This window comes from Nocardioides sp. NPDC006273 (assembly GCF_040613495.1).
In the GTDB taxonomy this organism is placed as follows: domain Bacteria; phylum Actinomycetota; class Actinomycetes; order Propionibacteriales; family Nocardioidaceae; genus Nocardioides.
This window is the reverse complement of sequence record NZ_JBEXSD010000002.1, coordinates 1-113,380: the sequence shown is the minus strand read 5'-3', so window position 1 is coordinate 113,380 and position 113,380 is coordinate 1. Positions and strand designations below refer to the sequence as shown.

The following is a 113,380-nucleotide window of genomic DNA, read 5'->3' as shown; positions in this document are numbered from 1 at the left end:
GTAATCCTTGAGGCTGCCGCCGTTGAGCGCCTCCTGGAACACCTCCCACTGCGCCGACTTCAGGAACGCCGGGACGTTCTCCAAAACGAAGTACTTGGGCGTGGCTCGCTCGACCGTCTCGGCGTAGAGCTTCCACAGCTCATTTCGTTCGGCGCCTACACCAGCACGGTTGAGCGTGGAGAAACCTTGGCACGGTGGTCCTCCGACGACCAGATCGACCTGTGGAACTGAGCTGTCCTCGGCTAACCAGTCTTGGATCGTGCCTACGTAGGCCGGTCCACCCTTGACATTGCCGTCGTCGCAACCGCCACCGTGATTGAGTGTGTACGTGGCAGCAGCAGCCGATTCCATCTCGACCGCCCGGACGGGGTCGAACCGTGCGCCTGGAGCCGTGTTCAGCCCCTCTGACAGCCCGCCGGCGCCCGCGAACAAGTCCAAGGTCGTCATCCTCACACTGCTGTCCTGGGGGGCGTCCGGCATCGCCGCGGATTCGAACGTATGCACGGGAGTCGACACGATACGAAAGACTAGCCGGCCATGAAAGGTGAAACCACATCCACGCCGGCGCGTACCGAAATCGTGACCGATGCTACTACCGCTCAACGGATGTCGCGGCAGCGGACTCGCGACACGGAGCCCGAGCTCCTTCTGCGCCGAGACCTGCACCAACGCGGGTTGCGCTATCGCGTAGATGCTCCGCTCCCGGGGATGCCACGGCGTCGCGCCGACCTACTCTTCACCCGAGCGAAGGTCGCCGTAATGGTAGATGGGTGTTTCTGGCACAGCTGCCCAGTACACGGGACAATGCCCTCCAATAACGGCGAGTGGTGGGCGGCCAAGCTTGCCCGCAACATCGAGAGGGACCGCGAGACCGACGTGCACCTCGCCTCACTCGGTTGGGTGGTCGTGCGGGTCTGGGAGCACGAAGACATGATCTCCGCGGGCGAGCGGATCGCGCACGTCGTCCGGCTGGCCACGACCGATGTCGCGCCAGCGGGTCGAGACAACTGACGCCCGTGCGATCGCGGGGCCTACGCCGATGGCTCCCTAATTTGCGGTATGACGCGCGCAGACATGCAAGCGTGGGCCAGCTTCCAGCGGGCATCATCTCGGCAGGTACACCGACGGTCCACGCCAATATCACGCCCGTTGTGTTCAGAGCGGACGTGCGCCCGTTGCATCGATCTCGGTCGACGACGGCCGACCGTCTTACTTCAACAGCGGGCGAGTGTCGGTGACGACAACTAGGATCGTGCCATACAAGCCACTGGAGAGTTTTCACGAATGACGATCACCCCTGACACCCCGGTCCGCAAGAAGCTGATCGAGGTGTCAATCCCGCTGGAGGACATCAACGCAGAGTCCGCCCGGGAGAAGTCCATCCGGCATGGCCACCCGTCGACGCTGCACCTGTGGTGGGCACGCCGCCCTCTCGCAGCAGCTCGCGCCGTGCTCTTCGCACAGCTCGTCGACGACCCGTCCTCGAACCCGGACCTGACCGAGGAAGAGCAGAAATTCGAGCGAGAGCGGCTGCACGGGATCATCCGGCGGCTGGTCAAATGGGAGAACGTCAACAACGAGACCCTCCTGCGCGAGGCGCACGAGGAGATCCTCAAGTCCACCGGCGGCAACCCGCCCGCGATCCTCGACCCGTTCGCTGGCGGCGGCACCATCCCGCTTGAGGCGCAGCGGCTCGGCCTAGAAGCACACGCCTCGGACCTCAACCCCGTCGCCGTGCTCATCAACAAGGCGCTCATCGAGATCCCGCCCAAGTTCGCGGGTTCGCCGCCGGTGTTCCCGGGAGCGGCCGAGACGAAGCTCGGCGAGTGGCCGCGCGCCACGGGACTCGCGGAGGACGTACGCCGCTACGGCGCGTGGATGCGCGACCAGGCCAAGGAGCGCATCGGTGACCTCTACCCCGACGCCACCGTCGTCGATGAGAAGACCAAGAAGCCGACCAAGGCGACGACGATCGCCTGGATCTGGGCCCGCACCGTCACCTGCCCCAACCCTGCCTGCGGCATCGAGATGCCCCTCGTACGCTCCTGGTGGCTCGGCAAGAAAAAGGGCAAGGAGGCGTACGTCGTTCCCACCGTCGTTGATGACCCCGACTCTCCCAGCGGCCGACGCGTCAACTTCACCATCGGGCACGATCCCAAGAAAGCTCCAACCAAAGACACCGATGGGACCGTGGCCGCCGCCAAAGGGGCCACATGCGTCGCGTGCGGCTCATTCAGCCCGCTCGCGGAGATCCGACGAAGCGCGCTCGGCGACGGCTATGGCACTCGCCTGCTCGCCACGGTCGCAGAAGGACACCGGCGCCGGGTCTACCTCCCAGCAACGGATGACCACGTTGCGGCAGCTGAGGTCTCGGCCCCTAGCAACGTGCCCGGCGGCAAACTGGCGGACAACCCGCGCTGGTTTTCACCGCCGCAGTACGGCCTGACGAAATTCTCGGATCTGTTCACAAACCGACAGTTGGTGGCGCTAACGACGTTCAGCGACCTCGTGGGTGAGGCGCGGGAGAAGGTGCTGACGGATGCCGTCGACGCGGGCCTCCCGTTGGGCGCTCGTCTCGCCGACGGCGGCACCGGCGCCGAGGCGTACGCCGACGCCGTAGCGACCTACCTCGGCATGCTCGTCAGCCAGACAACTGGCATGTTCTCGACGATCGCAACGTGGTCCAGCCATCCGAAAAATGAGCTTGTCGTTAGCGTTTTCCGGCGCCAAGCCATCCCGATGACTTGGGACTTCGCGGAGTTGAATCCCTTCGCCGAAGTCGGCGGCAGCATCACGACGATCCTCCAATCTTTCACCAACCCCCTGGAGAAGCTTCCAGCCCAAGGCACAGGAAACGTTGCACAGGCCGACGCCGCTGCACGGTCCTACTCGAACCTGGTCGTGAGCACCGACCCGCCCTACTACGACAACATCGGATACTCAGATCTCTCTGACTACTTCTACGTCTGGTTGCGCCGATCGTTGCGTGCCATCCACACGGACCTGTTCGCCTCGATGCTCGTGCCGAAGTCCGAAGAACTCGTGGCGAATCCGCGCCGTCACGGAAGTCGAGACGGCGCCGAGAAGTTCTTCGAGAGCGGATTTGAACTTGTCTTCGCTCGAGCGCGAGAAAGTGCGTCGGAAGACTTCCCGATCACCGTCTTCTACGCCTTCAAGCAATCGGAACTCGAGACAGAAGGCGTCACGAGCACGGGTTGGGCGACGATCCTCGAGGGCATGGTTCGCGAAGGCTGGGCGATCACGGCGACCTGGCCGGTTCGAACAGAGTTTTCGGGACGCCAAATCGCAAACGGCACGAACGCTCTCGCATCGTCGATCGTCCTGGTGCTCCGACCCCGCCACGAAACCGCAGGACAGACCACGCGGCGCGGGTTCCTCGCGGCGCTACGTCGAGAACTCCCCCGCGCGCTCGAAAACCTTCGACAGGGCGCCATCGCTCCGGTGGATCTCACTCAGGCGACGATCGGTCCCGGGATGGCGGTGTACTCCAATTACGCACGGGTCGTGGAGAACGACGGCAGCGACATGAGCGTCAAGGCAGCACTCAGGCTGATCAACCAGGCACTCGATGAGGTGCTTGCTGAGGGCGAGGGCGATCTGGATGCTGACACGCGGTTCTGCCTGAAATGGTATGAGCAGTACGGCTGGGGCAAGGGGCCGTTCGGTGACGCGGATCTGCTTGCACGTTCGTACAACACGTCCGTCCTCGGTGTAGCGAACTCGGGGGTGCTGACCCAGGGCGAGGGCGTAGTGCAGCTCGTCGCTCCGGCGCGCCTTTCGCCGCGGTGGGATCCGGAGAAGGACGACCGGATCTCGGTCTGGGAGGTGATGTGCCACCTCGGGCGGGTGTTGTCGGCGGAGGACGGTGGTCTGGAGCCAGCGGCGAAATTGATGGCGGCCGCGGCCACGCGGCCGGAGATCGACATCGAGGCGGTGCAGCGGTTGGCGTACCGGCTCTATGAGATGACGAAGACGTCGCGTACGGATGATGCGCGGCTGTTCAACCTGGTGGGTGGGGCGTGGGCTGACTTGACCGAGGCTGCCGATCGGCTGCCGGTCCGGACCGATGTGCAGGGCGCGTTCGACTTCGAGGATGAGGACTGATGGCGAAGAGCAACATCGAAGTGGTGCGGTCGGCGCTTGAGTCGCTATCGGCCGTGCTCGATCCATACATCGAGCAGGTCAGCGCGAAGCACGTTCCCGCGGGCAAGGACTGGACCGTGCTGCTCGCGTTCAAGGACACTGAGAAGGGCATCCAAGGCAAGTCGTACTCACGTACGGATCCGCAGGACCAGTTCCGGATCATCACCGAGCCGATCCCGAAATTCGGATACCTCTTCAACGACCACCTCTCGCGGGGCGAGCAAGGATTCGTGGGCGAGTTACGTGCTGTGCGCAACGACGTAGCGCACTTCAAGCCGTTCTCACCCGATGACGCGGTGCGTGCCCTGGACACGATCGAACGGGTGATGCGTGCAATCGGAGCGGTGCGCGAGGCCGACACGGTAAAGACAGCTCGCCAGGACATCCTGCGTGGGAGCTTCGAACGGGAGACCCGCAAGGCGGTGCGCGAGGCGGTGGCCCTGCCGGGTACGCCGGACGCGGAGCTGCCAGCGTGGCGCGAGGTGCTCAAGCCGCACCCTGATGTGGCCTCGGGGAAGTACAACAACGCGGAGTTCGCGGCCGATCTCTACTCGGTCGCGGTGCAGCAGAACGCGGCCAAGGAGTACCAGGACCCGGTCGAGTTCTTCCGGCGCACGTATCTCACCGATGGGCTCAAAGAACTGCTGCAGCGGTCTGTAGACCGAGTGTCGGGGTCGGGATCGGCCAACCCGGTGATCAACCTGCAGACCACCTTCGGTGGCGGTAAGACCCACTCGATGCTTGCCGTGTGGCACCTGTTCTCCGGGCGGCCGCTGCACGAGTTCCCACAGGCCGTTCAGGACCTGTTGGCCGGCGAGAATGCCGACGCCGTGGCCAAGCCGGTGCGCAAAGCCGCCCTGGTCGGCAACGAGATCCCGCCTGGGACACCGTCGAAGAAGCTGGACGGCACTGTCGTGCACACGTTGTGGGGCGAGTTGGCGTGGCAGCTCGGTGGCGCGGACGCCTACGCGATCGTCGCCGAGGCCGACCGCACTGGCACCAATCCCGGCAATCTACTACGGGAAGTGTTCTCGAAGTTCGGGCCAGCCGTGGTGTTGATCGACGAGTGGGTCGCCTACGCGCGTCAACTCCCGGACGGTTTCGACGAGGACGATCCGCACGCTCGTCGGGTGGCAGCAGGACTGTTCGAGACTCAGTTCACCTTTGCCCAGGCGCTGACGCTGGCGGCCGAGAACGTGCCCGGCACGCTGATGCTGGTATCCGTGCCGGCCAGCGAGGGCAAGAAGGACAAGGCTGGCGACGAGACCACTCCTGAGACGACCGGGGCCAGTGACCTGGAGGTTGGCGGGCAGCGCGGCCGTGACGCCCTCGATCGCCTGGACAATGTGATCCGCCGAGTGGCGTATCAGTGGACGCCGGCGACGCGGGACGAGTCCTACGAGATCGTCCGACGTCGTCTCTTCGTGGAGCCGGACGCGAAGGCGCTGGCGACCATCGCCACCGCGGCGCGGCGGTTCAGCGACTACTACCGGCACCACCCCAAAGAGTTCCCCACCGGGGTCGGGAAGTCCGAATACGAGTCACGGATCAAGACGGCGTACCCGATCCACCCTGAACTGCTGGACCGGCTCTACTCGGACTGGTCGACGCTGGAGAAGTTCCAGCGCACCCGCGGGGTGCTTCGGTTCATGAGCCACGTAATTCACCAGCTATATCAGCGCGAGGATCCCTCCCCGCTGATCATGGCGGGGTCGGTGCCCTTGGACGCACAGCCGGTCCGCTCCGAGGTCGTGCAGTATGCGGGCAACGCGTGGGACGCGATCATCCAGTCGGAGATCGACGGTGAGAACGCCGTAGCGAGGATCGTGGACGAGGAGCGGCCGGTCTTGAAGGATCGCTCACTCGCGCTGCGTACGGCTCGTGCCATTTTCGTGGAGGCCACACCAACGTTGAGCGCGGCACTCAAGGGCAAGGACCGCAAGCGAATCACACTCGGGGTCGCGATGCCCGGCGACGTGCTCGGCAACATCGGGTCGGCCCTCGACGGGCTGCAGGAGAAGTCCTCGCACTATTACAGCGAGGACGGACGGTACTGGTATGACACCCAGCCGTCGCTGAATCGGCTCGCCGCCGAGCGGGCCGCGCAACTGTCGACCGACGCGGTCCACGGTGAGGTGTCGACTCGGCTAAAGCGGGTGTTCAAGGGATCGACCGAGGTGATCGCGGAGGTCGTGCATCCTGAGTCGTCCTCCGACGTTCCCGAGGCGGAGTATCTGCGGCTAGTGGTCGTACCTCCGGCGTACACGCATAACGGCAAGGACAAGGAATCGAGCGCGTCTCGGTGGGTACACAATCTGCTCAAGCATCGCGGCACTGCACCCCGATCGAACGTGAACACCATTGTTGCCGTCGCGGCGGATGAGAAGCAGTGGGTTCCACTGGAGTCGGCAGTGCGCTCCTATCTGGCGTGGAACTCGATCTACAACGAGACCGCGCATCTGGACCTGACCCAGTCCGCTGCGGCGCAGGCCCAGTCGATGCTGGAGACCACGAACCGTACGGTCGACGACCGGCTCGCACACACCTGGACCTGGGGACTGCACGCGGTGCAGGAAGACGCACAGGCGCCGTTCGTCGTCGGGCAAGTGCGAGCGGACGGCCAGGAGAAGAACCTGACGAAGCGGATCGGCACCAAGCTGGCCAATGCTGACGCCGCGCACTCCTACCTCGCCAACCGGGTGGTCCGGTTGGACATCGAAGAGTTCCTCCGCGCCCGGTGGACGCGGGGATTCATCAGCTTCACCGAGCTGTGGATCTACTACTGCCGTTACCCATACCTGCACCGACTCCGCGACAGGTCTGTGCTCGTCCGGGCGCTGGAGGAGTCGCTGCTCGACACAGGGTTCATGGACACCGGCTTCGCGCTGGCGACGGCGTTCGACTCGGCGACCGGGGACTTCGACGGATTGGCGGTGCCGCTTGAGGACACCGAGTTCGGTCCGTTCGACGAGAAAACCCTCGTCGTGCGTCCGGACCTCGCGGTCGCGCAGCGGCAGCGCGAGGAGGGGAAGAAAGATGAGTCCGTCTCGCCCGCAGAGGCCATCGGCACACCGGCGTCCGGTCCAGCGGTTACACCGGTGTCGACTCCGACCTCCACTCCGGCGCCACGCGAGGTCGTGTCGAATGCGATCTACTCGCTACGGCATGTCGTTGACCCGGATGGCGATATGCCAACCGATCTGCAGACAGTTGCTCAGGAGATCCTGGACCTGCTGCGCAATGCCGGTCCCGAGGTTCTCGACATCACGCTGACGGTGGATGCGCAAAAGGCCGACGGGTTCGACGCGAACACCGTGCGCGCGGTTAAGCAGAATGCCGGTGATCTCGGAGTAGCGCATAGCAACTTCAAGGACTTGTAGTGGCCTCCACGTCCACGCCACGGCCGATCGGGTCTCGGGTCGTTCCTCCTGACCCGTCGATCACCTCGGCCATCGGTCGCCACCACACGCTGACCACAGCCGTAGCAGACCTCGTGGACAACAGCATCGACGCCGGGGCCACCAATGTCCTGGTCCGCTTCCTCATGAAGGAAGCACGACCGGTCGGGCTTCAGGTGGTCGACAACGCCTCGGGGATGGACTCCGCGGCGATCGACGACGCAATGGTCTATGCCAAGAAGCGAAAGTACCAAGGGCGCGACCTCGGGCACTTCGGAATCGGTCTCAAAGCCGCCTCGCTGAGCCAGGCCAACACGTTGATCGTGTGGTCCAAACGCTACGGAACACCGGCGGTGGGGCGACGGTTGCGTCGCGAGACCATCGACACCGGTCCTGTTGTCGAAGAGTTCTCGAGCACCGATGCCGCCGATCGGATCGCCGGCGCCAAGGTCGACTTCGCGATGGAGACAGGCACCATCGTCGAGTGGCAGGACGTACAGACATTCCTGACTTCCTCCAGCGAAGATGAGCAGCGAGCGTGGACCCAGCGGACCACGCAGGACCTGGTGAACCATCTCGGGCTGGTCCTGCACCGGATCCTCGAGCGCGGCGACCTAACACTGATGATCGAATCCTTCGACGTGTGGCTCGACTTCGCTGGCCCACCGCGCCCCGTCCGGGCCACCGATCCTTTCGCCTATCGCGGCATCGGTCGGCCGAGCTATCCCAAGGAGTTGCCCGTCGCCGTCGGGAACGCGACTGGGACCGCGTGCCTGCACATCTGGCCGCACACCGACAAGGGTCCCGGATTCGTACTCGGTGGCCGCTCCCCCGGCGAATCGCAGGGGCTCTATATCTATCGGAATGACCGTCTCCTCCAGACCGGTGGCTGGAACGGCCTGGCCGCACCGAGCGCAGATCTGATATTCGCTCGGGTGGCGTTCGATCTGAGTGTCGAGATGGAGCACCACGTAACGATCAACCCGGAGAAGGTCGGCACGACGTTCGACGACGAGCTTCGTGGCGCGCTTTTGCGCGCACGTGGGGCCGATGGCACAACCTTAGGCTCGTTTCGGGAGGATGCGAAGCAGGCCGCCCGCGTCGCGCGCCAACGCACGGCGACCCCTATCGAGGCGCCACGGCCCGGTCATGGGATCCCGTTGTTAGTGAAGGATGCGTTCGCGGAGAACACCGAGCCCAACGACGCGCTCGCTGTCGACGTCAAATGGGCCGTCCTGCCCGACGATGTCGTCTACCGGGTCGACGTCGACAAGCACAAACTCCTCCTCAACGCCCGATACCGCGAGCCTATAGTCGGGCGTCGCAGCCTCGCCCTCGATGACGCCCCGCTTGTCAAGAGTCTGCTGCTGCTCCTGCTCGAGGATCACTTCGTCGGAACCGGCAGCGGCGCCCGAAAGAGGCGCGAAGACGCGGCGTGGCAGGCCATTCTCTTGGCCGCGATACGGGAACAATCCTCGTGAGGAGAGTGAAGTTCGAGCATGAGTGATCCGTCAGCACAGCTGACCCCAAACACCCTAGAGACCTACTTCCGCAGCGGAACGGTCACCGTTCACCCCGTCAACCGATCCCCGGATGTGTTGTTCAGGATCGACGGCCCTGGTCAGAAGATCTCGATCCTCACCCCACGAAACGGCATGGTGCTCGACACCTCGACCCTTCGGCGTGTGGGCACGGGAACCGAGATCCGTGGCGGCGTCGAGTACGCCTCCCTGACTTTCGATGCCCGCGGCATGTACGCAGAGGCGTACGGCCTCGTTCTTTCGATTCTCCAGGCGATGAAGGGCGGGGCGACCTTCGCCGCCGCGTCCTCGGCCGCGATGACGAACATGACGTCCCTGCTCGCCGCCAAGCCGCGCATCTCGGAGGAGAAGCAGATCGGGTTGGTCGGTGAACTTCTGCTGTTCCGCGCCTTGCTCGATAGCTACGACGAGTACACCGTCATCGATTGGTGGTTGGGGCCGTTGGCCGAGGAACGCGACTACGCCTTCCCCGCCTTCGACGCCGAGGTCAAGACAACTCTCAGCGAGAACCGCACCCATGTCATCCACGGTGCCGGCCAACTCGAACCGAACCCCGGTCGATCCCTCTGGCTCGTGTCGATCCAAATCACGCGCGCTGGCGGCGACCCCAATGGAGTCACACTTCCCGCGCTGATCCAAGCCATTCGAGATCGCCTCACCTCGGCGCGAGACCGGTTCCTGGCGCACATGGCCTCGGAGGGCTGGGAAGACGACGACGCGGCGATGTACCCGACCGCGTACACCCTCCGCACGGACCCGTCGGCGTACCTCGTCGACGGCGACTTCCCTGCGGTAACCCCCGGCCGGCTCCATGAAGTCGTCCCACACAGCGATCTTGTGAGTGATGTGAACTACCGGGTGGACGTTTCCTCGCGAACGCCCGGCGACCCCGGAGTTCCGCTCATTGAGTTCATCAACCCCACATCTGCTCAGGAGGCCTGACGTGTCCGACCCGTATACCGATGCGATCGTAAGCGCCGTCCGCGGCATGAGCAAAGGTGCGCCCAAGTCCATGCTGAAGCGCGTCCTGCTCGAACTCGAGGACGCAGGCGTCGGCGACGACTACTCCGAGCAGGATCTCGTCGAGGCGATTACGTCGGCCGACGTCAACGATCCGGCGCGGTTTGAGTTCCACATTCAACTCTCGCATTGGGACGCCGCCTTCGCCCCGGCATGGGCTGTCGCGACAGCAGCGAACTCCCAGGAACGGCGGAATGCGATCCTCGCCTCTCTCGGATTCTCCGACGAGGTTCAGGAGAGGATCAATCGCGCCTTCCACGTGAATCTCTCCGGCGCCGTGGTGATCTCGGGTAAGCCAGCCGATTGGGATCCATGGTACGAGGAGCGCCCGGATCGGTCGTTCTACTGGGACGGCTACCGCGGCGTGCTGGAGTCGAAGGGCTGGGACGCCGACGCGATCAGCGAACTCAGCCGCGCTACCGACGAGGTCGTCAAGCGGCTCGCCAACCCGGTTCGTGACGATCCCTACCAGTCCAAGGGCCTCGTCGTCGGGCACGTGCAGTCTGGCAAGACCGCCAACTTCACCGGCACCATTGCGAAGGCGATCGACGCCGGATACAAGCTCGTCATCGTGCTCACCGGCACCATCGAACTGTTGCGCGGGCAAACCCAGCGCCGCCTCGACATGGAACTCATCGGGGAAGAGAACATCCTCGGCGGCGTGGACCGCAACAACCCCGAGCTGACCGCCACGGTCGACTACATCGGCGACGGTGACGTCGACTGGGCCGAGGGCAAGTTCGTCTCCTATGGCAAGGACCCCAAGGAGCTGGGGATGCCTGGCATCCGGCGGCTCACCGGGTCCAAGGACGACTACAAGCTTCTCAAGGCGGGCCTCGGCTACCTCGACTTCCGCCAGACCGACCACTTCATTGACCCGGCCAAGCCGCTGTATGACCCGCAGAACATCTATCGCCCCGACATCCGCATCGCGGTGGTGAAGAAGAATTCAGCGGTGCTGAAGAAGCTCGTGCACGACCTGCAGTCAGTCAAGACCGTTCTCGGCGAGATCCCCGCTCTCATCATCGATGACGAGGCTGACCAGGCCTCGATCAACACCACCAGGCCTGACAAGAACTCCGCCGAGGAGAAGGAGCGCACCGCGATCAACAGGCTGATCGCCCAGCTCCTGCGCGAACTCGGTCGCGCCCAGTACATCGGCTACACCGCCACGCCCTTCGCCAATGTGTTCGTCGACCCCGAGGATGCCGAGGACCTGTTTCCGAAAGACTTCATCGTCAGCCTCCGACCTCCGCCGGGATACATGGGCGGCGCGTCCTTCCACGACCTCGACAAGGACCTGTCCGGCGATGACGGCGACGATCCAGAGAAGGCCACCGTCGCTAATTCCAACGAGAAGGCGTACGTCCGCTCGCTTGTCGCCGGCCCCGATGACACCGATGCTCGTGATGCCGAAATTCTCGCTGCCTTGGACGCGTACGTCTTGGCCGGCGCTATCAAGCTGCACCGAGCCGCGACACTCGGCAAGCCGAAGCTATTCCGTCACCACACGATGCTCGTCCACGAGTCCGTCAAGACCGCCGACCACGCGCTCGTCGCCAACGATATCCGCCAGATCTGGAAGTCCGCGGGATACGACCTGCCCATGGGCCTCAAGCGGCTGCAGGATCTGTGGAACACCGACTTCCGACCGGTGACCGAGGCCCGTGCTCCCGAGGAGCCGGCCGTCGGGGCGTTCAAAGATTTGATTCCCCATATCGGCCATGCGGTCGACAGGATCCAGGGGGGCGTGAACCCGGTCGTCATTGTCAACGGTGTCGCTGAGAAGGACTACCTTCAGGACGACATCAACTTCCAGGCTGGCGCCGTCTGGAAGATCCTCGTCGGCGGAGCCAAACTTTCCCGCGGTTTCACCGTCGAAGGCCTAACCGTTTCCTACTACACACGACGGACTATCGCCGCGGACACACTCATGCAGATGGGTCGCTGGTTCGGCTACCGCCCGCACTATCGCGATCTGGTGCGCCTATACATCGGCCGTAACGTCCCGGGTCCCCGGAAGACGGTCATCGATCTATACAAGTCGTTCGAGGCGATCGTCCGCGACGAGGAAGACTTCCGCGAAGAGCTCCGTCGGTTCCAAGGCTTCGACGACGACGGCCGGCCGCTCGTGCGGCCCATGGACGTGCCCCCGCTCGTCTATCAGAGCCTGCCCTACCTCAAGCCGACCAGCGGCAACAAGATGTACAACGCCGAGCTCACCGAACAGGGCGAAGGCGGCAAGGTCGTCGACTTCAGCCAGCAGGGACCGCACGACGACCAGGTCAACGAACTCCATTTCGCCGCAGTGCAACCACTGCTCGATGCTGCAACTACCGAGGGCGACTTCTTCTACATCAATGAGGCCGGGAGCCCGCGACCGTGGAAGGCCCGCTACGGGATCGTCCCGGCTGAGGAAATGATCTCGGTGGTGGAGCAGTTCCGCTGGGGTAAGAACTTCAAGGTCGCCCCCTATCTCGCTTTCATGCGTAAGGCTATCGCCGAGGGCACCCTGAAGGACTGGGCGGTCATCGTCCCCGAGCCAGCCACTCTGCCGACCAGAACCGTCGGCGGGCGAGAGCTCACCATCATCCGCCGCTACCGCCGCCCCGACCGACCTGACCAGTTCTCCGGCTCATCGACCCGCCAACGCGAAGCTCTCCAGGCGGTCTCCAGCGGCATCGACTCCGACACGCTCGACCGCGACGGAAATGTTCGGCTGGCGCTCGACCTACCCGGGTACAAGCACATCAAGGACCTCAAGGTCGCGGGGCGCGGTGCCTTCCTTCTCACATTCGCCGGCGACAGCTCATCCGCAAAGTACCGCGCCAACGGCGTCACCGAACCGAAGAAACTCCCCGCTCTGACCCCACCCAAGGACATCGCCACGCTGTTCTCCTACGCCCTCCCGCTGCGTTCCGCTCCTGCTGGCCGAATCGCCTTCACCGTGCGGCGGACCGACCAGCCGAATGACGCGATCGTTGACGCGGACGGCGCGTCCTGACATGGTCCTCAGGTTCGGCATCCGAGGGTACGTTGTAGCGGTCTCAAAACCTGCGAGCATCGCCTTCTCATTCGGTTTCATGAGAGTCCGCACGTGGCGTTGACGCAAACGCAACAGAGCATCGAGTCGAAGTTCACTAGATCGGACGGATTCCTCCCCTACATCGAAGAGATCCGCTTCCCGATGTACAAGTCGCTCGAGGACGATCTGCGGCTTCCGCTGGATTGGCCGATCATCGCCTTGGTGGGGCCGAACGGCACCAACAAGTCGTCCGTGCTTCAGGCCATCTCCGCGGCGCCCGAAGGACGCAGCCTCGCGCAATTCTGGTTCTCAACCGAGGTCGACAACATCGACGGTGGGGTCAGGGGCAAGGGGGCCACTCATCGCTTCGTCTACAAGTACATGTTCGACCGTTCCGGCACGAGTGCAGAGTGTCGGAAGTACCGAGGCTCCAAGAAGTACCGCACCGCTGACGTCCCGAAGCCGCTTCAGGGTAAGCGTGACCCCGACTATTGGGAGCCGACCAAACGTGTCGCCGGTGACGATATGGCCGCGATCCCAACGCACGGATTCGACTCAATGCTGTCCAAGAATCGCGACCGCTGGAACCAGATCCAGAAGAACGTCGTCTACCTGGACTTTCGATCTGAACTCAGTGCCTTCGACAAGTACATCCACCACCAGTCGTTCAACTACTGGACTCCCGACGCAACTCAGAAACGCTACAAGGCGGTCCTCAGATCCAAGTGGATTGCTAAGGCCCTCGCTGGTGATGCCCTACCCCAGCATCAAGTCGGCAAACTCCTGGAGAAAGCCAGGAGCTTCTCGAAGCCCGAAGTGGAGGCAGTCGCGGAAATCCTAGGAAAGCCGATCGAGTCCATCGCGATCGTGGAACACCGGTTCTTCGGTCCTACCGGACACACGATTCGACTCCGACTGGCGACAACTGGAGCCACCTACTCCGAGGCGCATGCAGGTAGCGGCGAGTACGCCGTTGTTCGATTGGTCGATGCCATCCGCAACGCCCCCAAACGCTCGCTCATCCTGCTCGACGAACCCGAGGTTTCTCTCCATCCCGGTGCTCAAGCAGAGCTTCTCCGCTTCATCGAGCGGGAAGTGCTCAAACACGGGCACCAGGTCGTCATTTCAACTCACTCCCCGAGCCTGGCCGCGGGACTTCCACCACAAGCGATCAAGGTGCTGGGCTTCGATACCAGTCGGCAGCGGGTGGTGCTCGTCGCCGACGGATGCTCGCCGACCGAGGCGTTCGCGCACCTCGGCCACACCACTTCGGGCGCGATACGACCCCGGCTGATCGTCGAAGACGATCTCGCCGCCGAGATGGTCCGTGCAAGCCTGAGGCGTCACGGATCAACGCGACTCGACACGCTGGAGGTCGTGCCGTTCCCAGGCGGGGCGAACGGCATCGCCAAGAACGTCCTACCGACGCTCGCTCTGACCGGCGTTGACAAGGCGGCCATCCTGCTCGATGGCGACCAGCAACCCGCTACAGCAACCGAAACTCGGGCGGTCGAGTCCGAAGCGGGCGCTGCCAAGGCCGCCTGCGACCTGGCTGCACTGAAAGCAATCTGGCACGACCAGTTCCACCAGACGCTGCCGCACCTGCACTCGAACACCGACGGCGGCACCGACGTGACGACGATGCACAGCTGCGTCGTTTGGGCGCGCGAGCACATGGGCTATCTCCCAGGCTGCACTCCTGAGGAGGCCATCGCCACAGCCGCCGACGCGGAGGCTCTGCCGCCGGTCGGTGGCTGGAAGGACTACTGGATCGACAAGGTCCGAGAAGAACTCCATCTGACGGCGAATGAGGAGGTGAACGCCAACCAGATACTCCAAAGCCAAGTCACTGCGCTGGCGCGCCTACCTGCCCACTCGACCCTTCTGAAAGAGATCTATGAAACGGTCGACCGCATACTTGAATGGTAACGGCTTTCAACCTGCGTGATCAGCGACTCTGGGACCTTCTCTGGCCGCAAGAGCCTAGCTCTTCACATCCATAAGCCCAGCAAGTTGCGAACGCTCGATCGATGACACGGCCAAAGCCCATTGGAGAATGGCGACCCGCCAGTGACAGGAGCAAGATGTTGGTCATCGTCAGATCCGATCGATCCACGTGTCTTCGTCACGTTGATCCCAGGCAGAACCGGTCGGGGTCGCATCCGTCGCCCTTCTGGCGTGAAGCACCTCGAGGACGGGGCGGACGTCGGCAAAGTGAAGCTCGCGAAGCGCGGCGACAGGTCGGCCGACGAGTTCCTCAATGAGTGCCTGACGCTCACCCATCTCGGTCACGCCGGTGGCGTCAAGAGCGTTCCGAAGCTGGTCAATCTGCCAGGGCTGAGCGGGAGATGGAACCGCCTCTGGCGACGGCTCCGGCTCCTCTTGGCCAAGGCCGAACAGCGCATCCTCTTGGTTCATCCCACGATAGTAGCCACCGGCCCGATGATGACCGCCACCGCGGAAAGGCGTGTAGAGGATGCTCATCAGCGTTTCGCTTGGCCGAAGTCGGACTGGGCTCACGTGCGGTGACTCCGGTTCACCATCGGTGTGTCTTCGTCGACTGTCACGCGGGGCGGCGGTCCAGCGCCAGCGCGTCCGGGCGGCTACCCGGGTCCATCGACTCGCGAACGCTGATTGCAACCGCTGGCCCACCACAGCCGTGATGGGCCAGCTACGGACCCTTGGGATCAGGCATCTAAAATCGCGATCAGATCCGCCGCTCGTGCGGCGGCCTCATCGATTTGTGTCTGGTCAGCCAGACAGACACGCAGGCAGGACGCGGCGACGATTGCCTCGATGGCCGGCGTGATCCGGTGCCCGTGAGAGCGCATGCCAATGACGACCTCGACCAGCTGGAGGAGCAGCGTGCCCAGGAGGTCGCAGTCGGGAGTCATCGCTGCTGCACGGTCGGCCACGATCTGTGTTCCCAGCCGCGCGTACGCATCTCGGAGCTCGTTACGTGCGGAGCCGAACGGTTCGAAGACATCCTTACGCTGCACCTCCGGAAGGCGGCTCAGCACGCCTGCGTTGCGCGGCGCCGCAGCGAGCGTACGCACGTCCAGCACGACCAACACGTGCAACAGCACGTCCGGCCCCGCGCCGGCCTCACCAGCCAGTGCCTCGATTTTCTCGATCCTGTCGAGCGTGGGCCGGACTGATCGCTGGAGCAGCTCGCCCAAGATCTCTTCCTTGTTGGCGAAGTGGAAGTAGAGCGACGCTTGCCGGATCCCCACCGCCTCCGCGATGTCTCTGGTCGAGGTCGCGGCGAATCCCCGATCGACGAACAGGCCCGCTGCGATGTCAAGAATCTCCTCACGTGGCTCGATCCGCGGCGGTCGCCCGCCCGCAACCGGAGACAACACACGAGGGCGTCCTACTCGCCGAGCGACCATCTCTCCGCGCCGGATGCTTGCTCCCTCGGCGCCCCTCACTCCGGATCACCCAGCACGGCGTGGCGATTGGTCATGTCTTCACGCTAAGCGCAACTTTGTCTCGTGCTAGTCTCACTTAGTCTCATATCGGTCCTGTTCTGGTCTCATGGAGTCTCATCATGCCCACGAAGGCGGCTCACCCCACGCAGATTGATCATCCGACGACAGTGCTCAAGGCGCTGCTGGAGCGGACTCATAGCGCGCAGTACGCGGTCTTCGTACGCGACTACAACCGCCACGCTCGGACCGCCTCTCCGGAGATGAAGGCGCCCAGCCGTGCGACGTTCTACCGCTGGCTCAACGGTGACCTTGGCACTCGTCCCCATCCCGGCCACCGCAGGGTTTTGGCCAGCATGTTCCCCGGTTGGGAGGTCGCCGAGCTCACCCAGACCTGGGAGCCGGGGATGCCTTTGGTGCGTGAGCGCAGCGACCGCCCGACCCCGGCGACCGTGGGAGACCTGGCTGGAGTTACCCATGTCTTCCAGAACCGGCCTGCGTTCCTTCGTGAGTTCTCCACGAGCCGCCTCTTCGACGCAGCCACAGAGGTCGACGGGTTGGGGTTGTCCCACAACCTGCTGTGCCAGCAATACTCCGACGGCGATCTTGCTGACCTGCTCGGACGTGCCCGCGTACGTCTGTTGTTCCTGGATCCCGACGGTGAGGCGATCCGGGTCCGCAACACCGAGGAGGGCCATGCCGAGGGACACCTCTCCGAGTGGACTCGGGTGAACCTCCAGGTCATCGCCAAGCACCGAGCAAGCCTGTCTTCCGACGCCGCAGATCGCGTCCAGGTGCGGCTCTATGACGAGACCATCCGCTTCCAGGTGATGCTCATCGACGGCAACCTGGGGATCGTGCAGCCCTACCTGCCTCGTGGTCGCGGGCTCGACAGCCCGACCTTCGTGATGCAGCACCTGATCGGCGCACCGTCGCTCTACTCCACCTACCGCCAGATCTTCGACGACATCTGGGCACGAGGAAGCGAGGTCACCGCGTGATGTCTGACCTGGACAAATACCTCACCGCCGCACACGAAGCAGTCGACCTGGCCGACGGGATCCTGCGGGCTAACCGGGATCACGCAGTCGCGTTCAAGGGCGACCGCGACCCTGTGACCGAAACCGACCTGGCCATCGAGCGGACCATGCGCGACAGTCTTCACCGCGCTACCCCGCAGGCTGGGTTCCTAGGCGAGGAGACCGGTGGCAGCACCGACGGGCTCGCCTGGGTCCTCGACCCGATCGATGGCACCGCCAACTTCACCCACGGCGTCCCACTGACCGCAGTCAGCCTCGCTCTCCTCGACCATGGCGAACCGGTCATCGGTCTCATCGCGGTCCAAGCCGAAGGCGTTCGGTATGCCGCCGTGCGTGGCCAAGGCGCAACTCGCGGCGGAGACCCCATCAGGGCGAGCGACTGCAACCAGCTTCGATCGGCGATGATCGCGATGGGCGATTACGCCACCGGCCCCGAAGCCAAGGCGCGTAACGAGATCCGCCTTCGTATCACGGCCGTTCTCGCTGCCCGCGCTCAACGCGTACGCATGCTCGGCAGCGCCGCCATCGATCTCGCCTGGGTCGCCGCCGGCAAGCTCGACGCCTCGGTGATGCTCTCCAACAAACCCTGGGATACCGCCGCCGGCGTACTCATCGCACGCGAGGCCGGCGCAAGAGTCACCGACCTCGACGGCCACGACCACGAACTGACCTCGACCGCGACGATCGCGGCAACGCCAGGGGTCGATGACGAACTACTCGACGCGTTGAGCCAAGACGACCGCGCCTGACTACGCAGCCTGACCCGAACCCCCACCGCCAAGGAGCATCCGTGGAACCCATCCCCATGACCCCGATCGCCCAAGTCGTCGGCGGCCGGACCGAGCCCACCGACGACTACTGGGGCGGCACCCAAGCGATCATTCGTCTCGACCCCGACCTGTACCCGGTCGAGGCGACCCAGGGCCTGGAGGAGTTCTCCCACCTCGAGGTCGTCTTCTTCTTCCACCTCACCGACCAGAGCGACCTCAACCTCGGCCTGCGGCGTGCTCGTGAGAACCCAGCCTGGCCCGAGGTCGGCAACATCGGCCACCGCAACATGCGCCGCCGCAACTGGCTCGGCATCTCTCGGTGCAAGCTGATCAAGATCGATGGCCTCGACCTCCACGTCTTAGACCTCGACGCCGTCGACGGCTCCCCCGTCCTCGACGTCAAGCCCTGGTTCGCCGAGTTCGGCCCCCGCGGCGAGACTCACCAGCCGGCCTGGGTCACCGAGATGCTCGGCGACTACTTCGCCCCGTCGACTGAGGCCTAGCAGCGCAATACCTGAGCCCGCAGAAGCGAGGCCACCGCGTGATGTCGGATCTGGACAAGTACCTCACCGCAGCGCACGAGGCCGTCGAGCTGGCCATCGAACTGACCATGCGCGACAGTCTCCGTCGCGCTACCCCGCAGGCTGGGTTCCTAGGCGAGGAGACCGGTGTCAGCACCGACGGGCTCGCCTGGGTGCTCGACCCGATCGATGGCACCGAGCAAGTCATGAACCGGGTGGCGAGCCTTTCGGATGTCGCCGCCAGCCTTCCGACGGCCACGGTGGAGAATGCCGAGCGTACGATCCGCGGCTCTCTGGAGCGTAGTCCGTGGGCCAGCGACAAGGCCTACCAGACGAGGAGCCCGATTCCGACAGCCAGGAGCGTGATCGCCAGCACCGCGATGATGGCCATCTGCCGTTGACCGGCGTGCGTGTGCTTCAGGGCGATGGCGAGCGGACCGATGGGCTTGATGGGCATGCTGGCTCCTCTGTGCGGGTTGATGGATGGAACTGTGCGTAGTGCGCCGAGGGCCACACCCGATGGTGCGATGTCGGCCTCGGCCGCGCCTTCCAGGTCGGCAAGCCACTGTTCTCGATGGCGTGCACGGCTCTCGGCGTCGACGAGCAACGACGCCAGGACGATCACCAGTCGCCAGATGCGGTTCATGCCAGGCGACCATCCGTTCGCGGGGCAACGCGCCTGCTCGTTGCTCGCTGGGCGTCGCGTTCGGCGAGCAGCTCGACCGCGGCGCTCGCACCCTCGGAGGTGAACTTGTAGAGGCGTCGCCGAGGTCCTGGCCGCGCGTCGTCGCGCTCCCACTCGGAAGTGATCCACCCGGCACGTTCGAGGCGTTCCAGCACCGGATACACGGTGCCGGGAGCTCGGCCCGACATCTTGATCACCTGCAGACCCCAGACATTGCGGCCACCGGCGCGCAAGGCTCGAAGCACGTCGACAGTTGCGTCTGTGACCCGCGATAGTGGCTCCATGAGCCTTATTCTACCTATATCGAGATAGCCGCGCCAGCAGCACACTGAGAGCCGCCGATCACGCCTCCCGACGCCAGCGGTCGGGGGTGGTGCCGTAGCGGGCCTTGAAGCGGCGTACGAGGTAGCCGGGGTCGGTGAGGCCGGTGCGGGCGGAGATGACCGACAAGGGCAGGTCGGTTTCGCGGAGGAGGCGGCGGGCTTCGGTGAGGCGGCGCTCGGTGAGCCATTCGAGGAGGGTGCGGCCGGTGCGTTGGCGGATGACGGTGGTGAGGTGGCCGGGGGTGTAGCCCAAGGAACGGGCCAGGTCGCCGGCGGAGACCTTGGTGGCGTACGTCCGCTCGATCTCGTCGAAGACCCGTGTGACCAGGGGGTCGGGGGCGATGGGAGCGCTCGGAGCCAGGCGGGCGGAGGCGACCAGGAGGTTGGTGAGGGTCGCGGTGATGGCGTCGCGGGCGCCGAGGCGGCCGGGGTCGCCCAGCTCCTCGGTGAGCTCGGCCAGCCAGGCCTGCCAGCGCGGGCGCTCGGCCTCCGGGACCACAGCGCGGCGGCCACCGGCGGCGAAGAGGGCCAGCAGCGGGTGGTGGGCCCAGGTGAGCGGGGAGATCGAGGCGAGGGACGGGATGGCGTCGGGGGTGAACGCCACCGACCACGCCCGCGCGTGGGTGAGCTCGGCGATCGACTCGGCGGCCACGACCTCGCCGGGAGCCACCGCGTGGACCTCGCCGTCGCGCAGCGCCACCTGCTCGCCGTCGAGGTCGACGGTGCCTCCGCCGCGTTCGACGTAGGCCAGGATCCAGAAGTCGTGGGCGTGCCGGTTGTCGGGAGGCAGGTGCTGGCTGTCGCAGTCGGGGTCGTGGGGTACGACCCGGACGGGAGGCACGCCGGGGCTCGGCTCCCAGCGGTAGATCGGGGCGCCGTCGGCCCGAACCGCACGCACGGAACGCACCCGGGTCGGAGCCGAATCCGAAGAACGTCCCATGGTGACCGACTTCCCTCCCACCGATGATCCGCAGAATGTCCCATTGTAGAGACATGACCACCATACAGATCATCGACGGCCGCACCGAGAGCGATCACAACCGTGAATTCCTCCCCGGCATGGGCCGCACCTGGCTCCTCCCCCTCTACGACCTCTTCACCCGGTTCGCCCGCGTGCGCCCGCTCCACGAGCGGACGGTCGAGCTCGCCGGCATCTCGGCTGGACAAGCGGTGCTCGACGTCGGCTGCGGCACCGGCAACCTCGCCTTCACCGTGCTTCGCGCCGTCCCGGACGCCGTCGTCACCGGGCACGACCCCGACGCGGGCGCGCTGCGGATGGCCGCTCGGAAGGCGGGTCGGCGGGGCGTACGTCTCTCGCTGGTGCAGGGGTACGCCGACCGGCTGCTCCCCGAGGACGGCAGCGTCGACCACATCGTCTCCTCGCTCGCGCTGCACCACGTCGACGACGCCGGGCGGCAGGGGTTCGGGCGCGAGGCGCGTCGGATTCTCAAGCCCGGCGGGCGCGTGACCATCGTCGACTTCGGGGCGCCGGATCATGGGCCGGGTCACGAGCACGAGCACGGCCACCGGCACGGGAGGTCTCGACAGGCTCGACCACCGGTGGCGGGGATCGTCGACCTGCTGACCGAGGCCGGGTTCACCGACGCCCGCGAGGTCGACCACATCGAGCACCGGTTCGGGCCGATCACGATCGTCCAGGCGACGCGCTGACGACCTCGGAGGTTAGACCCGGGCCCCCTGGACGGGCAGTCTTGCCCCATGTACTTCCTCGGAGTCGACCTCGCCTGGGGCGTGCGCAGGCCCACCGGCCTGGCCGTCCTGGATGAGGACGGCCGCCTCGTGCACGTCGCTGCCGTCAAGACCGACGACGAGATCGTCGCCGCCCTGGAGCCCTACGTCGACAACGACTGTCTCGTCGCGATCGATGCTCCGCTGATCGTCACCAACCCCAGCGGAAACCGACCGGCCGAGGCCGCGCTCAACAAGGACTTCGCCCGCTTCGACGCCGGGGCGCACCCCTCCAACACCAGCAAGCCGGAGTTCAGCGAGCATCCCCGAGGCGCCCGGATCGCGGCTCGGCTCGGCCTCGACATGAACCCCCGGTCCAACCGGCGGCGCCGAGCGATCGAGGTCTACCCCCACCCCGCGACGGTGGCCCTCTTCCGCCTGGGCCGGACGCTGAAGTACAAGCACAAGTCAGGCCGTGACGTCGACCAGCTCCGCGCCGAGCTGCTGATGCTGCTCGGCCTGCTCGAGGGCCTCACGAGCGCCGACCCGCCGCTGCTGCTCGACAACCCGTCGTGGCACGCCCTGCGTACGGCCGCCGAGAGCGCCGTACGCAAGAGCGAGCTGCGCGTGGTCGAGGACCAGGTCGACGCGGTGCTGTGCGCCTACATCGCCCTGTTCGCGACCCGCGCGCCGGACCGGACCACCACCTACGGAGACTTCGCCACCGGCTACATCGTCACTCCGACACTGCCCGACGACCTCCGTCCGACACCCCGCGGACGAGGCGGGGCGAGGATCCACGACACCGCGGCCGCGGTCCGTGAGTACGCCGCGATGCAGCCCACGCTGCAAGAGGCAGCCGAGCAGTACGTACAGCTGGTGACCTCGCTCCTCGACGACGCGGGCATCAACTACCTCACTGTGACCTCTCGCGCGAAGTCGGTCGCGTCGTTCGCGGCCAAGGCGGCTCGTACTGTCGACGGACGGCAGGTCTTCACCGACCCGCTCCGCCAGATCACCGACCAGATCGGGCTGCGGGTGATCACCTACGTCCACAGCGACGTCCAGGCCGTCGTCGACCTCCTCGGCGACCAGGTGATGGTCCACGACGACCGTGACATGGGCGAGGAGACCGCGAGCGAGGGCCGGTTCGGATACGCCAGCCGCCATCTGCTCGTCAGCCTCGACCCCGCGCGCGAGGGGCAGGCGGCGTACGAGCTGCTCCGTGGCCGCCAGGCGCAGATCCAGATCCGCACCGTGCTGCAGCACGCGTGGGCCGAGTTCGAGCACGACATCCGCTACAAGGGCACCATCCCCAGCGAGCACGTCCCCGACTTCGACCGGCGGTTCACGCTCGCTGCCGGTCTGCTCGAGCTCGCCGACCGTGAGTTCTCCACGATCAGGGACCGGCTCCGGGAAGGCGTGACCGCCGCCAGGACCGAGGCTCTCGACGACGACCCGCGGATCAGCCCCCGTGAGCTGGCGGCGTTCCTGGCCGGGCAGTACGCCGACGCCGGCTGGTCGCGGACCGACCACTACGGGTGGATCTCCGGGGTCATCCTCGAGCTCGGCATCGCCTCGCTGACCGAGCTCGGCGAGGCGCTGCGCTCGGTCGACGAGGAGACCCTCATGGTGCGGATGGACTACCGCTATCCGCCGGGTGCGGTGCGGCGGCTCGATGACGCGCTGCTCTGGGTCTACGGCGACGCGTACGTGGATCTGCGCGCCAATGCCCACCGGAAGCCCGGTCTGCGGGCCAGGCTCGCCAAGATGCGCGACTCCGACTGAGTCGTCTCCTCTCGCGCGGCATCAAATCCGATCGGGGCTCGGGAACGAACCCCCGCCATGAGACGACTGAATCGCCGTACCATCGCCCATGCCGCCGCCGGCGTGCTCGCCGGGGTGGTCGGCATGTCCGTCGCGCACCTCACGGCGGCCCTGCTGACCCCGGCTTCCTCTCCAGCGCTCGCGGTCGGCACCGCGGTCATCAACGCCACCCCCACTCCCGTCAAGGAGTGGGCGGTTCGCGAGCTCGGCTATGCCGACAAGCCGATCCTGATCGGCAGCGTGCTGCTGGGCACGATCGCCTTCGCCGCCGCGATCGGCGTCGTCGCCCGAAGACGCCTCCGACTGGGCGCCGTGCTCCTCGCCGGCCTGGTGCTGCTCCCCGCGGCCGCGGTGGTCCTGCAGCCGCTCTTCAAGATCAGCTACCTGATCCCCACCCTCGTGGCGCTCGTCCTCGGGCCCACCGTGCTGGTGTTCCTGACCCGCGCACTGAACGCCAGCGAGACTTCCGGGCACACGCCTGAGCACACGCCCGAGCACACGCCCGAGCAGCCGACCGTGCACCCCTCGGACGGCGACAGCGAGCGGCTGTCCAGCCGCCGCAACGTCCTCGTCGGGTTCGGGGCCCTGACGCTCCTCTCCGCCGCGGCCGCGGTCGGCGGGGAGCTGGTCGTGCGCAGCCGCACCGCGATCGCGAACCTCAAGCTCCCCCGGGTCGGCAAGCCCTTGCCGGCGCTGCCGGCCGGCCTGGAGGGGAAGTACGACGGGATCTCCTCGTTCCGCACCCCCAACCGGGACTTCTACCGGGTCGACACCAAGCTGGCCGTCCCGATCGTCGACCAGGACAGCTGGACGCTCACCATCGACGGAGACGTCGAGCGAGAGCTCACCTTCAGCTACGACGATCTGCGGGAGCGGGAGAACGTCGAGCACGACATCACCCTGACCTGCGTCTCCAACGAGGTCGGCGGCAAGCTGGTCGGCGCCGCCCGCTGGACCGGCGTACCCCTCAAGGACCTGCTCGAGGAGGCCGGCGTCGGTGATCGGGCCGACCAGATCCTCTCGACCGACGTCGAGGGCTTCACGATCAGCACCCCGCTCGAGGCCGCCTTGGACGGGCGCAACGCGATGATCGCCATCGGCATGAACGGCGAGGTGCTCTCCCGCAGCCATGGCTTCCCGGCCCGACTGGTCGTCCCCGGCCTCTATGGGTACGTCGGTGCCACCAAGTGGGTCACCAAGCTGACCTTGACCCGGTACGACGCGGCGACCGCCTACTGGACCGACCGTGATTGGGCGACCGATGCCCCGATCAAGCTGTCCAGCCGGATCGACACGCCTCGGCCGCTGAGCAACATCCCCGAGGGACGCACCGTGATCGGTGGTGTCGCGTGGGCGCAGCAGCACGGGGTCGCGAAGGTCGAGGTGCGCGTCGATGGCGGACGCTGGCAGCAGGCCGAGCTCGGCCCGGACGCCGGGATCGACTACTGGCGCCAGTGGTATCTGCCGTGGGTGGCCGAGCCGGGCAGCCATCAGCTGGCCGTACGTGTCACAGACCGCGACGGCACCCTGCAGAGCACGGACCGGGCCACTCCTTTCCCCGACGGCTCCAGCGGCATCCAGGACATCGTCGTCACGGTCGGCTGAAAATCCGCAGAAAGAAATTCCACTTGAGGAAATCCGCTTGGGCGACCACGCCGAAGTACTCATGACAGCAAGAGAACATCCCTTGAAAGGCTCTCTCATGAAGCTCAACACCATCACGCGCACCGGCGGCGTCGCCGCCTCCCTGGCCCTCGTGCTGGGCCTCGGCCTTTCGGCCTGCGGCTCGGACGACAGCGGGTCCGACTCCAAGAGCGGCGGCTCCGGCAGCTCCGAGACCACGTCTGAGGAGACCGAGGCGACTGAGGCCGGCGCGCAGACCTTCGGCGAGGGCTGCAAGCTGATCCCCGCTGACGGCGAAGGCTCGTTCAACGGCATGGCGACCGCACCCGTCGCCTCGGCCGCCAGCGCCAACCCGCTGCTCACCACCCTGGTGACGGCCGTCGGCGAGGCCGAGCTGGTCGACACCCTCAACGGTGCGGACGCGCTCACCGTCTTCGCCCCGACCGACGACGCCTTCGCGAAGATCCCGAAGGCCGACCTCGACGCCGTGCTCGCTGACAAGGCCCTGCTGACCAAGGTCCTCACCCACCACGTCGTGGCGGGCCAGCTCAGCCCCGACGAGGTCGCGGGTGAGCACGAGACCCTGGCCGGCGACATGATCACCGTCGACGGCGCGGACGAGGAGTTCACCGTCGGCAAGGAGAACGCCAAGGTTCTCTGCGGCAACATCCCGACCGCCAACGCCACGGTGTACGTCGTCGACACCGTTCTGATGCCCTGATCCAGACATCCGACCGGATATCCGCGAGGATAGACACATGAGACCGCTCAGCTCAGTTCCCTCCGGCGATTCGTCGCCGGAGGGAACCGGGTCGCCCGGGCTTGCGGTGCTCCTGCGTCGCATCGCTCGTGGCGACGAAGCCGCCTTCGCGGCCCTTTACGACCAGACCGCCGCTCGAGTCCACGGGCTCGTGCTCAGAGTCGTGCGTGACCCGGCCCAGTCCGAGGAAGTCACCCAGGAGGCGTTCCTCCAGGTGTGGCGCCAAGCCAGCCGCTACGACGAGAGCCTCGGAAGTGCCCATTCGTGGCTGCTGACGCTGGCTCATCGTCGTGCGGTGGACCGGGTCAGGTCGGCGGAGTCCGCCGGCCGCAACGACACCGCCTACCACGGCACCACGCATGCTCCGGCGCACGACACCACTGCCGAAGCGGCGGAGAGCTCGCTGGAGGCTCGCCGAGTCCACGCAGCACTCGAGACATTGACAGCAGCTCAACGCGAGGCTTTGCAGCTCGCATACTTCGGCGGCTACACCCACACCGAGGTAGCCGCCATGCTCGACCTACCGGTCGGCACCGCAAAGACCCGTATCCGGGACGGGCTGATTCGTCTTCGCGACGCGATGGGAGTGAACCAATGACAGCGCAAGACATTCACGCCCTCTCCGGCGCGTACGCCGTGGACGCCGTCGATGACATCGAGCGCGCCCGTTTCGAGCAGCATCTCGCCGTCTGCGCGGACTGCCGCGCCGAGGTGACCAGCCTGCAGGAGAGTGCCGCACTGCTCGACGTGCTGACCGAAGTCGCTCCGCCACCGGAGATGCGCGATCGTCTGCTCGCCGGCATCAAGGAGATCCGCCCGCTACCGCCCGAGACGCCGACCAGCATCGAGGGTATCGGCGCTGCCCTTCAAGCCGAAGGCTCCGATCCCTCCAGCCCTTCGGGGTCAACCGGTCCTCGTCATCGAGGGTGGCGGCTGCTCGCGGCTGCTGCGGCAGTGCTTGCCATCGTCGGCACCGGCACGGTCGGCGTGGTCCAGCTGACTCGCGACGACTCGACCCAGACCGTCTCGACGGCCGAGCGGGTGCTGAGCGCCGAGGACGCCAAGACGGTCTCCGTCAAGCTGCCCCGCGGCGCCAGCGCCCGGATCGTACGCTCGGTCTCGGAGGGCAAGGCGGTGCTGGTCACCTCCGACATGCCGCCCGCGCCCGACGGCAAGGTCTACGAGCTCTGGCTCCAGCACGACGAGGTCATGGTCCCGGCCGGCCTGATGCCCGACGAAACCGACCAGACGATCGTCCTCGAGGGTGACGCCGCGGATGCCAGTGCCGCCGGGATCACCGTCGAGCCGGACGGAGGCTCGAAGGAGCCGACCTCGGCGCCGATCGCGTTGTTCGACTTCTCGCGGGCGACCTGACCTCGCCGTCAGGAAGTCCCGGGTCCCAGCAGACCGCCGGCTTGCCGGCGGTCTGCTTTCGGCTTTCTTAACTGGTTGGATGGACAGGTGGAAGCGATGCAGTGGCAGGAACGGATCACCGCCGAGCTCGTCGGCCTCGGGCAGCAGGAGTTCGTGATCATCAGCGAGCCCGAGCCCTCGACACCGGAGCCCACCGGCCTCCTGGCCCGGCTCAGGTCGAAGGCGTCCCGGTCCGCGCCGTCTCGCTGGGGCCAGGTGCTGTGCGTGGATGAGGTGCTCTACGCCGAGCTCGCAGGTACGCAGCACATCGGTGGCGCCTGGCAAGCCCCCGTCGAGCAGCACGAGGCACTTCGCGCAGCCGGCTGGCTGACCCCCGACGAGACCGACCCGATCGCCCTGGCTCCGGCCGTGCCGCACTACTGGCGCACCGTGCCCCGGGCCGAGTCGTCGCTCGTCGCCGGGCTCCTCGTCGACGCCTTCCGCATCCTCGGCGCCGACTTCTCGACCCTCACCCTCAAGCGGGATCAGTAGCCAACGACTTGCTCGCGCTGCAGAACAGATGCTGCGCATCGTGACCGGCGTTGCCGTGCGCGAAAGTCAGATCCCCGCCGGTCTCTTCGAGCCTCATTGCGGGCGGGATCGGCGAGGCGACCACACCAACACAGAAACGTACTGCCACTGGCTCCTTGGGAAGCGTGATCTTCCCGTGCCCGAGATCGTCACCGAAGGGTTGGTTGCGGGTCGCGGGGAGGTCGACGCTGGTCTCGACCGTCAACGTATTGCCCGGGGCCAACAGCTGACCGCCACCCGAGGGCGCGACGGCCAGGTTGACGCCTGGCGGCCAGGGGAACACCCGATGGGAGAGCTCGATTCGGGGCGAGTAGTTGATCCGCTCGCCGCTGGGCTCGGCGGCGCTGGTCGTAGGAGTCGGCGGTCTTCCCCTCCCAGTCGGCCGCTCGGACCCGACGCGATCCGGTGTCGACCGCTTCGATCGAGTCAGTGAGAGCGGTGCCCGGGATGTCCAGCTCCGCCACGTTGTCGGTGAATCCGTCTCGTGCGGTGTCTGCTGCTGTGCGCAGGTCATCGGCGAGCGTGGTGAGCGACTCGGGAATGCTGATGGTCATACGGTGTCCCCCGATTCAGCCTGAAGTGATCCCGACCAGGTCCTTCCCCGATTCGACCGCCCTCAAACAAACCCGCGCAAAATTTTGCTTGCCCGGGCGCAGGGCTCAGTAGGCGCCGAGCTGCTGGCAGAGCATGCGGTAGAAGGCGGTGTTGGTCATCGGGGTGAGCTTGTCGTTCAGTGCGAGATGGACACCGTTGGCGCCGTTGATGCCGGCCAGCTGCCACGAGTCGACCGTGATCGACCAGGCGGTGCGGGCGCTGACCTCGTAGAGGGCCGCGTCGCGGACGTCCTGGTCCTCGCCCAGCAGCTCGGCCATCCGGGCGGTCGGGAAGGGGCGCACCGATCCGGCGGCGCCCTTGACCGGGCGGATCTTGAGAGTGCGGATCAGGCTCGGGACGAGGTGGCCGCGTGGGAGGTCGAGGGGCTGCGTACGGGTGCCGTCGACACCCAGCTGGAGGTGGACGCCCACGGGATCGACGATGGCGCGGTGCTCCAGCCGGCCGCCCGGGCCGGCGAGGACCCAGGCGACCTCCACCGCGTTCATACCGGGCTCCAGGTCGCGGCGGTGGCGTCGATCTGGGCGGCCCAGGTCGCGTACTCGCTGGTCGGGACCGTGGCGGTCAGGGTGTGGCCGACACCGTCGATCGCCACGAACCACTGCTCCATGGTCAGCGCGGACTCGCCCGGCCCGTCGTACATCGCGAGCCGCCGCCCCGCCTCCTGACCGGCGATCGTGAGGCGCTCCAGATCGATCGGCGTGTAGCCCGGCATCATCTCGGCGAACGCCATCTCCGAGCCGACCTGCCAGTCACGAAACCCCAGGTCACCGTTGGTCTGGGCGGTCACCGTGATGTTGGCGCGGAAGGTGCCCTCGGTCGGCGCGAGCGCCAGGAAACGTACGCCCTCGGGCGGGTCGACGCTCTCCCAACCGTCCGGGAGCGTCATGGTCGTCTGGTTGTCGGACACGGTCACTTCTTCCCCGCGGTGCGCTTCTTCTTCGGGCGCGACTCGCGATACCACTTCGGCTTGACGAACGACGGCGTGGGCACGATGACCAGCAGCGGGTAGACGATGCAGGTGAGCAGGAAGAGCCCGCCGATGATCGTCCACGCCGCAGTCTGCTCCGGCACCAGCCCGAACGCCGTCGAGCCGGTGATGGCCAGCGCGGAGATGCAGGGCAGATGGATGAGCACGATGTCCTCGCCCACACCGCCCCGGTTCCACGAGTTCGCCCAGGAACGGGCACGGGCCGAGAGCCCGAGATGTTGCCAGATGCTGACGCCGGCGCCGATGGTGCCGGCGGCCAGGATGAGTGCGGCCCAGATCATTGCTGTCCTAGTCCCAGAAGGTGATGGCGTCGCCGATATCGGAGGCTACCTCGCCGGCGCCCTCCGCGAAGTCGCTGACCCCGTCGACGACGGCCTCACCGAGCTCACCGGCCTCGTCGACCACGAAGTCGGCCGCCTTGCCGGCCAGCCCGGAGCCGATCGCACCACCGATCACACCACCGACGACACCACCGATGACCGTCCCCGGTCCGGGGAAGATGCTGCCGATGGCAGCGCCGGCCTGGGCTCCGGCCCAGGCTCCACCTGCGGCGCCCGCGGTCGTGATCGCCGACGTGCTCACCGTGCGGCTGACCCGCTCCGTGGTCGAGAGCGACGGATCGTCGGCGTCCTTCTGCCACTGCTCCCACGCCGAGGTGCCGGCCGTGACCACCCAGCCGGCCCGGGTGGCCCACTTGCCCGCGGTCAGCCACTTGCCGCGTACGGCTGCCTTGTTGGCCTTCGCGTGCCAGTTCTTGTCGCTGAGCACCTTCGCGGCACGATCCAGCTTGGTCAGGCTCGCCGGGCTGGCGAACCGCCCGTTAACCCGCGGCTGGAAGATGCCGTAACGGCTCTTCACCATCCAGTCGATGCCGGCACCGGCGCCGAGACCGGCCAACCCCAGAGCGTAGGCCCCGATCTGCATGCCGTCGGAGAAGTCCTTGGGCAGCAGGCCCAGGTCTTGGAGACGGTCCTCGATCCAGCCGTCGCCGGTCGACTTCGCGATCGCCTTGCCGAGGTCCTCATGGGCGTTGTCCTCGTCCTTGCGAGCCGTCTCTACGCGACTGACCAGGGCATTCCACTTCTCGACCTTGGTGTTGTGGGCGTCGACGTCGCCCTCGGAGGCGTCCTCACCCGGGTCGGTCGGCGGCGAGATCATGGTGCCGCTGACGCCGAGCCCGGCTTCGCCGGCCTCGGCGCGGATCGTCGACATCTTGGTCTCGACCGCCCTGAGGTCGCCGGAGAAGGTGGAGAGGCCCTTGCCCATGGCCTCGATGCGCGACTCGAGCTGACGCAGGTCGCTCTTGCGCTTCTCCGCCTTCGTCTCGAAGGCGGCGCCGGCCTGGCCCTTCCACGAGCCGGCGATCTTGATCGCCTTGCCGACGTCGTCGAGCGCATCGCCGACCGCTTCTTTGGCGGTCGTGCACGCGTCCGCCGCCGTCTGCGCCGCGGCCGCGTCACCGTAGACCTTCGTGTCCATCGCCTCCGGCATCAGCTGCCCCTCACCCTCTGCTCGTGGCGGCGGCCCTCGTCCCCGGCCGCGTGGTCGGACGTGGTCGCGTGGTCCAGTGCGTTCTGCACGCCGTCGCTCAGCGACCCGAGGCCCTCGGCCATGCCACCGACCGCCGCTGCCAGCGACGCCAGCGCAGTCGCGACCTCGGAGGACGACTCGCCGACGTCAGGTGTCTTCTGCAGCGGCTCGGCCTGCTTGAAGAGCTCGCCGCCAGCAGTGTTGAGCGTGTTCTTGATGGACCTGAGATCGCTGGGGCTGACGTGCATGTCTTCGGTCATGACTTCGTCCTACCCCCTTTCACCAGTTTCAAACACGGAAGAAAGTAAAAAGCCCTATAAGAGCACCTCGGTAGATTCGGGTCAGAGGGTCAGGCGACCGCTGCCGGCGACCGCCGGTCGCTCTCATCTTCGACGATCTGCCGGGAGAGCGCTACGAGAGCCTCATCGAGCTTGGCGTCGTCGGCACCCCAGTCGGACAGCTCGGTGGCGAGCCACTGCTTGAACGCCGCGACCAGCTTGGCGAGCTCCTCCCTGCCAGCCTCCGTCAGCGCGTACGCCGTCGCGTCGCCGTAGAGGTAGCCCTCCGCCGCGGCAGCGGCGAATGCCGGCGCCAGCACCTCGCCCGGCATCCCGAGGCGGTGGCCGATCGCGACCAGCGAGGTGTCGCCGCCGACCCACTCCCGGATCCCGACCTGGCGTACGCACCACGCGGTCGCCGCGCCGAGATCGACCGCCGACTCCCGCAGCATCGTGAAGGTCTCCGGCGGCTGACGGCGGACCAGCTGGGCGACGGCGACGTCGAGCCGCATCGCGCTGTCCGACGAGCTGGGCATCGCGAACCCGTCGCCCGCGTCGGTCGCGGCAGCCCGGGATGTGCCACGAAGCGGCACCTCCTTGAGGAAGAGCGCGAGCAGGAACGCAAGCCCGGCGACCGGCACCGCGGCGAGGAAGACCAGGTGCAGGGTCTCCGCGTAGGCGTCGATGATGGGGGCGCTCTGGGCGTCGGCCAACGCATGGAGCGCCGCGGGCGTCGCGACAGCATCGGCGGACACCCCGGCCGAGGCGACCGCGGACGGCAGCCGGTCGGCGAGTGCGTTGGCGTAGACGGTGCCCATGATCGAGGCCCCGAACGAGCTGCCCATCGTCCGGAAGAAGGTGACGCCCGAGGTGGCCACGCCGAGATCTTCGTAGGCCGCGGTGTTCTGCACGATGATCGTCAGGATCTGCATGCTCAGGCCGACACCCATGCCCATGGCCAGCAGGTACAGCGACATCATCAAGGTGCTGGTCTCGGCGTCCATGGTCGAGAGCAGGTAGAGCCCGAGCGCCATGGTCAGCGTCCCGGCGACCGGGAAGATCTTGTAGCGCCCGGTCCGGCCCACGATCGTCCCTGCCAGCGTCGAGGTCACCAGCAGGCCGATGACCATCGGGAGGGTGCGGATCCCCGACGACGTCGCGGAGACGCCGTGGACGTACTGCATGTAGGTCGGGAGGTAGGTCATCGCGCCGAGCATCGCGAAGCCGACGATGAACGAGAGCGCGACGCTCACCGTGAACACCCGGTCCTGGAACAGCCGCAACGGCAGGATCGGAGAGACCGCCCGCGACTCGACCCAGACGAAGATCGCGAAGGCGACGACCGAGCCCACGAACAGGCCGATGACGGTCGCCGACCCCCAGGCGTACTCCGTCCCACCCCAGCTCACCGCCAGCGTCAGCATCGATGCGCCAAGACCCACGAAGAGGATGCCGAGGTAGTCGATCGAGGGGCGCTTCCCGCGGGATATCTGCGGCAGCGTGAGGCTGGCGATCGCGATCACGGCGATCCCCAGCGGAAGGTTGATGTAGAACGCCCAGCGCCAGGAGAGATGGTCGGTGAAGAGTCCGCCGAGAAGCGGGCCGAGGACGGTGGTGGCGCCGAAGACAGCACCGAGCGCGCCCTGATACTTCCCGCGCTCCCGCAGCGGGATGATGTCGCCGATCAGCGCCGTCGCCGTCACGATCAGACCACCGGCGCCGATGCCCTGCACTGCTCGCGCGCCGATCAGCCAGGCCATGTCCGTCGCGAACCCGCACGCGGCCGAGGCGAGGATGAAGAGCCCGGCGGAGACCTGCAGCAGCAGCTTGCGGCCGAAGAGGTCGCCGAACTTGCCGGCGAGCACGGTCGCGACCGTCTCCGCCAGGAGGTAGGACGACACCACCCACGACAGGTGACCGGCACCTCCGACATCGGCCACGATCGTCGGCAGCGCGGTCGACACGATCGTCTGGTCGAGCGCCGCGAGAAGCATGCCGAGGAGCACGGTGCCGAAGATGACGTTGATCCGGCGACGGCTCAGCTGAGGCTCGGTGTCCGACGCCGCCTTCGGTGCTGCCATTGGGACTCCCACGTCTCGACTGGAACCAAACTAAGCCAAACCCCAGCTTCGATCGAGAGATCTTTGCGGAATGTCAGGCGGCCTCCTGGTGACGATCTACCAGGTCGTGGATGAGGCTCGCGGCCGGTTCGTGGACGAACTCGGCGAATCCACCGAGCGCAGCAAGACCCTCCAGCGGCGCGCCCCCACGGAGCGCTTTGACCGTCGCCGGACGCACCAGCCATGCGGCCAGGCACGCCGGGTAGTCGGCTGGATGATCGAACAGCTCATCGAGATCGGCGGGCTCGTCGTCAGGGTGCCGGAACGCGTGGAGGCCCGCGTCCATTGCGAGGTCGACCAGCCCATACGGGATGTCGGTGAGCAACCCGTAGTCGCGCAGGCCGCGGTGGGTCCAGATCTCTCCCGGCTCGCTCTCGGGTCGCTCGCTGGCATCGCGCAGTGCGTCGATCCACCGCTCCGGCTCGTCCGCGACGGCGTACGCCACCTCCTCGGGCACGCGCAGCGGCGCCGTCTCGAACATCAGGCCGTCATCGATCGGCACGATCCGGCCGATCACGCACTCACCGTCGTCGACGAGGAGCCCGGCACCGATGTTGATCGTGGTCAGCCGCTCTCCGGTCGCCGGATCCTCCCAGAGGAGATGTCGCGGATCCCTCCCCAGCAGACGTACGCCGCGCATCGGCGCCCGCACCCACTCCCAGATCCGATCGGCGCCGGCGATGAGATCGCCGGAAGCGTCGTGCCTCAGGAAGGCCTCGAGCCCGCCGAGGTCGTAGAGGAAGGTCTGTCGGTAAACCCAGTCACGATCCAAGATCTGGATCCGGTCGTCCTCGCGGTCACGATCGGGATGGGGCCCGCCGCGGACGTCCAGCGCGAGATTGATCGCCTTCGCCATCCGCCACTTGTTGCGCGGATGGGTCCCCTGCAGCGCCTGCGCGAGGATCCATCGCGAGTGGGCCCATCTGGGAATGAGCGCGGCCAGCAGCGACAGCTGCTCCAGCCGCTCGACGCGCGACGGATGCCAGAACTGCTCCTTGTCGAGCTGGCCACTGGTCCGCTGGATGATCCCCAGGGCCGCCTTCACGTCCCCGCGAGCCTCGCCTTCGTTGACCGCGAACATCGCCGGCCAATAGGGACTGTCGACGACCTTGTCGGCGAACGACCGCCGCCGCGGGTCTCCGAACCGGTTGTTCGAGACGGGTCGCTTCTGGTGCTTCTTGCGTTTGGGCATGACACCACGAGACCCCGGAATCGAACGCACCGCCAGCGCCTATCACCGGCCTGTGGACAACTCCGGCCCGAAGCCTGCCTGTGGACAGTGATCGGCCCGCCGATCAGGCAAGAGCGAGGAAGAGCTTCTCCATCTTCTTGGTGTCGACACTGTCGCGACCACCCTCGGCGAGACACTTCTCCAGGCCGGTGGCGACGAGCGCGTAGCCACCTCGGCTGACTGCCTTGTTCACCGCCGCGAGCTGGGTCAGCGCGTCTTCGCACTCCGAGCCCTCCTCGAGCATCCGGATCACGGACGCCAGGTGGCCGTTGGCCCGCTTGAGTCGGGTGATGATGGCCTTGATCTCGTCAGGCTCGAGCTGCATCGTCGTCCTTCTTCTCTCCAGTGAGGGCTTCCAGCATGCCGGCGAGGCGCTGACGCGCGTCCGCCGCGACCTCGGCGACGCCGGCGTCCGAGCTGAACGAGGTCATCGCAGCCGGGTCGAAGACCTCCACCCGGGTCTCCGAACCCTCGGCAGCGACAACGACGTTGCACGGCAGCATCGTCGCGATCCGCGGGTCGGCCTCGAGCGCTCGATGCGCGAGCTGAGGCATGCAGGCTCCCAGGATCACCTGCTGCGGGATGTCCACGCCGAGCTTGGCGTGCAGCGTGGCGGCCAGGTCGATCTCGGTGAGGACGCCGAACCCGGCGTCGCCGAGGAGGTCTCGTACGCGCGCCAAGGTCTCCGCGTACGGCGCAGGGACGGTGGCACTCAGAGTGAAGTCGTTCATCGGTTCTCCGTTCGTTCTCATCGATTCTACAACCCCCCGGGGGGTTATGCTACCGTCCACCAGCATCCCCCCAGGGGGTTAGATTCGGAAAGGAACCACGAATGCCGCAGACGAAGTACGCCGCTGGCCCGCCAGCGACCGCGCCGCTCACGCGTCCTGGCCCACTGGGTCGACTGGGAGTGTGGGTGACCGATCACCGACGCCTGGTAACCATCGGCTGGGTGCTAGTGGTGATCGGGCTGGGCGTCTTCGCGCCGGCGGTGGAGAAGAACCTCTCTGGCGCCGGCTGGCAGGCCGACGGGTCGGAGTCGGTGGCGGTTCGCGAGCTCGCGCAGAAGCACTTCGGCGGCAACGCCAGCCACGCGATCCAGGTGGTCGTCCACAGCACCGATGGGTCGCTCCAGGACGGTGAGGGCCAGGAGGTGCTGGCAGAGGTGACCCAGATCCTTCAGGACGAGCCGCGGCTGGATGAGGTGATCGCTCCGATGCCCGGGGCGAGCCTGTCCCAGGACGGCGCCACGGCGGTGGTGCTGGCCGGCGCCGGCGTGGACACCAACGAGATGGTGCGCGTTGCCACCGACCTCAAGGAAGAGCTCCAGGGCCTCTCCACCGACACCGTGCAGGTCAACCCCACGGGCTCCTCGCTGCTGTGGTCGGACTTCAACGAGGCCAACCTGGAGGCGATGCTGACCTCGGAAATGATGTCGTGGCCCGTCACACTCGCGATCCTCGTACTCGCCTTCGGTGCCTTGGTCGCCGCCGGACTTCCACTCGTCCTGACCCTCGCCGGGCTGGTCGCCTCCGCGGGCTCGCTGGTGCTGATCAACGAGCTGGTTCCGGTCTCGATCTGGGCGATGAACTTCGCGATGATGTTCTCACTGGCCCTGGGCATCGACTACGCGCTCTTCCTCGTGGCCCGATACCGCGCCGCCCGGATGGGACACCACAGCTCCGCGCGTGCGGCGATCGCCGAGACCATGGACACCGCCGGCAAGGCGGTTCTGCTCTCCGGCGCGACGGTGCTGGTCTCCCTGTCAGCGGTGATGCTGGTTCCCTCACCCTCGTTCCGCTCCATGGCCGGCGGCATCATGCTCTCGGTCGTCTTCGTGCTCGCCGCGACCCTGACCTTGCTCCCGCTGGTGCTGGTTGCCCTCGATCAGAAGATCAACAAGTTCTCACTGCCCTGGGTCAAGGTCGGGGAGCACCGCTCCCCCGTCTTCGCCTCCTGGGGCGAGCGACTGTGGCGACGCCCCGTGGCCTGGGGCCTGGGCTCGCTGATCGTGCTGATCGTGCTCGCCGCACCCGTTCTCGGCCTGAAGACCGCGATGCCGTCGATCAAGGTTCTACCGGAGGACGCCAGCGCTCGCGTCGGCTACGACCAGGTCCAGGACGCCTTCGGCGAAGGTGCACCGGGCATGCTCCAGATCGTCGTCGACAAGCGTGACGCCGAGGACGCATCGCAGATCCTGACCGACGACGACGGCATCGAAGCCGTCATGCCGACGGCACCGGCTGCGGACGGCACCGACTACAGCCTGATCCAGGCGGTGCCGACGGTCGACCCCTCCGACCCCAGCCTCTCCGAAACCGTCGACCGGCTCCGCTCCGACCTGCCGGGCTCCGCCCTGGTCGGTGGCGCAGCGGTCGAGAACCTCGACCTGAAGACCCAGCTCGACACCACCACTCCGCTGGTGATCGGCGTCGTCCTGGTGCTCGGCTTCCTGCTGCTGCTCGTGGCTCTGCAGGCCCCACTGATCTCGCTGCTCGGCACCCTGGTCAGTCTGTTGTCGACCGCGGCAGCGTTCGGGGTCGCTCGCCTGATCTTCCAGGACGGACACGGCTCCGGGCTCCTCGGATTCGAGCCGCAAGGCTTCTTGGACGCCTGGGCGCCGGTCTTCTTCTTCGCGATGATCTTCGCGATCGCAATGGACTACACCGTCTTCCTCCTCGCCTCCGCGAAGGAGCACTGGGAGAAGTCCGGTGACCCACACGAGGCGATGGTCGGCGCGGTCGCCCACTCCGGGCGGGTCATCTTCGCCGCGGGCGGCGTCATGGTGGCGGTGTTCTTCACCTTCGCCCTGTCAGGCCCGCTGCCCCCCAAGGAGATGGGCGTCATCCTCGGCGTCGCCGTGCTGCTCGACGCCTTCCTGGTCCGTCTCGTCCTGCTTCCGGTGATGCTCCGCGTCGCCGGCCGCGCCGCCTGGGCCACCCCGGCCTGGCTGCGCCGCGTACTGCCCAACATCACCTTCTCCCACAGCTGAAAGGGATCATCATGACCACCACGACCGAACCCGGCTCACCCCACGGCAAGGGCGTCCTGCGCGACCTGGCGCGCTCGACGTAAGACCAAGGAGCTGATCGCCTTCGCGATCGGTGTCGTCGACGCCCTCGACGCCGGCGAACCTCCCGCCTGACCACCGACAGATCCACAGAAGCAGGAATCGAACAATGTGTCGCTCCGTCCGCTGCAAGAAGTGCAAGGAGACCACCTGGGCCGGCTGCGGCCGGCACGTCGCCACCGTCAAGGCCTCCGTGCCCGCCGGGCAGTGGTGCCCCGGCCATTCCGCTGATCCCAAGGACCCCAACGGCACCTGGCTGAGCCGGATCCTCGGCCACTGACGCCCGAAGGGGACGCTCCGGGACCTGCGGTCCAGGCATCTGTCGGCGAGACTCGTCGAGGAGTCACCGTGCCCGCCCCTTCTGAGGGTTGGACCTTGGGCCCGAAGAGGAGGGCACCGAGACTCTGCCAGCAGAGCCGCGCCTCAACGAGCGTGGTGCTATGGATCCAATTGCGATAGTGATCGTCGCCGCGGGATGGGTGCTGCTCGGACTCGTCGTGGGGCTGTGGATGGTGCGTCACGGACACGATCCTCGATGGGTGGCCATCGCGGTGGCTCTCGGTCCGATCTTCGTCCCGATCGCACTGGAACGGGTCGAGCGGCTTCCCCGACTGGCCGCCTCGAGCCTCGGCGGGCTCTCGGAGCGGCACGACGATTCCGCGAGCCGGCCGAGAGTGCTGATCGGGCTGGACGGCTCCCCGGAGTCGAAACAGGCCCTGACTCGGACGATCGACCTTCTCGGCGCTCGATGCGAACTACTCATGTTGGCGGAGGTCGTGTGGTACGAAGCGGGCGAAGACGACACCCGGCCGGAGCTCGCGGCGGCAACCGAGCGGTTGGCCGCTGCCGCCACTGCCGCCGAAGAAGCTGGCGTTGAGGTGCGGTTCGAGGTGCTGGCCGGGCCGCCCGGTGAGGCCTTGCGACGGTTCGCCGAGGAACAGAACATGGACCTGGTCGTGGTCGGGCGTCGCGGTCGTGGACTGTCTCCTCACCTGCTCGGCAGCGTGTCCTCGGACTTGGTGCGCCATGCGCACCTGCCGGTGCTCGTAGTCGAGCCCGTGCCGTCGACCTCCATCTCCAGGCCCCTCACCGAGACATCCGCGCGGGCTCGAGGATGAGTAGCCCACTGTCCACGCGAGCCGACCGCCAAGGTCGTGATGACCACCTACCGGCCGCCGCGATGCCTCGGTCTTCGAGCGCGACCGACCATCACAGTCTGGCGGTGCATGAAGTGGTGCTGCTGCTGGAGAGCGACCCGCATCGTGGGCTGTCCGACCGGGAGGCCGAGGAACGGCTCGCGCGCTTCGGGCCGAACAGCCTGCCCCCGGCCAAGGGGGCCGGATATCTTCGGCGGGTCTTGCGACAGTTCCACCATCCGCTGATCTACGTCCTGCTCGCGGCTTCGGCGATCACCGCCGGCCTGGGCGAGTACGTCGACTCTGCCGTGATCCTCGCAGTGGTGCTGGTCAACGCTCTGGTCGGCTTCATCCAGGAGTCCAAGGCCGAGGGAGCCCTCGACGCGCTTCGGACGATGGTCCACACCAGCGCGCGGGTGATCCGCGACGGCCACGAGCGGACCGTTGCCTCCGAGGAACTCGTTCCTGGGGACCTCGTGCTGATCGAGGCCGGTGACAAGGTGCCCGCTGATGTGCGGCTCATCCGCCTCGCTGAGCTGCGGATCGACGAGTCCGCGCTGACGGGTGAGTCCGTCCCGGTCGTCAAGGATGCAGTCGTGCTTCCGGACGCGATCCCGGTCGCCGACCGTCACAACATGTCCTACTCGGGCACCCTGGTCACCACCGGAAGCGGCGCTGGGATCGTGATCGCCACCGGCGCTGAGACCGAGCTGGGTGAGATCCATCGGCTCGTCGGGGCTGCGGAGACGTTGGCGACACCGCTGACCAAGAAGCTCGCCGCCTTCAGCAAGGCCCTCACCATCGTCATCCTCGGGCTGGCCGCGGCCACCTTCGCAGTCGGCGTTCTCCGCGGGCAGGATGCGACCGAGACGTTCACCGCCGCGATCGCACTTGCCGTCGGTGCCATCCCCGAGGGGCTCCCGGCGGCGGTCACCATCACCTTGGCGATCGGGGTGTCCCGGATGGCGCGGCGTCGCGCGGTGATCCGCAGACTCCCCGCGGTCGAGACCCTCGGCAGCACGACCGTGATCTGCTCGGACAAGACCGGCACCCTCACCGAGAACCAGATGACCGTACGCACCGTGTGGACGCCGAACGGTCACTACGAAGTCACGGGCTCCGGCTATGACATCACCGGAGAGGTGCACGACGCCGACGGTCGGCCAGCGTCGTTGGAAGCCGACCCGGCACTCTGCTGGTCGCTGGTAGCGGGCGTCGGATGCAACGACGCGACACTCACACAGCGCGACGACGGATGGTCCATCATCGGCGACCCCACGGAGGCTGCGTTGCTGGTCGTCGCCGCCAAGGCCGGGATCGGTGTCGACGACGTGTCCGATCGGCTTCGCCGGGTGGCGACGATCCCGTTCGACTCCGATCGCCAGTACATGGCGACTCTCCACCAGGACACCACCACCGGCCCGAACGCCGCCAGCCGGCTCGCCGCGCCACAGGTGGTGCTCGTCAAGGGCGCGGTCGAACGCATCCTCGAGCTGTGCTGCGACCAGATGAACACCGATGGCGACGGCCGGCCCCTGGACCGCGCCGCGGTACTGCAGGCGGCCGACGAACTCGCCGGGCAGGGGCTTCGCGTACTGGCGACCGCGATGTGGGCGGTCGATGGGGCCGAGGAACTGGATCCCGGACAGTTCGACGAGGACGGGTTGAGGCCAGCGCTCACGTTCACCGGCCTGCAGGCCATGCTCGACCCGCCGCGCGCTGCCGCCGCTGCCGCGGTTGCCGCCTGCCACGGCGCCGGGATCGCGGTCAAAATGGTCACCGGCGACCATGCCGCTACCGCCGCCGCCATCGCCGCGCAGGTGGGAGTGCTCAGCGAGCGCGAGCGAGTCCCCGGTTCGGTGCTGACCGGCGCCGACCTGGCTGCGCTCCCCGCCGAGGAGCTGCCGGACGCTGTCGACCGAGCCAGCGTGTTCGCTCGCGTCTCCCCCGAGCAGAAGCTCCGCCTGGTCGAGTCGCTCCAGGCCCGAGGTCAGGTCGTCGCGATGACCGGCGACGGGGTCAACGACGCGCCGGCGCTGCGGCAGGCCGGGATCGGGGTGGCGATGGGGCGGACCGGCACCGAGGTCGCCAAGGACGCCGCCGACATGGTCCTCACCGACGACGACTTCGCCACCGTCGAGGCGGCCGTCGAGGAGGGCCGAGGGGTCTTCGACAACCTCACCAAGTTCATCACCTGGACTCTGCCCACCAACATCGCTGAGGGGCTGGTCATCCTGGTCGCGATCGTGGCCGGCGCAGCCCTGCCGATCCTGCCCACCCAGATCCTGTGGATCAACATGACCACCGCTGTCGCCCTCGGTCTGATGCTGGCCTTCGAGCCGAAGGAGGCCGGCATCATGACCCGGCCTCCTCGCGACCCCGACGAGCCGCTGCTCACCGGCAGACTGATGACGCAGATCCTCCTTGTCTCCGCGCTGCTGGTCGCCGGTTCCTGGTGGCTGTTCGAGTGGGAGCAGGCCCGCGGCGCTGGCCTGGCCGAGGCCCGGACCGCCGCGGTGAACCTGTTCGTCGTGGTCGAGGCGTTCTACCTCTTCAGCTGCCGCTCGTTCACGCAGTCCGCGTGGCGCATCGGCCTCTTCTCGAACCGTTGGGTCATCCTCGGCGTCACCACCCAGGCGGTCGGGCAGCTCGCGCTGACCTACCTGCCCGCCATGAACTCGGTCTTCCACACCGCGCCGATCGGGTGGGACGCATGGCTGCGGATCTTCGCGATCGCGGTGGCCGCCAGCGTCGTGGTCGCTGTCGACAAGCGGCTGCGCCGTGGTCGCCCACCGACCTCCGGCCGGCCGCCGGCCCGCGCGTGACCCGCCCGGCGGGTGTGGCCACAGGAGATCCCTCGTCCCGAGTCGGCTAGGTGCCTTCCGACATCTCCTGGAACTCCCCGTGCCAGCTGTGATACCAGACGGCACCGGTGACGGCGCTCACCGAGAGCATCCCCTCGATGCGGTCGTCCTGGAGCGTGTGCAGCGTGTAGTAGCCGGGGAAGGCCTCGGGTTCGGCGACGGTGAGCCCCTCGTGGTCGTCGGCCCAGGCTTGTGCGGTCGCCCGGGCCTGCTCGGCGCTGAGCCGAGCGGGTGCGCCGGGGCGGGCCATCATCCCGTAGCGGGTGTTCCACATCATGGCCGGCCCGAACTCGAGCTGTACGGCCCCGGTCGACGCGTCGACCAGCACCTCGGTGGCCTTGGCCCCGTCGGTCTCCTCGAGCTCGGCGTAGTAGTTGTTGGTGAACCGCATCACCTCGCCCACCCGCAGCCCCGGCCCCAGGGTCTCGGCGAAGTCCTCGGCTCGGTCTCGTGCCTCGGCGAGGTCGTCAACCGGGTCGCGGTCGCCGGCCAGCCACCTCGACTCGGCTGAGCCGCCCATCATCGGCATGCCCGTTCCGCCCCAGCGCCCGAACCCTCGGCCGTCATCCTCATCGTGGGTGATCAACCAGGCGCCGGAGCCGAGCATCGCGAGCAGGGCCACCAGCGGAACCCACAGCTCCCTTGCCGTACGCATCACCGGGGCTCGTCCCGCGTGATCCCGGAGGAGCGCAGGGTGGCGCGCATCGACCGGTACGTCTCCTCGTCCAGCTCCCCGGCGGCGAAGCGCCGGTCCAAGATGTCCTCGGCGCTCTCCGCGGGTGCTCCGCCCCGTCGTGGCGCGGCGTCCCCCCAGCCACCGCCGGTCGGCAGGACGCGGGCGATGACCCAGATGACCAAGGTGATCAACCCGACCCAGAAGATGGTCATGGCGATCCAGCCCACGGCACCCATGCCGTATCCGTAACCCATCATTGTCGGCTCCTGTCCTTCGAGTGAAGTCCCACGGCGCGCCCGCGCGGCGCTCGCCGCCCTCATACAGTGATCGTCACTCGCCGTCCGCTCGGGCCACAGGGACGAAGGCCACACAACGGCGGGTCGGAAGGCCGGTGTTTGCGGGCGTTCTAGGCGTGCGAGCGAACTGAGCGATCGAGATCGGGCCAGTTCCCGCCGAGCCAAGACTGTCGGTGCTCCCACCTATCGTGCCGAAAAGGAAACAACGGCGACGTGGGAGCCCCATCCACGTAGCCATCGACCACACCCGTCGCCTCGACCCGCCAGCTGGCATCGTCGTCCACCGCGGAGTGACCACCAATGCCGTACGCGCCGCCCTCGAGCGCCATCCGCGACTCCCCCGCCGAGCCTTCATCTCCGAGCTGCTCGCCGACATCGACGCCGGCACCTGCTCGGTCCTCGAGCACGGCTACCTCAGCCGCGTCGAACGCGCCCACGGCCTCCCACCAGGCACCCGTCAGAGCGTGAGGCTGACGGCGAACGGCAACGAGTTCCGTGACGTCGAGTACGAGGCGTACGGCCTGGTCGTCGAGCTAGACGGTCGCCTCAACCACGAGTCTTGGAGAGCTCAGGGCCGCGACGCCGACCGAGACCTCGATGACTCGGCTCTGGGCGGCCGATTGACCGCCCGCGTCCGCTGGCCCCAGGTGTTCGAGACTCAGTGCCGCACCGCCTGCAGAGTTTCTCAACTGCTGCACCAACGAGGCTGGCAGGAAGACCCGATGAAGTGTGGAGACAAGTGCGATCTGGAGATCTGGATGTGACGTGGGAGTCCTGAAGCCACCCAGTGACACCAGGACGCCCACGTCACCTCTGGTCTCGGCGCTCGCCGCTGTGGATGTGGACGTGGAGGTGCTTGGAGTCCTGGTATGCACCCAGGTTGGTGAGTATCGCCGCCGCGCCTTGCTCGAACTCCACGTCCCTGGCCACCGCTTGGACGACACCGAGCAGTTTGCGGACGTCACTCTCATCCTCGGCACTCACGGTCGTGAGCGAGCCGATGTGGCGCTTGGGCACCACCACGATGTGGACTGTCCAGAATGGCCGCGTGTGATGGAACGCAAGCACGTGTTCGTCCTCGTGCATCACGTCCAGGCGGTCAGTGTGCGGAATCGCGACATCGCAGTAGAAATCAGACCCTACGTATGGGGCGTCTACGCCATCAGAGCTCATCGAGAAACCCTAGGCTCAACGCGACTTGGGAGTCCTGAGACCACCCGGTTGCACCGATACGCCCACATCAAGCGACTGGTGTTCCTTGATGGTGCACCAAGCGCCAACCCTCTGTGCGATGTTGCCACAGCGAGGTTCGATGGGCGCGGCGCTCACCACGGACCGACTGCCACCTGAGGATGACCGTGTCGTCCGCGATCACGCGCCCGGTGAGTTCGTGCACCTCGATGCCGGGAGAGTCATGGTTCTCACTCCCGAGCATCTCGAGAATCGACGCAAGGTCCCATAGGCGGCCAGAGGCACCGATCTCCTCGAAGTCGGGCGCCAAGAGCTCCACAAGGCGACCCGGATCGGCGCGAACCGTCGCAGTCTGCAGCTCACGTTCGAGCGCCATCACGTCAGCCAGATCCGCATCACTCACGTATCGCAGGCTAACCAATTGCTACGTGGGAGCCCCGAGGTCACCCCATGACACCGGGACTCCCACATCCCCTGAAAACGAGCCGGTCCCGCACCCCCACTTGAGGCACGGGACCCGACTCATTCAGCCTTCAGGCTCAGCTGCAACCGGAGGTCGAGCCGCAGCCCTCGCAGACGTAGCAGGAGCCGGCGGGGCGCATCTTGGTGCCGCAGGTGAAGCAGAGCGGGCTGTCGATGGCCATGCCGCTGATCGACTCGAGCAGCTCGGCGGTGGTGTGCGCGGCCTTGGCCTCACCCTTCGGAGCCTCCTCGGCGGGGGTCTCCTCCTTGATGTCGGCATCGACGACCTCGGACTTCGCCTCCGGGGCGGCCTTACGCTCCCGAGCAGGCTTCTGGACGAGCTCGGCGGCGGTGGTGCCGCCGTTGCCGAGCGGCTCGTAGGAGCCGGTCTCGAGGTAGCGCTGGCGCTCGTCGGCGGAGTAGATGCCGAGAGCCGAGCGGTCCTCGAAGGACATGTAGTCCAGCGCCAGCCGGCGGAAGACGTAGTCCATGAGGGACTGCGCCATGCGTACGTCCGGGTCGTCGGTCAGACCGGCGGGCTCGAACTTCAGGTTGGTGAACTTGGAGACGTAGGTCTCCAGCGGGACACCGTACTGGAGGCCGACGGACACCGCGATGGAGAAGGCGTCCATGACACCGGCCAGGGTCGAGCCCTGCTTGCCGAGCTTGAGGAAGACCTCACCGAGCTCGCCGTCGGCGTGGGCACCGGAGGTCATGTAGCCCTCGGCGCCGCCCACCGTGAAGGAGGTGGTGCGCGAGACGCGCGACTTCGGCAGACGCTTGCGGGTCGGCGCGTAGACGATCTTCTCGATGATCTTCTCGATGACCTCGGGCTCGACCTCGGCGGCAACCGCCTCCGCGGCCTCCGCAGCGGCGGTGGAGAGACCCTGGTCCTTCTTGGCGCCCTCCGACTTGCCGTCGGCCAGCGGCTGGCCGACCTTGCAGTTGTCGCGGTAGATCGCGGTGGCCTTCAGGCCCAGCTTCCACGACTCCATGTAGACCTGCTCGATCTCCTCGACCGTCGCGGACTCCGGCAGGTTGACGGTCTTGGAGATCGCCCCGGAGAGGAACGGCTGCGTCGCGGCCATCATGCGCACGTGGCCCATCGGCTTCAGCGCGCGCTTGCCCATCGCGGTGTCGAAGACCTCGTAGTGCTCCTGGCGCAGGCCCGGCGCGTCGATGACGTGGCCGTGCTCGGCGATGTAGTCGACGATCGCCTCGATCTGCTCGGGCTGGTAGCCCATCTTCTTCAGCGCCCGCGGAATCACCTGGTTGACGATCTGCATCGAGCCGCCACCGACGAGCTTCTTGAACTTGACCAGCGAGAAGTCGGGCTCGATGCCGGTGGTGTCGCAGTCCATCATGAAGCCGATGGTGCCGGTCGGCGCGAGCAGCGAGGCCTGGGCGTTGCGGAAGCCGTTGACCCGGCCGACCTCGATGACATCGGCCCACACCTTGGTCGCCGCGTCGATGATGTTGCGGTCGACCGGGTTGATCGAGCGGACCGCGTCGTTGGCGGCCTGGTGCTTGCGCATGACCCGCAGGTGAGCCTCGGCGTTACGGGCGTAGCCGGCGTACGGACCGACGACACCGGCCAGCTCGGCAGAGCGCTTGTAGCCGGCGCCGGTCATCAGCGAGGTGATGGCGGCGGCCATGGTGCGGCCACCCTCGGAGTCGTAGCCGAGACCCATCGCCATCAGCAGCGCGCCGAGGTTGGCGTACCCGATGCCGAGCTGGCGGTAGTCGCGGGTGGTCTGGCCGATCGCCTCGGTCGGGAAGTCGGCGAAGCAGATGGAGATGTCCATCGCGGTGAAGACGACCTCGCAGGCCTGCTCGAAGCGCACGGCGTCGAAGGTGTCGTCGTCCTTGAGGAACTTCAGCAGGTTCAGCGACGCCAGGTTGCAGGAGGAGTTGTCCAGCGACATGTATTCCGAGCACGGGTTGGAGCCGGTGATCCGGCCCGTCTCCGGGTTGGTGTGCCAGTCGTTGATGGTGTCGTCGTACTGCAGACCCGGGTCGGCACACTCCCACGCGGCGATCGAGATCTTGCGGAACAGCTCGCGGGCGTCGATCTCCTCGATGACCTCACCGGTGGTGCGGGCGCGGAGACCGAACTTCTTGCCCTCCTCGACGGCGCGCATGAACTCGTCGGAGACGCGCACGGAGTTGTTGGCGTTCTGGTATTGCACGGACGAGATGTCCTTGCCACCCAGGTCCATGTCGAAGCCGGCATCGCGCAGCGCGCGGATCTTGTCCTCCTCGCGCGCCTTGGTCTCGACGAACTCCTCGATGTCGGGGTGGTCGACGTCGAGGACGACCATCTTCGCCGCACGGCGGGTGGCGCCGCCGGACTTGATGGTGCCGGCGGACGCGTCGGCGCCACGCATGAAGGAGACAGGGCCGGAGGCGGTGCCGCCGGAGGACTTCAGCAGCTCCTTGGAGGAGCGGATGCGGGAGAGGTTGAGACCGGCACCGGAGCCGCCCTTGAAGATCAGGCCCTCTTCCTTGTACCAGTTCAGGATCGAGTCCATGGAGTCGTCGACCGAGAGGATGAAGCAGGCAGAGACCTGCTGGGGGGACTCGGTGCCGACGTTGAACCAGACCGGCGAGTTGAACGCGAAGTACTGGTGGACCAGCAGCCAGGTGAGCTCGCGGCCGAAGAGGTCGGCGTCGGCGTCCGAGGCGAAGTAGCCGTTCTCCTTGCCGGAGGCGACGTAGGTGTTCACGACCCGGTCGATCAGCTGCTTCAGGCTCTGCTCACGCTTCTCCGTGCCGATCGCACCGCGGAAGTACTTGGTCGTCACGATCGTCGAGGCGTTGATCGACCAGAAGTCGGGGAACTCCACGCCGGTCTGCTCGAAGACGGTCGCGCCGGTCTTCCAGTTCTTCTGGACGACGTCGCGTCGCTCCCAGGTGATCTCGTCGTACGGGTGGACACCCTCGGTGCTGAAGATCCGCTCGATCTTCAGCCCGGCGCCCGCCTTCGTCGATGCCTCTGCTGCCGTGTCTGTCATTTCTTTCCCCCTGTTGTCATCGATCGCTGTGCCGTGCTGCTGGTCGGTGCTGATGGTGGAGTCTCCTGTTGCGCCCGTTCGGGCTTCGTACGTCTTGCTCTGAGTCGTGCTGGCTCTGCTGTTTAAAGGCCCAGGCAGGTCGCTTCCCCACGGCCTGCCTGGGCCGGTCTGTGTGCCGTCTCGATTCACATGGCCGTGGGATCTAGTCGGTGCCCACCGGGACCTCGACCGGATGTTCTGCCTCGAAGTCGTTGACTTCCCGTTCCGTACGCAGCATCTGGATCTCCCGCTCGAAATCCTCCGCCGAGCCGAAGGCCCGGTAGACACTGGCGAAGCGCAGGTAGGCCACCTCGTCGAGCTCGCGCAGCGGCGCGAGGATCGCCAGCCCCACCTCGTGGCTGGGGACCTCGGCCAACCCCTGGCTGCGCAGCGCCTGCTCGACCTCTTGGCCGAGGCAGGCGAGCTGGTCCTCGGTGACCGGGCGGCCCTTGCATGCCTTGCGGACGCCATGCACCGCCTTGTCGCGGCTGAACGGTTCCGCAGCGCCGGAGCGCTTGGCCACCATCAGCTGCATCTGCTCGACGGTCGTGAACCGCTTCCCGCACTCCTGGCAGACCCGGCGGCGCCGGATCTGGCCACCCTCCTCGGCCACACGGGAGTCGAGCACCTTGGTGTCGCTGTGTCGGCAGAACGGACAGTGCACGGTCGAGCCCCTCTCATGAAGCCTGTGGATCCAGGCCGTCTCAACGGCGGCCCGAGCCTGTGGAACCTGTGGATACGAGCGTGGACCCCTGTGGAACAACACCCTCATCGCTGTGAGTCATCCACCTATTCATGTGAACTAGATGTGGATAACTACAGCCGTGTAACTACTAGATGTAGTGGTAACCGTACGCCCGCCCCTCAGTCGATGCAAGCGCAGGGCGGGTTTCCCGCCTGCACGGCGTGTCGCCGGGCCAAACACCGAAAGATTCCGGTTCAGGGGCGCCGAACTGGGCTGCATGCGTAAGAATGACCCCCGTGACAAACATCTCCGGAGGAAATCGCGTCGGGTCGCGGAGAGGCACGCGCCCCAGAAGCGGTCCCCGGCCACCATTCATCTTGCCTGCGATCGCGACACTGGCCTCCCTGATCATCTGGGGAGTGCTGGTGTGGGTCGCCGTCGGTTTCGGGGCCGACGCACGGGGAGGCGATTCCGGCGCCTGGGTGAAGCTCGCCATCGCGGCGGTCTTCGCAGTCGCCTGCCTCTTCCTGACCTTCACCTTCGCCGGGAAGGCCTGGCGGGCCCTCACCGGCTCCCCCACCCCACCGCCCGCCGACGACTACGCCGGAAACCACTCCAACGCCTACGTGGAGGAGCAGGACTACCCGGGCCAGGCCTACTCGGAGCAGGACTACTACGGCACCGGCTCCTACGGCTACGAGGACACCGGCTCCTACAGCCGACACAGCGCCGACACCGGGAACCAGCAGCAGCCCTACGGCAGCACCGGGAGTCGCTCGGCCTACACCGACACGAGCTCCCAGTCGCCATACGGCTATCCCGGAGACGATCAGGGCTACGGCAGCACCGGCAGCCGGGCTGCCTACGGCGCATCGGCCTACCAGCCGCCGACCGCTCCCCCGCCGACCCCGCAGCCCTACTACTCCAACCCCTCGACGCCGACCTCGACACCACAGAGCACCTCGGTGTACGGATCGCAGGGATACACCACCGACGGCTACCCCGCCCAGCAGGCCGGATCGCCGCAGTACCAGTCCGGCTCCTACCAGGCGCCGACCGGCTACGGCCAGACCGGCTCTCGGGCTCGACTGACCCAGGATCCCGCCGCGACCCAGGCGATGCCCACCCAGCGGCCTCCCCAGGACCCGGCCGACCAACCGGACGACGAATGGCCGCCGCGACACGGCATCCGCAACAAGCAGTGGCCGCCGGCCGAGCCGGACAGCCCCTACCGCGGGCGTCACTGACCCTGACCCAGCGGGCCCCGAAACAGCGAGAGTGCTGCAGACGCTTCCCATCGTCTGCAGCACTCTCACTTTCCCCGGTTGCCGGCTGCCGGTCTCGAAGGAGCAGCCGGACATCTGTGTGGCCTATCCAGCCTGTCGAGATGAGCTCACGGCGCGGTCGGGACGATCAGGGTCTGCCCGGACAGGAGCATCGAGGACTCGAGGCCGTTGAGCTCCTTGATCGTCCGCTCCATCTCCCGAATCGAAGCGTCGGTGCCGATGACGGCCTTCTCGGAGATGTCCCAGAGCGTGTCGCCATCACCGACGACCATCGTGTGAGCGGCGGAACCGGAGCTTTTTTCGGCACCGCTCTCCACCGCGAACGCCACCTTCGCCCCGATCAGCGCGATCCCGAAGAGCACGACCAGCGCGAACGCGAACACGACGACCCGTCCTCGCCGGGTGAGCCGCACCGTCGAGCGACGCTCCTCACGCACAGGACGGGGCGGTTCGGCTACGGGCAGCACATAGACGGTTGCACTCATCACGGCCTCCAGTTCACAAGTCTCTCGATCACGTGTTCGATCGAGCACATGTTCGAAGTTAGATCACGTGTTCGAACAACGCAAGTGGCGCGCCCAAGAATTTTCGAGCGCCGACACGCGTCACAAACGAGATCGAACAGATGTTTGAAGTAGTGGTGCCAGAGGGACTAATGTGATGGCATGACCACGCAGAAGACAGGCACCGGATCAGGCGGTTCGAAGAAGAGCCGCGTCCGCGAGCTCCCCGACGGGCCGCCGGACGCGACCGGGCTCACGCCGCGTCAGCAGCGCATCCTCGCGCACCTGCGCGACAGCATCGAACAGCGCGGCTACCCGCCCAGCATGCGCGAGATCGGCGCCGCGGTCGGGCTGACCAGCACCAGCAGCGTCGCCCACCAGCTCCGCGCGTTGGAGCAGCGTGGTCTGATCCGCAAGGACCCGAAGCGACCCCGCGCCCTCGAGGTGTTCCTCCCCGAGGTGATGGCTCACCGCAAGGCCATGTCCGGCGAGGAGCCCGAGACGACGATCGCCTCCGAGGCCGCCGTCGACCCCAACCCCGACGCCACGATGGTCCCCCTGGTCGGGCGGATCGCGGCCGGTGGCCCGATCCTGGCCGAGGAGACGTCGAGCCAGCAGAGCGTCGAGGACGTCTTCCCGCTGCCCAAGCAGCTGGTCGGCAACGGCGACCTCTTCCTGCTCTCGGTCTCCGGTGACTCGATGGTCGACGCCGCCATCTGCGACGGCGACTTCGTGGTCGTGCGCCAGCAGCCGACCGCGGAGAACGGCGAGATCGTGGCCGCGCTGATCGACGGCGAGGCGACCGTCAAGACGCTCTCCCGCAAGGACGGCAAGGTGTGGCTGCTGCCGCACAACGCTGCGTACGAGCCGATCGACGGCACCCACGCGACGATCCTCGGCAAGGTGACGGCTGTTCTGCGTAGCCTCTGAGACCTGAATACTGCGTGAGATCCAGCCGCCGGCCCATACGGGACCGGCGGCTGCGTCGTCTCCTGCAGCGCCCGGCGTCGCCATCACGTCTCGCGGCCCGGATAGGCGTTTCACCGGTGTAGGGTCGGCCCTCTGCGCTTAGACTGCCCTGGTCTGCCTTCCCGAACGTCTGGTATCTCATGCGAAACATTGCCCGCCGGATCAACCGCAAACAACGCTCCCTCGTCCTGATCGCAGGCATGGTCGTAGCCACGTTCGCGGCCACCATGCCCGCAACCGGGTCGACCCCGGCGGGGTCGGTGATGACCGGCGGTGAGACCGGCGTCGAGCAGCCGGTGACGGAGAAGACGGCCCGCGAGGCGCTCGCCGCGGCCAAGAAGGTCAAGCGCAACCAGTCGGTGCGTGGCACCCGGCAGGTCGTGCCCGGCCGGCACGTCGCCGGCCGACCCGACGCGACGATCGCGCTGGCCGACCTGTGGAACGCCAAGGACGCTCTGGACGGCCCCAACCAGGTGGCGGCGCGCGAGCTGCTCGCCCGCCCCCGCGCAGCCACCCAGACCTGCAGCCACGCGGTCTGCGTCCACTACACCCCCGGCAAGGGTGGCGACAAGGCGTCCGTGGCCTACGCGAACCAGGTCCGCGACGTGGTCACGAAGGTCCACAACATCTACGTGAAGGCGGGCTACCGCAAGCCCGCGGCCGACAAGTCGGTCACCCCGGGCAAGGTCGACATCTACCTGGAGAACCTCTACGACGAGGGCTACTACGGCTACTGCGCGCCCGAGACGAAGGTCTCCAAGACCGCCGCGACCGCCTACTGCGTGCTGGACAACGACTACGCCACCAGCGAGTACGGCTCCATGAACACGCCCACGGAGAACCTCCGCGTGACGGCTGCTCATGAGTACTTCCACGCGGTCCAGTTCGCCTACGACGCCGGCGAGGACCGCTGGATGATGGAGTCCACCGCGACCTGGGTCGAGGACGAGGTCTACGACAGCATCAACGACAACCGGCAATACCTGGCCTACGGCCAGCTCGAGGACCAGCGCAAGCCGCTCGACAACTCCAACGTCTCCAACCTCGGCATCTACGGCAACTGGATCTTCTTCCGCTATCTCTCCGAGCGTTTCACCAGGAAGCGCGGTGACCTGCCGGCAGTGGTCCTCGACGTCTGGAACCGGGCCCCGTCGACCCACTCCACCCTCGCCATCCGCCGGGCGCTCGCCGCTCGCGGCACCACCCTCAAGGCGCAGTACGCCCGCTTCGCCGCCGCCAACCTGGCCCCCAGGAAGACCTACAGCGAGGGCCGCGCCTACTACGCGCCGGTCTACGACGGCCGCAAGGCACTGCCCGCGAAGCGGCAGACGGTCAGCGGCAAGTTCACCCTCAAGCACCTGACGTACGCCTCGCAGCGCCTCGTCCCGAAGAAGGTCGGCAAGGGCTGGAAGCTGCGGGTGAAGGTCGACGTGGCCCGCCCCAACGCCAACGCCGCCGTGGTCAGCATCTTCCGCACCGACGGCACCCGGGGCGTCTACTACCTCAAGCCCAACCGCGACGGCATCGCCACAAAGACCATCAAGGGCTTCTCCTCCAAGCGGATCCGCAAGGTCGAGGTCACCTTCGTCAACGCGAGCAGCAACTTCAAGTGCGGCAAGGGCACCGCGTTCTCCTGCCGCGGTGTCGCCTCGCCCGACAAGGCCACCCACCGCTGGTGGGCGAAGACCTACCGCTGACGCACAAACTCACGCCGAGTCGGCTCGTTCTGACGAGCCGACTCGGCGTGAGTTCTGGTCTGGACGAGCCGATACCGCTGGCTCAGGCAGAGGCCAGCTCGGAGAGCCGCTTGAGAGCCTTGCGGACGACATCGGGGTCGGTGGTGGCCCACATCGGCGGCAGGCTCGCCTTGAGGAACCCGCCGTAGCGGGCGGTCGCCAGGCGAGCGTCGAGCACGGCCACGACGCCACGATCGGTGGTGGTGCGGATCAGCCGGCCGGCCCCCTGCGCCAACAGCAGCGCCGCGTGGGTGGCGGCGACCTGCATGAACCCGTTGCCACCGGCCTTGTCGGCCGCCTGCTGCCGGGCCGACATCAGCGGGTCGTCGGGCCGCGGGAACGGGATCCGGTCGATGATCACGAGCTGGCAGGTGTCGCCGGGCACGTCGAGGCCCTGCCACAGCGACAGCGTCCCGAACAGCACCGTATGCGGGTCGGCGACGAACTGCGCGGCGAGCTCGGGCAGCTGGGCGTCACCCTGGGCCAGGGTGGTCAGGTGAGGCAGCTTCTGGCGCACGACCTCGGCGGCCGCCTCGGCGGCACGGCGTGAGGAGAAGAGCCCGAGCGTACGCCCGTCCGCGGCGTCGACCAGGTCGACGATCTCGTCCATGGTCTTGGCGCCCATGCCGTCGCGCCCGGGAGGGGGCAGGTGGCGGGCGACGTACAAGATCCCCTGCCTGCCGTAGTCGAACGGGCTGCCGACATCCAGCCCGATCCACGGCAGAACGTCCTCCGTACGCTGCGCCCCGGCACCCAGCTCGGTGCGCTCCTCCGCCTTCAGCCCGAGGGATCCAGCCACGGGGCCGAAGTCGCCGCCGAGCTTGAGGGTCGCCGAGGCGAAGACGACGGTCTTCTCCCGCAGCAGCTTGTCGCGCATCTGCGCCCAGACCTGCAGGGGCGCGACACACAGACGCGGCGGGATCCTGTCGCCGCCCTCGTTGATCCAGATGACGTCGGACTCGGCGGCAGCAGCCATCCGCTCGGCAGTGGTGAAGACCTCCTGCAGGCCACCCTTGGCCTGCTGGAAGCCGGGGTCGGCCCCTTCGGAGTCCTTCGGCTTGGGGAGCGCCGAGATCGCTGAGCGAGCAGCGTCACGCACGAGCACCAAGGCGTCCGAGACGACCTCGGGCAGCGTGATCAGCCGCCCAGGTGAGGTCTCGTTGATCGCTGCCCGGAGCGCGTCGGAGGCGTCGGCCAGGTCGTCGGCCTCGGAGCCGTCGATGTGTTTCTGGGCCCGTCGGGCGGCCCGCTCCACCTCGGCCGCGGTCAGCTCGTCGGTCGCCGCCTGGGTCACGCGCGCAACCAGCTCGTGGGCCTCGTCGATCACCACGGCGTCGTACTCTGGGATCATCGGCACCCCCTCGATCGCGTCGATCGCGAGCAGCGAGTGGTTGGTGACGATCAGATGGCTCTTCTGAGCCTTCTCACGAGCGACCTCGGCGAAGCACTCCTCGCCGAAGGGACACTTGGCGGCGCCGAGGCAGTCGCGGTGGTTGACCGAGACCTGGCGCCACTCGCGGTCGGTGTGCCGAGGGGCGGAGTCGCGCTCACCGCTCCCGCCCTTGTCCGCTTCCTTCTCGGCCCAGCTGCGGAGCTCGAGGACCTTCTCCGCCATCGCGCCCAGCGGCACGTCGACCAGGGTGCCCTGGTCGTCGGGAGCACCCTCGCGCACGCGGTGGAGGCAGGCGTAGTTGGAGCGGCCCTTGAGGACGGCGTAGGAGGCGTCGACGCCCGGGCGCGAGCCGATCGCCTTCACCAGACGCGGCAGGTCGCGCTCGACGAGCTGATGCTGCAGCGCCAGCGTCGCGGTGGCCACCACGACCCGGCTGTCGTGGAGCAGCGACGGGACCAGATACGCCAGCGACTTTCCGGTGCCGGTGCCGGCCTCGACCAGCAGGTGCTCCTCGTCGGCGAGCGCCTGCGCCACCGCGTCGGCCATCAGCACCTGACCATCACGGGTGGCCCCGCCGAGGGTCGCGACCGCATCCGCGAGGGCTTCGCGTACGGGCGACTGGGAGACGGTTTCGGTTGCGGTCACTCGGGCAACCTTAGCCGTGCGCGGGGACAGTCTCCGATCGGCTCTCCGCGATCCGCCGGGCGACGATCTCCCCGAACTGCATGTGGCCCGCGACAGTCAGATGGGTGTTGTCCTCGAGCATGGGCAGCTCGAGGTCGAAGACGTTGATGTACGTCACCCCGTACTCCGCCGAGACCCGCCGCATCATCTTGTTGACGACCCTGATGGCCTTGGCGCGCGAGTTCACCTTGGGCGCGCTGAGCACGATGACCTGGTGGTCCTTCAGCTCGTCCAGGGTCTCGCGGAAGCCCTTCTCGACCTCGTCGAGCTCGCTCTTGGAGTCGTTGATGCCGCCCTCGAGCACGACCAGGTCAGCCCCCTGGGCGAGCACGTCAGGAACGCGCTCGGGGAACGAGATCGGACCACACCGCTCCATCAGCCCACGCGAGTAGCCGGTGCCACCGAAGCCGGAGACCCGCACCTCGCCGTCGAGATAGCGCGGCCACGACTGACCTGGGTCGTCCAGCCCGAAGCCAGAGGCCCAGGAGTCGCCGATCACGACGACCTGCTCACCGGCTCCGGTCACCACTGCGGCACGGGCCACCGACTCTGCGGCCAGCCGCGTGCACAGGTCCTGGGTCACCTGCGTCTCGTGCTCCGGCACCTGCCCCGGGAGCACGCCATCGTCCTCGCTGGCACAGCCGGCGAGCGTGGTCACCAGGACAGCACCAGCCAGCGCGCCCACCATGATCGCGCGCGCTGCCCGACGTACCTCTGTCATCCGTGCCCTCTCCAACGACCGACCGTCCCAAGTGTGAGGGACGAGCCTGGCATCACCGATGTCGAAACGCCGAACTCAACGCCTGATCAGCGCCCTGTCGACGTCCCGAGACCGATGCCTGGAGATCAGTGCCCGATGATCAGGCAGAGTACGCGCTGCGCGCGCCTACTCCTTCGCTCGGCACGAACGGACGAGCAAGCTCGCCGCTCGGCCTCGCTCAGTTCGTGTATGCAGCCAGCTCGCCGGCCAGGTCCGCGTTGGCGCGGCCCTTGACGACGGTGCCTTCGGCAGTGTGCTCGAGGTGGTCGATCTCGCCGTGCTGGTGGATCCGGTTGACCAGGTCGCCCCGCTCGTAGGGAACCAGCGCGGTGAACTCCACGCCCGGCTTCGGCAGATCGTTCTCCACCGCGACGATGGCCTTGTCGATGCCCTCTCCGGTCTTGGCCGAGACCGCGACCGAGTGGGGCTCGGCACGCTGCAGCCTGGCGACCACCAGCGGGTCGGCGATGTCGGCCTTGTTGATCACGACCAGCTCAGGCACCTCGCTGGCGCCGATCTCGGCGAAAACCTCCCGCACCGCGGCCAGCTGACCCTCGGGATCCGGGTGGGAGCCGTCGACCACGTGCACGACCAGATCGGCGTCGGCGACCTCCTCCAGCGTGGACCGGAAGGCCTCGACGAGCTGGTGGGGCAGGTGGCGCACGAAGCCGACGGTGTCGGACATCGTGTAGACGCGGCCGTCGTCCGTGGTCGTCTTGCGGGTGGTCGGGTCGAGGGTCGCGAAGAGGGCGTCCTCGACGAGCACGCCGGCACCGGTGAGCCGGTTGAGCAGCGACGACTTGCCGGCGTTGGTGTAGCCGGCGATCGCGACCGCCGGAATGTGGTGACGCTTGCGGTCGGCACGCTTGGTGTCGCGAGTGCCCTTCATCGCCTTCAGCTCACGGTTGAGCTTGGCGATCTTGGTGTTGATCCGGCGACGGTCGGTCTCGATCTTCGTCTCACCGGGACCACGGCCACCGATACCGGCACCACCGGCGACCCGTCCACCGGCCTGGCGCGACAGGTTGCCACCCCAACCACGAAGCCGCTGCTTCATGTAGCTGAGCTGGGCGAGTTCCACCTGCGCCTGGCCCTCACGCGACTTCGCGTGCTGGGCGAAGATGTCGAGGATCAGCGCGGTCCGGTCGACGACCTTGACGCCGGTGCGGTCCTCGAGGTTCCTGAGCTGGCTCGGCGCCAGCTCGCCGTCGGCGATCACGGTGTCGGCGCCGGTCGCGGCAACGATCTCCTTGAGCGCCTCGACCTTGCCCCGTCCGATGTACGTCGCAGGGTCCGGCGCCTGGCGACGCTGGTAGATCGCCTCCAGCACCTCGGAGCCCGCCGTTTCGGCGAGCAGCGCGAGCTCGGCGAGGGAGTTCTCGGCGTCCGTCTGGGTGCCGCCGGCCCACACGCCCACGAGCACCACTCGCTCCAGCCGCAGCTGGCGGTATTCGACCTCGGTGATGTCCTCGAGCTCGGTGCGCAGGCTGGCGACACGCTTGAGCGCGTGTCGCTCGGCGAGCTCCATCGCACCGACGGTCGGGTCGGTCTCGGGATCCTCGTCTACGTAGCCCGACTCGCTGTATCCAATTTCTGGGGTGTCATCGAGCGCGTCCCAGTCCTCGGTGGCCTCGAGCTCGTCAGCGAGTGAGAAGTCGTGTGCGTTGTTCGTCATATACCAACAAGGATACGGCGCCGCACCACCCGGGGGACAATGCTTATCCGGCAGGCCGGCTCTGGCCGGATCCTCAGCGCTGATCGAGAGCCTCTCGCAGGACGGTCCCGACCTCCTCCGGCCGCTCGGCGACGTACGCAGCCCCGCCGGTCGCGTCGGAGATCGCCCGCAGCGCGCCCATGTCGGCGTCGGCAGTGATGCCGATCCCCAGGACCCGGACCGGCCGCAGTGGGTCGGAGGCGGCTTCCAGCTGATCGATGAGCTCTGTCAGGTCGAACGAGTCCGGATCGTCGTTGGTGCCGTCGGTGAAGATCAGCACGCTGTTGGACGCGAGCGGGTCGTAGGAGGCGACTGCGGCCCGGTACGCCGCGAGCGCGCTGTCGTGCAGGGCGGTGCCGCCGCCGGTGCGTGCCGTGAGCCCGGCGATCTCCCCCGTCAGCTGCGCGCGCTGGTTCTTCGCGGCCAGCTGGCGGGTCGGGACGAGCACGGCGTGGTCGCCGCCGAGCTCGCCCTCGGTCTTCTCGGAGAAGGCCCACAGCCCCAGCGCGGCGCCACCGGGGAGGAGCTCGACGGCCTCGGACACCGCCGCCTGAGTGAGCCCGAGGCGGGTCGTATCGCTACCGAGAGCAGCCGGCCAGGCCATCGACCCGGATACGTCCACGACCGCGATCGTCCGGGTGGGCCGCAGCTTGGCGTTCCACTCCGAGGCGGCCTCGGCCACGGCGGCAGAGTCGACCTGGGTGAACGCGCCGACGTTGGGAGACGGCTTGCCGGCTCCGGCGGTGCGGAAACCGGCCTGCGTCAGCGAGGTGTCCGCGGCGCCGCTGTCGAGCACGCGGGCGAAGGCGGTGATCGTGGCGGCGATCGCGTTGCGGCGAGAGGAGTCGGCGGTGATCAGGACCGGGTAGTCGAGGACCACCGTGCCTTCCTTCGGCGCACTGGCCTTCAGCTGCGGCGCGTACGTCGACCACTGCTGCTCGCTGGTCGCGGTCACTCCGCTCAACGCGGTCTGCAGCTCGGCCAGACGCGCGGTATCGGTCGGCGCGGCACCCTCGACGCCGGAGGCGATCCGCTCTGCGTACGGCTCCAGCTTGGCCTGCTTCTGTGACTCCCCCTGGCTGGCGACGACCGTGCCGAGCGCGCTCATCATCCGCTGCGGGTCGCCCATCAGCAGGTCGTCCTCGGTGAATGCCTCGTCGTAGGAGGTGCGGGTGAGGCCGTCGCCGGAGACGAGCACCACCGGCGAGGAGGCCATCGAGGCCCGCAGCGTGACCGGCTCGACGGCCGGCTTGATCCGCTCGAGCCAGAGCGAGGAGTCTGGGATCCACATGTCGGGCAGGTCGCTGCCGACCGCCATCGGCTGGAGGATCTGGTCGGCCTTGGTCGGCTGCACCTCGATCTGTCCGCAGCCGGCTTCCTCGAGGATGTCGCCCACGACGGTCGCCGCCTCGGGCGCCACCGCGACCGTCATCGGCGGGCCCAGGCAGGTCCGGCTGCCACTCGTGGCCGGCTTGCCGTTGGCGACCAGCGCGGTCGCGACCAGGCACGCCGCCAGGACGCCCGCCGCAACTGCGATCACCCCGATCGTCTCCCGCGTGAGCTGCAGCTTTCGGGCAGGCTCGCTCGGTCCCGCCTGCTCGGCGGGCTCCTCGGACTCGATGATCGCGAGCGCCTTCGACGTACTGATGTCCGCCTTATCGGACATGCGAACTCCCCTGGTTCCGACGTCCGCGGAGCGGTTTCAACTGTCCGCGGCTGGCGCACACATTAGCGGTGCGCCAGCCGTCGGGGTACTCCTGCTACTTCGGTGGCATCCGGATGCCGCCGTCGACGCGGATCGTCTCGCCGTTCATGTAGTCGTTGGTCAGGCACTCCACGACCATGCTCGCCAGCTCTGCCGGCACACCGAGCCGGTGCGGGAACAGCACGCTCTCACCGAGCTTGGCCTTGAACGCCTCCGACTCCGGGCCCTCGCCGTAGATCGGGGTGTCGATCAGGCCGGGGGCAACGGTGTTGACCCGGATCCCGACCGCGGCGAGGTCGCGCGCGAGCGGGAGGGTGAGGCCGACGACACCACCCTTGGACGAGGAGTACGACACCTGCCCGATCTGGCCGTCGAAGGCCGCCACGCTGGCCAGGTTGACGATGGCGCCGCGCTGGCCGTTGGCGTCGGGCTCGTTACGGCTGATGTAGGTCGCCGCCTGGCGGCACATGTCGAAGGTGCCGATCAGGTTGATCGCGATGACCTTCTTGTACGCGTCCAGGTCGTGCGCCGACCCGATCTGACCGTCGCGCCCGATGGTGCGCTGTGCCCATCCGATCCCGGCCGAGTTGACCACCGCCTTCAGCGGGGCGATCTCCACAGCCCGCTCCACGGCGTTGGTGATCTGGTCGGTGTCGGTCACATCAACGGGCACGAACAGCCCCTTGATCTCCTCCGCCAGGGCCTCGCCCTTGTCCTTCTGCATGTCCGCGACGATCACCGTCGCACCCTTGGCCGCCAGCGCCCGGGCCGTCGCCGCCCCGATCCCGCTGGCCGCACCCGTCACGATCGCTGTGCTATCAGTCAACTCCATGGGCAGCACCCTAGACGTGACCGCCCTCACGATGGTGAATACCCGTTAACCATCTCGCCGAGACCGTAGAACTGGCGGGCCGAAACTGCACCTTTGGCGAGCCGAAACTGCAGTTCTGGGCGACGAAAGTAGAAATTCGTCGCCCGAAACTACCGACTCGGCGCACCAAAACTACCGACTCGGCACGCCATTTCTACGGTTTCGGCCGAGGAGGGTCAGAGGGTGGTGGTGCCTTCGGCTACCAGGACGGCGGGGCCGGCAAGGAGGACGCGATCGTCGGTCGTCCAGGTGACGTGGAGGGTGCCACCGGGGACGTCGACGCGGTACGTCACATCAGCATCGCGCGCGACCGCGAGACCGTCGGCCTCTGCGGCCGCGACCATCACCGCGCAGGCGCCGGTGCCGCAGGAGCGGGTCTCGCCCGCGCCACGCTCGAAGACGCGCATGGCGACGTGACGCTCGGCGACGCGCTCGAAGAACTCGACGTTGACCCCGTGGGGGTAGACCGCCTCGTCGAAGATCGGGGAGTCGTAGAGGTCGCCGACGGGGCCGTGGGGGTCGAGCGACTCGACCTCGGCGGCGGCGTGCGGGTTGCCCATGTCGACGTTGGCGGCCGGCCAGAAGTGGTGGGCGACGGTGATCTGGGTCGACCCGAGCAGCTTGGGCGAGCCCAGGTCGGCGGTCCACACGTCTCCGGACGCGCGCAGCGTCTTGTCGCCCGCGCGGGTGGCGAAGGTGACCTCGTCGCCGGCGAGCCCGGCAGAACGCAGGTATTCCGCGAAGACCCGGGTGCCGTTGCCGCACATCTCCGCGACAGTGCCGTCGGCGTTGCGGTAGTCCATGAACCACTCGGCATCGCTCGTCGGGCGATCGGAGCCCGAGTAGGCAGCGGTGCGGATCACCCGCAGGATCCCGTCGGCGCCGAGGCCGGCCCGCCGGTCGCACAGCGCCCGGACCCGATCGGCCATCTCCTCCTCGGAGAGCGCGCCGTGCACCGACCCGTCGAGGTCCGGCAGCAGCACGAAGTCGTTCTCCGTACCGTGCCCCTTCACATACGTGTAGGTCATCAGTAGAGGAACTTCGAGTAGGTGTCCGTGCGGTAGTAGTCCTCCATCTCCGCCAGCGTACGCGGGTCGTTCTCGACCTGCTTGGCGATGACGGCGCGCTTGGGGAGGTGGTCGGGGTCCCAGGTCTCCGGGTTCCACAGGCCGGAGCGCAGGAAGGCCTTCGCGCAATGGAAGAAGATGTCGTCGATGTCGACGACCAGGGCGAGGATCGGCCGCTTGCCCTTGACGGCCATCGCGTCGAAGAACGGCGCGTCGGAGACCAGCCGCGCGCGCCCGTTGATCCGCAGCGTGTCACCACGGCCCGGGATCAGGAAGTTGAGGCCGACGTGCGGGTTGGTGAGCACGTTGCGGTAGCCGTCGACGCGCTTGTTGCCCGGTCGCTCGGCGATCGCGATCGTCTTGTCGTCGATGACGTGCACCAGCGACCCGGCCGGGTCCCCCTTGGGCGAGGCATCGCAGTTACCGAACTCGTCCGCGGTCGCCAGCACGCAGAACGGCGTCGCCGCGAGCCACTCCCGGTCGATGTCGAGGAGCGCGGGACGCCCCTTGGTGACGGCCCGCTCGTGCGGGGTGCCGACCAGGTCGACGAGCTGCTCGAGGGTGCTGATCTCAGTCCAGGTAGGGGTCACGGCCCCAGGGTACGAGGCGCAGGCACCGGCGCCGAATCAATTCCCGTCGGCTCAGGCCGACGGCATCTCGCCACGGCGGGCCCGCAGCCACTCGATCGGGTCGCCGTGGTCCACCTCGACCCCGGCCATCCGGAGCATCCCCCGGGCCAGCAGACGCCGATGGGCCGCGTACGTCAGGATGTGGGCGACCACCGATCCCATCTGGAAGCTCTCCGGGGGCTCGCACAGGGCGTCCACGAGCCGATCCTCCCAGCCTCCGCGGCGCTCGATGTCGCGTACGACGGCGAGCCACCGCTCCGCGACCGCGTCGTGACGCTCGGCCAGCTCGGCGATCGGGCCGGGCCCGCGACGGACCGGCATCGAGAGCCCCTCGATGGAGGCCACCCAACACTCCTTGGACCACACCGTGGCTTCCAGGACCTGGATGATCGACTCCTCCGGCCCGTCCCACGCCAGGACCTCGTGGCCCGGCAGCCGGACACCGGTGAGGACCTCCGCGGGCAGGTCTTCGGCCTGGTCGAGCAGGGCCCTGGTGTCGTCGATGTCGTGCATCACCAGCTGCTCGGTCAGCGGCGACAGCACCTGCTCCTGAGAGTCGACCCACAGCGACTCCGGCGGGTGGAAGTGGATGCCGTTCGGCGCCGGCAGCCAGTGGCTCACCGCAGCGGTGCTCGGCGGGTGACCGAAGGCCTTCGCGTACGCCCGCGAGAACCCTTCCACCGACTCGTACCCCGCGGCCCACGCGGCATCGGTCACCGTCCGGCCGTGCTTCAGCTGCCACGCGGCGCGCTCCAGCATCACCCGCCGCCGCATCGCCACCGGCGGCTCGCCCGCACCCCGGGAGAGCAGCCGGTTGAAGTGATAGGGCGAGGTGTAGGCGTCCCCGGCCATCTGCGCCAGCGTGCGCGGCTCGCCGTCATCGGCACCGTCGAGCACCACGTCGAGCAGCTCCCGCAGACGGTCGTGTTCGTGGTCGCTCACGGTCCCACCGCCCGCACCGCCGCGACGGCCTTCTCGAGCCGCGCCGGGTCGTCATAGGAGACCCACACGACCCGCGGGTCCTTGCGGAACCAGGCGTCCTGTCGCCGTGCGAACTGCCGGGTCTTGATGGCGGTCCGCTCCGTGGCGTCCGCCAGTGTCATCTCTCCGGAGAGGTACGCGGCCACCTCCTGATAGCCGATGGCCTTGGCCGCCGTCCGCGACCGCCCCAGCCCCGCCTCCAACAGCCGGGCCACCTCGTCGACGAACCCGGACTCGAACATCTCCGTGACGCGCTGCCGGATGCGTACGTCCAACGCTTCTCGGGAGATGTCGACGCCGATCTGGATGGAGGCGGGGTCGTGGTAGACCTGCTCTGGCAGACGCGCACTGAAGGGCTCGCCGGTCAGCTCGATGACCTCCAGAGCGCGTACGACGCGACGTCCGTTGTCGATCTCGATCCGCTCGGCCGCGACCGGGTCCAGGGCACGCAGACGGTCGTGAAGTGCCTTCTCACCTGCGGTCTCGAGTTCCCTCTCCAGGCGTTCCCGGATCTCGTTCGAGGTCCCGGGGAAGTCGAACCGGTCCAGGATCGCGCGCGTGTAGAGAGCGCTGCCGCCCACCAGGACCGGCGTCCTCCCAGCCTCTCGGAGCGTCGCGATCTGCTCGCGTGCAAGTCTCTGGAAGTCGGCGACGGAGGCCGGCTCGGCGATGTCGAGGAGGTCGAGCAGGTGGTGCGGGATCCCTCTCCGCTCGGCGACCGGAAGCTTCGCCGTGCCGATGTCCATCCCGCGGTAGACCTGCATCGCGTCAGTGTTGATGATCTCGCCGCCGAGGGTCTCGGCGAGGTCCAGGGAGAGCGAGGTCTTCCCTGCTGCGGTGGCGCCGACGACAGCCACGACGGGAATACCCGGCAGGGTAGAAGATCCCATTTCGGGTAGCCCGGACGACCTAGCCGGGTCGCGTGTCCCCCTGTTGCTGCCGTACTCCATGTGACTAGTCTGGCCGCAAGTTGGCTCAAACGGGGAGCCACCGATCCAGAGGGGGAAGTATGAGCTTCTTGGACAAGGCGAAGGATCTCGCCCAGCAGGGCATCGACAAGGTCGGCGGCGCCGACAAGGTCAACGAGGGCCTGGACAAGGCCGGCGAGTTCGCCGACGAGAAGACCGGCGGCAAGTTCACCGACCACATCGACCAGGGCGTCGAGACTGCCAAGAACGAAGCGGAGAAGCTGGACGGCGGCGACAACAGCGCCAACTGATTCTTCGGCGACGCGAGGCGGGGAGCAACCCAGACCGGGTTGCTCCCCGCCTCGCGTTGTGGCGCCATTACACCAACCGGACGTTTCGCGTGAGTTTTCCGAAAGTCTGTTACGGAGCTGTTGCCATCGGTGCCATTACGTGGAACGGTCGAGACGTCTCATTCTCATTGCCTCTACCCAGGGGCGCCGGGGGGCGGAGTGTGCGACGCATGCTCCGATTCCGGTCCAATCACAACTACTCGGAAGTGTGGACCAATATGTCTGAGAACTACGGCACCAGCGACGAGCAGCAGAACTACGGCCAGGAGCGCGACCAGGAGGGCTTCGGCGGCCAGGAGTCCACCGAGGGCTCCTCCTACGGCGGCCAGTCCACGGAGGGCAGCTCCTACGGTGGTGGCGAGCAGTCCGAGGACTCGAGCCAGAGCGGCTTCGCCGGCCAGGAGTCCAACGAGGGCTCCCCCTACGGCGCCCCCTTCGGCTCCGAGGGCGGCCAGAACGAGGGCGGCCAGGAGCAGTCCGAGGGTTCGTACGGCTCGCACGAGGGCTCGGACGAGAGCTCGAACGAGCGCGGCTTCGGCGGCGAGCAGGGCGAGTCGCAGTACTGATCCAGCTCTGCCGATCGCACACAGATCGAGCGCCGGGTCCGCGGGACCCGGCGCTCGACGCGTTTCACAGCCATCTGATCAAGCAGAGATCAGGCAGAGATCAGGCGCGGTACGCCACCCACCCGTCGATCATGCGCTGCACCTGACCCGGCGTGAACTCGTCCATGCACGCGTCCTCGGTGTAGTCCATGAAGTTGTGGATCGGGTCGAGGCCCGGAGCCGTGCAGGTGTCGGATCCCTCCGGGCAACCAAAGGCAGGCGCCGCCTCGGCCGGGGTGTCGGCAACCTGGTCGCCCTTGCCGCGACAGCCACCCTGGAAGGTGTGGTAGAGGTGCAGCCAGTGGCCGACCTCGTGGGTGGCGGTGTCGCCCTCGTCGTACGGCGCCGCAGAGCCGCCCGGGAGCGACTCACCGAGGATGACCACGCCGTCCTGCGACCCGATGTTCTTGGTCGGGAAGGTAGCCCAGCCGAGCAGGCCGTCGTCGATGTCGCCGATGTAGACGTTGAGCGCGTTGTCGCCGCCCTGGCGCAGGGTCGACTTCATCTCCCGCTCGCCGGTCGAGCCGGAGATGATCGGATACCAGGCCGGGTTGATCGTGGTCTCCTGGCCGGCGACCTCGAAGGAGAACGGCGTGTCCGCGTACGCCGCGTTGAGCACGTCGATCTGAGCGTCGATGTTGGCCTGCGGGACGGCACCGGTGGTGGCGTCCTCCTGGATGACGTGGATGTAGGTCGGGATGGTCGTCGGCCCGAGGTTGGCGTTGCCGCCCTTCTTCCCCTTCGCGGCCAGCGCACCGGCGAGTGCCTTCTCCTTGGCCTCGGCCTGCTTCGCGGTCAGGTGGTTCGTGTCGCGGACCTGCTTGGTCCCTTCGGCGACACGGGCCGCACCGGCCTCGTGCGGGTCGAAGCACTCCTCGCTTCCTCCGACCGCCTGCATCGCGCCCGCGGGCGCTGCGGCTGCCAGGCCTGACGCGACGAGCACTCCGAGCGCGCCCATCGCCACTGCTCTGTTGACCAGCTTGGGAATCGACATGGGGGTAATCCCTTCCTGAGACAAGTTGCCTCAGGCTAGAGCAGAAATACCCTGACGGGGAACGGGACTACGAAGAATTTGCTGTCGGAGTAACTGGATTCCGGACGATCAGCCGCACGCCGGAGCGGCCGGCAACGGGGCGGGAACGCCGACAGCGGGCATGCCCAACCCGACCGACGCGGGCTCGGTCTCGGACCGACCCTGGCGCGCCTCCCAGGCGTCACCGGAGCGAGTGCGGCGCACCTCGAGCACGGGGTTGTCGGCGACCAGGTGATGGGGGGCCGCGTAGGTGATCTCGACCTTCACCATGTCGCCGGGACGTACGCCCTCGGCCCCGGCCACGTTGAAGTGGACCAGCCTGTTGTCGGGAGCGCGCCCCGAGAGCCGGTGGGTCTCGGCGTCCTTGCGGCCCTCACCCTCGGCGACCATCAGCTCGAGCGTACGCCCGACGTTCTTCTTGTTCTCCTCGTGCGCGATCTCGTTGACGAGGTCGACGAGGCGCTGATAGCGGTCCTTGACGACCGCGGGAGAGATCTGGTCGGGGAGGTCGGCGGCCGGGGTGCCGGGACGCTTGGAGTACTGGAACGTGAACGCGGAGGAGAACCGCGACTCGCGCACCACGTCGAGGGTGCCTTGGAAGTCCTCCTCGGTCTCCCCCGGGAAGCCGACGATGATGTCGGTGGTGATCGCCGCGTCCGGGATCGCTGCCCGGACGCGCTCGATGATGCCGAGGAACTTACTGGACCGGTAGGAGCGCCGCATCGCCTTCAGCACCCGGTCGGAGCCGGACTGCAACGGCATGTGCAGCGAGGGCATCACGTTGGGCGTCTCGGCCATCGCCTCGATGACGTCGTCGGTGAACTCGGCCGGGTGCGGGCTGGTGAACCGGACCCGCTCCAGCCCCTCGATCTCGCCGCACGCGCGCAGCAGCTTCGAGAAGGCCTGCCGGTCGCCGAACTCGACGCCGTAGGCGTTGACGTTCTGTCCCAGCAGGGTCACCTCGGTGACTCCCTCGGCGACCAGCGCCTCGATCTCGGCGAGGATCTCGCCCGGGCGCCGGTCCTTCTCCTTCCCCCTCAACGCGGGGACGATGCAGAAGGTGCAGGTGTTGTTGCAGCCCACGCTGACCGAGACCCAGGCGGCGTAGGCCGACTCGCGCTTGGTCGGCAGCGTGGACGGGAAGACCTCGAGCGACTCCAGGATCTCGACCTGGGCCTCTTCCTGGATCCGGGCCCGCTCGAGCAGCACCGGGAGCGAGCCGATGTTGTGCGTCCCGAACACCACGTCGACGTACGGCGCCTTCTCGGTGATCGTGGCCCGGTCCTTCTGGGCGAGACAGCCGCCGACCGCGATCTGGAGATCCGGGTTGGCCTGCTTGATCGGAGCCAGGTGGGAGAGGTTTCCGTAGAGCTTGTTGTCCGCGTTCTCCCGGACCGCGCAGGTGTTGAAGACGACCACATCGGCCTGCTCGCCCGCGGTCACCTTCAGATAGCCGGCGTCCTCCAGCAGCCCGGAGAGGCGCTCGGAGTCGTGGACGTTCATCTGGCAGCCGTAGGTGCGGACTTCGTACGTACGGGCCGATGCGGAGGTCGAGGCGGTGGACACGGTCATAGCGTCCTCAAGGGTACGGCGAGGTGGTCCAACGGCAGGAAATCCCGACCAGTTATCTGCTTGTAACCGATACCGGGCACCAATTCATGGATGTGCAATGCAGGATGTGGTTAGGTCTGCGGCATGACCGTGCTTGACACAGAACCCACCAGTGCACCTTCGGGAGACGCCCTGGTGGTGCTCGACCACGTCGACAAGCACTACGGCGACCTGCACGTGCTCCAGGACATCAACCTGGAGATCAAGCGTGGCGAGGTCGTCGTGGTGATCGGGCCCTCGGGCTCGGGGAAGTCGACCCTCTGCCGCGCGATCAACCGGCTGGAGACGATCGACTCCGGGACGATCAAGCTCGACGGCAAGGAGCTGCCCGCGGAGGGCAAGGGCCTGGCCAAGCTGCGCGCCGAGGTCGGGATGGTCTTCCAGAGCTTCAACCTCTTCGCCCACAAGACGATCCTGCAGAACGTCACGCTGGGCCCGATGAAGGTGCGCAAGCTCAAGAAGGCCGAGGCGGAGGCAGAGGCGAAGAAGCTGCTCGACCGCGTCGGCGTCGGCGTCCAGGCGAGCAAGTACCCCGCTCAGCTCTCCGGCGGTCAGCAGCAGCGCGTCGCGATCGCGCGGGCGCTGGCGATGAGGCCGCAGGTGATGCTCTTCGACGAGCCCACCTCCGCGCTCGACCCGGAGATGGTCCAGGAGGTCTTGGACGTCATGGTCAGCCTCGCCAAGGACGGCATGACCATGATCGTGGTGACCCACGAGATGGGCTTCGCGCGCAAGGCGGCCGACCGCGTGGTCTTCATGGCCGACGGGCAGATCGTCGAGTCGAACACCCCGAGCGAGTTCTTCGACAACCCGCAGTCCGATCGCGCCAAGGACTTCCTCGGCAAGATCCTCAAGCACTGAACGTACGTCTCGGGTGAGCCGCTCGGCTCTCGAACCCCGCACCGCACCAAACCCTTAAGATTCCAGAAGGTGGAAACGATGAAGCTCAAGAAGATCGCCGCGGCCGTAGGCGCCATCGCGCTCGCCGGTTCGCTCGCTGCCTGTGGCGGCGACGACTCCGGCTCCGACGCCGGTGGCGAGAAGATCAAGATCGGCATCAAGTTCGACCAGCCGGGGCTCGGCTTCAAGAACGCCGACGGCACCTACTCCGGCTTCGACGTCGACATGGCGACGTACATCGCCGAGGGTCTCGGCTACGAGAAGGACCAGATCGACTGGAAGGAGGCGGTCTCCGCCAACCGCGAGACCTTCCTCAAGGACGGCTCGGTCGACATGATCCTGGCGACCTACTCGATCACGGACGAGCGCAAGGCCGAGGTCGACTTCGGCGGTCCTTACTACGTCGCCGGCCAGGACCTCCTGATCCGCGCCGACGACAACTCGATCACGGGCCCGGACGACATGAAGGGCAAGAAGATCTGCTCCGTCACCGGCTCCACCTCGGCCCAGAAGGTCAAGGACGAGTACGGCGCCGTGCCGCAGGAGTTCGACTCCTACAGCAAGTGCATCACCGCCCTTCAGGGTGGCCAGATCGACGCGCTGACCACCGACGACATCATCCTCGCGGGCTACTCCGAGCAGTTCCCCGGTGAGTTCAAGATCGTCGGCCAGCCCTTCTCCGAGGAGAACTACGGCGTCGGCCTGCCCAAGGGCAGCAAGGACCGCGACAAGGTCAACGACCTGATCGAGAAGTCCTTCGAGGACGGCGCCTGGGAGAAGGCGTTCAACGACAACCTCGGCAACTCCGGCTACGAACTGCCGGAGCCGCCGACGGTCGACCGCTACTGAGCGAAGCGCTCAGCCAGACCCGACTCGGCGGATTCTGACCCGTTCCTCGCGAAGCGAGCAACAGGGTCCGGATCCGCCGAATCGGGGTGAGCCACAAGTCGGACCACCAAAGAACCGAAAGTACCCAATGGACCTCTTCTCCGAGTATGGGTCGGCCATCCTCGAAGCGTTCGGGCTGACCTTCAGACTCGCTGTCTTCAGCGGCGTCTTCTCGCTCCTGCTCGGCGTCGTGCTCGCCGTGTTCCGGGTCTCCCCGGTGCCAGTTCTCCGCTGGGTCGGCTCCGCCGTCGTCTACACGTTCCGCAACACCCCGCTGACGCTGGTGATGTTCTTCGCGCTCTTCGGGCTCTTCTACCAGCTCAAGCTGGGCGCGAACCAGGACGATCCGCTCAACGAGCAGAACTTCCAGCTCGCGGTCCTGGCGCTCTCGATCTACACCTCGACGTTCGTCTGTGAGGTCCTGCGCTCGGGGATCAACACCGTGCCGCTCGGCCAGGCCGAGGCGGCTCGGGCGATCGGCCTCACCTTCTCCCAGAACCTCCGGCTGGTCGTCCTTCCGCAGGCGCTTCGATCGGTGCTCAACCCACTGGCCAGTGTCATGATCGCGATGATCAAGAACACCACGGTCGCCGTCACCATCGGCGTCGTCACGGCCACGGGCGTCAACGAGGCGTCCGGTCAGATGCGGACGATGATGGAGAACGAGGCCGACCAGATCGTGCTGATCTTCATCATCTTCTCGATCGGCTTCATGATCATGACCCTTCCGGTCGGCTTCCTCGCCGGTTGGGCATCCAAGAAATTCGCGGTGATCCGATGAATTCCCCATTCGAATGCTCGCTTCGCTCCGCTTCGAACGGGGGCCCCAAAAGATGAGTGCCTCTGTTCTCTACGACGCTCCCGGCCCCCGCGCCAAGGCCCTCAACTGGGTCTACTCCGGCGTCGCGCTGGTCGTGTTCGGCTATCTGGCATGGCTGATCTACTCGAAGTTCGAGGAGACCGGCCAGTGGGACAGCGAGAAGTGGACGCCGTTCCTCGACGCCGACGTGTGGAACAACCTGCTGATCCCGGGCCTGATCGGCACGCTCAGCGCGTTCGCGGTCGGCTCGGTGCTCGCGCTGGCCTTCGGGTTTGTCTTCGCGATCGGACGGCTCTCGCCGATCAAGCTCATCAGCATCCCGTGCGCTGTGGTCGTGGAGTTCTTCCGGGCCATCCCGATGCTGCTGCTGATGTTCTTCATCTACTTCATGCAGCCCTCGCTCGGGATCACGCCGACCAGCATCTTCTGGGCAGTCGTCCTGGGCCTGATGCTCTACAACGGGTCCGTCATCGCCGAGATCATCCGCGCCGGCGTACACGCGCTCCCGAAGGGGCAGGGCGAGGCCGGTGTCGCCATCGGGCTCACATCGGGTCAGGTGATGCGGTCGATCCTGCTGCCGCAGGCGGTCCGCTCCATGCTGCCGGCGATCATCGCCCAACTCGTGGTGCTCCTCAAGGACACCGCGCTGGGCTACGTGCTCGGTTACAGCGAGCTGCTCAACCAGGTCACCAAGCTGGACGGCAACTTCCACAACCTGGTCCCCGCGGCCATCGTCGTGGCAGTCATCTACATCACCCTGAACACGATCCTCGGCCTCGTCGCCAACTGGATCGAGGCTCGTACGCGGCGGGTGGGTCACACCGCGGCACCCGTGGGACACGCGGGTGCCATCGACCCGGTCGCCGCCGAGGCCGATCTCGTCCAGAAGGGCAACGCCACGCCTAGCAACCACGGCCCGTTCTGACCATCAACCGACGACAACGGCCCGTTCCCCGCGCGCTCGGGGGAACGGGCCGTTGTGTGCTGGCTCTTACTTCTTCTTCGAGGTCACCCAGAGGTTGATGGTGCCCTCGATGGCGACGGTGCCGTCCTCGCGGATGCCCTTGACACGCACCTCGAGGTCGCCGTCGGCGGTGTCCCACTGCTCCTGGTCGGTCTCCGCGATGCAGGTGATGTCGGTGGAGGCCTTGGCGGTGTAGGAGACGGTCATCCCCTTGGGAATCCAGCGCTTGTCGCGGGGAATGGTGACCTCCGCAAGGGCCCCCATCGCCATCTCGAGACCGTTGCAGAGCGCGATGGCGTGCACGGTCCCGATGTGGTTGTGGTTGCCCTTGCGGTTGGGCACGATGACCTCGGCGTAGTTGGGCCGCAGCTGGTTGACCAGCGGGTGGATGGACCCGAAGTAGGGCGCCTTCTTCGCGAACGCGACCGAGAATGCTCGCTTGCCGACAACCGGGACTCGGTTGAAGGACTTCCAGAGGTCGTAGAGCTGGCTCATGGCAGTTAGGTTACCCGAGGGTAACCTCCTCCCCTCTCCTGGCCCGAGATCAGGAGAGGGAGAGGAAGACCTTCTCGAGCTCCTCGATCTCCTCGGGGCGGTCCCCGTCGGCGTGCGCGCGGCGCAGCTCGTTGGAGAGGAGCGCGAAAGCTGCCTTGTCGAGAGCACGAGTCACTGCCTTGAGCTGGCCGACCACATCGGCGAGCTCGCGGCCATCTTCGATCATGCGGAGCACGCCACCGAGCTGGCCTTGAGCCCGGCGGACTCGATTGACCACGCTCGTCGTCTCCGCGTCCCGAGGCTGGGGGACGGTCACGTCGTCAGTCAAAGTCTTGCCTTCCATCGTTTCTGGCATCGTTCCTGCATCGTTGTTGTATCCCCCGGGGGACAACGGTCCAGACCAGTGGGCGTTACGGCTCTTTTTGCTTGATTCCGGTTTTCGCCCACACGCCAACGAAGTTCGTGCTAGCCGTCGAGCGGCCAGACGATCTCGACCCGGTTGCCGAACGGATCCCGGACATGGAAGCGCTGGAAGTCGTCGGCGTTGTGGCGCTGGCTCCAGTCGACGTCGAAGCCGAGTCGCGCCAACCTGGCCCCGAGCGCCTCCAGCTCCGCCTCGGTCTCGACCGCCAGGGCGGGATGGGCCTTCGCCTGGGGCCGGTGCGGATCCTCGACCCCGACGTGGACCTCCGCTCCGCCGGGCGAACGGAACCAGGCGCCGCCACGCTTGGCCAGCTCCGCCGGCTTCGGCACCTCGGCCAGTCCGAGCCCGTCGGCGTAGAAGGCCCTGGCCTCGCCCTCCTGGCCGGCGGACATGCCGGCCTGCACGTGATGGATTCGCATCATGCCTCCAGCCTGCGGGCGACCACGAAGACGCGGCGGAACGGGAGCAGGACGAAACTGTTTCCTACGGAATCGTCTCGCACCGGATAGGCCTGCGCCAAGCGGTTCTTGAGCTCCGCGGCGAACGACTCGAAGAGACCGGCCTTCTCGAGCGCGGCAGCCGTCGGCCGCAGGCTGGTTCCGGCGATCCAGGTGAAGACCGGGTCCTCGCCGGTCAGTACGTGGAGGTACGTCGTCTCCCAGGCATCGACCTCGAAGCCCTCCTGCACCAGCGCGTCCAGGTAGACGGCCGGGTCGTGCGACCCGGGCGCCTCGAGATGGCGGGTGTGTTCGGCGTACGGCGCCTCGGCGGCCAGCTCCTCGCGGAGCCGGTGGCTGGGCTCGTCGAAGTTGCCGGGAACCTGGAAGGCGAGCCAGCCACGGTCGCTCACGGCCCGGGAGAGCGCCGGCAGCAGGTCCAGATGGCCCGGGACCCACTGGAGGGTGGCGTTGGAGAGGAGTACGTCGACGGACCCGGGCGCCGCCGAGTCGGCCCAGTCCCGCAGATCCGCCACCGCGAAGTCGACACCGTCGACACTCGCGCGGGCCTTGTCGATCATCGCGGAGCTCGAGTCCAGGCCGACCACACGCGCGTCCGGCCAACGCTCGGCCGTGAGAGCCGTCAGGTTGCCCGGACCACAGCCGAGATCGACGACGGTCTTCGGCCGGTCCGCGCCGACTCGGCGAAGGAGGTCGACGAACGGCCGGGCCCTCTCCTCCGAGTAGGTCAGATAGCGCTCGGGATCCCATGCGGTCATGGCGTACGTCCTCTCAATGTCTCTTGATATCAAGATATCCAGATCGTCCTCCCGACTTGTCTCGATGTCAAGATTCTCGATGGAACGAACTTGGGCTACGCTCACGCCATGCGCGACGAAGTCGACGACCTGAGCGAGGCCTGGGCACACGAGCGGCCCGACCTCGATCTGGGCCCCGTCGAGATCTTCTCGCGCCTGTCCCGGCTCTCGCGGCACCTCGACCTCGCCCGGCGCGATGCGTTCTCCGGCTCCGGGATCGAGTCCTGGGAGTTCGACGTGCTCGCCGCGCTGCGCCGGGCGGGTGATCCTTACGAGCTCTCCCCCGGCCGACTGCTGCGCGAGACCCTGGTGACCAGCGGGACCATGACCAACCGCGTCGACCGGCTGGCCGCCCGCGGCCTCGTCGAGCGGCTCCCGGACCCGGCCGACCGGCGGGGTGTGCTCGTCCGGCTCACGCCGGACGGCAAGGCCACCGTCGACAGCGCCTTCGAGGCGCTGCTCGCGGCCGAGCGAGAGTTCCTCGCCGGCCTCTCCGACGACCAGCAGAGCCAGCTCACCGATCTGCTGCGCCGGCTGCTGGTCCCGTTCTCAGGCTGAGCGCCGACCCGCAGGCGGCGCACCGAGCACGTGTAACACGCTGTTCGTAGGACTATCCGGTCGTTATAAAAGGCGAGTAGTCCTACGAACAGCGTGTTACAGCTCCGCGAGCCGCCGCCGTGGCGCGCTTCAGACCGGCCTTACTCCAGCGCCTCGGCAGCTTCGAGCCACTCCATCTCGAGCTCGTCCTTCTCGGCGGAGAGCTTGTCCAGCTCGGCACTGAGCTCGGCGAGCCGGGTGTAGTCGTTGACCGCTTCGGCCATCGCGAGCTCGAGCTTCTGCTGCTGCTCGGAGATCCGCTCGAGCTGCTTGTCGATCCGGGCGATGACCTTCTTCGCAGCCCGCTCCTCGGCGGAGCCGGACTTGGCCTTCGACGGGCCACCCGCTGCCGTCTCGGCCCTCGGGGCCGACGTCTCGGCCCTCGGGGCCGACCCACCGGCAGGGATCGGGAGGCGGCGCTCGAGATACTCGTCGACGCCGCGCGGCAGCATGGAGATCTGGCCGTCGCCGAGGAGGGCCCAGACGGAGTCGGTGACGCGCTCGAGGAAGTAGCGGTCGTGGGAGACGACGATCAGGGTGCCGGGCCAGGCGTCGAGGAAGTCCTCGAGCACGTTGAGCGTCTCGATGTCGAGATCGTTGGTGGGCTCGTCGAGCAGCAGTACGTTGGGCTCGGTGAGCAGGAGGCGCAGCAGCTGGAACCGGCGGCGTTCGCCACCGGAGAGGTCGCCGACCCGGGTCACCAGCTTGTCGCCGGTGAAGCCGAAGCGCTCGAGCATCGAGGTGGCCGAGAGCTCCTGCCCGTCGGTCGTCTTGGTGACCCGCTTGATCGACTCCACCGTCGGCAGCACCCGCGCCTCGGGGTCGAGGTCGTCGAGCTGCTGGGTCAGATGCTGGAGCGCGATGGTGCGGCCGTGGCGTACCTTCCCCACCGCGGGCGGGAGCGTGCCGTCGAGCAGCGACAGCACCGAGGTCTTGCCGGCGCCGTTGACGCCGACGATGCCGATCCGGTCGCCCGGACCGATGCGCCAGGTGGCGTGCGAGAGCAGCTGCCGCTCGCCACGGAAGAGGTCGACGTCCTCGACGTCGATGACGTCCTTGCCGAGCCGCTGGGTGGCGAACTTCTGCAGCTCGAAGCGGTCGCGCGGCGGCGGGATGTCCTCGATGAGCTGGTTGGCGGCGTCGATGCGGAACTTCGGCTTCGACGTACGCGCCGGGGCACCGCGGCGCAGCCAGGCCAGCTCCTTGCGGACCAGGTTCTGGCGGCGTACCTCGGAGGCGGCAGCCTGACGAGACCGCTCGGCCTTGGCGAGGACGAAGGCGGCATAGCCACCCTCGTACGCGTCGACCTGGCCGTCGTGGACCTCCCAGGTGAACTGGCACACGGCATCGAGGAACCACCGGTCGTGGGTGACCACGACGAGAGCGGAGGCGCGCTGAGCCAGGTGGGAGGCGAGCCAGGCCACGGCCTCGACGTCGAGGTGGTTGGTGGGCTCGTCGAGGACGATCAGGTCGTGGTCCCCCAGAAGCAGCTCGGCCAGCGCACAACGACGGCGCTCACCACCGGAGAGGCCCATGACGGCACGGTCGAGGTCGATCCCGGCCAGGAGCTGCTCGACGATCTCGCGGAGCACGGGTACGCCTGCCCACTCGTGGTCGGAGCGCCCGCCGAGCACCGCCTCCCGCACGCTGTGGGAGTCGATGAGCTGGTCGCCCTGGTGCAGGAACCCCACCAGCAGACCGCGCTGGCGTGAGACCCGGCCGGAGTCGGGCTCCTCCAGACCGGTCATCACCTGCAGCAGTGTCGTCTTCCCGTCACCGTTGCGGCCGACGATGCCGATCCGTTCGCCGGCGTTGATGCCGAGGGAGACGTCGTCGAGGAGGGGCCGGATGCCGTACGCCTTGGAGACGTGCTCGAGGTTGAGGAGGTTCGCCATATCGCCTCCTATTGTCCCCGAGGCCGGTGAGGCGGCCACCATCGCGGCGGCCATCCAGCGGCACACGAGGCGGACAAAGAGCCCCTGACCTGCCTAGACTCCATGCAATGGTCGAGAAGACGCTCCGCGAGCACACCCCCGGGTCGCGTCAGATGATCCTCGAAGCCGCGCTCCGGCTGGCCGCCGAGCGAGGCTACGTCGGAACGACCATGGCGCTGGTCCGGCGCGCCACCGGCCTGCCGCCCTCCTCGCTCTACTGGCACTTCTCCAACAAGGACCAGCTTCTCGCCGAGGCGCTCGAGCACGGCTACAGCTCCTGGCGCCACATCGTCCCGCCATGGGAGCCGCTCCCCGCCGGCGGCGACCTCCGCGACGGGCTGCTGGCCAACCTGCGGCGTACGACCTCGGACACCCACGACGCGCTGGCCGACTGGTGGCGGATGGGCCTGATGCTCGCCCTCGAGTCCGGGCCGACGGTCGGCAACGGCCCTCGGGAGCGCTTCCTCCAGATCCGCACCCAGACCCTGGCCGGCCTCGAGCTGTGGTGGTCCGAGGCTGTCGGCCTTCCGCCCGCGCACACCGACATCCTCGCCCGCCTGACCCTCGCCGCCCACGACGGCCTCTTCATCCACACCCAGACCGATGCATACGCCGAGCTCGACCCGCTCCGGCGACGGCTGGCCGACGGCCTGGCCGAGGTCGCGGACCATCTCGGGAAGCACGACCCGGCCGCGACTCCGGTGGCCGTGGACCTGCCGCCGGCGACGTACGAGGCCAGGAGCAGCAGCCGCGAGAAGCTCGTCGCGGCAGCGCTGGAGGTAGCCGCGGAGAGTGGTTACGAGGGCGCCTCGATCAGCCGGATCTGTGCCGCGGCGGGACTGCCGGCCTCGTCGGTCTACTGGCACTTCACGAACAAGGACGATCTGTTCTCGGCCGCGGTCGACGACTCCTACCGCGCCTGGAGCCAGGCGCAGTCCTCGAGGCAGCCACCGAGCCCGGGCATCGACTGGGCCGTCGAGCTGCCCCGGATGCTGACACCTCTGGTGGCCAGCCTCCATCGGCTGCCCCCGTTCCTGCGGATCGGCCTGATGCTGGTGCTCCCGAAGCGGCCCGAGCCGCTGCCAGGCCGGGACCGGTTCCTTGCCGTACGCCGCCAGTCCCGAGACGACTTCGCCGGTTGGTTCCGGGGAGCGCTCGGTGACGACGGAGCGGAGCACGCCGACGAGATGGCCGCGCTGTTGCTCGTGATCGCTGACGGACTTCTCTTCGCAGAGGCCCTCGAAAGCGCAGACATGCCACCGGTCACGACCTCGGACCTGCTGGCGCGACTGATCGCGGCAACGCCGTTTCCTACACAGATGAGTCACTGACCGACTACCGTGGATCCACAGACGATCCACGACACTAACGGGCGCAAACGCATGAAACTGCGTGCCGTGTCATCTATTTCCGCAGGTCAGGAATGAGATTTATTCAACATTTCCACCACAACCTCCGGAACGATCGTTACAGTGACTGCTGTCACAGAGAGTTGGAGGCGCCAGATCCCCCCTTCGTGGTGCCTCCGTCTCAATTAAGGAGATCCCCCCATGAGCGTCACTGCTATCCCCACCCTGGCTAGTCAGCACGACCATGAAGGTGCCCCGAGGACGACCTCCTCGGCGACCCCGTCTGCGACGAAGGCCCTCCAGATCCTGGAGGCATTTCTCGGAGCCGGCCCGAAGCTCGGTGTCAGCGAGATCGCGCGCACCGCAGGGCTGCCCAAGTCCACCGCCTTCCGTCTCCTGCGCCATCTCGAGCAGAGCGGATACGTCGAGCGCACCGGCCGGCACTACGTGCTGGGCCGGCGGCTGTTCGAGCTCGGCAACGCGGTGCAGATCTGTCGCCCGCAGGGCATCCGGGAGACCGCGATGCCGCATCTGGCCGAGCTCTACGTGGCGACGGGCAAGACCGTCCACCTCGCCATCCTCGAGGGCACCGACATCGTCTTCCTGGAGAAGATCACCGGTCGCGGCGGCATCCAGCCGGATACGTACGTGGGCGGACGAGCACCAGCCGCCTGCTCCGCGCTCGGCAAGGCGATCCTCTCCTTCAGCGACCGCGACCACATCGCGGCGGTGCTCGAGTCCGGCCTGGTCAGGCGCACCCGCCACTCGCACTCCGACCCGGCGAAGTTCCTCGCCGAGCTCCGCCGTGCCAACAGCGAGCGGATCGCCTTCGACCGTGAGGAGGCCCAGGTCGGCATCGTCTGCGCCGCGGTCCCCATCATGATCGAGGGCCGCGCGATCGCCGCCGTCTCCGTCTCCGGCAGCGTCACCGGGTTCAACGCCGCGAGCATCACCCGCTACCTGCGCCGCGCCGCCGCGGCGATCTCCGACGAGGTCGTCTCCAGCGCCGCCTGACCCCCGCCGAGGCGTCACGTACGTCGGCCGAAACGTCACTCAGGTCGGCCGAGATGGCACGGCGCTGCCATCTCGGCCGACGCGGGTGACGCCTCGGCAGGGTTGGGTCAGTAGGTGACCACGTGGGCGCCGGCGACCGGGCCGGGGGCGGCCCAGATGCGGTCGTACGCCTTGGCCTGCATCGCCCCGGCGACCTCGCGGGCGTGGGCGGCGTCGCGGCACAGCATCAGGACGGTCGGGCCCGAACCGGAGAGCTGGACGGCCAGCGCGCCGGCCTCCTCGCCGTCCGTGAAGGTCTGGGCGAGATCGGGGCGCAGCGCCAGGGCCGGAGCCTGCAAATCGTTGGCGAGCGCCTCGGCCAGGAGCTCCGTGTCGCCCTTCTCCAGCGCCATGAGGAGACGCTCGGGCACCTGCGGCTCGGCGGGCTCGACGACGCCGGCTCCGACCAGCTCGTCGAACGCGCGATAGACCGCAGGCGTCGACAGGCCCTGCTCGCTGCCGACCGCGACCCACCACCAGGCGCCGTTGTCGGCGACCGGCTCGACGATCTCGCCACGGCCACCGCCGATCGCAGTGGCGCCGACGAGCGCGAAAGGTACGTCGGATCCGAGCTGCCCCGCGATGGCGAGCAGGTCATCGTCGGAGGTCTCCAGCGACCACAGGCGATCGAGGGCGACGAGCGTCGCGGCCGCGTCGGCAGAGCCACCGGCGAGACCGCCTGCGACCGGGATGCCCTTGTGGATCTCGATGGTTGCCGCCCGGTCGATGCCGTGGTGAGCAGCGAGGGCCCTGCCGGCCCGCACCACGATGTTGTCGTCGCCGGTCGGGACCTCCCCCAGCGCGATGTGATCCTCAGCGCTGAGCGTGACCTGCCACCGATCGGCCTCGCTCACGGTGACGTCGTCATAGAGGCCGATCGCGTGGTAGACGGTCGCCAGCGGATGGAAGCCGTCCTCGCGCAGGGGCCCCACCCCGAGGTGCAGGTTGAACTTCGCGGCCGCGCGGACGGTGATCGTCATGAGGGAACCTTTTGGAGCGATTCGGTGATGCGTACGAAGTCGGTGATGGTCAACGACTCGCCACGTGCCAGCGGGTCGATGCCGGCGGCGACCAGCGCCTTCTCGGCTGCCCCGGCAGAGCCGGCCAGCGGCTTGAGCACGCCGCGAAGAACCTTGCGGCGCTGCGCGAAGGCGGCGTCGACGACTGCGAAGACATCCTCGCGCGAGACCACTGTCGAGGGCGGCTCGCGGTGGCGCCAGTAGACGAGGCCGGAGTCGACGTTGGGCGCCGGCCAGAAGACGTTGCGGCCGATCGTGCCGGCGCGGCGTACGTCGGCGTACCAGGCGGCCTTGACCGACGGGACACCGTAGATCTTGGAGCCCGGCTTGGCCGCCAGCCGGTCGGCGACCTCGGCCTGCACCATCACCAGGCCGTGGCGCAGCGACGGCAACAGGGACATCAGGTGCAGCAGGACCGGGACGGAGACGTTGTAGGGCAGGTTGGCCACCAGGGCCGTGGGCGGCGGCCCGGGGACCGACTCGACTTTAAGAGCGTCCGCTCGGATCAGTCTGAACGTGTCGGCGTGGTCGGGGGCGTACTCCGCGATGGTCCTCGGCAGCCGCTGCGCGAGAGCCTCGTCGAGCTCGATCGCGGTCACCTCCGCGCCGGTCTCGAGGATGGCGAGGGTGAGCGACCCGAGGCCGGGGCCGACCTCGAGCACGACGTCGTCGGCGCCGACTCCGGACTCCCGAACGATCCGGCGCACCGTGTTGGCGTCGATCACGAAGTTCTGACCGCGCTGCTTGGTGGGGCGAAGGTCGAGCTCGGCGGCCAGCGCCCTGACCTCCGCCGGCCCCAGCATGCGCGTCGGGGTGCGGTCGGTCATGGTCCCCAGCGTAGGCCCCAGCCCGCCCACTCGGCGCATCTGTCCCGCCTCGCAACGCCGAGTCGGCGCGTCTGTCCCACGTTGCTGGGACAGACGCGCCGACTCGAGCCCGATCTCTGGGGCAGATGCGCCGACTCGCGACTACTGGGGCAGACCGAGCTGCTGCGAGCAGTGCGGCCAGGCGCCGTAGCCACCGTTGGCGTCGCGGAGCTTGGTCGCGACCGCGATCTGGGACTCACGGCTGTTCTCGCTCGGGAGACCGGAGCCGCCGTAGGCCTGCCAGGTCTGGAGGTTGAACTGCAGGCCGCCGTAGTAGCCGTTACCGGTGTTGATCGCCCAGTTGCCGCCGGACTCGCACTGCGCGAGCTGGTCCCAGACGGTGCTGCCACCGGCGAAGTTGGCCGCGGGGGCCTCCTTCTCCTTGGTGCCGACCTTGACGATGCGCGGCTCGGGCTTCTCGATCACGTTCTGCGTGAGGACCTTGCGGGAGACGGTCTCGCCGTTCTTGAGGAAGACGCGGTAGGTCACCGAACGGAGCCCGTCGGAGCCTTCCTCGACGACCTCGGTCTCACCCTCGTACATCGACGAGTCCTCGCGCTCCTCTACCGGCGCCTCGACGGTCTCGCGAGCGACCTTCCGGTCCTTGGCGGAGAAGTCGGTGAAGACGATCCTCTGACCGCTCTTCAGAGCCTTGCCGGGGGCAGGGGAGACCTTGTCCCGGGGCTCGACCTCGACCTTGAGGTCTTCGAGCGCGTCACCGACGGTCAGCGCGGTCACGCTGACCTTCTTGGCCTTCTTGCCGGCCAGCTCGACCTTGATGTTCTTCGGAGTGACGACGTCGAGCGACATCCCGTCGCGGCCGATGTAGGCACCGCGGCTGGTGGAGAGCTCGGCACGGTCGTAGTCACGGCCGAGCTCGGCGAGGGCGCCGCCGACGGTGGTCGCGGTGACCCAGTGGTCCTGGGCCTTGCCGTCGACCTCGAGGCTCAGCTGACGGGCGTAGCGCACGCTGATCGCGCTGCCGTCCTCGACCTCGGTGTCGACCGACGGGGCGACCGCGTCACGGTCGCCGATCTCGATGCCCTCGGCCTCGAGGACCTCTCCGACGGTGTCGGCGTTGACGCTGACGTCCTTGGCCTTGCCGTCGACCGACACGATGACGTCGGTCTGGGAGGTCTTGACCCCGTACGCTGCGCCGCCTGCGGCGACAACAGCTGCGGCGAGTCCGCCGACCAGGATGGCCTTGCGGCGGCGGGTTGAAGCGATGTTGCGGAACCACGAGTTGGTGCTGCTGGCGGGCACGATGCTCCGATGTTCGTTCTGCCCGGGCACGGGCGAACGGTGTTGCGAGATCTGACGATCTACGCGCTGAGGCCCACCCCCAACACCGTCCGGATCTGTCCCGATCCCGGCTTTCTCGCCCGACAGCGGAACAAATGCGGTCGGTTAAATGCAAGTCCCCGGACCGACCCGCAGGCAATTACAAGCATGCAATCTCGGCATTGAATGGCCGCCAAGGCACGTTGTCAATACCTGTCGTAGCAAATGACAGGTGTGTGATTCACCACCCCGAAATCGCAGGTCAAGCGGTCGATCAGGGTCGCTGTCGTAATCCCGCCACGAATTATCACGCCCGCTGGCCAATAGGCGACAAATCCTTTACAGGTAACTGTGTTGCTTGGTGTTGTACTCCGAAGCCATCTGTCTCGTGATGGCCCATCGTGCCGGTCGGTTCTCGGGAAGGCGTATGTGCGCGATGTCACCAGACTCCGGAGGAACGATGAACAGACGCCTTACCAGCGTTCTCGCTGCGGTTGCGGTCGCCGGCGTGACGCCGGTGGCCCTGACGCACTCGTCGGCAAGCGCCGTCGAGGACGCGGGGACCCCAGCCGCTGCCGCTGTGAAGCAGAAGATCGATGACAAGCCCGACGCGCTCAACACCAAGCGCCGAGAGCTCAAGACCAACGCCGCCACCGCCGTCGCCACGGGCGAGAAGAAGACGGTCACGAAGAACGGCAGCGAGGTCGTCAAGATGGGCTCGGGCAAGAACGCCCGCTGGGTGGAGCACGCGCCCACCGAGAAGTCCCAGCTGCTGAGCTTCCTGGTCGAGTTCGGCGAGGGCGGCAACCCGGCCTTCCCCGACAACACCTCGGGCCCGCTCCACAACGAGATCGCGCCGCCCGCTGAGGACGACAACTCCACCTACTGGGAGGAGGACTTCTCGCGCGACCACTTCATGAACATGTTCTTCAACCAGAACAAGGGCACGGAGTCGTTCCACAACGCCTACAAGGAGATGTCGAGCGGCCGCTTCGACCTCCAGGGCGACGTGAGCGACTGGGTCACCCTTCCGAACGCGGCGTCCTACTACCAGGACGCGACCGGCGACGAGACCGCCGCGTCGATGAAGAACTACATCCAGGACAGCGCCAACGCCTGGTACGACGCTCAGAAGGCGGCCGGCAAGACCGACGCCGAGATCACCGCTTACCTCCAGGACTACGACATCTGGGACCGCTACGACCTGGATGGCGACGGCAACTTCAACGAGCCCGACGGCTACATCGACCACTTCCAGGCGATCCACGCCGGTGAGGGCGAGGAGGCCGGCGCCGACCCGTGGGCCATCTGGTCCCACCGCTGGGCCGCGAACGCCTCGGGTTCCGACGGTCCGGCCGCCTTCCCGAAGGCCGGCGGCGTCAAGATCGGCAACACCGACATCTGGATCCGCGACTACACCACCGAGCCCGAGAACGGCGGCCTGGGTGTCTTCGCGCACGAGTTCGGCCACGACCTCGGTCTGCCTGACTTCTACGACACCGCGGGCGGCGAGAACGGCACCGGCTTCTGGACCCTGATGAGCTCGGGTTCGTGGCTGGGCCACGGTGACGGCGCCATCGGCACCACCCCCAACCACATGGGCGCCCCCGAGAAGCTCTTCCTCGGCTGGCTCAACTACGACACCGTCGAGGCCGGCACGTCCAAGAAGGTCACTCTCGGCCCGAGCGTCCATGACACCGGGAAGAAGACCCCGCAGGCACTCGTGGTCAACCTGCCCGACGGGGAGACCACCCACGACGTCGGCTCGGGCGCCTCGGGCAAGTCGTTCCTCTACTCCGGCAAGGGCGATGACCGTACGGCCACCGCGGTGAGCCCGGAGATCGCGGTCCCGGCGGGCGGCACGCTCTCGGCCAAGGTGAAGTACGACCTCGAGGCGGAGTACGACTTCACCTTCCTGGAGGCCTCCACCGACGGTGGCGCCACCTGGTCGGTGCCACTGGCGACGAACCTGTCCTCGGCCGAGTACAACAACGGCATCCACGGCACCTCCGACAGCACCTGCGAGGTCAACTGCGCCGACCGTGACCCCCAGGAGTACGTCGACCTGACTGCTGACCTTGCGGCGTACGCGGGACAGAACGTGAAGCTCCGTTTCCGCACCGCGAACGACGGCGGCGTGGCCTACTACGGCTTCGCCATCGACGACCTCTCGGTCGGCTCGGCCTACACCAGCGACTTCTCGACGTTCGACGACTGGACCGTCAAGGAGTACATGGGCATCACCGACGGCACCTACACCGAGACGTACCCGCGCTTCTACATCGCCGAGAACCGGCAGTACAAGGGCTATGACAAGACGCTCGCCGAGGGTCCGTACAACTTCGGCTACGGCGTCACGGCTCCGGACAAGGTCGACCACTACGCCTACCAGGACGGCCTGCTGATCTGGTACAAGAACGGCGCCTACGGTGACAACAACACCTCCCAGCACCCCGGCGGTGGCCAGGCGCTGATCGTCGACGCCTCCATCGGTGTCCAGAAGTGGTCCGACGGCACCCTTTCGCGCAACCGGATGCAGGGCTATGACTCGACGTTCGACGTCGACCGCACCGACGCGCTGTACCTCGAGACCGAGGTCTCCGGTGCTCCGAACAAGGTCCTCGACGTGCCGGCTCGTAAGGGTGTCTCCACCTTCCACGACAGCTCGGAGACGGCGTACTACGACCCGGCCAACCCGGCGCACTCCACCAAGACCGCCGGCAGCGGCGTCAAGATCCAGGTGCTCTCCTCGGACGAGCGCAAGGGCATCATGAAGCTCAACGTCTCCTGACCTGAGCAGCACGGATCCACATCACGAGAAGGGCCCGAGGCATCGCCTCGGGCCCTTCTCCTGTCAGTGCCGGTGGATCACCAGGTGCCGCCGAAAGCGGTCTCGGTGTTGGTGTTGACGGCGATGCAGAGGGCCTCGAGATCCTCGCCGCGTACGTCGGCCATCACCCGCATCGTCGCCGGGATCATGTAGCTGGAGTTGGTCGCACCGCGATGCGGGTGTGGCGTCAGGAAGGGCGCGTCGGTCTCGACCAGGATGCGGTCCTGCGGAGTGATCGCGAGCGCGTCGCGGAGGTACTGGGCGTTCTTGAACGTCACCGTGCCGGCGAAGGAGAGGTACGCCCCGCGGTCCAGGCACTGGCGGGCGAACTCGGCATCGCCGGAGAAGCAGTGCATCACCCAGCGCTCCGGCGGGCCGACGCTGTCGATCACCTCGAGCACCGCCTCGTGGGCGTCGCGGTCGTGGATCATCAGGGTCTTGTCGAGCCGCTTCGCCATGTCGATGTGGCGCCGGAACGAGTAGGCCTGGGTCTCGCGGCCCTCCTCGTCGGTGCGGAAGAAGTCCATCCCGGTCTCCCCCACCACGCGCACCTTGTCGTGCGCCCCGGCGAGCTTCTCGATCTCGTCGAGCGCGGCCTCGAGGTCTGGCTGGCCGGGCGCGTCGTTGGGGTGGAGCGCCACCCCCGCGATCATGTTGTCGTACGTCTCGGCAGCCTCCACCGCCCAGCGCGCCCCGGGCAGGTCGCAGCCGATCTGCACCACCCTGGTCACCCCCACCGCAGCCGCCTGCGCGAGCGCCTCCTCGACCGGCAGACTCTCGTCGCCTCTGACGATGTCGAGGTGGGTGTGGTTGTCGACGACCGGTGCGGGCAGTGGCTCGGGTGCCGGGGCGAAACTCATGCTCACCAGTCTTCTACACGCTCTTGTGGACGAGGTCGTAGACCTCGCGTTTGGGGACGCCGGATCGTTTGGCCGCTTCCGCGATGGCTTCCTTCTTCGTCAGGCCGTCCTCTTGAAGGTCGGAGACGGCGGCGCGGAGGGAGTCGGGGTCGTTGCCGACCTCTGCGCTCGGGTCGGCGCCGGTGACGACGATCGTGACTTCGCCCCGCACCCCGTCCCCCGCCCAGTCGACGAGCTCGGCCAGGCCCCCGCGGCGTACTTCCTCGTGGGTCTTGGTGAGCTCGCGGCAGACGGCGGCGGCGCGCGTGTCGCCGAAGGCGTCGCGCATGGCTGCCAACGCGGCCTCGGTGCGGTGGGGCGCCTCGAAGAAGACCATGGTGCGCTCCTCCTTGGCCAGGCTCGTCAAGCGGCGGGAGCGCTCACCGGCCTTGCGGGGCAGGAAGCCCTCGAAGCAGAACCGGTCGACGGGGAGTCCGCTGACGGCCAACGCGGTCAGCACGGCCGACGGGCCCGGGACCGCGGTGACGCGTACGTCCTGCTCGACGGCCGCGGCGACGAGGCGATAGCCCGGGTCGGAGACCGAGGGCATGCCGGCATCGGTGACCAGCAGGACGCGGTTGCCGTCGAGGAGGTCGGCGAGCAGGGTCGGCGTCTTCGCGCTCTCGTTGCCCTCGAAGTAGGAGACGACGCGGCCCTTGATCTCGACCCCGAGATCGGTCGTCAGCCGGCGCAGCCGACGGGTGTCCTCGGCTGCGATGACGTCGGCGGTGGCGAGCTCGGAAGCCAACCGGGGTGGGGCATCCTCGACCCGTCCGATCGGGGTTGCCGCAAGTACGAGCACGCCGTCCTCTGGATCTACCACACCGATATTGTTGCAGGCTTATATGGTTCCCTCGTGACGACGACGGTGACCGAGGAGCCGGAGCCCATGGAGGGCTTGGCCGGCACCCCCTCCGGTCACCTCCTCCCGACCGCCTGGGAACGCGCCCGGCGCCGGCTCAACGGCTCGCCGCGGGCCGGCTGGGCGGCGACGATCGGGATCACCGTGCTCGCCTTCCTGCTCAGGCTGTGGCACCTGGGGACCCCGAAGGTCTTCGCCTTCGACGAGACCTACTACGCCAAGGACGCCTGGTCGCTGCTCGAGTTCGGCTATGCGCGCAACTTCATCGAGGGCGCCGACGACAGCATCCTCGCCGGACAGCTCGAGGGGCAGTTCGCCGACGGACCGTCGATGATCGTCCACCCCGATGTCGGCAAGTGGCTCATCGCGATCGGCATCAAGCTCTTCGGGATGGACCCTTTCGGCTGGCGGATCGCTTCGGTCGTCGTCGGCTCGCTCCTGGTGCTGCTGACGATCCGGTTCGTACGCCGCGTCTCCGGCTCCATGCTGCTCGGCCTCGTCGGCGGCATCCTGATCACCTTCGACGGGCTCGCGTTCGTGCTCTCGCGGCTGGCCCTGCTCGATCTCTTCGTGGCGTTCTTCCTGCTGCTCGCGGTGCACCTGATGGTGATGGACCGTGACTGGTGTCGACGCCGGTTCGCCTTGCTCGTTCCTGCCCAGCTCACCGAACCCGGCGCCTGGGGCCCGATCCGCCGGATGCTGTTCCGGCCGTGGCTGCTCTGCTCGGGCGTCGCGTGGGGGCTGGCGATCGGCTGCAAGTGGGAGGCGCTCTACCCGCTGGCCGCCTTCGGTCTCCTCTATGTCGCCTGGTCCGCCGGGATGCGGCGCTCCTTCGGCGTACGGCTCTCCTGGCTCCGTGCCTGTGTCGCCGACGGGCCGACGGCGTTCGTGCATCTGGTGGGGGTCGCGCTCGCGGTCTACGTGATCACGTGGATCCCGTGGATGACCCACGCCGACGTCTACGAGGAGTCGCTCTCCGCGACGCAGTACACGCGCTACACCGGCGAGGGTCACTGCGAGGACAAGTCGTACGTCCCCGAGAACCTCAACGACAAGCGCTGGCCGACCGCGACCGAGCCGGACGCGTCCGGGCTCGGGGAGGCGACCCAGTCGCTGCGGTCGCTGTGGTACTACCACCGCGACGTCTTCACCTTCCACACCCACTTCCTCGACTGCGCCGAGCACACCTACGGCTCGCACCCGATCGGCTGGCTCGTCCTGAACCGTCCGGTCGGGGTCGCCGCCGACACCGGGATCCTGTCGGGCTCGAAGTCTCGTGGCGAGATGTGCGAGGCGTCGCCGGCGACCGACCCCGACGGCGACGGTCCCGAGGAGGCGGGGACGTGTCTGCGGCAGGTCCTGCTGCTGGGCACCCCGGTGCTGTGGTGGGGAGCCTTCGTCGCGCTGATCGTCTCCGCGTTCATGTGGGTCGCCGCACGGGACTGGCGGTTCGGTGTCGCCGTCGTCGGGGTGCTCTCGACTTGGCTGCCCTGGCTGCAGTACGCCGGGCGGCCGATCTTCTCCTTCTACATGATCATCGCGCTGCCGTTCCTGGTGCTCGGCCTGTGTCTGTGCCTGGGCAAGCTGCTCGATCGGCCGCCTCCGCTCGCCGGCCGGGACTCCGGGGTCCGGCGGCGTATCGGCGGCGCGATCGCCGGCGGCATCTTCGTCGTGCTGGTGATCTGCAACTTCGCCTGGTTCTGGCCGATCTACACCGACGAGCTGCTCACCCGACAAGAATGGCTGACGAGGATCTGGTTCAAACGATGGATCTAGAGCATGTGCTGCGCGGGTCAGTGCCGCGGCCGGGTGGCTTCGACGACGTCGTCGTGACCGTGTCGTCGGGGCAGGTCACCCAGGTGCGTTCGCCTGCCTCCGACGATCCCGAGTCGTCCGGGATCCTCCTGCCTGGGCTGGTGGACATCCACAACCACGGCGGGGGTGGGGCTTCGTTCCACTCGACCTCCTCGGACGAGATCGCTGTCGCGGCCGGGGTGCATCACGCCGCCGGTACGACCACGCTGCTGGCCTCGACCGTGACCGACGCCCCCGACCGACTGCTCGAGGTGGTCGCTGCCCTGGCCACGGCCGCGGAGGCCGGGCTGATCGCCGGGATCCACATGGAAGGGCCGTTCCTGGCGAACTCGTGCCGAGGAGCGCATGATCCCGATCGGCTGATGGCGCCGGATGTCGGGCTCACCCGTGAGCTCCTCGCCGCCGGCCGAGGGCAGCTGCGGGTGATGACGCTGGCCGCGGACCTGCCGGGGGCCGACGAGGTCGCCGCCGTGCTCGCCGAGGCCGGGGCCGTGGTCGCGCTGGGGCACACCGCGGCCACCGCTGCGCAGGCCCGCGCGTTCCTCGCCGGCCCGGGGAGCCTGGTCACCCACCTCTTCAACGGGATGCCACCCGCGCACCACCGCGACCCCGGGCCCGTTCTCGGCTCGCTCGGGGCAGCCGGTGTCGGCGACGCCTGTGTGGAGCTGATCGCGGACGGCATCCACCTCGCCGACGAGACGGTCCGGGCGGTGATGTCGATGGTGCCAGGATCGGTCGTGCTCGTCACCGACGCGATGGCCGCGGCCGGGATGGCCGACGGCGACTACCAGCTCGGGCCGCTTTCCGTGGAGGTACGCTCCGGGGTCGCCCGAGTCGCCGACGGGACCGGCAGCGGGTCGATCGCCGGTGGCACCTCACGGCTCATGGACCAGGTACGCCGCCAGGCCGCGGCCGGGATCGACCTGGCCATGCTCATGAAGGCGGCCAGCGTGCGGCCGGCATCGGTGGTGGGCATCGACGCGGGCCGTCTGGACGTGGGCGCCCGGGCCGATCTGGTCGTCTGCGACGAGTCGCTGCAGCCGGTCCGGGTGATGCGTGGCGGGGTCTGGCTGTCCTCCTAGAACGGCTCGTATCCTGAGCACCATGTCCTCCACGAAGTCCGACGTCTCCTCCCCACTCATCGCCGGGCTCGTGCCCAAGTGGGCGGTCGCGGCCTTCGCCGCGGACGTCTTCTTCGTGCTCCTCTTCGCCTTCGCCGGACGGCAGTCGCACGACTCCGGACCGGCGCTCGTGGTGCTTCGTATCGCCTGGCCCTTCCTCGTCGGGCTCGTCGCGACCTGGGCCGTCCTGGCCTGGCGCCGCTGGCCCGCCGCTCGCACCTGGCCGGCCGGCGTGGTCGTCTGGCTCGGGACGTACGTGATCGGGATGGTGCTGCGCGGCCTCACCGGCGGCGGCCTCGCGCCCGCCTTCCTCGTCGTCTCGATCCTCTTCCTCGGCATCACCCTCGTCGGCTGGCGCGGCTATGTCAGCGCCAAGCTCCACTACCGCTCCCGCCGCCTCGCCGGCTGACCCCAGCCGAATCGGTAGTTCTGGCGGGCCGAAACCGTAGAAATGGGCGACGAAACTGTCGTTTCGTCGCCCATTTCTACCGATTCGGCGTCCACAACTACCGATTCGGCTCGCCAGAAGTGCGGACTCGGCTAGAGGGTGGCGGCTGCGGCGACCGGGTCGAAACCGAAGGGGAGCTCGAGGCGGTGGGCGCGCATGAGGTCGGCGTTGGAGAGTACGTCGACGGTGCGGCCCTCGGCGGCCACGATGCCTCCGTCGAGGATGACCGAGCGTCCGCAGAGCTCGAGGGCGTACGGAAGGTCGTGGGTGACCATCAGGACGGTGACGTCGAGGTCACGGAGGATGTCGGCGAGCTCGCGGCGGGAGGCTGGGTCGAGGTTGGAGGAGGGCTCGTCCAGGACCAGGATCTCCGGGTCCATCGCCAGCACGGTGGCCACGGCCACCCGGCGGCGCTGACCGAAGGAGAGATGGTGCGGGGGCCGGTCGGCGAACTCCTCCATGCCGACCTTCGTGAGCGCCTCGGTGACCTTGGCATCGAGAGCCTCGCCGCGGAGGCCGAGGTTGGCGGGGCCGAAGGCGACGTCCTCGCGGACGGTGCCCATGAAGAGCTGGTCGTCGGGGTCCTGGAAGACGATGCCGACGCGGCGGCGGATCTCCTTGATGTTGGTCTTGGTCACGGGGAGCCCGCTCACCGTGACCGACCCGGCGCCGGCCAGATGGATCCCGTTCAGGTGCAGGACCAGCGTCGTCTTGCCCGCCCCGTTGGGCCCGAGCAGCGCGACCCTCTCACCGCGGTGGACGTGCAGGTCGACGCCGAAGAGCGCCTGATGGCCGTCGGGGTAGGCGAAGGCCAAGCCGCGTACGTCGAGGACTGGAGTGCTCACCGGGGCATTCTCCCTGTGTAGCCGCGCGACACCATAGCCAGGTGCACCCGCTCGCCGCGCTCGAAGGAGCGGATGAACAGCGCGCCGACCGAACGGGCGAGCACCGGCCAGTGGAGCGGGTTGCGGGCGACGAAGCCACGCGACGAGCGCGCCACCGCCATTCGGCGCATCTCGTCGGTCACCACTTCCAGGTAGCGGACCATGAACGCCATGATCTGCACCAGCTGCTCGGGCATCCGCAGCCTCTCCAGGCCGCGGACCAGCTCCTGAGGGGTCGTCGTCGCGGCGAGCAGGAGGCCGGCGATCACGCCGAGCGTGCCCTTGGCAAGCAGCCCCCAGGCCGAGAGCAGCCCCGACTCGCTCAGGCTCAGGCCGAGCACGTCGACCCGCGGTCCCTGCGCGATGAACGGCATCAGCACCGCGAAGACCACGAACGGCACCTCCACGACCATCCGCTTCAGCACCCACCCCGGACGCACCCGCGCCACAGCGCCGACGGTCACCAGAACGGCGAGGAAGAAAGCGTACGCAGCGAACCACTCCCGCGGGGTGGCGACCACCACGAGCATGAAGCCGACCAGCGCCAGCACCTTCAGGTGAGCCGGCACCTCAGGCCTCGTCGGACTCGGTGGATCGACGGCGTACGACCAGGGCGAGGCCGCCGGCGATGACGAGCACCACCACGGTGCCGATCACCCCGGCGAGGCCGCCGGAGAGCCGCGCGTCGTCGACGCTCTTGGTGCTGTAGTCGGCCAGCGGGCCGTCGGCCGCGCCGTGCTCCGAGGCGCTGTCGAGGAAGCCGGTCTTGTGGGCGACGTACTCGAGGCCGTCCGGGTTGGCGGAGGCGTAGTAGGAGACCACCCCGGCCAGGAGCAGCGCGACGACGGCGATGCCGACGGCGACCCACTTGAACGGCACCGCCCTCTTCGTGGCCGCCGTCTTCGTCGCCGTCGTCATGCCACCGACTCCTTCGTCTTGATGACCAGGTCGCGCTCGGCGATCACGCCTCGGGCGGCGTAGACGAGGTCAGGACGCACGGACAGGATCGCGCCGACGGCGAGGAAGGTGATCGCGGCCTCGCCGAGGCCGATGACGGTGTGCCACGCGAGCATCGCGGTGGCCAGCGTGGTCAGCGAGATGTCGGCAGTGCCGCCGACGGCGTAGAGGCCGGTGAAGACGAGGGCTGCCGCGGGCACGGAGACGAACGCGCCGATGGCAGCCGCGGGAGCGACCATGCCGACACGCTTCGGCAGCACCTTGAGCAGCACCCGGGTCACGAACCAGCCGACCACCACGGTGGTCACGGCCATGAGCAGGATGTTGGTGCCGAGCGCGGTGATGCCGCCGTCGGCGAAGAGCAGGGACTGCACGATCAGCACGACCGAGACGCACAGCACCCCGGTCCACGGCCCCACCAGCACGGCCGCCAGCGCGCCACCCATCAGGTGGCCGCTGGTGCCGGCCCCGACGGGGAAGTTGATCATCTGGGTCGCGAAGACGAACGCGGCCACCAGACCGGCCAGCGGGGCGGTCTTGTCGTCGAGCTCGCGGCGCGCGCCGCGCAGCGCGATACCCACCGCGACGACAGCGACTGCGCCGGTGGCGATCGACGTCGGGGCGTCGAGGAAGCCGTCGGGGACGTGCATGGTCACCTCATTGATCTGCGTGGGGTCGGTCGAAAGTGGAATCCGAGGAGAAACTGCTAACGCGAACTTATCGCAATAGCCTTACCCGTGCACTGTCCGGTCGGACAGTCGATCAAGACCTCAGATGTGTCAATCCACGCTAAACGAATACTTCTCAAGTCATGACTGCGCGCGTACGGTCGATGGCATGAGCAGCGCCGCCAACGACATCGTCATCTGCGAGCCCCTCCGCACCCCGGTCGGCCGGTTCCTCGGCGCCCTGGCGCCGCTGACCGCGACCGACCTCGCCACGACGGTCCTGCGCGAGCTGGTCGAGCGCACCGGTCTGCAGGAGGGCGACGTCGACGACGTCATCCTCGGCAACGGGTACGCCAGCGGGGAGAACCCCGCGATCGGCCGCATCGCCGCCCTCGACGCCGGGCTCGGCAACGGCGTCCCCGGCCTGCAGATCGACCGCCGCTGCGGTTCGGGTCTCCAGGCGATCCTGTACGCCGCGGGCTCGGTCGCCACCGGTGCCGCGAACCTCGTCGTGGCCGGCGGCGCGGAGTCGATGTCCAACGTCGAGCACTACGCTCTCGGGCTGCGTGGCGGGGTGAAGCAGGGCGGCATCCAGCTGCTCGACCGCCTCGACCGGGCCCGCGAGACCGCCGGCGGCAAGGACCACCCGCTCCCCGGCGGCATGATCGAGACGGCGGAGAATCTGCGTCGCGAGTACGGCATCGGGCGCGAGGAGCAGGACGAGCTCGCGCTGCGCTCCAACCAGCGTGCCGTGGCCGCCCACGAGGCCGGCAAGTTTGCCGACGAGCTGGTGCCGGTGACCGTCCCCGGCGGCCGTCGCAAGCCGGACGTTGTGGTCGACCGTGACGAGCACCCGCGTGCCGACCTCTCGCTGGAGAAGCTGGCCTCGCTGCGCCCGATCCGGCTGAAGGTCGACGAGGAGTCGACGGTCACCGCCGGCAACGCGTCCGGTCAGAACGACGGCGCCGCGATGTGCGTCGTGACCACCCGCGCCGAGGCGGAGAGGCGCGGTCTGACTCCGCTGTTGACGCTCAAGTCGTGGGCCGTGACCGGCTGCGAGCCGGAGCGGATGGGCATCGGCCCCGTCCTCTCCAGTCGCGCCGCCCTCGAAAAGGCCGGGCTCACCCTCGACGAGATCGACCTGATCGAGCTCAACGAGGCCTTCGCCGCCCAGGTCCTCGCGGTCCTGCGCGAGTGGAAGATCGACGCGACCGACGAGCGGCTCAACCCCAACGGCTCGGGGATCTCGCTGGGCCACCCGATCGGCGCCACCGGTGCACGGATCCTCACCACGGCGGCCCGCGAGGCGCAGCGCCGCGAGGCGAAGTACGTCCTGGAGACGATGTGCATCGGTGGCGGGCAGGGGCTCGCGGCCGTGTTCGAGGCCGTGCGCTGAGCCGACCGGCAAAACGTTGCCGAGTCGGCTCGTCATGACGAGCCGACTCGGCCGGAAATCGTGTCAGTTTGAGCCGACTCGGCTAAGGAGAAGAGAAGACATGGGTCTGGACAAGGTAGTCGGGTCGGCCGCGGAAGCCGTCGCCGACATCCACAGCGGAGCGAGCCTGGCCGTGGGTGGCTTCGGGCTGGTGGGAATCCCCTGGTTCCTGATCGAGGCGCTGCGGGAGCAGGGCGCGGACGACCTGATGGTCGTCTCCAACAATTGCGGCGTCGACGGCGCCGGGCTCGGGCTGCTGCTCGACGACCACCGCATCTCCCGGGTGATCGCGAGCTACATCGGAGAGAACAAGGAGTTCGGCCGGCAGTATCTGTCCGGCGAGATCACCCTCGAGCTCACTCCGCAGGGCACGCTCGCGGAGCGGATGCGCGCGGGTGGCAGCGGGATCGGCGCGTTCTACACGCCGACCGGCGTCGGCACGATGGTCTCCGACGGCGGCCTCCCCTACCGCTACCACTCTGACGGCACCATCGCCGTTGCCTCCGAGCCGAAGGAGGTCAGGGAGTTCCATGGCAGGCAGATGGTCCTCGAGGAGAGCATCGTCACCGACTTCGCACTCGTGCGCGCGACCCGCGTCGACCGGGCCGGCAACGCCCAGTTCAACGCCTCGACCCGCAACTTCAACGTGCCGGCCGCGATGGCGGGACGGATCACCGTCGTCGAGGCCGAGGAGATCGTCGAGGTCGGCGAGATCGACCCCGCCGACGTACATCTTCCGGGGATCTTCGTGAAACGGATCGTGGCGCTGACGGCTGAGCAGGCAGCGCGCAAGGACATCGAGAAGCGTACGACGCGCGGCGAGCGCCCGACCGAGACCACATCGAGCAGGGAGGCCTGAGTCATGGCTTGGGACCGCAACCAGATGGCCGCGCGCGCCGCGCAGGAACTGCAGGACGGCGACTACGTCAACCTCGGGATCGGCCTGCCGACGCTGATCCCCGACTACATCCCGGAGAGCTCGACGGTGGTTCTGCACGCCGAGAACGGCATCCTCGGCGTCGGCCCGTTCCCCTACGAGGACGAGGTCGACCCCGACCTGATCAACGCCGGCAAGCAGACCGTGACCGTGCTCGCCGGAGCCTCCTACTTCGACTCCGCGACCTCCTTCGCGATGATCCGCGGCGGCCACATCGACGTCGCCGTCCTGGGCGCGATGCAGGTCGCGACCAACGGTGACATCGCCAACTGGATGGTTCCCGGCCAGATGGTCAAGGGCATGGGCGGCGCGATGGACCTCGTCTCCGGCGCTGGGCGGGTGATCGTGCTGATGGAGCACGTCACCAAGAAGGGCGCCCCCAAGCTCCTGGCCGACTGCGACCTGCCGCTGACCGGTCGCGGGATCGTGAAGCGGGTCATCACGGACCTGGGCGTCCTCGACGTCGCCGGCGCGTCTTTCGAGCTCGTCGAACTGGCTCCCGGGGTGACGTACGACGAGGTCGTGGCTGCCACGGGCGCGCCTGTGGTCGACAAGACCTCAGCAGCAGTCGCTTAGTCTCGCTGTCCAATACCGGAGCACGTTCGCGTAACTCACGTTTGCACTTCTCGTTTGAGGGTGTGATGGCCACCACACCCTGGGAGTGAGTCGTGAATCTCGGCATCCTGTCGTTCCTCTTTCCGTTCCTGGCTCTTGTCACGACGTTCCTGCCACCGACGTCATCCGACGTCGGATCGCTGGCCGGCGAGGCCGAGAGCCTGGCGCGTACGCTGCCGGCCGCTCCGGCCGCTGCGCCCCAGGTCCCACGGGCTGCCCCGGCGGCCCAGCCGCAGGCGCGAGTCGGCGGGTGGAAGCCTCGGCCGGCGACGTACGGCGTGGTCGTAGAGAAGGATGTCCCGATCACGATGTCCGACGGGGTCGTGCTCCTGGCCGACATCCACCGTCCGGCGAGGGCCGACGGCACCGCGGCGGCGGGTCGGTTCCCGGTGATCCTGACGCAGAATCCCTACAACAAGAACCTGTCCGTCGGGAGCGGTGGCGACTACTTCGTCGAGCGCGGATATGTGTTCGTGCAGACCGACGTCCGCGGCACCGGCTCCTCCGCCGGCCAGTGGGACGCGTTCGGTGACCGCGAGCAGAAGGACGGCCTCGAGGTCGCCAACTGGGCCACCTCGAAGCAGCGCCCGTGGAGCAACGGCGAGCTCGGCCTGTGGGGCGCTTCCTACATGGCCATCAACCAGTTCTTCACCGCCGCCCAGCACCCGCGCGGACTGAAAGCGATGTTCCCGATCGTGCCGGCCGGTGACGTCTACCGTGACGTGGTCGCCTCCGGCGGACAGATCGACGCCGGGTTCATCCCGTTGTGGTTCGGGCTCGTCACGGGCGCTGGGCTGGTGCCGCCGGCGGTGAACAAGGCCCGCCCCGAGGCGACCTTGACCACGCTGCTGCAGCACGTCGGCGGCGCGCTCGGGTTCCAGGTGCCGATGCTCACCAGCGCGGTACTCGGCAGCGACGCCGCCTACGACGGCCCCTTCTATCGGAAGCGCTCGCCGCTGAGCGTGGTCGACGAGATCGACGTACCGACGTTCGTGACGGCCGGGCAGTACGACATCTTCCAGCGTGGCGCCCCGATGCTCTTCGACCGGATGCAGCGCAACGGGGTGGACACCAAGCTGCTCGTCGGCCCGTGGACGCACACCGAGGCCGCGACGGCCGCCGGCCTGGAGGGCAGCGGGATCAACAGCCTGAACGAGATGGCGCTGCGGTGGTTCGACACCCACCTCATGGGCCTGTCGGACACGACCCTCGACCGGGACGTCGCTCCGGTGACCTACCACGAGATCGGGTCCGGGAAGTGGCGCGCGATGCAGTCGTGGCTCGGGAGCGAGGTCCGTGCCAAGTCGTACGCCCTCGGGTCGGCCCTGAAGCCTGTCGGCGGAGACACCATCGTGCCGCTGCCGGTGCAGGGGCTGTGCTCGCGCAGCACCGCGCAGTGGACCGCGGGCGCCCTCGCGATCCCCGGCTGCGAGACCGACAACCGGATCAACGACGCGCTCGGGGTCTCCTACGAGACGTCTCCGGCAGCCTCCGACCTGGCCTTCTCCGGTCCGCTCAATGCCGATCTGTCCGTCTCCACGACCGGCACCGACGGCCTGATCTCGGTCTCGGTCGAGGATGTCGCGCCCGACGGGTCCGTCGACCGCATCACCGGCGGCTGGCAGACCCTGCGCCATCGTGCGGTCCTGCCGTCGAGGTCGCGGACGCTGAACGGTCAGGTCGTCCAGCCGTGGCATCCCTTCACCCGTGAGGCCGAGCAGCCGGTCACTCCCGGCAAGATCTACCGGGTGCCCGTCGAGGTCTTCCCGACCGGCGCGGTGATCAAGAAGGGCCACCGCCTCCGCGTCAGCGTCCACTCCTACGACGTCCCTCACCTGCTGCCCAACGTCAAGCAGCTGGTCCGCGGTGTCGCCGGCGTCGTGACCGTCCATCACACGAAGGCACACCCCTCGGCGCTGATCCTCCCGGCCCGGAAGTAACGCCGAGACGTCACTTTCTGACGTCGAGAGGTCAGAACCTTCTGCCTCTCGACCTCGAGAACTGACGTTTCGGCGGGCTACAGGTACTGGGGCAGGTCGGACTGGATCTCTTCCGGCGTCACTGTCGGCTCGTAGCGCTTGAGGACCTCGCCGTCGCGGCCGATGAGGAACTTGGTGAAGTTCCACTTGATGTCGCCGGGCTCGGTCGCCGGGCTGATGTCCTTCACCGCCTCGTAGAACTGACCAAGGTGCGGGCCCCAGTCACCGGGCGCCTCGGCGCGCAGGAAGTCGTAGAGCGGCTCGGCGTCCTCCCCGTTGACGTCCACCTTGGCCAGGACCGGGAAGGTCACGTCGTACGTCGTCTTGCAGAACTCCTGGATCTCCTCGTCGGTGCCGGGTTCCTGACCCAGGAACTGGTTGGTCGGGAACCCGATGACCTCGACCCCGGCGTCCTTGGTTGCCCGGTAGAGCGCTTCCAGGCCCTCGTACTGCGACGTCAGACCGCACTTGCTCGCTACGTTGACGATCAGCAGCAGCTTGCCCTTGTAGTCGCTGAGGGAGACGGTGCTGCCGTCAGCGGCGGTCGCTTTGAAGTCGTGGGTGGTGGTCACAGGTCTCTCCTCGATCGAGTTCTGGGTCAGGGGGACAACCCGGCTGGGCCCGAGGTTATGCCCCGCGCTGATGCCGAACCGACGAGGCCTCCTCGGCCAGCCGCCGGTCCCTGGCGACCGTCATGATCGCGGCCGCCATCCACTCGAGCGCCTCGGGCATCTCGTAGGCGATCTCCTCGAGCAGCGTCGGCATGTCGTGCCGACCCACCGACAGCAGCATCTCGCTCAGCGAGCCGTCGGGCGCGGTGACCATGAATCGAAACTCGATCGCCTCCGGAGTCACCGTCGCGGCGCACCGGCCGGTCTCGAACGTCCACGGCGCGCGGCGGACATCGCCTTGGGTGCCGGGAGTCGTCATGACGGGGCAGCATATTCAATCCGCCGCCTCCGCCGCATCCCCTAACGCTTAGCGAATCATCTTTCGAACAGTGATTCGAATCTCGCCGCCAGACACGCCACCCCAACACGCGCTCCTCAGCCCACGGACCGGTACGTTCATCCGCGGCATACGGCGGGGAGCACTGAGAGGGACACCAACTTCACATGATGGGCGGGCATCACGCGGCCTCGGGCGCGGCCGCGTGGATCGCAGTGACATCGTCGGCACCGATCGCGTTCGGATGGTATCCGGGCGTCTCGGACGTAGGTGTGATGACCGGCGCCCTGGTGTGCGCCGGCGCCGCGCTGCTTCCGGACGCGGACCACCACAACGGCACGATCGCCCACTCGCTGCCACCGGTCTCCGAAGGCGTGACCAAGATCGTCGGACGGGTCTCCGGCGGCCACCGCAACGGCACCCACTCGATCCTCGGCGTGCTCGCCTTCACCGGCATCGCCTGGGGCGCGGGGAAGCTCTCGCTCGAGACCGAGACCTTCGGAAGCGTCCTGATCGGTCCGGGCATCATGTGCGTCCTGCTCGTCGCCTTTGCGATGGACGCGCTGAAGCTCACCCGCAAGGGCGTCCTGTGGCCTTGGATCCCGGCGGTGGCGCTGGCGGCCATGATCGCGGTCTTCGCGCCCGAGGAGTGGTGGTGGATGCCGTTCTCAGTCGCGCTGGGCTGCGTCGTACACCTGCTCGGCGACTTCGTGACGACGATGGGGATCCCGGTGTTCTGGCCGATCGAGCCCAAGCCGCCGAAGTGGGTGCGGCGCAACAAATGGCTCCCCTTCGACAACATGTGGACGCGGGGCGGACATTTCGCCCTTCCTGTCCTCGGCGACGCCGGCTCCATCCGCGAGTGGGTCGTGATGACCCCGGTCAGCCTCTACGCCATCGTCGGCTTCGGCTGGGCGATGCTGAGCCAGATGGGCTTCGACGTCGACAGCCGCTGGGACGTCCTGGTCACCAACCTCAGCGCGCTCGTCTGAGCGACCGTCTCCACGGCTTCTCGCCGCTCACGTCTGCGACTGACCGCCGACGCCCGCGAAGCGGGCGCACGAGGACGATCCCCGCCACGAGCCCGAGGGCAGCGAGAAGGGCAGCAACCGCGAGCATGCCGCTCAGGACGACCTTGGTCTGGATGTCGCGGTGCTCCTCGCCGACATCGTCCGCGACGATCAGCGTCATCGCCACGATCGTGTCCTTGAGAAGCTGGATGAACCGGGCCATGTCCTCGGACCAGACCTGCGCGGCCGGCCTCCCCGGCCCTTGCCTCTCCAGGTCCGACACCACCCGCTCGAGCGAGCCGTCGTTGATGGCCCGGACGACGGCGTTCTGGGAGACGACGCCGCGCGAGCCGTCCGCGAAGGTGCCGTCCGAGATCTTGTCCAACGCCTTCTGGGTCGCCTTCGGGGCGTCGGCGTAGAAGGAGCGTGAGGTGAGCTGCCAGGACGTACGCGCCTCACTCATCGCCTTCATCGACTCCTCATCGATCCGGCCCGTCATCAGCGCCGGCACCATGATCGCCCGCTCGACGCCCAGGGACTCGGCGGCCGACCTGACGTACTTGAGGTTGGTGACCTGCTTGTAGATCTTCTCGTTTCGGATGTTGGGCATCTCGGTCGCGAAGTCGAGCAGCTCGTAGGCGGTGTCGGTGTAGGCCGCGACGGCGGCCTCCGTGCTCGCCTTGTCGCCGTCCTCGAGGTCCTTGCGATAGGCGTCGATGCCCTTGAGGACGGTGTAGGTGCGCTCGACCCGCTCCCGCAGGCTCGGGGTGTCGGCGAGATCGATCTTGGTGATGTCGTCGCGCCACGCCTCGATCGAGTCGTCGGTCACCTGACGATAGGCCTGCCGGACCGCGTCCGGGACCTGGTCCGAGCTCAGCGCGTCACGCTCGAAGATGAGGTCCATCCCGAGCTCGTAGCTCTCCGGGAGCGCGCCCGCGATCGTCATCGCTCCGTTGGAGACAGCCCGCTCCTCGAGCGCTTCGACGAAAGCCAGTCCGCCCAGGACCATGGCGATCACCACCGGGATCAGAAGCGCGCCGAGCACCCGGGTGCGCAAGACGCTCGGCTTCGGGGCGGCATGAGACCGAGGCGTACGCTGCGCCGACTCCACCGCCCCTGCGACAGCTGTCGCCGATGACGGCGCGGGAGCGGAGAGTGCCTTGGGTGCGGCGATCGCCGCGAGCTTGGCGGGCGCGGACAGCTCCCGGCTGCCGGTGACGACCGCGGGCACGACCCCGGGCCTGCGCGCGAAGGCGACGACGTCGCCAGCGGTGGGTCGCCGCGACGGGTCCTTGTCCATCATCGACGCCACGAACTCGTCGACGTGGGAGGGCACGGTGACCACGTCGTTGACGTGCGGAACCGGTGCGGTCACATGCTGGTAGATCATCGAGACCGGCTCGGAGCCGGCGTAGGGAGCCCGGCCGGTGAGCAGCTCGAAGCAGACGCAGCCGAGCGCGTAGATGTCGCTCGCCGGACCCACCACGGTGTCGGCGGCCTGCTCGGGCGAGATGTAGGGCAGGCTCCCCATCACATGCCGGGTCGAGGTGAGCCGCTCGGCCTGATGGTTGGCCAGCTGGGCGATGCCGAAGTCGAGCACCCGGATCCGGCCGTCACCGTCATAGACCAGGTTGGACGGCTTGATGTCGCGGTGGATGATCCCCGAGGCGTGGACCGCGGTGAGCGTACGCGCGACCTGGACCATCGCCTCGCTCGCCTCCTCGACGGTGAACCGCCCCTGCTTCTCGAGGCGGTCGGCCAGCGTCGGACCGGGCAGCAGCTCCATGACGAGGTAGACGATGCTGCCGTACTCGGTCTCCTCGACCCCGACGTCGTGCACCTGCACCGTGCCCGGGTGGCTGGCCGCAGTCGTCGAGAGCGCTTCACGACGGAAGCGCTCGGTCACCTTGGGGTCGGCAGAGATCTCCACGATCTTCACGGCCACCCAGCGCTCGAGCCTGGTGTCGGCCGCCTGCCAGACCTCGCCCATCCCGCCGCGGCCAAGCAGTCGGTGCAGGCGGTAGCGGCCTGCGATCGGGGGGCGCGTTCGCATGCGCATATGTTGTCGGACTCACACCCCGTGCGTCTTGTGTACGCACCGATGGGGTCGGCCGATCTTTGCTGATGTTCGCGGTTCACGCATCAACCGCTCGCCTTCGCACACGGAGCAGGGCGAGCCCGAGCACGACGAACGCCACCAGCGCGATGCCGGTGAAGACACCCCAGGCGATCGTCTGGTTCTGCGCGTCCCTGTGCTCACGATCGATGCCCTCGGCCAGCCGGCGAGCAGAGTCGACGAATACGGTCTTCAGGTCCTGGACGTAGCGGGCCGCATCGGCCAGCCAGAGCTGGTCCACAGATCTGCCGTCGGCGGTCGCCTCCAACTGCCTCACGACATCCTCGACGGCCCGTGCGTTGAGCACTCGGATGACGGCGCGCTGGGACGAGACCGCGTGCGAGCCGACCTCGAACGACCGACCGGAGATCCGGTCGAGCGTCTGCCGCGTCGCCGGGTCGGCGCGTGCGTAGATCGACGCCGAATGGGTCGCCCAGGAGTCCTGAGCCACGCTGAGGTCGGCGATGCCCTGGTCACTGATCCGCCCGTTCCGCAAGGCGTTCGCCATGATCCTTCGCTCGAGCCCGAGCACCTCGGAGACGGATCCGATCAGCTCCAGGTTCCGTGCCTGCTTCGCCAGCTCGTCGTCCTGGAACGAAGGCAGCTCGGCGGCGAGGTCGAAGAGGCCGTTGACCGCGTTCGTGTACACCTCGACGGCCACCAGCTTGCCGGACCTGTCCCCGGCCCGGGTGGCCGCACGGATGTCGGAGAGCCTCTCGACTGCGGCCGCCGACCTCTCCATCCGCCGCTGCAGGCCTGGGTCACCCTCGGTGTCCAGCTCCTCGACCTCGCCGGTCCAGGCCTCGATGGATCTGTCGGTGATCTGGAGGAAGTCCTCCGTCAGCGCCGCGTCGGTCCGCAGCGCATCGCGCTCGATCGAGAGGTCGAAGGCGAGCTGGAAGCTGGTCGGCAAGATCGCGGCGAGCGGCACGGCGCTCCCGACGTCCGACATCGTGTCGCCGGCCCGGAGCGTGCTCCAGCAGCCGAAGACCAGCCCCGGCAGGAGCAGGACCATCAATACGCCCAGGGCGGACGACACGACCCGGGTACGGCGCTCGTTTGCTCTGGACGGCCGAACGATCTTCTTCGGCGGGGCGGAGAGCCCGCTCTCCAGCACGGCCACGACCTCCTCTGCCCGCGGCCGCTCGGCCGGGTCGACGGCGAGCATCGCGGTGACGATGCCGTCGATCTGACCGGGCACCGTCACCAGCGAGCCGATCCGCTCGGGCTCGGTCCCTGCGTACGGCGGACGTCCGGCGAGCAGCTCGAAGAACACCGCACCCAGCGCGTAGATGTCGCCGGCGGCGCTGACCCGCTGCCGCTCGATCTGCTCGGGAGCCAGGTAGGGCAGGCTCTCCCCGGGACGCGGCGCCGGCGCACCGATCAGGACGGCCTTGCCGTCCTCGGCACTGGACCAATCGCCGACCAGGGCGATCGTGGCAGGCCGGATGTCGCCGTGCACCTGCCCGGCGGCGTGGCCACCGAGGAGGATGCGCGCGATCTCGCCGACGATGGCAGAGGCCTCGTCGGGCTGAAGTCGTTGTTCCTGGACAAGCCGGCCGGCAAGACTCCGACCGTCCAGGGCGGTTCCGCCCTGTCCGGTCAGGTGGTTCGTCTGCTGGCGACCGGCGCGTGGGGGACGGATCCGCATGGGCCCATGGTCCCTGGTGAGCAGCCCTTCAGACCCGGTCTGAACCGAGAGTTCTCCTGGGCGTGGCCAAGAGTTCCACTCGCCCGCCGGGCTAGCCCGGCCGGAGCCGAATCCCGTACTGCTGCACCTTGCGGTAGACAGTGGCTCGCGACATCCCGAGCTCCGCGGCCGCTTCCTGCATGGTGATCCCGGGCCGGGTCAGGACGCGGACGATCTCACCTCGCTCGAAGGCGTCGATACGCGACAGCGGGCGCCTGGTGTCGGAGAGGACGTCAGCGGGAAGGTGGCGCAGGTCGACCTGGTCCCCGGCGCTCACGGCACGTTGGACGACATGGACGAGCTCGGTGACGTTGCCCGGCCAGCCGTGGTCGTGCAGCGCCCGCTCCGCAGCCGGGGTCAGCGCGATCTCCCGACCCCGCAGCCGGAGGCCGACCCGATGCGCCAGCGGAAGTACGTCCTCCGGCCGCTCCCGCAGCGGCGGCACCTCGACCACAGTGTCGACGAGGTCTGTCAGCGCCGCTGGAATGCCCTCGAAGGTGTCGGCGGTCATCGCGAACGGAACCGCGGCGACCGCTCCGGGCGCCGCCTCGACCAGGAGAGCGTGCAGCCGCTCGGCCACCCAGGCCGGGAGCATGTTCACGTCGCGTACGACCACCGCGGTGTCCTGCTTGGCGAGCTCCGGCGTCCACAGCGACAGCCATGCCTCGGCGTCGGCCGGCTCCGGGGCCGACGCCGCCAGGATCCGGTCACGCGGCCGCAGGTCGCGGAAGGCTTGGGCGACCAGCGTCGTACGCCCCACCCCCGGCTCTCCCACCACGGCGACCCGCCGGCCGACGGCGAGCGCGTCGCGCACCTTCCCCAGCGCCTCGCGCCAGACGGTGGAGAGGTCACGGAGGGTTCCTGCGCCCGGTTCCAGCCGGGGCGCCTCGACCCGGAACACCTCGCCGCGGGGAGCCGGCCGCGGAAACCTGCCATGGGCACGCGCGACCATGAGCGAGGCGGTGTTGCTCGCCGCCGACTGGGCCAGGGCCAGCAGCAGCTCGTGGGACGACTCCGACCAGGTGGTGAGGTTGACGCTGCCCTCCAGGCGGCCGCTGACCGGGTCGATCACCGGCGCGGCCGCACAGGTGTAGCTGCACAGCGAGAGCGAGTAGTGCTCGTCGGCCCGGACCACGGTCGGTGTCCGGTCGGCCAGCGCGAGACCGAGCCCGTTGGTGCCGGCCGCACGCTCGGCGTAGCTGAACCCCGGCGCCAGGTGCACCGCGTCGAGGTCCCGGAGCAGCTGCTGGTCTCCGCTGACGCGGTTGAGCACCAGTCCCCCGGGGTCGGTGAGCATCAGGCTGACCGGTTCTCCGACGAGGGTGCGATGGAGGTCGTGGAGCACCTCCTGGCCGCACTGGAAGAAGAGCGACTCCTGGTCATAGGCGCCGGAGAAGACCGGGTCGACATCCTCGACGGAGACGCCGTACTCCTGGCTGCGCTGCCACGAGGCCCGGACGCGAGGCGCCAGTGCAGAAGCATCGACGGCCCCGGTGCGCTGCGCGATCGGATGGCGGCCTGTCATGTGATCGACGTTACATCCGGCGGGGGTCAGGGACAGCCGGGCAGCGTCTCAGATTGAGACGGTCGAGGTCTCACATTGAGACGCCGCACCCCTGATCTGCGCGCCGACCCGGCCCTAGCGTCCTGTGACGGAAGCCACAGACCGGAGGACCCGATGTACACCAAGAACAACGAGTCGTACTTCATCGTCGACGCCCACGTCGCGCTCTGGGACGCCCGTCCGGAGAACCAGCGCAACATCCACGGCAAGCAGTTCATCGACTGCTTCTACGACTACCACCGCAACCTCTCCCCCGAGTCGGAGCAATGGTCCTACGAGGACTACCTCTACCAGGGCGGCGAGCGGCTGATGCACGACCTGTTCGAGGTCGGCTACGTCGACCACGCGATCTTCCAGCCTGCCCACCTCGGCGAGTTCTACTCCAACGGCTTCGGGCAGACCGAGGAAGCCTCACAGCTGGCCGCGGAGCATCCGGACAGGCTGACGTACAACCACCACTTCGATCCGCGCAACGGCGAGGCCGGGCTCGAGCAGCTGCACGCCGACGCCGAGCGGTTCGGTCTCAAGGGCGTGAAGCTCTACACCGCCGAGTGGCACGGGGACTCGCGTGGCTGGAAGCTGACCGACCCGTGGGCGTACCGCTACTTCGAGGCCTGCCGGAAGCTCGGGATCACCAACATCCACATCCACAAGGGCCCGACGATCCGGCCGCTGGACCGCGACGCCTTCGATGTCGCCGACATCGACCACGTCGCCAGCGACTTCACCGACCTGAACTTCATCGTCGAGCACGTCGGCCTGCCCCGGCTCGAGGACTTCTGCTGGATCGCCACCCAGGAGCCCAACGTGCACGGCGGGCTGGCGGTGGCGATGCCGTTCATCCACACCCGGCCGCGCTACTTCGCGCAGATCCTCGGCGAGCTCGTCTACTGGATCGGCGAGGACCGGATCCAGTTCTCCTCCGACTACGCGATCTGGACGCCGAAGTGGCTGATCGAGCGGTTCGTCGACTTCCAGATCCCCGAGGACATGACCGAGTACGCCCCGCTGACGGCCACGCAGAAGAAGAAGATCCTCGGCCTCAACGCCGCGAAGATGTACGGCCTGGAGGTGCCCGCCGAGCTGCGGCTGCCCGAGGCGGACGAGACCGCGACGGGTCCCCGTGAGCCCGAGCGGGCCGACCTCGCGGCGGTGTGACATGTCGCTGTTGACTCACGAGAGCACCCGCGCCGCCGAGGCGTACGCCGCGCTCAACGCTGTCGTCGACCCCGAGCTCGACGAGCCCATCACCGACCTGGGCTTCGTCCGGTCGCTGACCGTCTCCGGGAGCGCGCCTGTCGAGATCGAGGTCCATCTGAGGCTGCCGACGTCGTTCTGCTCGCCCAACTTCGCCTATCTGATGGCGAGCGACGCCAAGGACGCACTGACCGCGCTGCCGTGGACCGACCACGTGGTCGTCGAGCTCGACGACCACCACGACTCCGATCTGATCAACGCCGGTCTGGCCGCCGATGCCGGCTACGTCGGCACCTTCCGGCACGAGGCCGAGTCGTCCCTGGACGAGCTGCGGACCACGTTCCACCGCAAGGCTCACACGGCTGCGCTCGAGCGTTGCCTGACCCGGCTGTTGAGGGGGCAGCCGGACCTGGCCGAGGACGCCGTTGGCGAGGTCCTGCTCGGGGACCTGCCCGACGACGACTTCACCGCCTCGCTCCGGCGACGCCGGGCGGTCCTCGGGCTGCCCGACCTGCCGGAGGCGTACGTCCTGGTCGACCACGCCGGCGAGCGACCCAGCGACATCCCGCTGGCCTTGCGGAGGGCGCGTTCGACCCGGATCTCGATCGACGGCAACGCGCACTTCTGCCGCGGCCTGCTGGCGACGCGCTACGGCGACGAGGTCACCTCGCCCGCCTTCGTACCTCTGACCGACCTGCACCGAGAAGGAGCACCATCATGAGCACCATGCGAGCCGTCCAGGTGGTCGGCTACCACCAGCCGCTGGCGATGGCCGAGGTCCCGACCCCCGAGCCGACCGGCCCGTTCGACGTCGTCGTCAGGATCGGCGGCGCCGGCGTGTGCCGCACCGACCTGCACATCCTGGAGGGCCAGTGGGCGGAGAAGTCCGGCGTCGCGCTGCCCTACACGATCGGTCACGAGAACGCCGGGTGGGTGCACGCGGTCGGTGACGCCGTCACCAACGTCGCCGAGGGCGACAAGGTCATCCTGCACCCGCTGATCACCTGCGGGCTGTGCCGCGCCTGCCGCTCGGGCGACGACGTGCACTGCGAGCTCAACCAGTTCCCCGGCATCGACACCAACGGCGGCTACGCGGAGTACCTGAAGACCTCCGCGCGCTCGGTGGTGAGGATCGACGACTCCCTGGAGCCCGCCGACGTGGCCGCCCTGGCCGACGCCGGCCTGACCGCCTACCACGCGGCCGCGAAGGCCGCCCAGCGGCTGACCCCGCGCGACAGGTGCGTGGTCATCGGCGCCGGCGGGCTCGGGCACATCGGCATCCAGGTCCTCAAGGCCCTCAGCCCGGCCGAGCTGATCGTGGTCGACCGCAACCCGGACGCGGTGAAGCTCGCCCTCGACATCGGCGCCGACCACGGCGTCGTCGCCGACGGCTCCCAGGTCGACCAGGTCCAGGACCTCACCGGTGGCCACGGCGCCGAGGTCCTCGTCGACTTCGTCGGCGAAGGCGGCGCGACCGCGGAGGGAGTCCGGATGCTCCGCCAGGCGGGCGACTACCACGTCGTGGGCTACGGCGAGAACATCGATGTGCCGACCATCGACATCATCTCGGCCGAGATCAACTTCATCGGCAACCTGGTCGGCTCCTACAACGATCTGTGCGACCTGATGGCGCTCGCCGCCCGCGGGGCCGTCACCCTGCACACCCAGAAGTACGCCCTCGACGACTTCCAGACCGCCGTCTCCGACCTCGACGCCGGCCGGGTCCGTGGCCGCGCGATCTTGGTCCCCTGACTACGCAACCCAGCCGTACAGAGTTCGTACCGAACACATTGGAGGCAGTCATGTCCACAACCGCAGAATCGCCCCGTGTCGCCCTCGTGACCGGAGCAGCTCAAGGCATCGGCAAAGGCATCGCCCTACGTCTCGCCGCAGACGGGCTCGACGTCGCAGTCAACGACATCGGCGCCAACGGTGACCGGCTCAAGGCCCTCGCGGAAGAGATCGAGTCGATGGGTAGGCGTTCGACCGCGATCGAGGCTGATGTCGCCGATCCGACCGCGGTGCAGACCATGGTGGACCGGGTGGCCGCCGACCTCGGACGACTCGATGTCGCAGTGGCCAACGCCGGGATCGCCGACGTGAAGCCGTTGCTCGAGACCACACCCGAGGAGTTCGACCACCTGATGTCGATCAACCTCCGCGGTGTCTACCTCTGCTACACGGCCGCCGCGAAGCAGATGATCAAGCAGGGCGGTGGCGGCAAGATCATCGGAGCGGCATCGATCGTGGCGTACCGACCCTTCGCGCTGCTCGGCCCCTACTCCGCCTCCAAGTGGGCCGTCCGCGGGCTCACCCAGGCCGCGGCCATGGAGTGGGCACAGCACGGCATCACCGTCAACGCGTACTGTCCGGGCATCGTCGGCACCGCGATGTGGGACCACATCGACGAGGAGCTGGCCAAGCACGAAGGCCTGCGCAAGGGCGCGGCCATCGAGAAGCACTCGGAGCTGATCCACCTCGGCAGGGTGTCGGTTCCGGAGGACGTGGCCGCGTTCGTGTCCTACCTCGCCTCCGAGGACTCGGACTACATGACAGGCCAGTCCGTGATGATCGACGGGGGCATCCAGTTCTCGTGACTTCCATCCGATCCATGAAGGAGAGCTCATGATCTTCATCGCCGCCCGCTTCCGGATCAAGCCTGAGTACGCCGAGGACTGGCCGGCCATCTCCGGCCCGTTCACGGAAGCGACCCGGGCCGAGCCCGGCAACCTCTGGTTCGACTGGGCCCGCAGCCTCGACGACCCGAACGAGTACGTCCTGCTCGAGGCCTTTGCGGACCAGGACGCCGGGGCTGCCCACGTCACCTCTGCCCATTTCAAGCAGGCCCAGGCGGACCTGCCGCGCCATCTCGCCGAGACACCGCGGATCGTCAACACCGACGTTCCGGGTCAGGAGTGGTCCGAGCTCGGCGAGCTCGCGGTCACGGGCTGAACCCACGGATCCCGCTCGACCTCGGTGGTTCCAGGTCGAGCGGGATCCGTCACGTCAGCCACGCACCGAGGTGCGCCGCCCCAGGTACGCGAGGCAGGCGACGGCGAGCGCGACGCCCCACAGCGGCCACAGCATCTCCGGCCCCCACGCGGCCCAGTCCGAGGTCGCCCCGGGGACCCGCCAGAGGTCGTCCGAGATCACCAACCGCCAGAACGAGATCCCGGCGGACATCACCACGCCGGCGACCAGGAGCCCGGGCACGAGGGCCATCGCGATCGGCACCGGACGACCGCCGATGCGGGGCACCCAGCGCCAGAACACCTCGCCCCAGCGCGCGACCAGGCCCCAGGTCAGGACCGCCCCGACCACGGCGGATGCCGCGAGCCCGAAGCCGGCCCACTTCGCCTCGCCGAGCTCCTCCAGCATCCCGTCGCTGATCCCGAGCGGAATGTTCAGCGCCCAGGCGATCCGGGTGACGGCATAGAGGAGAGGTACGACGACAGCGACCGCCACCGCAGGACGCCCCCAGCGCGCCCAGCGGCCCCAGTCCAGACGCCCGCCCGGCTCGGCCTGTCCGAGGAAGGAGACGCCGGCGACGACCAGGGCCAGCCCGCCGGTTGCGTGCGCCAGAGCGACACCGGAGTCGACGAAGAGGCCCCACTCGAGCTGTCCGGCGCCCGGGCCGACCCCGACCATCGCCAGCAGGACCTGGGGCAGGTAGCCGAGGAACATCAGCGCTCGGACATCGGAGACGACCACGGCCACGACGAGCCCGACGACGATCAGGAGCCATCCCGTCGCCCTCGTCGTACGCGGTGTCCGCATCTTCGCGGCCACGCCCCCGGCAGCCAGGGCGAGGAGCGCCAGCACCGCGATCACCCAGGACATCTGGGTGCCGCTCAGAGCGCCGAGCGGCGAAGCCGCATCGGGGACCCACGGGTCCGGTGCCCTGCCCAGCAGGGCGAGCCCGACCAGAGCGCCGAAGGCGAGGGTCCAGGCGCCGGCGACCCAGGGTGCTGCGCGCAGCACGACGGAGCGGTGCTGCGTACGTTCCGTTCCTTCCATCAGGGCGCGCATCAGGCCACGCTCCTGGCCGTGTCCCAGCGCTGTCCGACCGTGCGCAGCAGGGCCGGATAGACGATGGCGTAGCGGAAGGGCTTGATGAGGGCCATGTAGGCCTCTCCGAACCGCCCGTTGGGTCGCACCAGCACGCTCATCTGCGCGCTGAAACCGTCGGGCGCGCTGTCGTCCTCGACCCAGCCGAGGTGCAGGACCCCGTGCATCGTGCGGTTGGCGATCTCCGCGGCGTACTCCCGATCCGTCAGGTAGAGCGCGTGGAACGGGATGGTGTCGCTCTCGGGTGCCGGACGGTTCCGGAGATCCTCGGGCAGACGATCTCGCAGCGGCGCGACCCGTCCGCCCAGGCCCTGCTCGTCGCCGTCGGTGCCGAGCATCCTGCCGAGCGCCCAGCGGACCGCGAAGAGGAAGCGGTACGCCGCCGGGAAGTCGCGGTCATCATCGGCCATCATCGCTGTGACGAAGCGCGATAGGTCGTCGGGGCCGCCCTGGACGGGCAGGGCCCAGACGTCCTCGAGGTCGAAGTCCTCGGTGATCTCGTGGATCCGCCAGTGCCGGCCGGAGTAGGCGCCCGACGGCAGCGGTCTGGTTCTCAAGGGAGCTTGTGTGGTCATGTCTCCACACTGGCCTGCGTGCGACCGCGGCTCGTCGCCCTCAGGTCTCGGGCACCTCAGCCTCTGGGATGAGGCTCGTTACCCCGACCGACCAGGCCGGTCTCGTACGCCAGCACGACCGCCTGCACCCGGTCGCGCAGGCCGAGCTTGGCGAGCACATGGCCGACGTGCGTCTTCACCGTCGCCTCGGAGAGGTGGACGCGGCGGGCGATCTCGGAGTTGCTGTCGCCGGTGGCGAGCTCGAGCAGCATGTCGAGCTCGCGGGGCGTGAGGGTTGCCCGGATGTCGGCGGCCCGGCCGCTGTCGGCCGCCGGCGCCGTCGCCACGTGCTCGAGCAGGCGTCGCGTCGTCGACGGCGCCACCACGGCGTGACCGGCGTGGACGGTGCGGATCGCCTCGACGATCTCCTCGGCCCGGGCGTCCTTGAGGAGGAAGCCGCTCGCGCCGGCCCGGATCGCCGGGAACGCGTAGTCGTCGAGGTCGAACGTCGTCAGCGCGACCACCTTCGTCGCAGGCTTCTCACTCGTGATCGTGGCCGTGGCCTGGATCCCGTCGAGGCGCGGCATCCGCAGGTCCATGAGAATGACGTCGACCCGCTTCGTACGCACCAGGGCGAGCGCCTCGTGACCGTCGGCCGCCTCCCCGGCGAGCTCGAGATCGGCCTGGCTCTCCACCATCATCCGCAGCGCGGAGCGCATCAGCTCCTGGTCGTCGACGATCGCCACCCGGATCGGGCTCTCCGGCTCGCTCACGCTGTTCGCTCGCTGACGCTCGCTCATAGCGGCATCATGGCGCGTACCCGCCACCCGTCGCTGCTCGGCCCCGTCTCGAGCGTCCCGCCGACCGCGGCCACCCGTTCACGCATCCCGCGCAGGCCTCGTCCGGGCGGGCTCTGTGCGCCCACCCCGTCGTCGTTGACCTCGACCTGGAGATGGCGGCCGGTGCGTTGCACCGACACCGTCGCCGCTGCTCCTGGCCCCGCATGCCGGGTGACGTTGGTGAGCGCCTCCTGCACGACCCGATAGGCGGTCAGGCCGACGGCCGGTGCGACCTGACCGGGCTCGTCCGTCTCGAGACTGACATTCAGGCCGGCTGCGCGCATCCGCTCGACGAGATCACCGATGTCCGTCAGTCCCGGCTGTGGCTCGGTCGAGGCGATGTATCGAGCTTGTCGAGATGACTGCCCGCCGAGCACCCCGAGCAGCCCCCGCATCTCCGTCAGCGCCTCCCGGCCGGTGTTCGCGATGGTGTCGAGGATCCCCGCCGCCCGCTCCGGCTGCTGCCCGACGACCATCCGGCCGGCCTCGGCATGGCTGACCACGACCGCGAGCGAGTGGGCGACGACGTCGTGCATCTCGCGCGCGATGCGCTGACGCTCCTCGGCTGCCGCACGGTCGGCGACCTGGTCGGCCCAGGCGGCCCGGGTGGCACGGAACCGACCGAGCGCCCACGCCGCCATCGTGGCCGCCAGCGTCGCGGTGGTCACCATCAGCCACCAGGTCCACCCCTGCAGGCCGGTGCCGTCGAAGTGCCACACGCGTACGACTGTCAGCAGACAGCCCACCAGTGCGATGCCGAGCGCGACCCCGGGCCATGGTCGCCGGTCCTGAGCGCTCACCGCGTAGAGCAGCGCGAAGAAGCACAGGCTGCTCGGCAACAGCACCGGTCCGAACTCGCTCCCGGCGGCAGCTGCCGTCGGCCCGCCTAGATCGGGAGCTGCGACCAGCACCAGCTCGGCCAGCGCCCCGGCGACGTACGACTCCAGCGGCCGGCGTCGAGCGGTGACCACGGAGGCGTGCAGCGTCACCAGTGCGACCAGGAGCGCGATCTCCCACCCCGTCGCGACGTCGCCCTCGGTCACCGATGTCCATCCGACCGGGAGCAGGGTCAGCGCGAGGACCCCCGCCAACGCCAGCTGTCCGACGTCTCCGAGCCAGCGGGGCCCGGGAGCAGCTGCCACGGTCATGCGCCAACCCTATGGTGTCGAGGACGACCGTGGGCCCACTCCGATCGGAGCGGGCCCACGAGATGAGCTCGGGATGAGCTCAGCAGAGCTGTCCGCGCTCTGTCACATGCTGCGCGGTCCGGTGGCGTCGTCGCGCTCCTTCGCACTCATGCTGCGCGACTTCAGCAGGCTCAGGATGGTGGTGATCGCCAGGATCCCGACGATGACGCTGAGCGAGACCGAGATCGGGATCTCGGGGGCCCACTCGACGTGGTGGCCACCGTTGATGAACCACACCTCGTTCTCGTGGAGCGCGTGGAAGACGAGCTTGAGGCCGATGAAGCCGAGCAGGATCGCCAGACCGTAGGACAGGTAGACCAGCCGCTCGAGCAGGCCACCGATGAGGAAGTAGAGCTGGCGCAGTCCCATCAGCGCGAAGATGTTCGCGGTCAGAACGAGGTAGGGCTCCTTGGTCAGACCGTAGATCGCCGGGATCGAGTCGAGCGCGAACAGCAGGTCGGTGACTCCCAGGGCGCAGATGACCACGAACATCGGGGTCGCGATCCGCTTGCCGTTCTCCTGGATGAACATCTTGGCGCTGGTCCACTGCGAGGTCATCGGGATGTGCCGCTCGAGGAACTTCACCACGGCGGGCTCCTCGTACTCGTCCTCGTCCTCACCGCCCTCCTTGGCCAGCTTGACCGCGGTGTAGATCAGGAACGCACCGAACAGGTAGAAGACCCAGCTGAAGTTCTCGATCGCGGCCGCGCCCACGGCGATGAAGATGCCGCGGAAGATCAGCGCCAGGATGATGCCGATCAGCAGCGCCTTCTGCTGGTACTGCCTCGGCACCGCGAACTTCGACATGATGATGATGAAGATGAACAGGTTGTCGACCGAGAGCGAGTACTCCGTCAACCAGCCCGCGAAGAACTCCGTGCCGTACTTCGGGCCGGAGAACACGAAGACACCGATGCCGAACAGGATGGCCAGGCCGATGTAGACGCTCAGTGCGACGACCAGCTCCCGACGGGAGGGCTCGTGCGGCCGACGGCCGATCACGAGTACGTCGAAGAGCAGCACAGCGCTGGCGATACCGATGGTCAACCACCAGATGAGCGGTGAGACGTCCACGAAGGGACTCCTTAGATCGTGAGGCAGAGCGTTTCTTGGGGAAGATTAGGCGACCGACGTCAAACCTTCGAAGTCGTAGTAGTCCGCAACATCCGTCCACGGCATCGGCGACTGGCGCTGGGGTCGGCCACGGCGACACCCGACCTAGTTGTATAACGAGTGCGTAACTAGTCTAACGAGTAGCACCCCAAGCACATCACATGCTTTCAGGCGCGGACGGCGAGGTGAGTCGGCGATCACACCGTGGATGACTGGACCTCAACCGGACTTGATGTCCTAGCGTCGCAGTGAAAGAGAGAGGAGGGGGTGTGAGCGACACACTCACCGACCAGTTCAAGGCCGGATTCCGCCGTTACCCGACCGGTGTGGCCGTCGTGGCCGCCTCGACCGAGACGGGTCCCGTCGGGGCAACGGTCTCGAGCGTGGCCTCAGTGAGCGCGAACCCGCCGATGCTGTCGTTCTCGGTCTCCCGGTCGGGCCGCTCCGGGCCGGCGCTCACCGGGAGCGACCGCATCGCGGTGCACGTCCTCACCGAGTCCCAGGCCCATGTCGCGGCAGCGTTCGCCGACCGGACCGCACCGCGGTTCACCGTCGCTCAACGCTGGGCACTCCCCCAAGGGGAACCCCCGGTCCTGGACGGGGCCGCGGCGAGCTTCTACGGGCGGGTCGCCCGCGTCGTCCCTGCCGGCGAGGCCTGGCTCGTGCTGCTCGAGGTCGACACGATCGAGCTCGGCGAGAGCTCCGAGCCGCTCCTGCACCACGACCGGCGCTACTGGTCGCTCGGCCCGGCGGTCAGCCCCCTCCCGCTCGGCCGCATCCTGCCGGAGAAGGCTTCCTGACCGTCGGCATCGACGGTCTTTCCACATCACCACCGAAAGGAACCAGCATGCGACTTTTCGCTCCCACCATCGAGGTCTCGGCCCACTGCGACCTGCCCTGCGGCGTCTATGACCCCGCCCAGGCCCGCATCGAGGCCGAGTCCGTGAAGGCAGTCATCGCCAAGGCCCTGGACAGCGACGACCCCGACTTCCGCACCCGCGCCGTGCTCATCAAGGAACAGCGCTCCGAGCTCGTCAAGCA

At 67.9% G+C, this 113,380-nt stretch carries 109 protein-coding genes (1 of these 109 cut by a window edge); 51 read left to right on the top strand and 58 right to left on the bottom strand.

Annotation, left to right across the window (positions count from 1 at the left end):
* Positions 1–516 carry the start of a DNA cytosine methyltransferase gene (locus ABZZ22_RS01600; RefSeq protein ID WP_354926135.1) on the bottom strand. It extends 678 nt beyond the left edge of the window, so only the first 516 of its 1,194 coding nucleotides appear in the window; the start codon lies at positions 514–516; its stop codon lies off the left edge, out of view.
* 21 nt (positions 517–537) lie between these two features.
* Here ABZZ22_RS01600 and ABZZ22_RS01595 point away from each other — a divergent pair, with 21 nt between their 5' ends.
* The 7 genes from ABZZ22_RS01595 to ABZZ22_RS01565 all read left to right on the top strand — a co-directional run bounded on the left by ABZZ22_RS01595 (position 538) and on the right by ABZZ22_RS01565 (position 15,077).
* Positions 538–1,011: a very short patch repair endonuclease gene (locus tag ABZZ22_RS01595; RefSeq protein ID WP_354926133.1), complete on the top strand. Its 474-nt coding sequence runs from the start codon at positions 538–540 to the stop codon at positions 1,009–1,011.
* 273 nt (positions 1,012–1,284) lie between these two features.
* Positions 1,285–4,125, top strand: coding sequence for a DUF1156 domain-containing protein (locus ABZZ22_RS01590; RefSeq protein ID WP_354926131.1), 2,841 nt, complete (start codon positions 1,285–1,287; stop codon positions 4,123–4,125).
* Positions 4,125–7,544 (top strand): Swt1 family HEPN domain-containing protein, encoded by a 3,420-nt coding sequence (locus ABZZ22_RS01585; RefSeq protein WP_354926129.1) that lies wholly within the window; start codon positions 4,125–4,127, stop codon positions 7,542–7,544. Before ABZZ22_RS01590 ends, ABZZ22_RS01585 begins: the two co-directional genes overlap by 1 nt.
* On the top strand, positions 7,544–9,043 hold the full coding sequence (locus ABZZ22_RS01580; RefSeq protein ID WP_354926127.1) for an ATP-binding protein: 1,500 nt from the start codon (positions 7,544–7,546) through the stop codon (positions 9,041–9,043). The genes ABZZ22_RS01585 and ABZZ22_RS01580 overlap by 1 nt, the downstream gene beginning before the upstream one ends.
* An 18-nt stretch (positions 9,044–9,061) precedes the next feature.
* On the top strand, positions 9,062–10,045 hold the full coding sequence (locus ABZZ22_RS01575; protein WP_354926125.1) for a PD-(D/E)XK motif protein: 984 nt from the start codon (positions 9,062–9,064) through the stop codon (positions 10,043–10,045).
* A 1-nt stretch (position 10,046) separates the two neighbouring features.
* The gene (locus ABZZ22_RS01570; RefSeq protein WP_354926123.1) at positions 10,047–13,127 is read left to right on the top strand and encodes a Z1 domain-containing protein; all 3,081 of its coding nucleotides are present in this window, start codon (positions 10,047–10,049) and stop codon (positions 13,125–13,127) included.
* 93 nt (positions 13,128–13,220) lie between these two features.
* Positions 13,221–15,077: an AAA family ATPase gene (locus ABZZ22_RS01565; protein WP_354926121.1), complete on the top strand. Its 1,857-nt coding sequence runs from the start codon at positions 13,221–13,223 to the stop codon at positions 15,075–15,077.
* 168 nt (positions 15,078–15,245) lie between these two features.
* Here the strand turns inward: ABZZ22_RS01565 and ABZZ22_RS01560 are convergent, their stop codons facing one another.
* Entirely contained in the window at positions 15,246–15,632 is a 387-nt protein-coding gene (locus ABZZ22_RS01560) for a hypothetical protein (protein WP_354926119.1), read from the bottom strand.
* Positions 15,633–15,835: 203 nt separating this feature from the next.
* A complete protein-coding gene (locus tag ABZZ22_RS01555) occupies positions 15,836–16,510 on the bottom strand; it encodes a helix-turn-helix domain-containing protein (protein ID WP_354926117.1) in 675 nt (224 codons plus the stop codon).
* 188 nt (positions 16,511–16,698) lie between these two features.
* Here ABZZ22_RS01555 and ABZZ22_RS01550 point away from each other — a divergent pair, with 188 nt between their 5' ends.
* Genes ABZZ22_RS01550 through ABZZ22_RS01535 form a run of 4 tightly spaced genes read left to right on the top strand, consistent with a single transcriptional unit; the run spans position 16,699 to position 19,308 of the window.
* On the top strand, positions 16,699–17,577 hold the full coding sequence (locus tag ABZZ22_RS01550; protein WP_354926115.1) for a DUF5919 domain-containing protein: 879 nt from the start codon (positions 16,699–16,701) through the stop codon (positions 17,575–17,577).
* Positions 17,577–18,365 (top strand): inositol monophosphatase family protein, encoded by a 789-nt coding sequence (locus ABZZ22_RS01545; RefSeq protein WP_354926114.1) that lies wholly within the window; start codon positions 17,577–17,579, stop codon positions 18,363–18,365. Before ABZZ22_RS01550 ends, ABZZ22_RS01545 begins: the two co-directional genes overlap by 1 nt.
* Positions 18,366–18,406: 41 nt before the next feature.
* Complete coding sequence (locus ABZZ22_RS01540) at positions 18,407–18,889, top strand: TrmO family methyltransferase (protein WP_354926112.1); 483 nt, start codon at positions 18,407–18,409, stop codon at positions 18,887–18,889.
* A gap of 41 nt (positions 18,890–18,930) precedes the next feature.
* The gene (locus ABZZ22_RS01535) at positions 18,931–19,308 is read left to right on the top strand and encodes an inositol monophosphatase family protein (RefSeq protein WP_354926110.1); all 378 of its coding nucleotides are present in this window, start codon (positions 18,931–18,933) and stop codon (positions 19,306–19,308) included.
* On the opposite strand, the gene ABZZ22_RS01530 is transcribed toward ABZZ22_RS01535, so the two are convergent.
* Genes ABZZ22_RS01530 through ABZZ22_RS01520 form a run of 3 tightly spaced genes read right to left on the bottom strand, consistent with a single transcriptional unit; the run spans position 19,233 to position 20,813 of the window.
* Positions 19,233–19,553 (bottom strand): hypothetical protein, encoded by a 321-nt coding sequence (locus tag ABZZ22_RS01530; protein ID WP_354926108.1) that lies wholly within the window; start codon positions 19,551–19,553, stop codon positions 19,233–19,235. The genes ABZZ22_RS01535 and ABZZ22_RS01530 overlap by 76 nt on opposite strands.
* Positions 19,550–19,876 carry a PadR family transcriptional regulator gene (locus ABZZ22_RS01525; protein WP_354926106.1) on the bottom strand — a complete coding sequence of 109 codons (327 nt, stop codon included), beginning with the start codon at positions 19,874–19,876 and terminating at the stop codon, positions 19,550–19,552. Before ABZZ22_RS01525 ends, ABZZ22_RS01530 begins: the two co-directional genes overlap by 4 nt.
* 58 nt (positions 19,877–19,934) lie before the next feature.
* On the bottom strand, positions 19,935–20,813 hold the full coding sequence (locus tag ABZZ22_RS01520; protein ID WP_354926104.1) for an AraC family transcriptional regulator: 879 nt from the start codon (positions 20,811–20,813) through the stop codon (positions 19,935–19,937).
* A 95-nt stretch (positions 20,814–20,908) separates the two neighbouring features.
* On the opposite strand from ABZZ22_RS01520, the gene ABZZ22_RS01515 reads away from it, so the two are divergent.
* The 7 genes from ABZZ22_RS01515 (at position 20,909) to ABZZ22_RS01485 (ending at position 27,719) form a co-directional block, all read left to right on the top strand.
* Entirely contained in the window at positions 20,909–21,586 is a 678-nt protein-coding gene (locus ABZZ22_RS01515) for a class I SAM-dependent methyltransferase (protein WP_354926102.1), read from the top strand.
* 48 nt (positions 21,587–21,634) lie between these two features.
* On the top strand, positions 21,635–23,392 hold the full coding sequence (locus tag ABZZ22_RS01510; RefSeq protein ID WP_354926100.1) for a DUF429 domain-containing protein: 1,758 nt from the start codon (positions 21,635–21,637) through the stop codon (positions 23,390–23,392).
* A gap of 57 nt (positions 23,393–23,449) precedes the next feature.
* Positions 23,450–25,036: a molybdopterin-dependent oxidoreductase gene (locus tag ABZZ22_RS01505; protein WP_354926098.1), complete on the top strand. Its 1,587-nt coding sequence runs from the start codon at positions 23,450–23,452 to the stop codon at positions 25,034–25,036.
* Positions 25,037–25,133: 97 nt separating this feature from the next.
* Positions 25,134–25,775 (top strand): fasciclin domain-containing protein, encoded by a 642-nt coding sequence (locus ABZZ22_RS01500; protein WP_354926096.1) that lies wholly within the window; start codon positions 25,134–25,136, stop codon positions 25,773–25,775.
* Positions 25,776–25,812: 37 nt separating this feature from the next.
* Positions 25,813–26,412, top strand: coding sequence for an ECF RNA polymerase sigma factor SigK (gene sigK / locus ABZZ22_RS01495; protein WP_354926094.1), 600 nt, complete (start codon positions 25,813–25,815; stop codon positions 26,410–26,412).
* A complete protein-coding gene (locus ABZZ22_RS01490; protein WP_354926092.1) occupies positions 26,409–27,188 on the top strand; it encodes an anti-sigma factor in 780 nt (259 codons plus the stop codon). Before sigK ends, ABZZ22_RS01490 begins: the two co-directional genes overlap by 4 nt.
* Before the next feature lie 96 nt (positions 27,189–27,284).
* Complete coding sequence (locus ABZZ22_RS01485) at positions 27,285–27,719, top strand: hypothetical protein (RefSeq protein WP_354926090.1); 435 nt, start codon at positions 27,285–27,287, stop codon at positions 27,717–27,719.
* Here ABZZ22_RS01485 and ABZZ22_RS01480 read toward each other — a convergent pair.
* From ABZZ22_RS01480 to ABZZ22_RS01435, 10 genes are all read right to left on the bottom strand, one after another.
* On the bottom strand, positions 27,703–27,963 hold the full coding sequence (locus ABZZ22_RS01480; RefSeq protein ID WP_354926088.1) for a hypothetical protein: 261 nt from the start codon (positions 27,961–27,963) through the stop codon (positions 27,703–27,705). The two genes, ABZZ22_RS01485 and ABZZ22_RS01480, sit on opposite strands and share 17 nt — an antisense overlap.
* A gap of 454 nt (positions 27,964–28,417) precedes the next feature.
* Positions 28,418–28,858 (bottom strand): hypothetical protein, encoded by a 441-nt coding sequence (locus tag ABZZ22_RS01475; protein ID WP_354926086.1) that lies wholly within the window; start codon positions 28,856–28,858, stop codon positions 28,418–28,420.
* Entirely contained in the window at positions 28,855–29,280 is a 426-nt protein-coding gene (locus tag ABZZ22_RS01470; protein WP_354926084.1) for a hypothetical protein, read from the bottom strand. Before ABZZ22_RS01470 ends, ABZZ22_RS01475 begins: the two co-directional genes overlap by 4 nt.
* Before the next feature lie 2 nt (positions 29,281–29,282).
* Positions 29,283–29,642, bottom strand: coding sequence for a hypothetical protein (locus ABZZ22_RS01465; RefSeq protein ID WP_354926082.1), 360 nt, complete (start codon positions 29,640–29,642; stop codon positions 29,283–29,285).
* Positions 29,643–29,649: 7 nt separating this feature from the next.
* A complete protein-coding gene (locus ABZZ22_RS01460; RefSeq protein WP_354926080.1) occupies positions 29,650–30,852 on the bottom strand; it encodes a hypothetical protein in 1,203 nt (400 codons plus the stop codon).
* Positions 30,852–31,151 carry a hypothetical protein gene (locus tag ABZZ22_RS01455; RefSeq protein ID WP_354926078.1) on the bottom strand — a complete coding sequence of 100 codons (300 nt, stop codon included), beginning with the start codon at positions 31,149–31,151 and terminating at the stop codon, positions 30,852–30,854. Before ABZZ22_RS01455 ends, ABZZ22_RS01460 begins: the two co-directional genes overlap by 1 nt.
* An 89-nt stretch (positions 31,152–31,240) precedes the next feature.
* A complete protein-coding gene (locus ABZZ22_RS01450) occupies positions 31,241–33,250 on the bottom strand; it encodes an MDR family MFS transporter (RefSeq protein ID WP_354926076.1) in 2,010 nt (669 codons plus the stop codon).
* Between the two features lie 73 nt (positions 33,251–33,323).
* Positions 33,324–34,481, bottom strand: coding sequence for a hypothetical protein (locus ABZZ22_RS01445; RefSeq protein ID WP_354926074.1), 1,158 nt, complete (start codon positions 34,479–34,481; stop codon positions 33,324–33,326).
* A gap of 103 nt (positions 34,482–34,584) precedes the next feature.
* On the bottom strand, positions 34,585–34,845 hold the full coding sequence (locus tag ABZZ22_RS01440; RefSeq protein WP_045546765.1) for a metal-sensitive transcriptional regulator: 261 nt from the start codon (positions 34,843–34,845) through the stop codon (positions 34,585–34,587).
* On the bottom strand, positions 34,829–35,251 hold the full coding sequence (locus tag ABZZ22_RS01435; protein ID WP_354926072.1) for a DUF302 domain-containing protein: 423 nt from the start codon (positions 35,249–35,251) through the stop codon (positions 34,829–34,831). Before ABZZ22_RS01435 ends, ABZZ22_RS01440 begins: the two co-directional genes overlap by 17 nt.
* Before the next feature lie 185 nt (positions 35,252–35,436).
* On the opposite strand from ABZZ22_RS01435, the gene ABZZ22_RS01430 reads away from it, so the two are divergent.
* The 4 genes from ABZZ22_RS01430 to ABZZ22_RS01415 all read left to right on the top strand — a co-directional run bounded on the left by ABZZ22_RS01430 (position 35,437) and on the right by ABZZ22_RS01415 (position 41,551).
* Positions 35,437–37,512, top strand: a complete 2,076-nt coding sequence (locus tag ABZZ22_RS01430; RefSeq protein ID WP_354926070.1) for an MMPL family transporter — start codon at positions 35,437–35,439, stop codon at positions 37,510–37,512.
* Positions 37,513–37,699: 187 nt separating this feature from the next.
* Entirely contained in the window at positions 37,700–37,870 is a 171-nt protein-coding gene (locus tag ABZZ22_RS01425; protein ID WP_354926068.1) for a hypothetical protein, read from the top strand.
* 160 nt (positions 37,871–38,030) lie between these two features.
* Positions 38,031–38,708: a universal stress protein gene (locus tag ABZZ22_RS01420; protein WP_354926066.1), complete on the top strand. Its 678-nt coding sequence runs from the start codon at positions 38,031–38,033 to the stop codon at positions 38,706–38,708.
* 104 nt (positions 38,709–38,812) lie between these two features.
* Complete coding sequence (locus ABZZ22_RS01415; RefSeq protein ID WP_354926064.1) at positions 38,813–41,551, top strand: cation-transporting P-type ATPase; 2,739 nt, start codon at positions 38,813–38,815, stop codon at positions 41,549–41,551.
* Positions 41,552–41,597: 46 nt separating this feature from the next.
* On the opposite strand, the gene ABZZ22_RS01410 is transcribed toward ABZZ22_RS01415, so the two are convergent.
* Both ABZZ22_RS01410 and ABZZ22_RS01405 read right to left on the bottom strand, forming a co-directional pair.
* Positions 41,598–42,245: a hypothetical protein gene (locus tag ABZZ22_RS01410; RefSeq protein ID WP_354926062.1), complete on the bottom strand. Its 648-nt coding sequence runs from the start codon at positions 42,243–42,245 to the stop codon at positions 41,598–41,600.
* On the bottom strand, positions 42,245–42,523 hold the full coding sequence (locus ABZZ22_RS01405; protein ID WP_354926060.1) for a hypothetical protein: 279 nt from the start codon (positions 42,521–42,523) through the stop codon (positions 42,245–42,247). The genes ABZZ22_RS01410 and ABZZ22_RS01405 overlap by 1 nt, the downstream gene beginning before the upstream one ends.
* 329 nt (positions 42,524–42,852) lie before the next feature.
* Between ABZZ22_RS01405 and ABZZ22_RS01400 the strand changes: the two genes are divergently transcribed.
* The gene (locus tag ABZZ22_RS01400) at positions 42,853–43,326 is read left to right on the top strand and encodes a hypothetical protein (RefSeq protein ID WP_354926058.1); all 474 of its coding nucleotides are present in this window, start codon (positions 42,853–42,855) and stop codon (positions 43,324–43,326) included.
* A 43-nt stretch (positions 43,327–43,369) separates the two neighbouring features.
* Here the strand turns inward: ABZZ22_RS01400 and ABZZ22_RS01395 are convergent, their stop codons facing one another.
* From ABZZ22_RS01395 to nrdR, 4 genes are all read right to left on the bottom strand, one after another.
* On the bottom strand, positions 43,370–43,735 hold the full coding sequence (locus ABZZ22_RS01395; protein ID WP_354926056.1) for an HIT domain-containing protein: 366 nt from the start codon (positions 43,733–43,735) through the stop codon (positions 43,370–43,372).
* A 67-nt stretch (positions 43,736–43,802) separates the two neighbouring features.
* Positions 43,803–44,156, bottom strand: coding sequence for a nuclear transport factor 2 family protein (locus tag ABZZ22_RS01390; RefSeq protein ID WP_354926054.1), 354 nt, complete (start codon positions 44,154–44,156; stop codon positions 43,803–43,805).
* Between the two features lie 136 nt (positions 44,157–44,292).
* Positions 44,293–47,229: a vitamin B12-dependent ribonucleotide reductase gene (locus tag ABZZ22_RS01385; protein ID WP_354926052.1), complete on the bottom strand. Its 2,937-nt coding sequence runs from the start codon at positions 47,227–47,229 to the stop codon at positions 44,293–44,295.
* A gap of 202 nt (positions 47,230–47,431) precedes the next feature.
* Entirely contained in the window at positions 47,432–47,932 is a 501-nt protein-coding gene (gene nrdR / locus ABZZ22_RS01380) for a transcriptional regulator NrdR (RefSeq protein WP_354926050.1), read from the bottom strand.
* Positions 47,933–48,330: 398 nt separating this feature from the next.
* Between nrdR and ABZZ22_RS01375 the strand changes: the two genes are divergently transcribed.
* The gene (locus ABZZ22_RS01375; RefSeq protein ID WP_354926048.1) at positions 48,331–49,200 is read left to right on the top strand and encodes a hypothetical protein; all 870 of its coding nucleotides are present in this window, start codon (positions 48,331–48,333) and stop codon (positions 49,198–49,200) included.
* 146 nt (positions 49,201–49,346) lie between these two features.
* Here ABZZ22_RS01375 and ABZZ22_RS01370 read toward each other — a convergent pair whose 3' ends face one another.
* A complete protein-coding gene (locus ABZZ22_RS01370; protein WP_354926046.1) occupies positions 49,347–49,724 on the bottom strand; it encodes a LysM peptidoglycan-binding domain-containing protein in 378 nt (125 codons plus the stop codon).
* Positions 49,725–49,904: 180 nt separating this feature from the next.
* Between ABZZ22_RS01370 and lexA the strand changes: the two genes are divergently transcribed.
* Both lexA and ABZZ22_RS01360 read left to right on the top strand, forming a co-directional pair.
* Positions 49,905–50,672, top strand: coding sequence for a transcriptional repressor LexA (gene lexA / locus ABZZ22_RS01365; protein ID WP_354926044.1), 768 nt, complete (start codon positions 49,905–49,907; stop codon positions 50,670–50,672).
* A 179-nt stretch (positions 50,673–50,851) separates the two neighbouring features.
* The gene (locus tag ABZZ22_RS01360) at positions 50,852–52,408 is read left to right on the top strand and encodes an MXAN_6640 family putative metalloprotease (RefSeq protein WP_354926042.1); all 1,557 of its coding nucleotides are present in this window, start codon (positions 50,852–50,854) and stop codon (positions 52,406–52,408) included.
* Positions 52,409–52,490: 82 nt separating this feature from the next.
* On the opposite strand, the gene ABZZ22_RS01355 is transcribed toward ABZZ22_RS01360, so the two are convergent.
* The 9 genes from ABZZ22_RS01355 to miaA form a co-directional block, all read right to left on the bottom strand.
* On the bottom strand, positions 52,491–54,485 hold the full coding sequence (locus ABZZ22_RS01355; RefSeq protein ID WP_354926040.1) for an ATP-dependent DNA helicase: 1,995 nt from the start codon (positions 54,483–54,485) through the stop codon (positions 52,491–52,493).
* Positions 54,486–54,495: 10 nt separating this feature from the next.
* Complete coding sequence (locus ABZZ22_RS01350; RefSeq protein ID WP_354926038.1) at positions 54,496–55,245, bottom strand: SGNH/GDSL hydrolase family protein; 750 nt, start codon at positions 55,243–55,245, stop codon at positions 54,496–54,498.
* A gap of 217 nt (positions 55,246–55,462) precedes the next feature.
* Positions 55,463–56,959, bottom strand: a complete 1,497-nt coding sequence (gene hflX / locus ABZZ22_RS01345) for a GTPase HflX (RefSeq protein ID WP_354926036.1) — start codon at positions 56,957–56,959, stop codon at positions 55,463–55,465.
* A 73-nt stretch (positions 56,960–57,032) separates the two neighbouring features.
* A complete protein-coding gene (locus ABZZ22_RS01340; RefSeq protein WP_354926034.1) occupies positions 57,033–58,664 on the bottom strand; it encodes a VWA domain-containing protein in 1,632 nt (543 codons plus the stop codon).
* Between the two features lie 94 nt (positions 58,665–58,758).
* Positions 58,759–59,535: an SDR family NAD(P)-dependent oxidoreductase gene (locus ABZZ22_RS01335; RefSeq protein ID WP_141791712.1), complete on the bottom strand. Its 777-nt coding sequence runs from the start codon at positions 59,533–59,535 to the stop codon at positions 58,759–58,761.
* A gap of 215 nt (positions 59,536–59,750) precedes the next feature.
* A complete protein-coding gene (dapF, locus tag ABZZ22_RS01330) occupies positions 59,751–60,602 on the bottom strand; it encodes a diaminopimelate epimerase (RefSeq protein WP_354926032.1) in 852 nt (283 codons plus the stop codon).
* Entirely contained in the window at positions 60,602–61,231 is a 630-nt protein-coding gene (locus ABZZ22_RS01325; protein ID WP_354926030.1) for a pyridoxamine 5'-phosphate oxidase family protein, read from the bottom strand. Before ABZZ22_RS01325 ends, dapF begins: the two co-directional genes overlap by 1 nt.
* Positions 61,232–61,282: 51 nt before the next feature.
* Positions 61,283–62,212, bottom strand: a complete 930-nt coding sequence (locus ABZZ22_RS01320; RefSeq protein ID WP_354926028.1) for a helix-turn-helix domain-containing protein — start codon at positions 62,210–62,212, stop codon at positions 61,283–61,285.
* On the bottom strand, positions 62,209–63,141 hold the full coding sequence (gene miaA, locus ABZZ22_RS01315; RefSeq protein WP_354926026.1) for a tRNA (adenosine(37)-N6)-dimethylallyltransferase MiaA: 933 nt from the start codon (positions 63,139–63,141) through the stop codon (positions 62,209–62,211). Before miaA ends, ABZZ22_RS01320 begins: the two co-directional genes overlap by 4 nt.
* Positions 63,142–63,260: 119 nt before the next feature.
* Here miaA and ABZZ22_RS01310 point away from each other — a divergent pair, with 119 nt between their 5' ends.
* Both ABZZ22_RS01310 and ABZZ22_RS01305 read left to right on the top strand, forming a co-directional pair.
* Positions 63,261–63,470 carry an antitoxin gene (locus ABZZ22_RS01310; protein ID WP_354926024.1) on the top strand — a complete coding sequence of 70 codons (210 nt, stop codon included), beginning with the start codon at positions 63,261–63,263 and terminating at the stop codon, positions 63,468–63,470.
* A gap of 257 nt (positions 63,471–63,727) precedes the next feature.
* On the top strand, positions 63,728–64,075 hold the full coding sequence (locus ABZZ22_RS01305; protein ID WP_354926022.1) for a hypothetical protein: 348 nt from the start codon (positions 63,728–63,730) through the stop codon (positions 64,073–64,075).
* Positions 64,076–64,175: 100 nt separating this feature from the next.
* On the opposite strand, the gene ABZZ22_RS01300 is transcribed toward ABZZ22_RS01305, so the two are convergent.
* Both ABZZ22_RS01300 and miaB read right to left on the bottom strand, forming a co-directional pair.
* Complete coding sequence (locus ABZZ22_RS01300) at positions 64,176–65,108, bottom strand: zinc metalloprotease (RefSeq protein ID WP_354926020.1); 933 nt, start codon at positions 65,106–65,108, stop codon at positions 64,176–64,178.
* 108 nt (positions 65,109–65,216) lie between these two features.
* Positions 65,217–66,719 carry a tRNA (N6-isopentenyl adenosine(37)-C2)-methylthiotransferase MiaB gene (gene miaB, locus ABZZ22_RS01295; protein WP_354926018.1) on the bottom strand — a complete coding sequence of 501 codons (1,503 nt, stop codon included), beginning with the start codon at positions 66,717–66,719 and terminating at the stop codon, positions 65,217–65,219.
* Between the two features lie 171 nt (positions 66,720–66,890).
* Here miaB and ABZZ22_RS01290 point away from each other — a divergent pair, with 171 nt between their 5' ends.
* The 4 genes from ABZZ22_RS01290 to ABZZ22_RS01275 all read left to right on the top strand — a co-directional run bounded on the left by ABZZ22_RS01290 (position 66,891) and on the right by ABZZ22_RS01275 (position 70,291).
* Entirely contained in the window at positions 66,891–67,619 is a 729-nt protein-coding gene (locus ABZZ22_RS01290) for an amino acid ABC transporter ATP-binding protein (RefSeq protein ID WP_354926270.1), read from the top strand.
* Between the two features lie 78 nt (positions 67,620–67,697).
* Positions 67,698–68,507, top strand: coding sequence for a glutamate ABC transporter substrate-binding protein (locus ABZZ22_RS01285; protein ID WP_354926016.1), 810 nt, complete (start codon positions 67,698–67,700; stop codon positions 68,505–68,507).
* A gap of 127 nt (positions 68,508–68,634) precedes the next feature.
* Entirely contained in the window at positions 68,635–69,327 is a 693-nt protein-coding gene (locus tag ABZZ22_RS01280; protein ID WP_354926014.1) for an amino acid ABC transporter permease, read from the top strand.
* Between the two features lie 52 nt (positions 69,328–69,379).
* On the top strand, positions 69,380–70,291 hold the full coding sequence (locus ABZZ22_RS01275) for an amino acid ABC transporter permease (RefSeq protein ID WP_354926012.1): 912 nt from the start codon (positions 69,380–69,382) through the stop codon (positions 70,289–70,291).
* A gap of 66 nt (positions 70,292–70,357) precedes the next feature.
* Here the strand turns inward: ABZZ22_RS01275 and ABZZ22_RS01270 are convergent, their stop codons facing one another.
* The 4 genes from ABZZ22_RS01270 to ABZZ22_RS01255 form a co-directional block, all read right to left on the bottom strand.
* On the bottom strand, positions 70,358–70,825 hold the full coding sequence (locus ABZZ22_RS01270) for a hotdog fold domain-containing protein (RefSeq protein ID WP_292646988.1): 468 nt from the start codon (positions 70,823–70,825) through the stop codon (positions 70,358–70,360).
* Positions 70,826–70,874: 49 nt separating this feature from the next.
* Positions 70,875–71,141, bottom strand: a complete 267-nt coding sequence (locus tag ABZZ22_RS01265) for a metal-sensitive transcriptional regulator (protein WP_179661117.1) — start codon at positions 71,139–71,141, stop codon at positions 70,875–70,877.
* Between the two features lie 149 nt (positions 71,142–71,290).
* Positions 71,291–71,671: a VOC family protein gene (locus ABZZ22_RS01260; protein WP_354926009.1), complete on the bottom strand. Its 381-nt coding sequence runs from the start codon at positions 71,669–71,671 to the stop codon at positions 71,291–71,293.
* Positions 71,668–72,465: a methyltransferase domain-containing protein gene (locus ABZZ22_RS01255; RefSeq protein WP_354926007.1), complete on the bottom strand. Its 798-nt coding sequence runs from the start codon at positions 72,463–72,465 to the stop codon at positions 71,668–71,670. Before ABZZ22_RS01255 ends, ABZZ22_RS01260 begins: the two co-directional genes overlap by 4 nt.
* 108 nt (positions 72,466–72,573) lie before the next feature.
* Here ABZZ22_RS01255 and ABZZ22_RS01250 point away from each other — a divergent pair, with 108 nt between their 5' ends.
* Positions 72,574–73,062 carry a MarR family transcriptional regulator gene (locus ABZZ22_RS01250; RefSeq protein WP_354926005.1) on the top strand — a complete coding sequence of 163 codons (489 nt, stop codon included), beginning with the start codon at positions 72,574–72,576 and terminating at the stop codon, positions 73,060–73,062.
* Between the two features lie 140 nt (positions 73,063–73,202).
* On the opposite strand, the gene ABZZ22_RS01245 is transcribed toward ABZZ22_RS01250, so the two are convergent.
* The gene (locus ABZZ22_RS01245; protein WP_354926003.1) at positions 73,203–74,996 is read right to left on the bottom strand and encodes an ABC-F family ATP-binding cassette domain-containing protein; all 1,794 of its coding nucleotides are present in this window, start codon (positions 74,994–74,996) and stop codon (positions 73,203–73,205) included.
* A 107-nt stretch (positions 74,997–75,103) separates the two neighbouring features.
* Here ABZZ22_RS01245 and ABZZ22_RS01240 point away from each other — a divergent pair, with 107 nt between their 5' ends.
* Positions 75,104–76,366 (top strand): TetR/AcrR family transcriptional regulator, encoded by a 1,263-nt coding sequence (locus ABZZ22_RS01240; RefSeq protein ID WP_354926001.1) that lies wholly within the window; start codon positions 75,104–75,106, stop codon positions 76,364–76,366.
* A gap of 219 nt (positions 76,367–76,585) precedes the next feature.
* Positions 76,586–77,398 carry an IclR family transcriptional regulator gene (locus ABZZ22_RS01235; RefSeq protein WP_354925999.1) on the top strand — a complete coding sequence of 271 codons (813 nt, stop codon included), beginning with the start codon at positions 76,586–76,588 and terminating at the stop codon, positions 77,396–77,398.
* Positions 77,399–77,505: 107 nt separating this feature from the next.
* Here the strand turns inward: ABZZ22_RS01235 and ABZZ22_RS01230 are convergent, their stop codons facing one another.
* From ABZZ22_RS01230 to ABZZ22_RS01220, 3 genes are all read right to left on the bottom strand, one after another.
* A complete protein-coding gene (locus ABZZ22_RS01230; protein WP_354925997.1) occupies positions 77,506–78,417 on the bottom strand; it encodes a 4-(cytidine 5'-diphospho)-2-C-methyl-D-erythritol kinase in 912 nt (303 codons plus the stop codon).
* Entirely contained in the window at positions 78,414–79,283 is an 870-nt protein-coding gene (rsmA, locus tag ABZZ22_RS01225; protein WP_354925995.1) for a 16S rRNA (adenine(1518)-N(6)/adenine(1519)-N(6))-dimethyltransferase RsmA, read from the bottom strand. The genes ABZZ22_RS01230 and rsmA overlap by 4 nt, the downstream gene beginning before the upstream one ends.
* A gap of 141 nt (positions 79,284–79,424) precedes the next feature.
* Complete coding sequence (locus ABZZ22_RS01220; protein WP_354925993.1) at positions 79,425–80,615, bottom strand: ubiquitin-like domain-containing protein; 1,191 nt, start codon at positions 80,613–80,615, stop codon at positions 79,425–79,427.
* 448 nt (positions 80,616–81,063) lie between these two features.
* Here ABZZ22_RS01220 and ABZZ22_RS01215 point away from each other — a divergent pair, with 448 nt between their 5' ends.
* On the top strand, positions 81,064–83,394 hold the full coding sequence (locus ABZZ22_RS01215; protein WP_354925991.1) for a M6 family metalloprotease domain-containing protein: 2,331 nt from the start codon (positions 81,064–81,066) through the stop codon (positions 83,392–83,394).
* Positions 83,395–83,471: 77 nt separating this feature from the next.
* Here ABZZ22_RS01215 and ABZZ22_RS01210 read toward each other — a convergent pair whose 3' ends face one another.
* Complete coding sequence (locus ABZZ22_RS01210; RefSeq protein WP_354925989.1) at positions 83,472–84,293, bottom strand: TatD family hydrolase; 822 nt, start codon at positions 84,291–84,293, stop codon at positions 83,472–83,474.
* A gap of 13 nt (positions 84,294–84,306) precedes the next feature.
* Positions 84,307–85,155 carry a 16S rRNA (cytidine(1402)-2'-O)-methyltransferase gene (gene rsmI / locus ABZZ22_RS01205; RefSeq protein WP_354925987.1) on the bottom strand — a complete coding sequence of 283 codons (849 nt, stop codon included), beginning with the start codon at positions 85,153–85,155 and terminating at the stop codon, positions 84,307–84,309.
* A 33-nt stretch (positions 85,156–85,188) separates the two neighbouring features.
* Here rsmI and ABZZ22_RS01200 point away from each other — a divergent pair, with 33 nt between their 5' ends.
* The 3 genes from ABZZ22_RS01200 to ABZZ22_RS01190 are packed head-to-tail and all read left to right on the top strand — an operon-like array spanning position 85,189 to position 88,539.
* Entirely contained in the window at positions 85,189–86,970 is a 1,782-nt protein-coding gene (locus ABZZ22_RS01200) for a phospholipid carrier-dependent glycosyltransferase (protein WP_354925985.1), read from the top strand.
* Positions 86,961–88,091: an amidohydrolase family protein gene (locus ABZZ22_RS01195; protein WP_354925983.1), complete on the top strand. Its 1,131-nt coding sequence runs from the start codon at positions 86,961–86,963 to the stop codon at positions 88,089–88,091. Before ABZZ22_RS01200 ends, ABZZ22_RS01195 begins: the two co-directional genes overlap by 10 nt.
* 22 nt (positions 88,092–88,113) lie before the next feature.
* Entirely contained in the window at positions 88,114–88,539 is a 426-nt protein-coding gene (locus tag ABZZ22_RS01190) for a DUF3054 domain-containing protein (protein ID WP_354925981.1), read from the top strand.
* Between the two features lie 131 nt (positions 88,540–88,670).
* Here ABZZ22_RS01190 and ABZZ22_RS01185 read toward each other — a convergent pair whose 3' ends face one another.
* The 4 genes from ABZZ22_RS01185 to ABZZ22_RS01170 are packed head-to-tail and all read right to left on the bottom strand — an operon-like array spanning position 88,671 to position 91,069.
* Positions 88,671–89,423, bottom strand: a complete 753-nt coding sequence (locus ABZZ22_RS01185; RefSeq protein WP_354925979.1) for an ABC transporter ATP-binding protein — start codon at positions 89,421–89,423, stop codon at positions 88,671–88,673.
* Positions 89,420–90,031: a cobalt ECF transporter T component CbiQ gene (gene cbiQ / locus ABZZ22_RS01180; protein ID WP_354925977.1), complete on the bottom strand. Its 612-nt coding sequence runs from the start codon at positions 90,029–90,031 to the stop codon at positions 89,420–89,422. The genes ABZZ22_RS01185 and cbiQ overlap by 4 nt, the downstream gene beginning before the upstream one ends.
* Before the next feature lies 1 nt (position 90,032).
* On the bottom strand, positions 90,033–90,380 hold the full coding sequence (locus ABZZ22_RS01175; protein WP_354925975.1) for a PDGLE domain-containing protein: 348 nt from the start codon (positions 90,378–90,380) through the stop codon (positions 90,033–90,035).
* Positions 90,377–91,069, bottom strand: a complete 693-nt coding sequence (locus ABZZ22_RS01170; protein ID WP_354925973.1) for an energy-coupling factor ABC transporter permease — start codon at positions 91,067–91,069, stop codon at positions 90,377–90,379. Before ABZZ22_RS01170 ends, ABZZ22_RS01175 begins: the two co-directional genes overlap by 4 nt.
* Before the next feature lie 187 nt (positions 91,070–91,256).
* Here ABZZ22_RS01170 and ABZZ22_RS01165 point away from each other — a divergent pair, with 187 nt between their 5' ends.
* The 4 genes from ABZZ22_RS01165 (at position 91,257) to ABZZ22_RS01150 (ending at position 96,014) form a co-directional block, all read left to right on the top strand.
* A complete protein-coding gene (locus tag ABZZ22_RS01165) occupies positions 91,257–92,483 on the top strand; it encodes an acetyl-CoA C-acetyltransferase (RefSeq protein WP_354925971.1) in 1,227 nt (408 codons plus the stop codon).
* Positions 92,484–92,583: 100 nt separating this feature from the next.
* Entirely contained in the window at positions 92,584–93,381 is a 798-nt protein-coding gene (locus ABZZ22_RS01160; protein WP_354925969.1) for a CoA transferase subunit A, read from the top strand.
* A 3-nt stretch (positions 93,382–93,384) separates the two neighbouring features.
* Positions 93,385–94,035, top strand: a complete 651-nt coding sequence (locus tag ABZZ22_RS01155) for a CoA transferase subunit B (RefSeq protein ID WP_354925967.1) — start codon at positions 93,385–93,387, stop codon at positions 94,033–94,035.
* A gap of 92 nt (positions 94,036–94,127) precedes the next feature.
* Positions 94,128–96,014 carry a CocE/NonD family hydrolase gene (locus ABZZ22_RS01150; protein ID WP_354925965.1) on the top strand — a complete coding sequence of 629 codons (1,887 nt, stop codon included), beginning with the start codon at positions 94,128–94,130 and terminating at the stop codon, positions 96,012–96,014.
* Positions 96,015–96,091: 77 nt separating this feature from the next.
* On the opposite strand, the gene ABZZ22_RS01145 is transcribed toward ABZZ22_RS01150, so the two are convergent.
* Together ABZZ22_RS01145 and ABZZ22_RS01140 are read right to left on the bottom strand one after the other, a co-directional pair.
* Positions 96,092–96,625, bottom strand: a complete 534-nt coding sequence (locus ABZZ22_RS01145; RefSeq protein WP_354925963.1) for a glutathione peroxidase — start codon at positions 96,623–96,625, stop codon at positions 96,092–96,094.
* Between the two features lie 55 nt (positions 96,626–96,680).
* Complete coding sequence (locus ABZZ22_RS01140) at positions 96,681–96,983, bottom strand: hypothetical protein (protein WP_354925961.1); 303 nt, start codon at positions 96,981–96,983, stop codon at positions 96,681–96,683.
* 185 nt (positions 96,984–97,168) lie between these two features.
* On the opposite strand from ABZZ22_RS01140, the gene ABZZ22_RS01135 reads away from it, so the two are divergent.
* Positions 97,169–97,993 carry a metal-dependent hydrolase gene (locus ABZZ22_RS01135; protein ID WP_354925959.1) on the top strand — a complete coding sequence of 275 codons (825 nt, stop codon included), beginning with the start codon at positions 97,169–97,171 and terminating at the stop codon, positions 97,991–97,993.
* Here ABZZ22_RS01135 and ABZZ22_RS01130 read toward each other — a convergent pair.
* The 3 genes from ABZZ22_RS01130 to ABZZ22_RS01120 form a co-directional block, all read right to left on the bottom strand.
* A complete protein-coding gene (locus tag ABZZ22_RS01130) occupies positions 97,977–100,064 on the bottom strand; it encodes a protein kinase (RefSeq protein WP_354925957.1) in 2,088 nt (695 codons plus the stop codon). The genes ABZZ22_RS01135 and ABZZ22_RS01130 overlap by 17 nt on opposite strands.
* A gap of 82 nt (positions 100,065–100,146) precedes the next feature.
* Complete coding sequence (locus ABZZ22_RS01125) at positions 100,147–101,778, bottom strand: nitrate- and nitrite sensing domain-containing protein (RefSeq protein WP_354925955.1); 1,632 nt, start codon at positions 101,776–101,778, stop codon at positions 100,147–100,149.
* Between the two features lie 91 nt (positions 101,779–101,869).
* The gene (locus ABZZ22_RS01120) at positions 101,870–103,342 is read right to left on the bottom strand and encodes a GAF domain-containing protein (protein WP_354925953.1); all 1,473 of its coding nucleotides are present in this window, start codon (positions 103,340–103,342) and stop codon (positions 101,870–101,872) included.
* Positions 103,343–103,495: 153 nt separating this feature from the next.
* Between ABZZ22_RS01120 and ABZZ22_RS01115 the strand changes: the two genes are divergently transcribed.
* The 5 genes from ABZZ22_RS01115 to ABZZ22_RS01095 are packed head-to-tail and all read left to right on the top strand — an operon-like array spanning position 103,496 to position 107,530.
* Positions 103,496–104,539 (top strand): amidohydrolase family protein, encoded by a 1,044-nt coding sequence (locus tag ABZZ22_RS01115; RefSeq protein WP_354925952.1) that lies wholly within the window; start codon positions 103,496–103,498, stop codon positions 104,537–104,539.
* 1 nt (position 104,540) lies between these two features.
* Positions 104,541–105,299 (top strand): iron-sulfur cluster assembly protein, encoded by a 759-nt coding sequence (locus tag ABZZ22_RS01110; protein WP_354925950.1) that lies wholly within the window; start codon positions 104,541–104,543, stop codon positions 105,297–105,299.
* The gene (locus ABZZ22_RS01105) at positions 105,296–106,330 is read left to right on the top strand and encodes an NAD(P)-dependent alcohol dehydrogenase (protein ID WP_354925948.1); all 1,035 of its coding nucleotides are present in this window, start codon (positions 105,296–105,298) and stop codon (positions 106,328–106,330) included. The genes ABZZ22_RS01110 and ABZZ22_RS01105 overlap by 4 nt, the downstream gene beginning before the upstream one ends.
* A gap of 50 nt (positions 106,331–106,380) precedes the next feature.
* Entirely contained in the window at positions 106,381–107,175 is a 795-nt protein-coding gene (locus ABZZ22_RS01100) for an acetoin reductase (RefSeq protein WP_354925946.1), read from the top strand.
* Between the two features lie 28 nt (positions 107,176–107,203).
* On the top strand, positions 107,204–107,530 hold the full coding sequence (locus ABZZ22_RS01095; RefSeq protein WP_354925944.1) for a putative quinol monooxygenase: 327 nt from the start codon (positions 107,204–107,206) through the stop codon (positions 107,528–107,530).
* Positions 107,531–107,584: 54 nt separating this feature from the next.
* On the opposite strand, the gene ABZZ22_RS01090 is transcribed toward ABZZ22_RS01095, so the two are convergent.
* The 5 genes from ABZZ22_RS01090 to ABZZ22_RS01070 all read right to left on the bottom strand — a co-directional run bounded on the left by ABZZ22_RS01090 (position 107,585) and on the right by ABZZ22_RS01070 (position 112,300).
* Positions 107,585–108,607 (bottom strand): hypothetical protein, encoded by a 1,023-nt coding sequence (locus tag ABZZ22_RS01090; protein WP_354925942.1) that lies wholly within the window; start codon positions 108,605–108,607, stop codon positions 107,585–107,587.
* Positions 108,607–109,203, bottom strand: a complete 597-nt coding sequence (locus ABZZ22_RS01085) for a DUF2867 domain-containing protein (protein WP_354925940.1) — start codon at positions 109,201–109,203, stop codon at positions 108,607–108,609. Before ABZZ22_RS01085 ends, ABZZ22_RS01090 begins: the two co-directional genes overlap by 1 nt.
* Positions 109,204–109,277: 74 nt before the next feature.
* Positions 109,278–110,000, bottom strand: coding sequence for a response regulator transcription factor (locus ABZZ22_RS01080; RefSeq protein WP_354925938.1), 723 nt, complete (start codon positions 109,998–110,000; stop codon positions 109,278–109,280).
* The gene (locus ABZZ22_RS01075) at positions 109,997–111,187 is read right to left on the bottom strand and encodes a histidine kinase (RefSeq protein WP_354925936.1); all 1,191 of its coding nucleotides are present in this window, start codon (positions 111,185–111,187) and stop codon (positions 109,997–109,999) included. Before ABZZ22_RS01075 ends, ABZZ22_RS01080 begins: the two co-directional genes overlap by 4 nt.
* A 102-nt stretch (positions 111,188–111,289) precedes the next feature.
* Positions 111,290–112,300 (bottom strand): TerC/Alx family metal homeostasis membrane protein, encoded by a 1,011-nt coding sequence (locus tag ABZZ22_RS01070; protein WP_354925934.1) that lies wholly within the window; start codon positions 112,298–112,300, stop codon positions 111,290–111,292.
* A 308-nt stretch (positions 112,301–112,608) separates the two neighbouring features.
* Between ABZZ22_RS01070 and ABZZ22_RS01065 the strand changes: the two genes are divergently transcribed.
* The gene (locus ABZZ22_RS01065; RefSeq protein ID WP_354925932.1) at positions 112,609–113,139 is read left to right on the top strand and encodes a flavin reductase family protein; all 531 of its coding nucleotides are present in this window, start codon (positions 112,609–112,611) and stop codon (positions 113,137–113,139) included.
* 47 nt (positions 113,140–113,186) lie between these two features.
* On the top strand, positions 113,187–113,380 hold a 194-nt coding region (locus ABZZ22_RS01060), incomplete at its 3' end, for a superoxide dismutase [Ni] (protein ID WP_354925930.1).

Coding starts and splice junctions, on each gene's coding strand:
- ABZZ22_RS01595 (WP_354926133.1), top strand. CDS start 538: ATGAAAGGTGAAACCACATCCACGCCGGCGCGTACCGAAATCGTGACC.
- ABZZ22_RS01590 (WP_354926131.1), top strand. CDS start 1,285: ATGACGATCACCCCTGACACCCCGGTCCGCAAGAAGCTGATCGAGGTG.
- ABZZ22_RS01585 (WP_354926129.1), top strand. CDS start 4,125: ATGGCGAAGAGCAACATCGAAGTGGTGCGGTCGGCGCTTGAGTCGCTA.
- ABZZ22_RS01575 (WP_354926125.1), top strand. CDS start 9,062: ATGAGTGATCCGTCAGCACAGCTGACCCCAAACACCCTAGAGACCTAC.
- ABZZ22_RS01560 (WP_354926119.1), bottom strand. CDS start 15,632: ATGAGCATCCTCTACACGCCTTTCCGCGGTGGCGGTCATCATCGGGCC.
- ABZZ22_RS01550 (WP_354926115.1), top strand. CDS start 16,699: ATGCCCACGAAGGCGGCTCACCCCACGCAGATTGATCATCCGACGACA.
- ABZZ22_RS01545 (WP_354926114.1), top strand. CDS start 17,577: ATGTCTGACCTGGACAAATACCTCACCGCCGCACACGAAGCAGTCGAC.
- ABZZ22_RS01535 (WP_354926110.1), top strand. CDS start 18,931: ATGTCGGATCTGGACAAGTACCTCACCGCAGCGCACGAGGCCGTCGAG.
- ABZZ22_RS01530 (WP_354926108.1), bottom strand. CDS start 19,553: ATGAACCGCATCTGGCGACTGGTGATCGTCCTGGCGTCGTTGCTCGTC.
- ABZZ22_RS01525 (WP_354926106.1), bottom strand. CDS start 19,876: ATGGAGCCACTATCGCGGGTCACAGACGCAACTGTCGACGTGCTTCGA.
- ABZZ22_RS01515 (WP_354926102.1), top strand. CDS start 20,909: ATGACCACCATACAGATCATCGACGGCCGCACCGAGAGCGATCACAAC.
- ABZZ22_RS01510 (WP_354926100.1), top strand. CDS start 21,635: ATGTACTTCCTCGGAGTCGACCTCGCCTGGGGCGTGCGCAGGCCCACC.
- ABZZ22_RS01505 (WP_354926098.1), top strand. CDS start 23,450: ATGAGACGACTGAATCGCCGTACCATCGCCCATGCCGCCGCCGGCGTG.
- ABZZ22_RS01500 (WP_354926096.1), top strand. CDS start 25,134: ATGAAGCTCAACACCATCACGCGCACCGGCGGCGTCGCCGCCTCCCTG.
- sigK (WP_354926094.1), top strand. CDS start 25,813: ATGAGACCGCTCAGCTCAGTTCCCTCCGGCGATTCGTCGCCGGAGGGA.
- ABZZ22_RS01490 (WP_354926092.1), top strand. CDS start 26,409: ATGACAGCGCAAGACATTCACGCCCTCTCCGGCGCGTACGCCGTGGAC.
- ABZZ22_RS01485 (WP_354926090.1), top strand. CDS start 27,285: ATGCAGTGGCAGGAACGGATCACCGCCGAGCTCGTCGGCCTCGGGCAG.
- ABZZ22_RS01475 (WP_354926086.1), bottom strand. CDS start 28,858: ATGAACGCGGTGGAGGTCGCCTGGGTCCTCGCCGGCCCGGGCGGCCGG.
- ABZZ22_RS01465 (WP_354926082.1), bottom strand. CDS start 29,642: ATGATCTGGGCCGCACTCATCCTGGCCGCCGGCACCATCGGCGCCGGC.
- ABZZ22_RS01460 (WP_354926080.1), bottom strand. CDS start 30,852: ATGCCGGAGGCGATGGACACGAAGGTCTACGGTGACGCGGCCGCGGCG.
- ABZZ22_RS01455 (WP_354926078.1), bottom strand. CDS start 31,151: ATGACCGAAGACATGCACGTCAGCCCCAGCGATCTCAGGTCCATCAAG.
- ABZZ22_RS01450 (WP_354926076.1), bottom strand. CDS start 33,250: ATGGCAGCACCGAAGGCGGCGTCGGACACCGAGCCTCAGCTGAGCCGT.
- ABZZ22_RS01445 (WP_354926074.1), bottom strand. CDS start 34,481: ATGCCCAAACGCAAGAAGCACCAGAAGCGACCCGTCTCGAACAACCGG.
- ABZZ22_RS01440 (WP_045546765.1), bottom strand. CDS start 34,845: ATGCAGCTCGAGCCTGACGAGATCAAGGCCATCATCACCCGACTCAAG.
- ABZZ22_RS01435 (WP_354926072.1), bottom strand. CDS start 35,251: ATGAACGACTTCACTCTGAGTGCCACCGTCCCTGCGCCGTACGCGGAG.
- ABZZ22_RS01425 (WP_354926068.1), top strand. CDS start 37,700: ATGTGTCGCTCCGTCCGCTGCAAGAAGTGCAAGGAGACCACCTGGGCC.
- ABZZ22_RS01420 (WP_354926066.1), top strand. CDS start 38,031: ATGGATCCAATTGCGATAGTGATCGTCGCCGCGGGATGGGTGCTGCTC.
- ABZZ22_RS01410 (WP_354926062.1), bottom strand. CDS start 42,245: ATGCGTACGGCAAGGGAGCTGTGGGTTCCGCTGGTGGCCCTGCTCGCG.
- ABZZ22_RS01405 (WP_354926060.1), bottom strand. CDS start 42,523: ATGATGGGTTACGGATACGGCATGGGTGCCGTGGGCTGGATCGCCATG.
- ABZZ22_RS01395 (WP_354926056.1), bottom strand. CDS start 43,735: ATGAGCTCTGATGGCGTAGACGCCCCATACGTAGGGTCTGATTTCTAC.
- ABZZ22_RS01385 (WP_354926052.1), bottom strand. CDS start 47,229: ATGACAGACACGGCAGCAGAGGCATCGACGAAGGCGGGCGCCGGGCTG.
- ABZZ22_RS01370 (WP_354926046.1), bottom strand. CDS start 49,724: ATGAGTGCAACCGTCTATGTGCTGCCCGTAGCCGAACCGCCCCGTCCT.
- lexA (WP_354926044.1), top strand. CDS start 49,905: ATGACCACGCAGAAGACAGGCACCGGATCAGGCGGTTCGAAGAAGAGC.
- ABZZ22_RS01360 (WP_354926042.1), top strand. CDS start 50,852: ATGCGAAACATTGCCCGCCGGATCAACCGCAAACAACGCTCCCTCGTC.
- ABZZ22_RS01350 (WP_354926038.1), bottom strand. CDS start 55,245: ATGACAGAGGTACGTCGGGCAGCGCGCGCGATCATGGTGGGCGCGCTG.
- hflX (WP_354926036.1), bottom strand. CDS start 56,959: ATGACGAACAACGCACACGACTTCTCACTCGCTGACGAGCTCGAGGCC.
- ABZZ22_RS01340 (WP_354926034.1), bottom strand. CDS start 58,664: ATGTCCGATAAGGCGGACATCAGTACGTCGAAGGCGCTCGCGATCATC.
- ABZZ22_RS01335 (WP_141791712.1), bottom strand. CDS start 59,535: ATGGAGTTGACTGATAGCACAGCGATCGTGACGGGTGCGGCCAGCGGG.
- dapF (WP_354926032.1), bottom strand. CDS start 60,602: ATGACCTACACGTATGTGAAGGGGCACGGTACGGAGAACGACTTCGTG.
- miaA (WP_354926026.1), bottom strand. CDS start 63,141: ATGGGATCTTCTACCCTGCCGGGTATTCCCGTCGTGGCTGTCGTCGGC.
- ABZZ22_RS01310 (WP_354926024.1), top strand. CDS start 63,261: ATGAGCTTCTTGGACAAGGCGAAGGATCTCGCCCAGCAGGGCATCGAC.
- ABZZ22_RS01305 (WP_354926022.1), top strand. CDS start 63,728: ATGTCTGAGAACTACGGCACCAGCGACGAGCAGCAGAACTACGGCCAG.
- ABZZ22_RS01300 (WP_354926020.1), bottom strand. CDS start 65,108: ATGTCGATTCCCAAGCTGGTCAACAGAGCAGTGGCGATGGGCGCGCTC.
- miaB (WP_354926018.1), bottom strand. CDS start 66,719: ATGACCGTGTCCACCGCCTCGACCTCCGCATCGGCCCGTACGTACGAA.
- ABZZ22_RS01285 (WP_354926016.1), top strand. CDS start 67,698: ATGAAGCTCAAGAAGATCGCCGCGGCCGTAGGCGCCATCGCGCTCGCC.
- ABZZ22_RS01280 (WP_354926014.1), top strand. CDS start 68,635: ATGGACCTCTTCTCCGAGTATGGGTCGGCCATCCTCGAAGCGTTCGGG.
- ABZZ22_RS01275 (WP_354926012.1), top strand. CDS start 69,380: ATGAGTGCCTCTGTTCTCTACGACGCTCCCGGCCCCCGCGCCAAGGCC.
- ABZZ22_RS01270 (WP_292646988.1), bottom strand. CDS start 70,825: ATGAGCCAGCTCTACGACCTCTGGAAGTCCTTCAACCGAGTCCCGGTT.
- ABZZ22_RS01260 (WP_354926009.1), bottom strand. CDS start 71,671: ATGATGCGAATCCATCACGTGCAGGCCGGCATGTCCGCCGGCCAGGAG.
- ABZZ22_RS01255 (WP_354926007.1), bottom strand. CDS start 72,465: ATGACCGCATGGGATCCCGAGCGCTATCTGACCTACTCGGAGGAGAGG.
- ABZZ22_RS01250 (WP_354926005.1), top strand. CDS start 72,574: ATGCGCGACGAAGTCGACGACCTGAGCGAGGCCTGGGCACACGAGCGG.
- ABZZ22_RS01245 (WP_354926003.1), bottom strand. CDS start 74,996: ATGGCGAACCTCCTCAACCTCGAGCACGTCTCCAAGGCGTACGGCATC.
- ABZZ22_RS01240 (WP_354926001.1), top strand. CDS start 75,104: ATGGTCGAGAAGACGCTCCGCGAGCACACCCCCGGGTCGCGTCAGATG.
- ABZZ22_RS01235 (WP_354925999.1), top strand. CDS start 76,586: ATGAGCGTCACTGCTATCCCCACCCTGGCTAGTCAGCACGACCATGAA.
- ABZZ22_RS01230 (WP_354925997.1), bottom strand. CDS start 78,417: ATGACGATCACCGTCCGCGCGGCCGCGAAGTTCAACCTGCACCTCGGG.
- rsmA (WP_354925995.1), bottom strand. CDS start 79,283: ATGACCGACCGCACCCCGACGCGCATGCTGGGGCCGGCGGAGGTCAGG.
- ABZZ22_RS01215 (WP_354925991.1), top strand. CDS start 81,064: ATGAACAGACGCCTTACCAGCGTTCTCGCTGCGGTTGCGGTCGCCGGC.
- ABZZ22_RS01210 (WP_354925989.1), bottom strand. CDS start 84,293: ATGAGTTTCGCCCCGGCACCCGAGCCACTGCCCGCACCGGTCGTCGAC.
- ABZZ22_RS01195 (WP_354925983.1), top strand. CDS start 86,961: ATGGATCTAGAGCATGTGCTGCGCGGGTCAGTGCCGCGGCCGGGTGGC.
- ABZZ22_RS01190 (WP_354925981.1), top strand. CDS start 88,114: ATGTCCTCCACGAAGTCCGACGTCTCCTCCCCACTCATCGCCGGGCTC.
- ABZZ22_RS01175 (WP_354925975.1), bottom strand. CDS start 90,380: ATGACGACGGCGACGAAGACGGCGGCCACGAAGAGGGCGGTGCCGTTC.
- ABZZ22_RS01170 (WP_354925973.1), bottom strand. CDS start 91,069: ATGCACGTCCCCGACGGCTTCCTCGACGCCCCGACGTCGATCGCCACC.
- ABZZ22_RS01165 (WP_354925971.1), top strand. CDS start 91,257: ATGAGCAGCGCCGCCAACGACATCGTCATCTGCGAGCCCCTCCGCACC.
- ABZZ22_RS01160 (WP_354925969.1), top strand. CDS start 92,584: ATGGGTCTGGACAAGGTAGTCGGGTCGGCCGCGGAAGCCGTCGCCGAC.
- ABZZ22_RS01155 (WP_354925967.1), top strand. CDS start 93,385: ATGGCTTGGGACCGCAACCAGATGGCCGCGCGCGCCGCGCAGGAACTG.
- ABZZ22_RS01140 (WP_354925961.1), bottom strand. CDS start 96,983: ATGACGACTCCCGGCACCCAAGGCGATGTCCGCCGCGCGCCGTGGACG.
- ABZZ22_RS01135 (WP_354925959.1), top strand. CDS start 97,169: ATGATGGGCGGGCATCACGCGGCCTCGGGCGCGGCCGCGTGGATCGCA.
- ABZZ22_RS01130 (WP_354925957.1), bottom strand. CDS start 100,064: ATGCGAACGCGCCCCCCGATCGCAGGCCGCTACCGCCTGCACCGACTG.
- ABZZ22_RS01125 (WP_354925955.1), bottom strand. CDS start 101,778: ATGCGGATCCGTCCCCCACGCGCCGGTCGCCAGCAGACGAACCACCTG.
- ABZZ22_RS01120 (WP_354925953.1), bottom strand. CDS start 103,342: ATGACAGGCCGCCATCCGATCGCGCAGCGCACCGGGGCCGTCGATGCT.
- ABZZ22_RS01115 (WP_354925952.1), top strand. CDS start 103,496: ATGTACACCAAGAACAACGAGTCGTACTTCATCGTCGACGCCCACGTC.
- ABZZ22_RS01110 (WP_354925950.1), top strand. CDS start 104,541: ATGTCGCTGTTGACTCACGAGAGCACCCGCGCCGCCGAGGCGTACGCC.
- ABZZ22_RS01105 (WP_354925948.1), top strand. CDS start 105,296: ATGAGCACCATGCGAGCCGTCCAGGTGGTCGGCTACCACCAGCCGCTG.
- ABZZ22_RS01100 (WP_354925946.1), top strand. CDS start 106,381: ATGTCCACAACCGCAGAATCGCCCCGTGTCGCCCTCGTGACCGGAGCA.
- ABZZ22_RS01095 (WP_354925944.1), top strand. CDS start 107,204: ATGATCTTCATCGCCGCCCGCTTCCGGATCAAGCCTGAGTACGCCGAG.
- ABZZ22_RS01090 (WP_354925942.1), bottom strand. CDS start 108,607: ATGCGCGCCCTGATGGAAGGAACGGAACGTACGCAGCACCGCTCCGTC.
- ABZZ22_RS01080 (WP_354925938.1), bottom strand. CDS start 110,000: ATGAGCGAGCGTCAGCGAGCGAACAGCGTGAGCGAGCCGGAGAGCCCG.
- ABZZ22_RS01075 (WP_354925936.1), bottom strand. CDS start 111,187: ATGACCGTGGCAGCTGCTCCCGGGCCCCGCTGGCTCGGAGACGTCGGA.